Origin of the sequence: Nocardioides cynanchi (assembly GCF_008761635.1) — a bacterium.
Lineage (GTDB): Bacteria > Actinomycetota > Actinomycetes > Propionibacteriales > Nocardioidaceae > Nocardioides > Nocardioides cynanchi.
In genome coordinates, this window is sequence record NZ_CP044344.1 from 1,857,307 (window position 1) to 1,970,880 (window position 113,574).

Below are 113,574 nucleotides of genomic sequence, written 5' to 3' on the forward strand. Positions count from 1 at the left end.
AGCGCGGCCAGGAACCCGCACAGCAGGAACGCGCCCTCGGCGTCGCCCAAGGGACCGGGCGCCTGTCGGAAGCGGTAGACGTAGCCTTCCTGGTCCAGCTCGTCGAGCACGGCTGCCAGGGTGGCCCTGGTGCGAGGGTCGTCCGCCGCGAGGGCGCCGCGGATGCCGGGCAGCAGGAGCGCAGCGTCCACCCGAGGGTCCTCCGGGGTCCGCTGCCAGCGACCCGTCGGGTGGGTCGAGTGGGCGGCGGTCTCGGCCAGGATGGCCTCGGCCAGGGCCAGCCACTCGCCGGTACGACGGGACGGCGTACCCGGAGCGCGGCTGGCCGCGCGCAGCCCGGCGACGCAGATCAGGCGGCTCTGGCTCCAGTGCTGGTCGTCGAGCTCCCAGATCCCGGCCTCGGGCTTTCCCCATCGAGCGGCAATGACGTCGGCGGCCGTCTCTGCTGCCCTCCAGCCGTCCGCGTCCAGGTGGTCATGGCGTGCGGCCGCCGCGAACAGGAGCAACGACTCGCCGAACGTGTCCAGCTGCGACTGGGCGTTGACGTGGTTGCCGACGATGTCGTCCCCACCCGGGTAGCCGGGCAGGTGCAGTGGCCGCTGGTCCGGCACGCGGCCGCCCGTGGTGGTGTAGGCGGGACTGAGGTTCGGGCCGTCGTCCAGGAGCCGGCCGGATACGAAGCGGACGGCCTCGTCCATCAGCGGGTGGGGTCCCGCGGCAGCGATCGCCTCTCCGGCGAAGCACTGGTCACGGATCCACACGTAGCGGTAGTCGTAGTCGCGGCCCTGGCCCGCGCGCTCCGGCAGGCTCATGGTGGCCGCGGCGACCATCCCGCCGCCGGAGCTGGTCAGACCCCGCAGCACTGCGTACGCGTGCCGGGTGTCGTGAGGGGCGAGCGTGTCAGTGAACTCCGGCACGGCATCGCCCCAGGCCTGCTCGGTGGCGCGCCATGCGTCATCGGCGCGGACCGGCTCGGCCGGGAGCGCCTGCTCCGACAGCTCCAGCACGAGGTCGTGGTGATGCCCGGCCGGAACCGTCAGGTCCATCGTCAGCGCCTCGCCGCCCTCCGTGCCACCCCCAGGCCTGGCCTGGCCCGCCCCGGACCAGCGCACGTGGAGCCGGCCCGTCTTACCGGTCCAGATCCCCTCACCCCGGTCGAGGTGCCCGAAGGAGCTGCTGCCGAAGCCGGCCCGGGCGTCGAGGCGCACCCGGACCGAAGCGTCGCCCTGGACGGCGACGATGCGGCGTAGCAGCACCGCCCGACCCGCCTCGCCCGGGAAGGCCAGCGCCTCACGGCACTCGATGATCCCGGCCTCGGTGACCCACCGGGAGCGCCAGATCAAGGACCCGTCCTCGTAGTAGCCGCCCCACACGAAGCGAGCATCGGTCGGGGTGACGGCGTACATGCCGGCGCCGCCTATCAGCGAGGAGAAGACGGCGTCGCTGTCCCAGCGTGGCGCACTCATCCACACGATGTCCCCACGCGGCCCCACCAGCGCGCCGCGTTCGCCGTCGGCCAGCAGGGCGTACTCGCGCAGCACCTGCAGCGGGAACTCCGCGGCGTCCCTGTCGGTGATCCGGGTTCCTGTCATCGTGCACCCATTCCTAGATTCCTGCGGCGTCGGCGTAGAACTGCTGGTCCTCGCGCCAGCCGCCCATGCCCATGCCGATGTCGTTGATGTCCTCGACGAACTCGATCCCGCAGATCCACTTGACCATCTTGAAACCGAGCTGGGTCTCGATCCGCACGCGCAGCGGGGCTCCGTGCTCCACGGGCAGCGGGGACCCGTTCATCTCCAGGGCCAGGATCGTCTGGGGGTTCGATGCGAGGTGGAGCGGGATGGTCTCGTAGAAGAAGCCGTAACGCCCCTCCCCCTCGGTCAGGCCCTTGTCGTCCATGGCGTAGAAGACGACGTACCGTGCGACGGGGGCGGGCCCGACCTCCTCCATCAGCCGCACCAACGGAACGCCGGCCCATTCGGCCACGGCCGTCCAGCCCTGGATGCAGTTGTGCTTGGTGACCTGTCGCTGCTCGCCGAGGCCACGCAGCTCTCTCAGAGTCAGGTTCATCGGGCGGGCCACCAGTCCCCCGACGCTGAGCCGGAACGCCCGGAAGTCGTCGGCTGCCAGTGCTTGGTACTCCTCACCGGTGGGCGGATAGCCGTTGACCCGGTGGTACGGCGAGATGTCCTCGGCCCCGAACCGCTGACGGGAGGTGAGACGTCGGGAGAGCAGCCGCTCGAAGGGGTCGACGACGAGACCAAGCAGCCGCTGGGTGCGCCGGCGGTGGCGCAGTGAGAACCAGCAGATCACCACGTGGAAGACCACGATCGCGAGCAGCCCGGTCACGCCGATGCCCAGGGCCAGTCTCCGGTCCGCATCGGGGTTGCCGAGCACGATGGTGGCCAGCTCGGTGGGCAGGCCGTGCACGATCACCATGCCCACGTGCAGGACGATGAAGACGCCGAAGGCGCACATTCCCAGGAAGTGCAGGCTGCGCGCCCCCTGTTTGCCCCCGAAGAGCCTGCCATACCAGGGAAAGCGCGCCAGCAGACTCGGCGACATGGCGGCGCCGGTCGCGATCTGGAGCGGGGCCAGGAGGAAGATCACCACGAAGTACGCCAGCTTCTGGGCCGGCTCGAACGGCTGCCCGGGGATCGTCGCCGGGATCCGGAACCGGAGATAAGTGCCGATGGAGTTGATCGAGTCCGGCACCAGCGACCAGTGCGTGGGGATCAAGTAGTGCCAGTAGCCCGTCGCGAAGACGAGAGCGACGTAGACAGCACCTGTGAGGATCCAGAACTGGACGGTCATGAAGTGCCAGTGCCGGCCCAGCCCCAGGTTCTTCCGCCCGGGTAGCGCCAGCAGTGGCGACCAGGACTCCTCCTCGTCGAGCGAGGTCCACGGCGTGCGTGAGTCGGCGCCGAACACCTTCTTCGAGAACCGCAGCCACTCGCGACCCGGGGGGCAGCCGTCGTCCCAATACAGCTTGGGAAACGCCGAGAGGACCTCGATGCCGGAGCGGAACAGCAAGACCATGAAGAAGATGTTCAGGAAGTGGGTGACGACGACCCAGTACGGGAAGAACTCAGGCACGCACCTGCTCCTCTTCTCGAACGAAACTGACCGTTCGTGGCTGCGAGCGTCTCAACGGTGCCGCCCGACGTCATTGAGCGTATGCGCAATGTTTGCGCTATGGCAAATACCCGTGCCACACTGGACAGATGTCAGCGACGGAGCCCGGTCCTCAGGTCCGGCTCGCCGACCTGCGTTCGACGCTCTTGGGCGGCCGTGGCCCCGGTGCCTCCGCTACGGAAATCGAGGCTCACACCAGGCGTGCGCGGACGCCGAGGGCATCGCAGGCATCCGAGAACCCGAGCCGGAGGCGTGCCGCGCTGACCGGCGCCGTCGTCGCCCTCTCCACCCGGGCGGTCGTGACCCGGCTGCTGGAGGCCCGGAGAGCCGCCCGTAGGCCGAGGCCGAGCACGGCCTCGCCACGCGCCCACGAACCGAAGGACACCACATGACCCGATCACCCTCAGGTGTGCAGTTCGAGCTCAGCCTCGGGGAGCAATGCGCGACCGTCGTCGAGGTCGGTGGTGGCATCCGCGAGTACCGCGTGGGTGACCGCGACGTCCTCGAGCCCTACTCCCCCGACCAGATGTGTGACGGCGCCCATGGTGCCCCGTTGATCCCCTGGCCGAACCGCCTGGCCGATGGGCGCTACGCCTTCGACGGCACCGACTACCAGACCGCGCTCACGGAGCCGGACAAGCGCAACGCCATCCACGGCTTCCTGCGTTGGCGATCGTGGCTCGCCGTCGAGCGCGCGAAGGACCAGGTCGTGATGGCCACCACCCTCCATCCCCTCCCGGGATACCCCTTCAGCCTCGACGTGCAGATCGGCTACCGCCTCGGTGCCGGCGGGCTCACCGTCACCACCACCGCCACGAACGTCGGCGATCAGCCGTGCCCGTACGGCAGTGGGCAGCACCCTTATCTCTCCCCCGGCCAGGGACGGATCGACGAGTGCGCCCTCCAGCTGCCGGCGGACACCCGGATCCTGACCGACTCCGACCGTCAGCTACCCGTCGGACGTGAGGGCGTGGTCGACACGGCCTTCGACTTCCGTCAGGAGAGGCGGCTCGGCGATCTCGAGGTCGACGACGCCTTCACCGACCTCCATCGTGCCGCCGACGGCCTCGCCCGGGTTCGGCTGACCGGAAGCGACGACCGCACCGCCCAGCTGTGGGTGGATGACTCCTACCACGTCATCGAGATCTTCACCGGAGACACCCTCGCCGACGATCGACGTCGCAGGGGGCTGGGCGTCGAGCCCATGACCTGTCCCCCGAACGCGTTCCATAGCGGAGACCACGTGATCCGTTTGCAGCCCGGGATGTCCGCCACCTCGAGCTGGGGGGCCACGCTGACCCCGTCATGACCTCCGTCGTCATTGTTCGCCAGTTGAAGGAGCGCCACCCGGAAAGCCGACGAACCCCACCAGCGGGAGGTAGTCCCTAGGTGACGTCGACGCCCAAGCGGTCCACGTTCTCACCGAACAGCCCTGCACGTGCACATTCGGCGCCCTTGCATCCTGGACACGCTCTACGGACAGATTGCTTCGATCGCCGTTGGCTCCGTGTCCCGCCGCCTCGTCATGTAACCGTGAACCCTCGCCTCGGCGGATCTATGTGCGGGCTGCAGCGGAGGCATCCTCACTAGTGGTGGGGGTGTCTCCGCCGCGTCGGCTGCGCCGTGGTGGTCAGGATTGCAGGGTGACGGTGAGCAGCTGGCGCTGGTCCGGGAAGTCGAAGGTGATCTGGCCCGCAGCACCCTGGTAGCGGCCGGTGCCGCCGGTGATGGCGAGGACGAACTCGGGCGTCTGGCTGACGATCCCGGCGAACTCCAGCGACCCGTGGCGAAGTCGGAGAGTGCCGCTGGCCTGGAAGAGGTGCGCGGCGGCGTCGACCTCGACGCCTACGTTGTGGAAATGCCCCACTCTGGTCCCGTCGCGGGTGAGCCGTCCGGTCAGGATGACGGTGTCGCCGAGTCCGGGTCCAGTGGTGCCGAGATCCTCGAACGCCTCCTGGCTCTGGTGGGCGACCAGGTGCATGGTCGTGGTCCCGGTGGACGCGGATGCCGAGCCGTTGGTGGCCACGGCGACCCCGGCTCCCAGGGCCCCGATGCTGAGGGCGGCGACGGCAGCGCTGCAGGTCGAACGGGTCATGCTGATCATGAGGTGCCTCCTGGCGGGGTCGTTTGTTGGTCGCTCTCCACGCTAGGAAGCCGGGCCCAGTCTCGCGTCGTACCGGGGGTGGGACTGGCGACGTCGACGATCCATCGAAAGGTGGACGCTGCGAGTGAGGTCAGCGACTAGCGTCCTCGACGTGAGGATGCTGGGACGTCGTCGTGCGCTCGACGCTGGTCTAGTCGCGCTCACAGCGGGCGTGTCGGCCTCGGTGCTGTGGGGCGGCCAGGGTCCCCGGGTCACCGTTGCCGTGTGCTCGGGGCTCTCGGTCCTGGTCTTTTGCGCCCGTGGGCGACAGCCGTTGGCGGTGACGATCGCGTCGTTCGGCCTTCAGGCGGTGAGTCTGGCGCTCGTCCCGTCATCAGGGCTGTTGCAGTTCGTCGCGTCACTGTTCACCTTCGCGTTGGCGGGCGCGGTGAATCGGGATCGAGACCTCGTGGTGGTGTCAGTCGTCGGCGTGGCCTTCCTGGCGTACGCGACCTTCGGGTTGCCCACCAGCGGTGGGGTCTCCGACTTCGCGCTCTCCACGTTGATCGCGATGGGTTTCCTCGGCGCGGGCTGGCAGGTCAGCCGTCGAGGACGGCTCTTGGTCGAGGCGCGTGACACCGCCGACGCCGTCGAGGCCGCACATCGCGAGCGCACGAGGCGAGCGGTGACCGAGGAGCGGGCCAGGATCGCAAGGGAGCTCCACGACGTGGTGAGCCACGGTCTGTCGGTCGTGGTCGTTCAGACGCAGGCCGCCCGTAGCGCCGTCGAGGACCAGGGCCCCGACGAAGAGCAGGTCGTAGGCCGCCTCACCGCCGTGGAGGAGACGGCTCGCGAAGCCCTCGGAGACATGCGACGGATGCTCGGCCTGCTCCAAGCCGATGCGATGTCCCGCCAGGATGTCGAGCCCGAGGTCTTGGTGCTTGGCGACCTGGCCACGCTGGTCGAACGCGCCCGTGCAGCCGGATGTCAGGTCACCGCGGATCTCCCCGAGCCTGCCCCACCCGTGCCTGCCGGCATCGGGCTCGCGACCTATCGGATCGTGCAGGAGTCCGTGACGAATGTCGTCAAGTACGCGCCCGGCGCCGAGGTCGACGTCCACGTCGATGTCGGGCGTGACCTCATCCGCATCCGGGTGCGCAACACGATCACCCAGCCGTCCCTCGAGCCGTCGACCGAAGGGCACGGGTTGGTCGGCATGCGTGAACGTGCGTTGATGTACGGGGGCCAGTTCTCCGCCGGCGTCGTCGACGGCAGGTTCTTCGAGGTCGTGTCCGAGCTACCCCTCACGTCGAGCACGACGGCGGCTTCGTGAAGGTGATCCGCGTCCTCGTCGCAGACGACCAGTCCCTTGTCCGAGACGGATTCCGCGCCCTGATCGAGCGTGAACCAGACCTCACCGTAGTGGCCGAGGCCAGTGACGGCCTGGAAGCGATCGACCGCACGCGACGGCATCACCCCGACGTCATCCTGATGGACATCAGGATGCCTCACGTCGACGGCCTCAGCGCCACACGACAGATCCTGGCGCCGTCGTCGAGCGCGAGCCTGGCCGCGCGGCCTCGGATCATCGTGCTGACCACCTTCGACCGCAACGAGTGGATCTTCGAGGCTCTCCGCGCGGGCGCGAGCGGGTTCCTGCTCAAGGATGTCCGGGCCGCCGCGCTCGTCGAGGCGATTCGCGTCGTCCACGCGGGAGAAGCGCTCCTCGCGCCGTCAGTCACACGACGACTCGTGGAGGAGTTCGCCAGGAGCCCCACGGCAAGGTCAGCGCGCTCGCCCGAGCTGGACAACCTCACCCGGCGTGAGCTGGACGTACTCCTCCTCATCGCCGCCGGCCGATCCAACACCGAGATCGCCCGGGCACTCGTGGTCGAACAGTCCACCGTGAAGACTCACATCAACCGCATCCTGACCAAGCTGAACCTTCGAGACCGAACCCAGGCCGTCGTGTTCGCCTACGAGAACGGGCTCGTCGTCCCCGGCGACCCAAGCGCCCCGACCGCGCACTCACAGCTTGGATCCGAATGGGGGCCGGACCCACGATGGCCGCGTCAGTGAGTCCAGCGAGATCCGCGAGCCGGCGCCATATGTCGATGCGTCTAGCGCTCGGACCGCCCATCCACTCTTCGCGAATGTCGGCTCCCGACGGTTACGGCATGCCCGGCGCGACCAGGCCTGCCTCATAGGCCGCCACCACGAGCTGTACCCGATCCCGGCAGCTCAGCTTGTTCAGCAGGCTGCTGACGTGAGACTTGACGGTGGCCTCGCCGATGAACAGCTCCGCGGCGAGCTCGCTGTTGCTCAAGCCACGCGCGACACCGACCAGCACCTCACGCTCACGCTCGGAGATCGGTGGCAGCTGTCGCGGCACGCTCCCTGCGGCGCGGCCGGCGAACTCCGAGATCAACCGGCGGGTGATGGAGGGTGCGATCAGCGCGTCGCCGCGTGCGACGACATGGATCGCCGAGGTCAACTCGTCGGGCGGACAGTCCTTGAGCAGGAAACCACTCGCTCCGGCGTCCAACGCCGCGAACACGTACTCATCGAGGTCGTAGGTCGTGAGGACCAGCACCGCGGTCCCCGGGAACCGGTCGCTGATCCGCCGGGTCGCCTCGATCCCGTCCAGGACCGGCATCCGAATGTCCATCAGCACGACGTCCGGTGCCAGCCGCTCGACCAACTCAAGCGCCTCCTGTCCGTCGGCGGCGTCGCCCACCACCTCCAGGCCGTCCTCACCGTCGAGCAGCTTGCGGAAACCGGCACGCAGCAGGAGCTGGTCGTCTGCGATCACAAGGGTGACCCGCTCACGCGGAGCTGCCTTCATCCGACACCCACCGCCGTCACCGGTAGCCGCGCACGGACGGTCCACCCGCCGCCGGCGGCCGAGCCGGCGCTGATGGTCCCGCCGAAGACGTTGACCCGCTCACGCATGCCGATCAGCCCGTGCCCGGGCCCGGCGGCAGCGATCGCGTTACCGGGGCCAGGGCTCCCGTCGTCGGTGACCTCGAGATCGAGGTGGGTGCGCTGGAAGGCGACGCCGACCCGCACGCAGCGGGCGTTGGCATGCTTGAGCACATTGGTCAGCGCCTCCTGGACGATCCGGTACGCAGTGAGGTCGAGCCCCGGCGGCAGGCGTGACCGGTCACCGCAGACCTCGACGTCGACCTGCAGCCCGGCCGCCCGGACCGCCGACAGCAGGTCGTCCAGCTGGCCCAGGCCCGGCTGCGGCGAGAGGGCCACGGGGTCGTCGGTACGCCGGAGCAGTCCGAGCAGCCGCCGGAGGTCGACCAACGCCTCGCGGCCGACCCTCTCGATGGAACCCAGCGCGGCGTCGATCGACTCCTCGTCGACCCCCGGGCCGCGCAAGGAACGACGCTCCGCGCCTGCCTGCACCACGATCACCGACAGGCTGTGGGCAACGACGTCGTGGAGCTCGCGCGCGATGCGGGCACGTTCGTCCTCGACCGCACGCGCGGTCTGCCGCTCCTGTTCCGCAGCCAGGATCCGCGTCGCCTCCCACGCCTGCCTGGCCTGCTCGGTGCGCCGGCTGATCAGGAAGCCGACGCCGAAGCCGACCGCCAACCAGACCGCGATCGGTGCCACGTCGCCCGAGCGAGCGCCGACGAGGTCCACGAACAGGCCGAGCACGAACCACGCGGCGAGAACGCCCGCGCCGGTCGCGAGCCGGCGTCGATCGTGGAGCGACCCGAGGCAGTACGCCGCGCCGACCATGAGCAGGAAACCCTCGAACGGCCCCTGGGCCCCGGACGGCCACGTCGTCGTCCACCACGTCACCGCACCGATCGTCGCCGACGGCGCCAGGAGGGGCGCCCGCCGTCGTACGCCGAGGCCGGCCACGGCCACGACAAGGAACGCGACGTGACGCACCGGCGACCCGGGGTAAGCGACCGAGTGCGGCTGCTGCGAGATGTTGACGACACCGATCACCAGGACGACCGTCGGGGCCACCCAGTCGAGCGCGACGCGGCGCATCTGGAGGGCGTGGTCGCGTCGAGTCATGTCCGGCACAGTAACCCCGGGTCCAGCCACTGCGCGTCCCTCTGACGACGGTTCGTCGTTCCCCCTCGGGTGGGATCCGTAGCGCTGTCCTTTCCGCCGTGAACCGGCCACAAACCGTCCGTGGGCCGAGGCGTACCGGCGGCTCGTGCTCATACGGTCCTCGGCAGCCGCGACGGTCGCGGCACCAACCAAGGGGTATCCACCATGAACACCTTCCGATCTCTCATCACCGGGGTCACCGTCGTCGCGGCGGGCGCGGCGGCAGCGGCCACCCTGGCCACGACCGGCACCGCGTCGGCCGGGCCGGCTGACTCGCCCAGAGCCAGGACGTTCACCCTCCGTGCACACCACGGCAGCGACGCGAACATCGACCTCGGCACCACCGGCTTCAGCGCCGGCGACCAGGACCTGTTCACCGGCTCACTCAGCCGCAACGGGGCCCACGCCGGACGGTTCGCCGGCACCTGCACCACCGTCCGCGCCGGCAAGACGACCGCCGACCAGCTCTGCGAGTTCGTCCTCCACCTCGCCCACGGGCAGATCACCGCCGCCGGCACCGTCCGCTCCGGCCGGTCCGGCCCAGGCACCTTCGCCCTCCCGATCCTGGGCGGCACGGGCCGCTACGGCACAGCCGCCGGCCAGATCACGGTCACCGCGACCAACGGCAATGCATTCCCGATCGCCATCACGCTCCACTAAGGCGCCGAGGATCCATTCGCTGAAGGGCCCCGAGATCGACCCACTCCTGAGTGCCGCCCGGTCTGGCTTATGCAGGCTGGGCAGCACCTCGGGAACAATCCTGTCGCCAACACTTGAACCGAAACGAATCTGCTTCTGTGCCTAGCCGCTCGGGTTTTGAACCCGAGGCATTCGTCCCCGAACGGTTCAAGTCCCGGCACTCCAGCAAGTCGCCGCGCGCTTGAGCGGCGACCGATTCGCGCTAGTTCCGGTCCGACCCTGGGGCGTATGTGGACTGTCTGGACACCGGTTCAATCCAACAGGCCCTGACCTCTGCGTTTCCGCAGGTCAGGGCCTGTCTTTGGTAGGGGGCAGGATTTGAACCCTGCGACCTCTGGTGGTAATCGGGCTCCTACCGATGACTGCCGATCGGGCCAGAACCAAGCCGATTCACGCTCGACTGTGCGGGATCAGCCGCTCTGACACTGCCGACTATAACCCGCCGGAACTCCCTCAGTTGGTCCCAATCTGGACAGTAAGTGGCCATCGGATCAAGTCCCTGGGCCAGGTCACACCTTCGTGGCTCAGAACCGTCGTAGGCGCGCCGACAGCCGGCGGAATGACGCACCTCGGCGGGGAATGAGCAGCGGTCGGCGAAGGCCTGCTGGAGTTGAAGCATGCAGGGCTGCATGTCCGACGGGCTCTCCGGCGCCTACCACCAAACGTGTGACCAGTCGCCGCAAACGTCATCACAACACGACGCTGGCATCGTGCCCCGGGCCCCTGCTGGATCTGGGCCCGACTTCTATGCGGCGTGCCTGGGCGGAGCGGACCCTTTCTGCCTTGCGCCGATCACTGCATCGACCAGACCCCAGATCCAACATCCCGCCCAGGGGAACACCGCGAACGCGCCAACCTGGGCCGGGGTCAGCTCGATGATCAGCAAGCTAGCGAGCCAGCCGACGAAGATCAGGGCGCCCACTGGCCGTCGGTTCAGCGTCGAACCGAGCCCGGCGACGAAGAAGGACGCGAGAAACGCCAGCCCTGGACCGACTCGTCGCTGGCTGCCGCTGTGCGGCCCAATGGTGGTCGCGAAACGCCGTCTGCCACCCACCGGGGTCGATGCCGGGGTTGGAGACGCCGGGGTGGGTTGCGGGACTGGTGGCCGGAGGTAGGCAGGTTCTGGATCACCTGGATCCAGTACGGGCTTGGCCCATGGCGCCTCAAGAGGTGGCTGGGTGCCGCGACCCGACTCGAGTCCAATGGGGTGCGAGGTCTCCGGGGACCGGGTTCGGACCACTACCTCACGGGTTCGGCCCGTGCGATGCAAGCCGACTTTCTGGGCGGTGAGCCAGGCCTCCATGCGGGCTCCGTCTGCGTCTGCAAGGGTGGTGTCTGGGTTGATGCGGGTGCAGTCGACGTCGAAGATGACGTCGCTGGAGGCGCCGGGGCCGCCGCGCCCGACCACCCGGATCGACTGGAGCGATGTGGCTACTGCCCAGGCCTCCCGCAGGGTGGCGAGCAGGTGGATGGCCAGCAGTTGGGCGTAGACCTGGTTCAGCTCGGTCTTGGTCCAGGCCTTCGTGGACAACTGGCCGCTGGGAGTGATGTTGGCTTTGCGCTCCGGCAGCACCGACATTGAAGGCAGATGCAGATCCAGACGGGCCGTGCTGCCCTTCGCCTCGACGACGTCGACCGCCGCCGGGTTGTCGGAGAAGGCTGTGACCAGGACGCTGGTCAGGACCGCGGACTGGCCGGCCTGTAGTTGTCGCCACCACATGTCTGCAACAGTTTGCTGCCTCGTGGCAGCCCGCTGAGCCCACTGGTCGTGAGCTTCCGCATAGGCGGTAACCGACTCGTGTATCAGGTGTCGAAGCGCCGCTCGACGCGAGCGGTCCCAGATGCTCACCTCCCTGCGGCGGGCCCGCCACTCCAGCCGCGCCATAGCGTTGGTGTCGACCCGGCCTGGGGCGGGAACCCTGGGAGGCGGGAGGGGGTGGAACTTCTCACGCCCGACCAGCATCAGCTGCTCGAGTGCGTTGTGGGCGGCGGCCCCTTCGGCGTAGCGGCGTTCAGTGGCGGTGCGGCCGGTGCTGACGCGGTGAGCCGTCGTTGAGCTCCTGCTGCGGCTGCCGCGATTGGGGTACAGGGCTGCACCGATGAGCGCGTTCTCAGCGGCGCCAATGGGATTGGTTACCGTGTACAGGGCGCGACTGGCCTGTTTGATCGGACGAGGTGTAACCGCGTTCTTGGCTGTCCGCACGGGATGCATCGCCTTGCGCACCGTGCGCGGTGTCGCCTTACGCACCGACTTGCGCACCATCCGACGTGCGAAGCCCATCGCAACCCCCGAAACGTGTAAGACAGTGAACAGACCCCCTGCGGGACGATTACATCCCGATTCGAGCTAAGAGGCGCCGCAATCAGAACATTCGCAACGGAGTTCCCTCCAGAGTCGACCCGTGCTCGCCATCCTGTGCGGGTGATCCTCGACGGAGGCGCGGCCGCCGTGGAACCTTCCGCGGTCCCGGGGTGAAGTCGGACGAACGTCCCTTCCCTATTTGGACGAAGTTGCCCGTGGCCCGCGATCAGGAGGGATCGACGAAGCCTCCAGACGGGTTCTTGCCTGAGTTCGCTCCAGTGTCCACAGGCTCCATGTCATGGATGGGAGACGGTCATCCGGGTCAACGCATGAGCTTGCGGATGACGACGTAGGAGATGGCAGCCGAGACCACCATGAGCACGACCATGATCACGAAACCGGCCCAGGTACCGCCCTCGGGCAGGGCAGTGTTGGCCCCGAACAGCCCGGCGACGAAGGTGGGCACGAGGACCAGACCCGTGACCTTCCCGAGGTAGCCCTGCAGCCTCTCCGAGGACTCCTGCTGCCGGGCCTGGCTCTGGAGCATCAGTAGATCCATATCAGCTCGGATCTCTTCAGAGAGTTGCGCGAGCTTCGCGGTCGCCGCATCAACGGAGGAAGTCAAGGCAGCTGACTCATCGGTATGCACGGTCTTGGTGGGATCGCCCTTGCGTGCGCCCTCGTGCTCAGCGAACCAGGTGTCGTTGGGCATCTCCTCGCCGGCGAGTTTGAAGGCGTTGACGCTGCGCGAGAACTCCCCGACGAGGGACAAGAAGTTGCTGATTTCGACGGCAGCAGCCTTTAGCGTCTTGCGCTCTCCAGGGCGGCTCTGGCTTGCGTGGCCGCCTTGATCTCCGAGGGTTTTGTAGAACTCCACCTCCCACGACGAGACCCACCTCTGGAACATTCGCAGCGAGGCCCCGTAGGTGGCGACCAGTGACCTCGCCAGGTAGGCCCCCAGGTCTCCGGCACCGTTGGGCTCCCCCGATCCGCTGCGCACCTTAGTGTCCTGGGTCCATCGGTACGACACGTAGCTCATGAACGGCTCCTGCAGCAGAGGTAGTCCGTCATGGACCTCACCGCGCCCGACGAGGGTCCTGCTGCGGTGCCAGCAGGTGATCAGCCATCCCGGACCGATGACCATCTCCACCATCTGCACGATGAGCTGCTCGTCGATCTCGTCGAAATCGTCGTCGTCGTCGGGGACCTCGCGTGCGATCAGGGCCGGGATCGAGATTGTGCGTACCCCCGTGCGCTCGTCCCCGTAGGTCTCGGTCTTCGGCTGAACGTCGGGGGTGAGGAGATCTCTGACCATGATCTTGTTCAGCCCAGGGCACCAAGTCTTCAACCGCGCGGTGAGCTCGTGCACGTCGTCGTCCGATGGCTCGGTTCCGCGTGGATCTACGTCGAACCACCGCACAACGCCCGAGGGGACGGTGGATGGCTTGTCGGGTTCACGAAGGGGTTCGAACTTCGCAGCAACACCAGGACTCCACAGGCTCACGCGGACGCCGAGATCGCCAACCCGATGGTCGGCTTGCTCTCCGTCTGGGTCGAGGCGGAGGTCGAGTACGTCGCGACGGGAAATCTCCGGACGGGGCAAACCCAGTACGACGCCTCGAGCAGACAGCGCCCGCTTCATGTCTCCGATGTCGCAGTGGACGCCTTGAGTACGGAACGCATGCAGGAGGGACGAGACCTTGGCGTGGCGGCTCGTGCCCGGGTATACACGCAACTCGTCGGCTATGCGGTGCGCGACCTGATCACGCCACTCATCAGCGTGGGTTCCGGTTGAGCTCGACTCGTCGACCGTCGTACCGCCACCTTGCGCCATTGACTCCTCCAGCCATCCCCGCGTTGGTCTGCGGACCAAACAAATCAGCGCTCATCGCCGTCGTGTCCTGCTGGCCGACATCGAGACCGATCGCCTGGATCCCCACGCTGATCACGATGAAGGTGCTCCGCACCATCGCAATGATGTAGAGCGGGATGACCATGAACAGCAGCGAGAACACAGCGCCCACCGCGATCCCCCCAACGCTCCGACCAGCGGCTTATCTGTGTCACCTCGGATGAGTCCGCCGCAAACGCACCGTAAGCCCAAACCGCCGCTCTTGAAAGAGACTGTCGGAACTGCTTTACGTCTCGGGTCAAGGGCTTGTCGCGGCGGCCCGGGTGCTGGGCTCGGGTCAGGCTGAGTTGGCCTGCGCACACCAGGTCGTGCAGACCAACTGCCCCCGACCCGCTGGCGGCGCTGGCCGCACCAACTGAACCGATCCGGCTCCTCGATGCGAACTGGAGACTTCGACTACCCCGGACTCGGCCCCGATGCAGATCCAGGCAAGAGCAATCTGGGCTACGGATTGACTCGCCATTTCCACGGTGGCCGAGCGGTGGATCGCGGGTTTTGCCGATATGGCGCCGCTCGCCACAGGACACGAGTGGCGTGTTGGGGAGGGCACCGGGCTACGACTCTGACCAGAGCGAGACCTCGCGCCACCGGCACAGGCCCTGCGGGCAAGCCGCTGCTGGCCCTGTCAGCAACCATCCTGAACGACGCTTTCGCCGATCTCCTGACACGGAGGCGACCCTGCAGCGGACGTCTGGCTCCTCGCGCGTGCGCGCGAGGGGGTGGGACCACCCGGGGGTAAAAGCCCGTACCCGGGGAGCCCCAGAAAGCCGCCTCGTCGATCTTCTCCCCCACGATCGTGGTGGCGCCGATGACGGTGACCCCGGATGCCGCCGGCTCGGGCGAGTACAGCTGGTATACCGAGGCGAGGAGCGTCGCGGCGTCACCCGCTGTCCGCACGACCGCTGGCCTCGACGGGCGCGAGCGCACATCGCGCGCGACGTCAAGGTTTCCTTTACAGACTTTCTCTGTCAAGGTAACCTTGACAGAGTGGAGATCCGGGACTCGGCCCATCGCCACGATGTCACCAACCAGGACATCCTCCACGCGTGGGAGAACGCCTTGCGGTACATCGAGTACGAGTATGAGGGAGAGGATCGGCTGTTGGTCATAGGACCCGACACGCACGGAAACATCCTTGAACTCGTGGCCGTCCCCGTTGCGGAGCCGGCACGGATCATCCACGCCGACCAACTTCGTCCGAAGTTCTACGACTACCTGCGATAACTACGAAGAGGTGATGACATGAAGCTGAGAAACCGCAAGGACACGACCGGACTCGATGTCCTCGATCCTCGCAAGACAGAGGCTCGCGATGCCCAGCACTTCCGGCGCATCATCGAGGCACGCAAGGGCGTAGACGCCGCGGAGGTCGAACTACGGGCAGCCGTCAAGGCCGCGCGCGACGCGGGAGACTCCTGGGCGGTCATCGGTGCCGCGCTGGACACGACTCGGCAGGCCGCCTTCCAGCGCTTTGGGGAGTAACGGGCGTTAGGCTTCCGCGATGCCTAGCTATCGCGCGAGGATTCAGCCAGGGCAGCCACGAGTCTTGGCGGCCCTGCGCGCATCGCTAGCTGAGGAGGGGTCCGCGGTCATACAAGCGCCGCGGCTCGAGGAGCAGCGCGACGCGGCATCTGTGGCGGCATTGGCGGCAAGCGCCATGACACTGGTGATCCAGGCATCTGACTCGGCATCAGTCAGGCGCGCCATCAGGAAAGTTAAGACGCGGCTGCCCGGCGGTGGAATTGACGCCTCAATCGACGATGTCGACGCGTGACGATGCCCGCCACCACGTGCCCGATCGGCTCAGGACGTAAACATACCCGAGGCGTGAGAGTGCCCTGCCGCATACACCCGGAGGGCGGCAGGGCACTGGGAGCTGCGGCGTCCAGTTCCAAAACTCAGTTCCCGGAGGAACCAACCACTACGGTCGTACCCGACAGCAGGTCTCACAAACGTGACGATGCCCGCCGGAGACTCGGGTAACCAGCGGGCATCGCTGCGCCATGTTCCCAGAGACGGCGCGCTCTCTTACCGTGGCGCCTACGGCAAGTCTAGGCAGTCGGATGCACCCGCACCAGAGCTCCGGGAGCCGTTTCGCTGGTGCATCATCTCGCGGCGCGACGAGTACTCATTGCCAAGTGCCGTAGCCGGCCGGGCGCGCCCCGCCGGCTACGGGGATAGGCCGGCGGGGCGCTGATCTTCCGGTGGCGACAGGAGAACGCCCGAAAGGTGCTCCCAACCTACGAGTGCAGCGGCCCCAGCCGTCCAGGACCCGTGCTGGCCAGGGGGAGCACTCGATACGTGTGCTCCGCGCGGGACTGGACGACTGCGCGCGGAGCACACAATGACCGGGTCCCCCTGTTTAGCGCGCTACCCCCGGTCACACGGGCCGCACACTAGGCCTCGCCGCCACCGGGCTCCAGACCCGCATGGGCCAGGGGTATGACGATGGCCGCCGGAGTCTCGGGTCTCCGGGCGCAGATGGCAACGACCCGACAGTTGCCGGTAGCCTCGGCGGTAAGGTTCTTGACTGCGCCTGCAGAGCGGTCAGGGCCGAGGCCCCCGGTTTCGGGAAGTGGGCCCGGGGGCCGCCCCTTGCCACAGGCGAATAGGTCGCAGCGTTTCGTGTCCCGCTAAGGATGGGTGAGGGCCGAGTCAGCGCGCCGCGCAGACCGAAGGTCCGAATCCGGGCCGCGGAGCGCACCACGCGCACCCGGAACCCGCTTCGTGCCACGATCTGGGGCGCGTCTCCGACGTGGCTCGAGGACGCGGGGGAGACCTCGGACGGTACGCCCGCCACTCAGTTTTGGGAAGGGCTTGCCGACGCAAGGAACGTCCCGCTGCGCCGAGTCGCACCCGGGTCGCGGGAAACGCCCACCGCCGGGGCATGGGGCACCCGGAGGTTCCTTCAAACTAGCGGTGCAGCCCGTCAGCGAGAATCACCTCTTTGGGCCATGTAGGAAACGGCCTCGCGACTCACCGCCCCGCCCGGTTGGGTTCCAAATCCTGGGTCTTGTACCCATGGCGGATGGTGATGACCGGGATCTTGAAGTGCGCCAGACGGTGTGCGAGATCCTGGTGCAGCCAGGAGGAGAGGTGGTGGGGAGGGACGTCGAGGATGATCTCGTCGACCGGCTCGCTGAACAGCGCCTCCTCGATGGCGTCCATCGGGTCGTGGCGCACCGATACCGACGCGATCACCGGCGCGCCAGCCGCGAGCTCGAGTTGGGGCAGCGCGGAGCGGAGGGTGACCTCTGCCTCAGCGGCCCTGTCGTGACGCTCCGGCTGGAGCGGGTGGAGTTCGGCTCGGGCCGGGTTGAGCACGATCAGCCGGAACTTGGCATCCCCGGTCTCGGCGCGGTGCCGGATGGCGTCGCGCAAAGACTTGGTGGGCTCAACGGCATCGGTAACGACCAGCACCCGGTGAGCGCTGGGCGTAGGCGACGTAGTAGACGATTCAGGCATCGGTGTCTCCTCAGACTTCTTCGGCGACGCGAGCGCGCTGTTGACGCTGGTCCCGGGCTTCGGTGCGGTCCTTGTCGGTCACGGTCAGGTAGATCACCACGGCTAGAATCGTGCCCAGGAAGAGGACGCTGGTGCCCAGCGTCCCCAGGGCGAGACCGCCGTCGGCCTTCGGCGAGGCCAGGTAGTCCCCGATGTTCGCGCCGAGCGGGCGGGTCAGGATGTAGGCCAGCCAGAAGCACAGAACCGGCCCTGCGCCGAGCTTCCACGCGACCAGGACCGCCAGGATCAGGCTCAGCGGGAGCAGCACGGACTTGCCCGGCGACCAGCCGGTCAGCTCCAGCGTCCAGTCGCCGGCCGCGGTGCCCAGGGCGAAGGTGACCAGGACCGTCAACCAGTACCACGCCTCACGCGGGGTGGTGACGATGGTGTGGATCGACAAGGTGTGCTCGCGGGCGTACCAGATCGAGAAGACCGCGGCGAGGAGCACGGCGAATACTGTGGTGCTGATCCACAGCGGCACGCCCTGGCCGTCGGTGAGGTTGTCGGTCAGCAGGGTCCCCACGACGCTGATCAGGACAACGCTGAGCCAGTACACGCTGGGCACGTAACGACGCAGCCCGAACTGCGCAACCAGCGCGGCGATCAAGGCCGCGGAGAACACCAACGTCGTGTTGGTCAGCCCAAAGCCAAGGGTCTCGTTGATCCAAGGGTCTCGTTGATGTAGTCGGCGAAGCTCTCACCCACCGTCGTGCACAAGATCTTGATGATCCAGAAGTAGACGGTGACCTCGGGCACCTTGTTCAGCATCCGCCGTCCGGTCGTCACTACGGGAACTGTGGTCATGACGTCCAGCCTGAGGGGTCGGATCTGCTGCGGACCTGACTACCGGACGGCACATGGCGAGACCGGACCACAATCGGGTGCCCGCGGAAGAGCGCCAGCCACCAGGTCCGGTTGACGGGACCTCGACGTCCGATCGGCCTTCTGGAGGGTTACTCCGATCACTCGGATGGCCAACCGGCTGCCTCGTTGCATTGAGGACACCTGCTGCCGTGTGGGAAACGTTCGAAGGGATAACGGCTTCGTCCAAACTCCTGAAGCTCGAGGACGCTGATCCCGCACAGCGTGAAGTTGGAGGCGTCGGCGGCGTGGATCTTCCCGCGGGGGGTTCTCACCTTGCGGGTCCCCCGCCTAGATCGAGAGCGTTTCGTCTTCTCGCCGTCGGCGAAGGTCCGAAACACAGGCACTCCCCAATCGTTGCTCGCGTGCCGCGGTCGTGAAAGCGCTTTGCCGGACACAGGGCCGTGTCTCGACGAGGCGCACACCGCGACGGCCCAGGCCGCGATGTGAGGCTTTCCGAGTGCCCGCACCAGAGGTACCCGATCGCGAGCAGAGGCAAACCTGAGAGCCCCTGGGGTGAGCAGCGCGCTAGTGGAGGTCGATGTCGAGAGGTTGGCCGCGATTGAGGGTGTCGAGGGCGTTCCGACACCAGTCGTGTGGGCAGTTGATGCCATGGTGCGCGAGCGCGGCACGGAGAACCTCGGCCGCCTCGTCGAGGGACCGGCCCTGAGTCTCGTCGTGGATGCGGCGGACCGTTTCCTCGACCTTCCCACCGATGTCGTTGAACATGTTGGCGAGGGCGCCGCTGTCGATGCTGGGCATGGCCGAGATCCGTTCCCTGGTTTGCGTCGAACCGAGTGCTCGACGGGTCCGGACGGTACCTCGCAGCGAGGAGGTTGGGGGTGGGATTGGCCAGGTCTGTAAGGCCGCCACCGGGTACCAAGGGTGCGACCTGGCGCGGTGGCTAAGTCTTCACCTCGGTTTGTTGCGAAAAGCAACGACTTTCGGTGGTTAACCGGTTACCGTCGTAGCCGAGGTCGCTTCTTACCCCCCTTGGAGCGGCCGGGAGCCGCGTCCCCCCCGGCGTGGCCCAGTGCCTCACCCGACCTCGGCCGGGTGGGGCGCCGAATTACGCCGGGACCGGCAGGTAGACGTGCCCGGACTCGACGGTAAGGAGGGTGCCGGCACTCCTGTCTCGCCAGACGAAGCCCCCGCCACCATGCCGGGGCAGCGGAGGCTTCGCTGGGTGGGCCCGAGGGTTCCCGCCCATCGCCGTGTTCCCAGAGAGGCGCGCTCTCTTGCCGCGGCAGGATCCACGTTAATCCTGAACTCCGAGTGAGGCTATGGGCCATAGGCCCCATTTCTCGAGTGCCACCGAGGCAGGGACCTTCGCCCCTTGTTCGGTGAGCGGGCTGGTTCGGAGCATGGCGGGATGGCGTGGTTCTTCCGTGCGATCGAAACCGTGCAGGGCACGTGGGGCTGCCATCACGGCGCCCAACTGTTCGACGAACACACGACCCTGGATGAGGCCCTGGCCCACCTCCGGGCCCTGGCGGCCGAACTGCAGCCAGTGGGCGAGATCTTCATCCACCCCGTGGGCGGTCAAGTGCGGGCCGACTGCGGACGTTAGTGGCTGGCGGCGCGGACGATCCTGTCGCACAACGGACACCGTTTCGAGGGTGGGCTGGCGCTGAACGGCAACTGCTTGAACGTTCGCATCCGCAACAGTCCGAAGCCGCAAACGGTCGCCTCCCCGCCCTCAAGGTAGGCGTGCTGCTTTCCGACGGGTACCTCGCTCACGTCCCGGTGCGACCGGGGGAAGGCCGCGACGCGGTAGTCGGTCATCCTCGATGGTCGCATGCATCGAGGCGTGATCTCGCTGCCGACGTGGAGCGCCCCGCCGACTGTCTCCGATCACCGGCGGGGCGACCCCCCACGATCGCTCGGAGAACGCCGCAGGGACGTCGTACAGGTTAGAACTTGATGCAGGTGCGGGGCCAGGACTGGCCATCACGAGCCCCCAGCCTCCCGTCTCGGAGGATTAGGGTGGCAGCGAGCGCTCGCCCAGGACCGCGGCGGCCGATGGTCTAGCGCAGCCGGAGGACCTAACCATGACGCTGCCGAGAGTGCATCCGGCCGTGAGAACCGTTGAAGCTCGGGCGACACGGGAATTCGACACGTGGCTGATTGAGACGGTCGAGATTCCGCGCGTTCGGGTGCACGTCGCGTCTTTGGCGAACGTGGAGGCTGCGGTCAACCGGGCTCTCGCAGCTCGGCGTCAGGGGCCGCATGCGCCGATCCGGATTCACATCTACTGGTATCGGTAGGCGGGCGAGTCCCGTCGGGAACGGGAGGTTTCCGACGGGACGCGGTCTCGGCGAGTCTGGAGATCGCGCGAGATCCACAGATTACGTCGCCATGTCGGCCCCGTGAAGCCCTGGAGAGACGAAGCCGCCCCACCCGGTCGCCAGAAAAACCCGGTGGGGCGGCTTCGTCCCGAGGGTACGTGAGAAGCCGCCCCGCCCGGGACGGGGACCTGGGCGGGGCGGCGAAGTCGCGTTCGGCGCGCGACCGGTCGAGGGTAACCCGAGATGCGAGATACAACGGCACCCGTGCGCTTAGAGTTCCCTGCACCAGTCCAGACCAGGGGGAACCATGCGAATTGTTCGAACTCTTGCGAGCGCGCTCACGCGTCAATGGATGGGCGCCCTCGCGCTCTTCCTCGTCCTCGGCACCGGCACCGCTTATGCGGCCTCGTCGATGTGGACGGGCGCCAACGTCGTGGATGGCAGCCTGACGGGCGCAGATGTCCAAGACGGCTCGCTCAGCGGGACAGATATCCAGAACGGATCGATCACCTCGAGCGACCTCGCGTCGGGAACGGTCTCTGGTGGTAGCGGCTCAGCCACGGTGCTGCAGTGGGATGATCAGGGACCGTTCGACTTCGCCGCTAGTCCGAATTCCCAAGAGACTCTCGCCACCAAGACCTTCACTACCGCGACCGACGGCTTTGTGGATTTTAGATTCGCTGGTCAGATCGCTGGAGACGCGAACGTTTGCAACAGTCAGAGCGGATACTTTGCGGTTGCCGACGCCATCATCGATGGCAGCCGAAAGGCTGGCCTCGAGGTTGATATTGAGGACGATGGCGCTGGCCCGGCCACTGGATACCAAGAGCGCGTTAGTTCGACGTACCTCACGGCGGGGACGCACACGATCAGCCTTACGAGCCACGTCTACGACTGCACCGCCCCCCAAGGCAACTTCCACCTGACCGGTTTGCATGTCTTGGCGACGAACCCCAGCTAGGCGTTCTAGCGGCACGGCCCATGAACGAAGAAACCCGCCGGAGCCTCGGGTCTCCAGCGGGCTTCAATGTCGACCCGTCAGGCTGAGCCATCACACCGACTACTTGGCGCGCGAAGAGATGCCGCGCCCCCACGGGCAGCCAACCTCTCGGCGCAAGAGCCGCCTGTGAACTTCGTCCCGGCAGGTTCTTCCACCCTTAGAACGAGGCCCGCCACAGATCGTGACGTGGCAAAACGAACACACGTACATGGCCCGTGGTGAAGTGACCCCCGTTCGGTGAACACCTCCAGACTTGGCATTGAGCCAGGGAGGGAGGGCCCGGATGGGTCGACGGAGCCAGTACCCCGAGGAGTTCCGGCAGCGTGCTGCGCTGCTGGTGTTGGACAGTCATCGCAGCATCCGTGATGTGGCTGCGGAGTTGGGGATCAACCACGAGACGTTGCGGAACTGGGTCAAGCCGCGAAGCGGGACCGCGCTGCTGGTCCGGCGGGGTTGCCGGGTGATGAGCGGATGGAGCTGGCGGCGTTGCGGCGTCGGGTCGCTGAGCTTGAGCTGGAGCGGGAGATCTTGAAAATAGCCGCGGTCTTCTTCGCCAAGGAGACGGGCCGGTGAGCCGCGGACGGGTCTGCGCGTTCATCGCTGCGGAGAAGACCACCTATGGAGTGCGCCGGCCGTGCCGGGTGTTCTCCACTGCCTGTGCCAGGCGGATGCAGCGCTCGATGAGAGACCCACCTCTCTGAGAGTGACTTGGATCATGGGAAGGATAATCAGACCCAACCGAGATGGCGACCACTCCTAGCCAAGTTCGCGGTCGCCCGAGTGCTGGACGCTCGAGGGTGTCCGGACCAGCGGGTCCTTGACGCTCGTTGCCGGCCGCCCGTACGTTTGGGGCCAAACGACCGAGGAGCCGGAGGGATTCATGCGAGCACTCATCGCGGGTGGTGGCATGGCTGGACTGATGTCCGCCCTGGCCCTGCGGGAGTCGGGTGCCTTCACCACGATCGACGTCTTTGAGCAGACGCGGGTACCGAGCACCGCGGGGGCAGGGCTGAACATCCCCCCGAACGCCGCACGGTTGAGCCGGTGGCTGGGCGTCGACCTCGACGGTGGCGATCCCAAGGGGCCATCGGGCGCGATCGACGGCGGCAGGGCGGCGATCCTCCACGAGACGCGGATGGTCTGGCCGGACGGCTCCATCACGCGCAAGCCGATGGACCACGACACTGCAGCCGGCGACAACGCCGGCTTCCACCACATGCACCGTCTCGACCTGCTGATGTGCCTGCACAAGCGGGTCCTCGATTTCGCGCCCGAGACCGGGTCCGACTGCCCGATCCAGGTCCACATGGCGAAGGGCGTGGAGGCCGTCACCCAGGACGCGGAGTCTGTGACCGCCATCTTCACCGACGGCACGAGCGAGACCGGCGACCTGCTGATCGGCGCCGACGGGATCAACTCCCAGGTACTCGACGCGGTCTGGCCGGGTGTGTCGACCAAGCGCTGGACCGAGGTCGTCGTCTACCGCGGCCTGGTCCCGCGCGACAAGGTCGCGGCGGCGCGCAAGCCCGACGGCAGCCCGCTCGACTTCAACCCCATCGAGACGATGTCGATGGACTCCCGCGAGACCCCGGTCGCGCAGCACCTCACCTACTGGGTCCGCGGCGGCGAGCTGCTCAACGTATGGCTCGCGTACTACGAGCCCAACGCCGAGGAGTTCGAGCGCGAGGAGGGCGACTGGTTCCCCGCCGACCGCGACGAGATGGTCGGCCAGATGAGCAAGGCGTTCGAGGGCGACCCGCGCCACGACGACGTCGTCACGCTGACCGGACTGATCGAGAACCCGACGAAGTGGGGGCTCTACGACCGGGACGCGCTCGAGAGCTGGGTCGAGGGTCGCGTCGGCCTGGTGGGCGACGCGGCGCACCCGATGCTGCCGACCTACGGGCAGGGCGCCGCCCAGGCCTTCGAGGACGCCGCGGCGCTGGGCAAGGCCTTCGAGCTTCACAGCGCGGACATCTACAGCGCGCTGCTGCACTACGAGCGCGTGCGCTACTACCGGGCGACGCGTTTCCAGTTCGCGTCGAAGTTCCTCTTCAAGCACCTCGAGCCGCCGGACTCACCCGAGCGCCGGGCGATCCTCGCGGCGGTCAACGAGCGCGACTATCCCATGTTCGACCACAACGAGCGTGCGGGCAGCGATGACTCGTGGATCTACGCTTTCGACGCGCGCGAGATCGGCGAGAAGCTGCCGCTGCGCAAGCTCGGGCCGTGGGACTTCCGCTCGCGGACCCAAGCGCTCGGCGACAGCCGGCGGGAGATCGCCCACAACCTCTGGAAGCCGGAGAAGCCCTGGACGGGGGACCGGCCCGTCACGCGAGAGGAGCTCGCTCAGCACGCGACGTTCGACGATTGCTGGGTCGTCATCCGGGGCAAGGTCTACGACTTCACCGAGTGGAAGGACCACCATCCGGGCGGCCCGTTCGTCGCGCGCATGTACGGAGGCAAGGACGCCACCGCGGAGTTCGGCGAGTTCCACAGCCGGCTCGCGGAGAAGCACATGGCGAACTTCTGCGTCGGTCCGCTCGTCGGAGCGGCTGCCGAGCGAGCCGGTGACGCTTTCGAGGCCCACGAGCGGGCGTAGCCAGGCACCTCTTTGCCGCCTGCTCCTCACGCGGCTACCCGGCGACGCTGATGGGGGCGCACTCCGCGACGCACTCCGTCACTGGAAACCCGAGCGAGCGCACGAGATTCCCTGAGAGCGGGCGGCCGCCGGTCAGACCAGTGCCGAGGCGGTCGCCGGTGGGAGGACCCTTGACCGGCCCTGCTCGCTCGTTCTACGGTTACGTTCGGATCCAAACGAATCTAGCGACCAGCAGGTCTCGAGGGAGTTCAGCGATGCAGCCACCGCCCGTCCCGCTCGACCAGGTGGACCTCGCGGACCTCGACGTCTTCGAACGCAACGAGGCGTGGGGCATGTTCGACACGCTGCGACGCGAGGCGCCGGTGCACTGGAACGAGGAGCACGACGGTGGGTCTGGCTTCTGGTCGATCACGCAGTACGACGACATCGAGCGGATCGACAAGGACCCCGAGACGTTCACGTCGACCCACTTCACCAACCTCGAGGAGCCACCGGCCGAGTTCCAGGACTTGCGCCGGTCGATCCTCGAGACCGACGGGCCGCGGCACCTGGCCCTGCGCAAGCTCCTGATGCGCGACTTTTCGCCAGCACAGCTGCGCCGCTATGAGGACTTCCTGCGCGGGCTCGCCCAGCTCACCGTTGCGGCGGCACTGCAGCAGGAGGAGATGGACTTCGTCGACGCCATCGCGGCCGACTACCCGATCGCCGTCCTTGCGCGGCTGCTCGACACGCCCGCGGACATGACCCCGCAGCTGATCTCCTGGGGGAACGAGATCGTCGGCTTCTCTGACCCGGACTACGCGCGCGTCCTGGTGAACTCCGAGGAGGCGAAGAAGTACCGGCATCTGCCGTTCAGCTCACCAGTCTCGCAGGAGATCTTCGAGTACGGCCGCACTCTTGCCGCCGAGCGCAAGGGCGGCGAGGGCGAGGACCTGGTGAGCAAGCTGGTCAACCGGATCCCCGAGGACGGTGTGCCGCTCTCGCCCGAGCACTATGACAACTACTTCCTGTTGCTCGTCGTGGCCGGCAACGAGACCACCCGGCAGGCGATCAGTCACTCGATGAAGGCGCTGATCGACAACCCGACCCAGATGCAGTGGCTCGTCGAGCACCCCGAGAAGACCCAGGTGGCGGTCGAGGAGTTCCTGCGGTACGCCTCGCCGGTCTACCACTTCCGGCGTACGGCGACCCGCGACGTCGAGCTGCACGGCCAGCGGATCAAGGCTGGCGACAAGGTCGTCATGTGGTGGGCGTCGGGAAACCGCGACGAGACCAAGTTCGAGGACCCGTACGCGCTGCGGCTCGACCGTATGCCCAACGACCACATGTCGTTCGGCAAGGGTCCGCACACCTGCATGGGCTCGAACCTGGCGCGCCTGGAGATGAGGATCCTCTTCGAGACGTTGCTGCCGCAGGTCGCCGAGATCACCCAGACCGGGGACCTCGTGCGGGTGCGGAGCAACTTCGTGAACGGCATCAAGAAGTTCCCCGTCCGCATCGTCACGAAGTAGTCGCCGATGACCGCGATCCCGACCACCGTCCGCGAGCACGAGAGCGACCTCGTCGTCGTCTCGGCCACGCACGTCGCCGACGGCGTGGTCGAGCTGCGGCTCGCCGACACGTCCGGGGCCGGCCTGCCGCCGTGGACCCCCGGAGCGCACGTCGACCTCGTGCTCGTCGACGACCTGGTCCGGCAGTACTCGCTGTGCGGAGACCCGGCGGACCCCGAGACGTACACGGTGGCGGTGCTGCTCGAGCCGGAGTCGCGTGGAGGGTCGTCGTACGTCCACGACAAGCTGACGACGGGGAGCGGAGTCAGGGTGCGGGGGCCGCGCAACCACTTCCCGTTGCTGGCCTCGCCGCGCTACGAGTTCATCGCCGGTGGGATCGGGATCACGCCGATGCTGCCGATGGTCGCCGAGGCGGACGCCTCCGGCGCCGACTGGCACCTGAGCTACGGCGGTCGCACACCGGCGTCGATGGCCTACGCCGACCGTCTCGTCGCGACGTACGGCGAGCGAGTCACGCTCGTACCGTTCGACCAGGACGGACCGCTGGACCTCCCCACGATCCTGGATGATCCCGCCGCCGACACGCTGGTGTACTGCTGCGGGCCCGAGGGCCTGCTCGAGGCGGTCGAGTCGGTCTGCACCGCCTCGTGGCCGGCAGGGGCGCTCCACCTCGAGCGGTTCGCGGCCAAGGCGAGCGAGGCACCCGCCGACGGAGAGCGGTCCTTCGAGCTGGAGCTCGCCGCATCCGGGGTCACCCTGCAGGTGCCGCCGGACAAGTCCGTCTTCGACGTCATCCAGGACGCCGGCATCAGCGTACTCGGCTCCTGCCACGAGGGCATCTGCGGCACCTGCGAACAAGCCGTGCTCGAGGGCGAGGTCGACCACCGCGACTCCGTGCTCAACGAGTCCGAGCGCGCCGCCAACGACGCGATGATGGTGTGCGTGTCCCGGTGCCTGTCGGACCGCCTGGTCCTGGACATGTGAGGGGTGAGGTTGTGAGCTCCCGTCCGACCACGACGACCATGCCGACCGATTGCTGGTACGCCGCCGCCGCCTCGCCCGACGTCGGCCGCCACCTGCTGGCGGTACGCCCGCTCGAGACGCCGGTCGTGCTGTGGCGCACCGAAGGAGGAGACGTCGTCGCACTGCAGGACCGCTGCGCCCACCGCGCCTACCCGCTGTCGGCGGGTGCGCTCGACGGCGACACCGTGCGCTGTGGCCTGTGCGGCTTCGAGTACGACACCGGCGGCCAGTGCGTCGCGGTGCCGACCCAGCCGCGGGTCCCGTTCGGCGCCCACGTCGCGTCGTACCCGGTGCAGGAACGCGACGGCGTCGTGTGGCTGTGGCTCGGTGAGTCGGGGCGCGCCCGGCTCCACCGCGTGCCGGAGCTGCCGTGGCTGACCGACGAGCGCTGGTCAACGGTCGGGGACACCGCCGAGGTCGCGGCCGGCGCTCTGCTGCTGCACGAGAACTTCGCCGATGTGACCCAGGTGCCGTTCGTCGCCCCGGAGATCGCACCTGCGGCCCTCGCCAGTGCTCCCCCGCTGGAGGTGGTGGTCACCGAGACCACGGTCCAGCTGCGCCGTGAGTTCCCTCCCTCCCCACTGCCCGCCTGGCAGGCCGAGATGCTCGGGACCGTGGACGTGGACGGCACCACGGTGCAAGGCGGGTTCTTCCTGTCGCCTGCGGCGTGGGTCGACCACTGGGACACCTCGTACGAAGGCGGGATCGCGCGGCTGCGCTTCACCCAGCTCGTCACCCCGGTCGACGACGCCTCGAGCCGGCTCCACTGGCGAGTGAGCCGGGACTTCGCGGTCGGGGATCCGGCCGCTGACGCGCGGATGCAGGAGATGTTCGCCGACTACTACGCACGGGTGCAGACCGCGATGGAGACCGCCCAGGCCACCCTCCACTGCTACGGTGCTGGGCCCGAGGTCAACGTCGCCGCCGACGTGGCCGCCCTCCGGGTGCGCGAGATCGTGCGCGGCATGGTCGCCGAGGAGCGCGCCTGGCTGACCCGCCACGCACACGTGTGATGACCATCCGGTACGACCCGAGCCCCGACTACCCGTGCCAGGAGAGACCGTGCCCGAGCTGAAGGGGTTCGCCCCGCCGTACACCGAGAGTGGCCACAGCGCGTTGATCCCGAACCCGCCGTGGTTCTACAGCGGTGACCTGCTCACCGTGGAGTACCGCACCGACGAGGACAAGGTGCGCGCCCTCCTGCCCGCTGAGGTCGACCTCGCCGACGACGATCCGGGCGCCGTCGCCTTCATCTGGGCCGACTGGCAGTCCTGTTCGACCGAGGGCGCCGAGTTGCTCGACCCTTCTCGGTCGCAGTACAAGGAGGCCTTCGCGGTGGTCCGCTGCCGCTTCGAGGGGGCCACCTACTCCCGTTGTGTCCTGATCTGGGTCACCACCGACTTCGCGATCGCCCGCGGGCTTCACCAGGGCTACCCGAAGAAGCTCGGCTCGATCCACCAGACCCGACCGATGCCGTTCGGGAGGGGCGCGCCACGAGTCGAGGCAGGCGGCCGGTTCGGCGCCTCCCTCGCGGCGTACGACCATCGACTGGCGCAGGCCACGATCACGCTGACCGAGCCGAGCGACACCAACGGGTTCGTCAACTCCCTGCCGATGCTGCACCACCGCCAGGTGCGTCCGATCGAGCGCGGCGCGACCGGCTGGTCGCTCGACGAGGTCGTGACCATGAGCGGTGTGGGCTTTGAGCACGGACAAGCCTGGCAGGCGGATGCCAGCCTCGAGCTCTTCGACAGCCCGTGGGACGACGTCGCCTCCACACTGCCGGTGCGCGAGGTGATCAGCGGCTACTACATGCAGGTCGGCACCAGCTGGGACGGCGGTACGACGCTCGCCCACCGCTGACTCGAGCGGCCGCAACTGACGTCGTCGCGAGGTTTGCTCGCGGCCGTACGCCACCGGATCGGCGGAGCAGGGGCTGAGCCGCAGCCAGGAGGCCCCGGTCAGAGGTGGTAGGCGTACTCGCGGAACTCCCAGTCGGTGACGAAGTGGGCGAAGCGCTCGGTTTCATTGTGCTTGTAGGTCAGGAACGAGTCGACGAAGAAGTCGCCGAGGACCTCGCGCAGCTCGGTGTCGGCCTCGAGCGCGTCGAGAGCCTCGGGCAACGACTGAGGCAGCTTCGGGGCCGACTCGGGATCGTAGCCGTAGCCCTCGAGCGGCCTCGGGGGCTCCTGCTTGTCGCGGACTCCGAGGTAGATCGCGGCTCCGATCGCCGCGATTGCCAGGTAGGGGTTGGCGGTCGCGTCGCCGAGGCGTACCTCCATCCGGGAGGCGGCCCCGCGCTCGGGCGGGATCCGGACCATCGCGCTGCGGTTGTCGAGACCCCAGTCGATCAGCCACGGAGCCAGCGTGTCGGGACCGAACCGCTTGTAGGAGTTGATCGTGGGGTTCAGGACCGCCGCCAGTGCCGGTGCGTGCGCGAGCACGCCGGCGATCGCGTACCGGCCGATCTCGGAGAGGCCGTGCTCCCCGCCCGGGTCGCCGAAGAGATTCTGCTCGTCCTGGTCCACGAGCGACACGTGCAGGTGGAAGCCGCTGCCGCCTTCGTCGTTGAAGGGCTTGGCCATGAACGTGGCGAGCATGCCCTCGTGGCGGGCGATCTCCTGCACCGCCGATTTCATCCGGAAGGCGCGGTCGGCGGCGTCGAGCAGGTCGGAGTGGTCCAGGTTGATCTCGAACTGACCACCGCAGAACTCGTGGTTGGCCGCGGTCACTCGCAGCGACGCGTCACGCAGGTAGCGCAGCATGGTCAGCAGCACGCCGCGTGGGTCGCCCTTGCGGCCGACCACGTAGACGTTGCCCGGGGCGTCGGCATACCGCTTCCAGCCGGTCGGTGAGGCGGTGTCCTCCTCCAGAAGATAGAACTCCAGCTCCGGACCGACCACGGCGGAAAGGCCGAGCTCGGCGAGCCGCTCACGGACGCGCCGCGCCACCTCGCGGGGGGACTCCTCCGCGGGGGCGCCACCGAGGACTGTGGTGTCCGCCAGGCACCAGAGGGCGCCCGGCTCCCACGGCAGGTCGGTCAGCGTCGAGAGGTCGGGGTGGGCGCTGATGTCGGGCAGTCCCGACTCGACGCCGCCCTGTACCGGGACTACGTCACCCATCGGCGAGGTGTGGTAGACGGCGCGGCAGAAGGCGATGCCGTGGCCCAGGGTCGTCTCGAGCTCTTCGAGCAGCACGTCACGTCCGCGATCGACGCCGATGAGGTCGGGATAGGAGACGCGGATGACGTCGATGCCCTTGGCCCTCAGCTCTTCGATCAGGGCGGACACATCGGTGCTGGTCATAGAAGCTCCCTGACTACCCGGCGACCACTTCGTTCGGGACCGAACGATAGTCGGCTTCGGACGGGTTGGGAAGAGTGTCCACGCAGATCGGTGTGGTTGCACCCGGCTTCGGCGGTATATGTTTGGGTCCGAACGAAAGGTTTCATATGCGCGCGCTGTTCATCCAGCACGACCACGCGTCACCGGTCAGTCACATCGGCGACCAGTTCGAGGCGCGAGGGTTCGAGGTCCAGGAGCTCCTGATCGTGCCCGAGGACCGGTTCCACGATCCGGGGGTGACGGCGACGTTCCCCGCCCCGACGGCGTACGACGTCCTGGTCCCGATGGGTGCGCCGTGGTCTGTCTACGACGAGGTGACGATCGGCGCGTGGGTGCTCGAGGAGCTGACCTTGCTGCGAGCAGCCCACGCTGCAGGGGTCCCGATCCTCGGCATCTGCTTCGGCGGCCAGGCGCTCGCGACCGCTCTGGGCGGTTCGGTCGTCCGTGCCGAGCGGTCCGAGATCGGCTGGTACCCGATCTCCTCGGACGAGCCCGGTCTGGTCGAACCGGGCCCCTGGTTCGAGTGGCACCACGACAAGTGGGTCGCGCCTCCGGGCGCTCGCGTGCTGGCGCACACGCCGGACGCCGAGCAGGCATTCGTCGTCGGCAGGAGCCTTGCCGTCCAGTTCCATCCTGAGCTCACCGCCTCGACGCTCCGGGGATGGCTCGAGAACGGCGGACGTGGCTACCTCGAGGCGAACGGCGCGGACGCGGACGAGTTGCTCGCCCAGACCGTGCACAGGGAAGCCGACGCCGCCGTGCGCGGGCGCCGACTCGTCGATCGTTTCCTGGACACGGTCGCCTTCGCGGACGAAGACACCCGGGCAGCCGATCTGTGCGGGTCCTAACGACCCGTAGACTGGGCGCGTGCCAGCTTCGAAGCCGCGTTCGAAGCGCGAGCAGGACGAGGCTCGTGCGCCGCAGCGCCCACCCGCGATGAACAGCGACAACTGTGACCCGTCGAGGTGCCCGTGCGACGACGCCGCGTGCTCGCTGAGCCGCTATGCCCGTGCCACCGCGGCGGCTGGGCAGGACCACGCGGCGGGGGACTTCACCCTGGAGGCCACCGAGCAGGCCGTCGCTGACCGCCTCGCGGGACTCTCGATCGACATGGCCGCGATGACCGCCGTGTCCAACATCTACCGGGCGGCGAACGCCGTGCGCAACTACGTCGAACGGCGCGTGCTCGCGCCCCACGAGCTGACCTGGACGGCCTGGGTGGTGCTCTGGGTGATCTGGATCTGGGGTGAAGTCGAGAGCCGGCACGTCGCGTCGGAGGCCGGCATCTCCAAGGGCACGCTGACGGGAGTTCAGAAGACGTTGATGTCGAAGGGCCTCGTGGACCGCACGGTGCACCCTGACGACGCGCGCCGGGTACTGCTCTCGTTGACCGACAAGGGTCAGGAGCTGATGACCGAGCTGTTCCCGGAGTTCAACGCCGAGGAGGCCTTCGTGACGGTCGACCTCGACGAGGCCGCCGTCCTCCAGCTCGCTCGCTCGCTCCGAGCGGTGGTCAAGCGCGCCGAGACCGCCTGAGCGCTCAGCGGGCGGCCGCGACGAGCGCGTCCAACAGCGCCAGCTGCGCAGGATCGCTCGTCACGGTGTCCTCCGGATGCCACTGGACGCCGAGGAACCAGCCACGCGAGCCGCGGAGCTCTGCGGCCTCGATCGTCCCGTCGGTGGCACGGGCAACGGGTTCCAGCCCGTCGCCGAGCCGGGAGACCCTCTGGTGGTGGAAGCACGAGACGGCGACGGACGGTCCGACGGCCTGGGCCAGGACGCTCCCCGGCTCCACGGCGACGTCGTGCACGACGTGACGGTGTGGTTGAGCCATGTGCTGCTCCAGGTCTCCGCCGAGCACGACGTTGGCGACGTGCCAGCCACGGCACACAGCCAAGAGCGGCACGCCCGCAGTCAGGGCCCACTGTGCCGTCGCGAAGTCGAAGGCGTCCTGCTCCTCGTCGACGTCGTAGACCTCGTCGCTCGTCGTGCTCTGGCCGTACGACGCGGGGGACACGTCGCCACCGCCCGGCAGGAGAACGGCGTCCGCAAAGGCCAGTCTGCGACCCGCCTCCTCGGGCGTCACCTGGCCCCCCGGAGCCCACGGATGCACGCTCAGCGGTTCACCTCCGGCGCGCAGCACCCCCTCGGACAGGGCGCGGGCGGTGGTGATCGCCCGGAAGCGGTGAGCCGAGGCGGATTCGGAGAGCCGGGCCGGGATCGCGATCAACGGACTACGTGACATCACTTGACGCCTCTCGGGCTCAGGAATACCGTTTGCATCCGAACGATACCCACAAGGGGTGCCGCGGGACCAGACCAGCCACGGTCATACCCGGCCAGACCGACAACTACCGGAGGCCCCGAATGACCAGTGCGAGAGTTGCCGGCGTGGACGTCGACACCCGACACTGGATCGGCGGCCGACGCGTGGCGAACGCCGACACGTTCGAGGACGTGTCCCCCCTCGACGGCGAGGTGATCGCCGTGGTGAGCCGTGGCGGCACGGCCGAGGTCGACGCCGCGGTGGCCGCGGCGAAGGACGCGTTCGTGGGCTGGTCACGCACCTCACCGGCCGAGCGCGCCGAGCTCCTTCGCCGGGTCGCCGCCGGCATCGAGGCGCGGATCGAGGACCTGGCGCAGGTCGAGACCCGCGACAACGGCTCGCTGCTCCGGTCGCACCGACGGGGCGTGATGCCGCGGGTCGCGATGAACATCCGGTTCTTCGCCGACCATCTCAGCTCGCTGGTGCATTCCGACTTCGACACGCGCGGGCACCGCAACCACGTGACCTGGGACCCGGCGGGTGTCACGGCCATCGTCACGCCGTGGAACGCACCGCTCATGCTGGCAACCTGGCGAATCGGTCCGGCGCTCGCCGCGGGCAACACCGTCGTCGCGAAGCCACCGGAGTGGGCGCCGTTGACCGCGTCCCTCTTCGCCGACATTGCCCATGAGGCTGGATTGCCGGCCGGCGTCTTCAACGTCGTGCAGGGCCTTGGGAACGAGGCCGGCGCACCGCTGGTCGCGCACCCGGACGTCCGGCGGATCTGCTTCACCGGTTCAGTGCCGACCTCGATCAAGGTCGGCGAGTCGGCCGCGCGCAACGTCACTCCGGTGAGCTTCGAGCTGGGAGGGAAGTCCCCACTCCTGGTGTTCGATGACGCCGACCTCGACCTGGCCGTCGACCTCGCCGTCGAGCAGTTCGACAACTCGGGCCAGGTCTGCCTCGCTGCGGTCCGCATGCTCGTGCAGGACGGAATCTACGACGAGTTCCGCGCGCGCTTCCTCGAGCGTGCCGCGACGCTCGTCCAGGGCGACTCCAGGGACGAGGGCGTCGATCTCGGGCCCTTGGTCAGCAAGTCGCACTTCGAGCGGGTCGACGGGTTCGTGAAGCGCGCCGTCGCCGGTGGCGCGGAGGTCATCCTCGGTGGTGGCCCGAACGACGAGCTCAACGTCGCCACTGGCGGCTTCTACTACCGGCCCACGGTCTTCGAGGGGGTCGACCGGACCATGGAGATCACCTGCCAGGAGGTCTTCGGCCCGGTCCTGACGCTCCAGGGCTTCTCCACCGAGGACGACGGCATTGCGATGGCTAACGACACGGACTACGGCCTCGCGGCGACGATCGTCACCGGGAGCCAGGAACGGGCGGAACGGGTCGCCTCGGCTGTCCGCGCCGGCACCGTCTGGGTCAACTGCTTCTTCGTCCGTGACCTGAGCGCGCCCTTCGGTGGGAGCGGGCGTTCCGGCATCGGCCGCGAGGGTGGCACGTGGTCATTCGACTTCTACTGTGACGTGAAGAATTCGGTGTTCGCTCCGAAAGGATGGAACTGACATGGGCGAAGTTGTCGGCGCGGGGATCCTCGCGCACGTACCCACCATCATGCTCCCCAGGGAGACGCGGCTGGCGATCAACGAGGGCAAGGAGATCTCCCTCGTTCCCGGCCTGCACCAACTGCGGGAGGAGGTCTTCGAGACCCTCGACTACGACACCGTCGTGGTCCTCGACTCGCACTGGTTCACCACGGTCGAGTTTGTCTTGACCGCGCAGGACCGCCGGGCCGGCCTGTTCACCGCCGAGGAGCTTCCTCGCGGCATGTGCCGCATCCCCTACGACTGGCGCGGCGATCCGGAGCTCGCGTTCGCGGTGGAGGCCGCCGCGCCCGCGCACAGCACCTGGATCACCGCCATCGACGACCCCTACTTGCCGATGTACTACGCGACGCTCAACCTATGGAAGTTCCTCGGGGAGGGTCTGGACAAGCGCTGGATCTCCGTCAGCGTCGCGCAGACCGGCGTCACCGAGGACTTCCTGCGGGCCGGCCGCGCCCTCGGCGACGCCATCGCGAGCACCGACCGCAAGGTCCTGCTCGTCGCTTCCGGGGCTCTGTCGCACACCTTCTGGAAGCTGCGCGAGCTGCGAGACCACGAGGCCGGCGACCCGTCGCACATCCGCACGCCGGAGGCCTACGCGGCCGATCTCGAGCGCATCGACTGGTTCAAGAACGGCGAGCACGCCAAGGTGCTCGACACGATGGACGACTTCCTCAGGTTTCGCCCGGAGGCCATGTTCGCCCACTACCTGATGATGGCTGGCGCGCTCGGCGAGGGCGATCTCCGCGCCGCTGCAAGGCAGTACGGCGAGTACGAGAACTCGATCGGGACGGGCCAGGTCCACCTGTGGTTCGACCGCCCCGCCGACGGCTTTCCCGGAACGCATCCGACCCCGCCCGATCCGGAGTACACACGCCAGACGAGCGGCCCCGACCTGCCCGCCGCAGGCTGACTTCCGAGACGAGACGACACATGACGGAGTACCGCCGAATCCTGCTCGACGGCGCCCCCGTCCAGGTCGTGCGCCACGGGGACACCCTCCGGGCCGCCGACGGACGCGAGGTGGCTGTCGACGACGCCATCCACCTGCCGCCGACCGAACCGTCCAAGATCATCGCGGTCCACCTCAACTTCAACAGCCGGACCCGTGAGTTCATGACGAAGCTGCCGCCGGCTCCCACGTACTTCCACAAGCCGGTGACAGCGCTGAACTCCCACCAGGGCGCAGTCGTGCGTCCAGAGGGCTGCCGATGGCTCAACTACGAGGGCGAGATCGTGATCGTGATCGGCCGCACCTGCCGCAACGTCTCGCCCGAGGAAGCCGGTGACTACATCGCCGGATACACGATCGGCAACGACTACGGCCTCCACGACTTCCGCGACACCGACGCGGGCTCGATGCTGCGGGTCAAGGGCTCCGACACACTCGCGCCGGTGGGCCCCGGGCTGGTCACCGACTGGGACTTCCGCGGCAAGACACTGCGCACGATCGTCAACGGCGAGACCCGGCAGGAGGCATCCACCGACGAGATGGAGTGGGACATGCACTACCTGGTCGCCGACATCGCCCGCACGATCACGCTCACGCCCGGCGACCTGCTGTTCTCGGGTACGCCGGCAAACTCACGCCCGGTGCAGCCCGGAGACGTCGTCGAGGTCGAGGTCGACGGACTCGGGCGACTGACCAACCACATCGTCACCGGCCCCGAGCCCATCCGCTCGGACGTCGGCGCACAGCCCACGGAGAGCGAAGAGGTCGTGTCCACCGCTCTCGGTGGCGACTGGGAGTTCCGGGGCATCCGCACCCCGAGCAAGGATCTCTACCCCTCCACCGTCGAGACCGACCGGTGAGCGCCCAGGCGACCGTCCTCCGCGGTTCTCGCGGCGAGAAGTGCACCGAGCTGGACACCACCTTGATCAGTCTGCGCTGACGACCGGCGTGAGGGAAGGGTGCAGATGGACCTCCGCTGGCTCATGGTGCTCACCGAGAACGACGCGCTGGTCGATCCTCGCGATCTGCGGGGGCTCGTCGACCTGGCGGTCACGGCCGAGGCCAACGGGGTCGACGGCGTCATGCTCAGCGAGCACGTCCTGCTCGGCCGCGACGCCGGGGCAGCCGGACGGATGGCCAATCCTCGCGACTACGCGGCGCCGGGCAACCAGCCGCCGTCGTACGCCTGGCCGAGCAGCCTCGTCCTGCTCTCGGCGATCGCGCAGGCGACCGAGCGGCTGCGGTTGGTCGCGGGCGCGATCATCGCACCGCTTCGCCATCCGTTGCTGCTCGCCAAGGAGCTCGGCACGCTGGACCTCTTGTCGGGCGGCCGGCTGGTCGTGCTGCCGACGGTCAGCTGGAGCCGGGACGAGTACGCCGCACTGGGCGTGCCGTTCGAGGAGCGCGGCCGGATCCTCGACGAGCAGCTCGAGGTCCTGGCCAAGGCGTGGGGCCCCTACCCGATCAGCCACGCCGGACCCCGCTTCCCGTTCACCGACATCTGGCTCGAACCAGGTGCGTCCACCTCGGAGGGGCCGCCGTTCTGGTTCGGCGGGCAGGGCATGCACCCACCGTTGATCCGTCGCCTGGTCCGCTACGGCAAGGGCCTCAACCCGTTCGGACCGTTGTCGGACGACGACCTGCGCTCGCTGGAAGCGGCGATGTCCGAGGCCGGGCGTGACCTCGCCGAACTGGAGAAAGTGGGCGGGATCCGGGCCACGTTCCGCGGGTCCGATGACGTGGCGGACCTCGACGTTGCGCTGGCCGACCTGCCCCGACAGGTGGAGCAGGGGTTCACCACGGTCTGCTTCAAGCCGGCGATGTTCTGCCGGACGGTCAAGGACCTACCCGACCTGTGTCGTCGTCTCGCGGATGCGGGCCGCAGCCTCGGCTGAGCGCGGATGGCTGCAACGAGGCCCCGGGTGCGATCACCCGGGGCCTCGTCACGCAGGCAAGATGTCAGGTCACGTGACGAGGTCGGCGATCGCGTCCTCGTTCTCCTCGGTCAATCGGATCTTGCCGACAATGGTGCCCACCACGAACATCACGAACGGCGAGACCACGAGGATCCACCCGGTGGTGTTCAGGCCCCACGGCTGCGTGCTCGGGTCCACGCCCGCCTTCACCGTCCCCGCCAGCAGCCCGAACCGGGAGGCCAGCAGCCACAGGCCGACCAGGAGCCCCCCGATGGACAGCAGCGGAGCCATCACCGAGGCCCAGACCGAGACCTCGCCCTGGCGCCGCGAGAAGAAGGCGATCACGGCGATCGAGACGAGGATCTCGACGAAGACGATGGCGAGCACCGCCAGCCCGGAGAACCAGTAGAACAGCGTGAGAACAGGGTCACGACCCTGCACGGCGAAGTCCACGATGACGAGCAGAGTGATGACCGAGGTCGTCAGGGTCGCCGTCAGCGGAGCACCCCGGCCGTTCACCCGGTCCAGCGCCTTCGGCAGCACCCCGGCACGGCCCATGGCGAAGAAGTACCGGGCCGCGGAGTTCTGGAACGCGAGCAGTCCGGCGAAGAGCGAGGAGATCACCAGCCAGGACATGACGTCGCGCATCCAACTCCCGACATAGGTCTCGGCCACCGTGAACAGCACGTTCGCCGGGTCGGTCAACGGCACCTTGTTGACCGTGGACAGCTTGACGACCTGGTCGATCACCTGCGACGAACCGAGACCTGTGACGATCGCGAACGACGCGAACCCGAAGATCACCATGATCGTGACGATCGCCAGGTACGTCGCCCGGGGCACGGTCTTGTGCGGCTCGCGCGCCTCTTCGCCGTAGATCGCGGTGGCCTCGAATCCGATGAAGGACGCGAACGCGAAGAGCAAAGCAACACCGGCTGTGCTCGCGAGCCCGCCGACGAAGATGTTCGGCAGCGAGAACGACGCCCCGAAGTTGATGCCCTCCGGCTTGTTCCCCGAGAAGAGGACGGCGAACGAGGTGACCATCAGCGACAGGAGCTCGAAACTCATCAGGACGCCGAGGACCTTCGCCCCGATGTCGACCGAGAGCGCCGAGAGCCCGGTGACGACAGCCCACGCGATGAGCACCCAAACCCACCACGACCACGAGATCCCGAAGCTCGAGTCCATCTGGCCGGCGATCACCGCGCCGAAGAACCCGTAGACCGCGAGTTGGACGGCGATGTAGGCGACCAGCGACACGAAGGCCGATCCGACCCCGGGGATGATGCCCAGGCCGCGTCCGACGAACGCGAAGAAGGCCCCGGCGTTGGTGACCTTCGTCGCCATCGCGGCGTACCCGACGGAGAAGCACAGCAAGACCACGCCGACGACCATGTAGGCGCCGGGCGCTGCCGCCCCGTTGCCGAGCACGATGGCCACCGGGACGCCGCCGGTCATGCCCACGAGCGGGGCCGCGGCGGCGACGACGAAGAAGACGATCCCGAGGATGCCGAGTCGCCCGTGATGCAGCGACGTCTGGCTCGTCTCATCAGAGGCTGGTTGGAGTTGGGTCATCCTGCTCTCCTCGAGGCAAGGGTCAATGAAGGCGATCGTCATTCAAATCCGTTTGGATACGAATGACTTGCCAAGAGAGTGCCGCTCCTCACACCCACTGTCAAGGTCCCCAGCCGTGCCGAAAGGGCGTGAGCAGGGCATCAAGCCCACTCACGGCTCACAGAGGTGCCGCAGCCTTGACTTCCTCGATGACCGCGGCGACGTCGGCGTCTGTGGTGCGGTGGTTGGTAATGCAGGCGCGGAGCGCGAACTCGCCACGGACCGTCGCGTTCGAAAGGTAGACACGTCCATTTCGGTTCACTTTGTCCAGGATCTCGACGTTCTGTTCGTCTCGCAATGCCGGGTCGCCTGCTATCCACCGGAAGCAGACGGCGCTCAGCGGGACGTCTGCCACCCTCTCCAGGGCCGGCTCCTCGTCGATGAGCTTCGCGAGCACCTGGGCCAGCCGCATGTTGTCTGCGATGGCCTCGCGGAAGGCGGCCAACCCGTGATAGCGCAGTGACATCCATAGTTTTAGGGCCCGGACCCGACGGGACAACTCGATCGTCTCCTCGAAGAAGACGTCGCCCTCGATCGGGTCGGCGCTCAGCGAACCGGCATAGTCGTCGGTCATCGAGAACGTACGTCGTGCGGCCGAGCGGTCCCGATAGAGGAGCACGCTGCAGTCGAGCGGTTGGTAGAGCCACTTGTGCGCATCCATTGATATGGAGTCGACGCCGTTTAGTCCGGTGAACATCTCGGGATCCACCATCGCGGCCGGAACGCCGTACGCACCGTCGACATGCACCCACAGGTGCTCATCCTTGGCCACTGCGACAAGTTCGAGAATCGGATCCACCGCACCGGTCACGATCGTGCCGCCACAGGCAACAACCGCCATAGGGCTCAGCCCAGCGGCCCGGTCGGCGCTCACGGCGCTTCGTAGAACCTCGGGAGACAACCGAAAGTCATCCTCACAAGGAAGCAGACGAAGATTGTCCCGGCCGAGCCCCAGCAGACTGACTGCCTTACCGATCGACATGTGAGCCTCGGACGAGGTGTAGACGACACCCCCGGAGACCCCGGAGTCGTTAGCAGGCACCTGCGCCTCCCGAGCCATGGCGAGGCCCATCAGGTTGGCCAGTGACCCGCCACTGGTCAGGATGCCGCTGAACTCCGGGCATCCGATCGCCTCAGCGAGCCAGGCGACTACGGTCCGTTCGATGATCGCCGTCGCCGGGCCCGATCGCCAAGCGGTGCCGTTCTGGTTGATCACGGACGCGAACAGGTCGCCCAGAGCCGCCACGGGCTCACCGGATCCCATCACGTATCCGAAGAACCGCCCGTTACCCGCGCGACTGTGGTCCGCCACGGCCCGCAGGTCATCGAGCGCAGCAGCACCCAGCCCGGTCTCCGGTACGGGACCACCGAAGAGATCGAGCGTCTCCTCACCGGTCGAGGCGGGTCTGATCGGCGACGTTTCGAGGCGCTCCATGAAGGACTCGGCCTCCGTTACCACCCGTTGGGCAAGCCTGCCCCAGTCGTCTGAGGACACATGCAGTGGTGGAGGAGGCTTCATGTTGCGAGTCTGCCGATCCGGTGATCCCCACGCCAGAGCGTGGCACCTTGGTGTGCTTTGGATGCAGCCCTCTGCGTGCTCGCCAGGACTCGGAGCACGGCGTGCCATCTCCGAAGCCGACTGAAGGTCAGACGCCGGCTGCACGTGCGCTCACTGTGAAGCAAGGTGACGTATCAGCTGAGCGGCGGTTGCGGACCCTCCGGGCGCAGACAGGCGGCGGTGAGACGCACGTTGGCCTCGACCGGGTCGAGGTTGGTGGTTCCGAGTCCGCCACCCATGTCTTTGACGGTGGACTTCGCCACCCCTACTGCACGTGTCGTGGCGGAGCCACTGACGAGGTGCTTTCGGCGTCTGGGCGAAGCGGCTGACGTGTGCTGGTGGAGTGACAGGAAGCGTTCCGGGTGAGGTAGCTGGTCGTGGCCGTCGTCGAGCCAACTCCCGGCGGCACGACGGGCGCGGTCGACGAGTTCGCGGCCATGGGTGAAGTCCGCAGATGAGACGGCCAGCGGGCACAGTGGTGGCAGAAGGTGCAGGTCGGCCTGCCCCGAGTGGACGGTGACGTCGTGGATCAGGCGTTGTTGGGTCAGGAAGCTCAGTGCGTGCAGTGCGGTGGCGTAGGGACTGGACGGTGGTGTTTCCAAAGCGCAGGCGACGCCTGCGGGGAGCACGAAGATCCGGTCAGCACCCAGGGCCACCGCTTGGGAGATGGCCGTGTTGTTGGCGAGCCCGCCGTCGACCAGCGTCAACCCCTCCCGCGGTACGGCGGGCAGGAGCCCCGGGACGGCCGTGCTGGCAAGCACGGCGCTCACCACGTTTCCCGTCGACAGCAGGACCTCCTGTCCGGAGAGCAGGTTGGTCGCCACCACGTGCACCGGGATCGTTGCGTCCTGCAGCAGCTCGTAGGGGAGGTGCGTTGTGAGCAGTCGGCGTAGGCCGGTCGCGCAGAACATCGACTCGCGTCGACCCAGCAGCGCAAGCAGGTGCCTACCCGGGCTGAGCGGGAAGACGTCGCGACGTCGCAATCCACCCCACAGGTTGGCGAGGGTGTCCAGCGAGGCTCGGCGGGTGCCATGTCCGGCCACGTACGTGACGTTGATGGCACCAGCCGAGGTGCCGATGAGCAGGTCTGGGCTTTCGCCGCGTTCGGTCAAGGCCTGCAGCATCCCGACCTGGACGGCACCCAGGCTGCCGCCACCTGACAGGACGTATGCGGTGGTCATCGCAGTGTCCCGATCCTCGGCTGGAGTCCTACTGGCTGGTGACGCGGTGGCCGGTCGGGAACGCGGTGGCGAGCCGGGCCAGAGTGAGTGCGGCCAGGAGCAGGCCGAAGTCACGCAGCGCCACGTCGGCGTAACCGCCGATGCTGAGCAGGTTCACGATGATTCCCAGGAGCCAGGCCGCGACGAGGTAGCCACCGAAGCGGGGCTTGGTCAGCACAGCCAAGCCCGCGACGATTTCGATGATCCCCACGACGTACATCGCCTGATGGGCAGTACCCGGCACCAGGTCGTTCACCCAGGGTGCCAGGTACTTGTCCCAGTTGGTCATCACGTGCGCGAACTTGTCGATCCCGAACAGGATCGGCGCGACGGTGAACCCGATCCGAAGCAGCCAGAACGCCTGGAACGTCGGGTCGGACCTGAGCTGCTCGGCGGTGGAGAGCTGGCCAGCACTGCTGCCCGCGGGTGGGTTGGTGACGGTCATGGTCTTCTTGCCTTTCCTTCTAACGGATATTACATTGGACGTTAGACCTTCTTCTCTCTATCGTCAAGATATGTATCTGTTAGAAGATCCAGGCATCCAGGAGCACGCCGTGACCCCTCAGGACTTCCCCAGTCGTGTGGCGAGCGTTGCTGCGCTCGCCGAACCGGTTCGCCGAGCGCTCTACTTCTTCGTGGTGGCACAACCCGAGCCGGTTAGTCGCGAGCAGGCTGCTGAAGCGGTCGGGGTCGCGCACCACGTAGCGAAGTTCAACCTCAACAAGCTCGAGGAGGAAGGCCTACTGGAGGCCGAGTACACCCGGCCACCGGGGCGAGGCGGTCCCGGTGCAGGTCGACCGGCCAAGCGCTACCGGCGGGCCTCACGCGAGATCGAGGTCAGCCTGCCCGGGCGACGCTACGACCTCGCCGGGCACGTCATGGCCCAGGCGATCGCGACCGCCGAGGAGACGACGGTGCCCATCGGTCAAGCGCTCAGCGCCGCCGCCAAGCAGGCCGGACAAGCCCTGGGACAGCAAGCGCGCGACAAGGCCGGCGGCCGCCCCACCACGAGCATGATCGTCGACGCAGTCAACGAGGTCCTCACCGAGCAGGGCTACGAACCGCGCACCGATGGTAGGGCGATCAGGCTGGCCAACTGCCCCTTCCACAGCCTCGCGCAACACCACACCGATCTCGTCTGCGGGATGAACCTCGACCTCATCGAAGGCTTGCTCGAACGCGTCGGACCGGTGCCCCTGCAGGCCGGCCTGACCCCGACGCCCGGCATGTGCTGCGTGACCATCACCGAGTCCAGATAACCGCAGCCAAACAGCGCCGGATCCCGTTTGTGCAGCAGCGCTCGCGTGTCTGGGCCGAGCGCACCGAAGGCAGCCGACCCTAGGGGGGCCTCGCGAGCGTTTCGAACATGTCTACCGCGCTGGGCACCTGCTCGCTGTGGTCGGCCATGCCAGCTGCCCGGATCAGTCCTGAGACGAGTTGTTGCGCCTCGTGGACGGCCGAGGTGAGAGCTTCTAAGCCGGTGTCGGAATGCCCAGCTTCAAACGACCACTTGGCCGCAGCCAGCTGTTGCACCAGCGAGTCATTGATCTCGATCGCCTGCCGGTGGAGCAAGGCGGTGCGCTCGAGCCGTCTGCGTTCCGCGTCAGCTCGAAGTGCGCGGTCAGTCGACCTGCCCAGGAGCACGCCAAGCAGGGCAAGGGGTCCGACGCGTGAGGCCCAGCTGAGGGGACTGAGGGTCACGTCCCGCGCCAGCGTCCACACCACGATCAGGGCGACCGCGACCATGGCGGCCGCTATGCCACCACGCTGTCCGAACGCGGTCGCGGCCAGCGCCACGGGCAAGACGTAGAGCATCGAGTAAGCGTCCACTGGGGTGCCGGCGGACAGGCGCAGCGCAAAGACCGAGGCGAACAATCCGGCGATGACGATCAGTGCGAGCCCTGGGCGGTGTCGAAACCAGGGGTCACCAGGTCGCCTTAGCGCAGCCAGGACCAAGTGCAGTGACCGCATGCCTTCGAGGATCCGCGCACGCCCAGTGGCTCTCACAGAGTCCGAAGTCCCGTCCCGGGTCGGACATCGGACCTCTCACCCCAAAGTCGCGAGGCAGGGCTTGACCGTTTCGGCACGTTCCGCCGGGATGTCGAGGGGTAAGCCAACTCGGGCAGTCATGACGGCCTGACGACCAGACACACCGGGCGCCAACTGGCGGCGGAGTGGCTGTGAGGATCGCCTGCGCAGCCTGATGGTGGTGGGCTGTGGGTTGGTGACCGCGGGTGTGACCCCCGGAGTGACTGGCTTTGTGCCTTGCTGCGACCTGTCCGCTCGTGGTTGCCGGCCCCGGCCCGGTTGGAGGAGCTGGCCTGATCAGGAGCTTGACCACCTGGCGTTAGCAGCGCCTGGCGTGTCTCATCACAGTCCTGCCGAGCCTCCGTCCCGGACCGGAACCACGTCCCGTCCGGCGGAGGAGAGAACGCATGAACAGTCTGACCGATCTACGCGAAGTGGTCGATGTTGTTATCGGCGTCGACACCCACGTCCACACCCACTCCGCGGCGGTCCTCGACACCGCGACGGGTGGGGTGCTCGACGAGATCTCGGTCGAGGCGACAGTCGAGGGCTATGCCGAGCTCGTGGAGTTCGCGAACGGGCACACGCCACGTTGCGGGCCTGGGCGATCGAGGGGACCGGCGGTCACGGTGCTGGCTTGAGCCGGCATCTGCTGGAGATGTCGGAGATCGTCATCGGGTTGGACCGCCCGAAGCGGGCCGCGCGCCGCAACGGCGCGAAGTCCGACCCGCTGGATGCGGTCCGTGCCGCCCGTGAGGCGATGGCGCGAGCGCGGTTGGGGACTCCCCGTACTGGTGGCGAACGCCAAGCACTGTCGGTGCTCCTGGCTGCGCGCCGCTCGGCGATCAATGCCTCCACCGAGGCCCAGCTACAGGTCTTCAGCCTGGTGATCGCGGCACCCGAACCCATCCGAGCTCGGTTCCGCGGCCAGAAGCTCGCCGCGATGCTCACCACCGCCGCACAGCTGCGGGTTCACTCCTCGTGGGACGTCGAGACCACCAGCACCGTCGTCGCGCTGCGGACCTTGGCTCATCGCGCGCACGCGATGTTGAAGGAGGCACGTGAGCTGCAGAAGGCGATCTTGGCCATCATCCGCGGCTGGCGCCTTGATCTGCTCGAGGAGTTCGGCGTCGGACCGATCGTCGCGGCGACAGTGTTGTGCGCCTGGTCCCACCCCGGGCGGATCCACTCCGAGGCCGCGTTTGCGATGCTCGCCGGAGTCGCACCCATTCCGGCCAACAGTGGTCAGATCACCACCCGCTACCGACTCAACCGTTACGGCGACCGCAACCTCAACAACGTCCTGCACACCGTGGTCCAGAGCCGGATCCAGCACCAGCCAGCCACCCGCGACTACATCGCCCGCCGCACCGCCGAAGGCAAGACCAGCCGCGAGATCAAACGCTGCCTTGCCCACTACGTCGCCCGCGACCTCTACCGCCTACTCGAAAACGGCGCCCCTGCGGCTTGACGAACCATAGGAGCGTCGCACCCCTTGGCATGGCGGGATTCACCTGGACACAGGGCTCGGTGGGACCCGCCTCTAAACGATCCCTAGGCACTCATGCAGGCCGGTCCGGAGCTGTCGCCACCCACACCCGGGGAGTACCGCAGGCGAGTCACCTCGTTGGACGAGTAGGGGCGCGGCCCTCGGGCAGAGGCAGAGGGGCGCAACCTTGACGCCATCAGCGGGCGGCACCGGGTGACCGCATGACGGGCGACGGAAGACGCTCTGCGTTGAGAGAGCCGACTCATACCGCGGTCTTTCGCCACGCAGCCGAGGTCGACGGCTACCCAGCGACCAGAGACTGCTCTGGACCCCCGGGGGGAGGTGACCCACGGCCTTGTCACACGGGGCTCCGGGACTATGCATGGCCTATCTATGACGTTCTTCCCCACCAGGGGCGTCGTGGGAGAAGGACGATGCACCGCTGACGAACGTGCAGTGGCACACCGCGCCCAGTCAGGTCCGACTCGACACCGTGCCCGCTGACCGGGTCAGGGCCATGTGACGGGAGCCTGGAGGTCCCCTTCGGGGCTCAAGGGAGGATCGGCGACCGGACGGACCCTAATCCGGGGATGACGATGCCCGTCGGAGTCTCGGGTCTCCAGCGGGGACCTTCGGCACTAGTTGGTTTCGTCCAGGGTGCCCACCCTTGCTTGATGGCGTGGTTCTTCCGTGCGATCGAGACGGCTCAGGGTCGGTGGGAGTGCGACCACGGGGCGTGTGTGTTCGACGAGCACCCGACGCTGGCCGAGGCTATGGAACACCTTCGGGCGATCGCTGCGGACCAGCAGGGAGCCGCGCAGTTGTTTGTCCACACAGTCGATGATCAGGTCCGTTGGGAAACCCCACGTAGCCACTGGCGGTCGCGGCCAGCAGCGCCTCACACCGTTTGGTACTCGAGGCGGGGCGCTGAGCCGCGCCGGAGGATTGTGCCGGGGGGATGGCGCGACGATCAAGAACCTAGGTGCCATCGCGGGCGCCGGACTAGGGCCTTTCGGCCCCCAGCCCCTGGGGACCGGTGATCGCGGAAAGGCCCCCGCCTACCGAGACTTTCGTGCGCAGTGGCTGTGCCAAAGGGAGGCCGGAAGATGCGCCCCAGACTGCCGGGGGTCAGCGCGGGACGCACGGTTGGCGGGCTTCTCGGGGGATCGCAATCGCTGGCGCGCCCCGCCAGCCCGAAGTCCCCCGAATCCGGGCCGCGGGGCGCATTACGCACTCCGGAACCGGTTCGTACCATGGTTTGGGGCACGTCTCCGACGTGGCTCGAGAACGCGGAGGAGACCTCGGACGCTACGCCCGCCACCCCGCTTTTGGGAAGGGCGAACGCTCGGGCTTGACGATGCCCGCCAGAGTCTCCGGGCTCTCGCGGGCATCGGGGCCGTCCCCGTGGTCACCGGGTGTGCGGCGCGGGCACGCGTGGCGCTGGGATCTTGGGGAAAGCCGTCGCGCCTGCTGGCAACGCTAGACGTCGAAGTAGTCCGGGGCCTCCCCTATTCCTGCCACCAGGGCGTGGCCGCGCACTGCAGGGGCGGACGGGTGTCGCGCCCCGCCCGCTTCTTCGAAGCGGACGGGGCGCTGGGCTTCAGGAGTTCCCCGCTCTCCTGAACTCTTGTTTCGGAGACTAGGCTCCGCGCTCCCCACGGCGGTGCACCCTTGGGGGTGTGCCTTGGCAGGGCATGAGAGCGTCCCGGTGGTCACGGCGATCGAACCAGCGGGGACGGCGGTCTCGCCTCGGGCGTGAGGATGCCCGCCGAGGTTTGGGATCCTCAGCGGGCATCGGGTCGAGCGTAGAACTCAGGACGTGGCAGCCGGCTCAGGCTCGCGCCACTACTGGTGGAATGTCAGCGGATGGCAGTAGGCGCCTCGGGCAGTGTTGCGTCGAGCAATGAGAGCTGCTCGGTGAGGTGGTCACGCATCTGGCGACGGTGGTCGCTCTGCATCTGACGCAGCGTCGCGTTCCGCGCCTCAAGGGCGGCCTTCTCGGCGGCAAGCCCGGCCAGGGCCGTGGTGCGCTCACGGTCGAGCTCGGCGGTCTGCTGCTCCTTGCTGCGAGCCAGCTCGGCAGCTACCCGGTGCGCCTCCGCGCGACTTGACTCCAGGATCGCATCAGCGCTGGCGCGTGCGGCGGTGACCAGCGATTCGGCTTCTGTCTTCGCGTTCACGACGAGCCGGTCGGCGGTGACGGCAGCCAGCTCGAGCAGCCGAGCGGCGGCGCTCGTCGAACTCTCTGGGGCCGTGATCGGATCTGTCTGTTCGGTATCCACGTCGTCAACCCGGGGGCACACATCTTCGGCTTGTGACGGCGTGACGGTCTCGTCCGTTTCTTCGAAGCTCAGCATGTTTCCCCCGGATGTAGTGGCGTTCACTTCTCGCCAGTGTGCGCGTTGAATACCCGGATTGTTGCCAGACTTCTCATTTCTCGAGATGCCGTTGCGTGCACGCGAGTTCCGACCATGTTCGCGGTCGGAACGACGCCGGGGATTAGCAGCCTGCGTGGGAGTCGATGGAATAGCCGACGGTCCGGTTCGAGAACTGTCCTCGGTGGCGCACAGGCAGAGAGTCCGTTCGAGGATGCGATGACCGGTGACGTCGCTCAGCCAGAGCTGGTTTGGGTCCACCAGCGGTGACGATGCCCTTGACCAGGTCCTCGTGGAGCGGTGTGACGCGGAAGCGCCCCACCGAGAAGGAGTCTGGTGGGGCGCAACTGCTTCGCGCTGGGCTTGGGGGGTGACGCGATGAACCGAACCGTATCCGGGCGGCCTACCGGGCCGGACCGGGCATTCGCGTCGTGACGTATGGCACGTCGGGACTAGCGGTCTGGTTCACACGCGCGGCGCATCACCCGAGACAGCCAGATCCACCACCCGGCCGGGCCACGGGTCGGCCGGGCACACCGAGAGCGCGGTTCCGCTCGACCGGGCGATCTCTGACACCGTCGGCCCTGGTTGTCGGCGTTGGTGCCGTCGACTCGGCCAATGGTCGTGTGGCGCTAGGGATCTCGTGGTCAGCTTCATACCGGCCGCCGGCCCGCCCGGCTGCGCGCTGCGGGCATGCGCGAGCTGTCCGGTGGAGGGGAGGCCACATCTTCGTTGAGATCCGGGCATCGGATGCTGCGGGCGGGGGCGCCGCGTCCAGCTGCCGCCCGACCGCGAGTGTCAGTACCGCATGACGGCTATGCGTTTCATGCTGTCGGGCTGTGACGCCTCCTTTTTCGGTAGGGAACATGGTCGACGGGTTGAGCCGCGCTGGTCAGCGGTAGTGGTGCTATACGCCATGGCCCGAACGGGTCATCTTCGGAGATTCAGCTGTCTTATCGCTACCGGCGGCCGCATAGTTCAGTTCACGTCGTTGGATTCGGCCGGGGGGTCGGGGCGGGGGTCGGGGGCCGGGATGACCCCGGCTGCAGGGCTCAACCGCTCGATCCTCCACGCCGCGCTGATTCACCGCCCGACCCGAGGAGCGCTTCCGTCCGGCCGGCACATCTAGGGTCCGTGCCACGCGCTCGCCCCGTGGTGTGTGCTCGGCCACTTCTGTCCGCCTACGAGCTTGCCGAGTTCCTCGGTATGCCGGTCGAGACTTGGACCGTGCCGGCGTGTGTCGGATACGAGAACGGCAGCCACGCACGACGGCGCAAAGAGCGGGACCCGCGTCTTCTGGTAGAGGAACGCGCGAGTTGTCGCGTGCGGCCCGGTCTCCTACCCTCCTGAGTCGTCCTGTCCGGAATCGTGCACTTGAGGAGCCAGCGCCTCCAGGATCTCGGCCGTCACCGGGTTCACGTGCTCGTTCGGTTCGATGTAGTGGGCCCTGGTGATGTCCGCCGACGTGTGGCCCAACAGGTCCGCGGCGAGTTCGGAGCCAGCGGCACGGTCGACGAACGTGGCGACGGTCCGGCGGAACGAGTGCGGGGTGACGCCAGCAATCTGAGTGCCATCGAGAGCGGCCCTCAGCCGACGTCGGATGTTGTTAGTTGTCAGCGGCGTGTGGTTTCGAGTGAAGAACAGCAGGTGCTCAGGGTCCTCGTCGGACACCACAACCAAGCGCGCGCGGAGTACCTCGGAGGTGAAGCTGGGCACCGAGACAGTCCGGCTCGACTTCGACGTTTTGGGGTGATCCTGACGGCGGGTCGGTTTCCTTGCCGGCGACACGATGGTTCCGCAGATCCGCACGGTCGCCGGTGTGCGCGTCACGTCGACGTCGCACTTGCGGAGCGCCAGGACCTCTCCGATGCGGCCCGAGGTCCCGAGCATCACTTCGATGATCTGCTCTAGCTGTCCGTCCGGTTTCGGTCCGCACAACCCCGATTCCCGTCGCCACCCCCGTACGGCCTCTCGGATGACCTCGATCTGCTCCGAGGTCAGGGCAAGTGCCTGCGATGGGGGTCTGCGGAGCCGGGCGGTCTCACGCACGGGGTTCTCCCTGAGCGCGTCGTACCTGACAGCCAGCCCGAACACCAGGCTTAGGACCGTCTTCGCCTGCTTGGCGGTGCTGTAGCTCTTGTTCTTTGCCAGGGCTTTCAGGAATCGATCCACCCGGGAGACCGAGATCTCTCGCAGCGTGTAGTGCTCGAAGGTCGGTAGCACCAGCTGCCGCATGTTCCGCTCGTACAGCGCGCGGGTGCTCTGGGCGACCTTGTCCTCGAGGTCGAGGTCCTCAAGCCACAGCTCCACCAGGTGCGTGAACGAGCTGTCAGGGGTGAGCTCTGCGTAGGACGAACGGGTTGTGCGGTGGGTCAGAGCTACTTTCAGCTTTCGCTCGGCGGCGGCCCGGCCGGGACCGGTCGCGGCGACGCGGCGGATCCTGCCGTCGTCGTCGCGGAACCGCGTCCGAGCCTGGACCTGGCCGTTCCGCATCGTGGTGAAGCTGATCTCACCGAACGACCGATCGGGGTGCGCGGCCTAGCCATCGCAGGTCACCTCACCTCGGAGCGCGCCTCCACAGGGTCGGTGCGCTGCCCATCCAGCCACGAGCGGACGTCGCAGACCAGGTACCGCAGGCGGCGCCCCACGCGCACCGCGGGCGGCCCCTTGCCGCCCTGGTGCCACTCGTAGAGGGTCTTGATGGGCACGTCGAGGTACTCCGAGAGCTCTTCGACGCCGATCAGCGGCTCCAGACCGCCCCGTGTTGTGTTGGTCTTCACACCCTTGAGGTGCGTCCCCGCGCCCGGATGAGCCGGCACCACTGGGCACCAGCCGGGACGAGTTGCGTCGTTTGGGCCCCTCAGGGGCGCTCCGCGCGAGTAAGTGGACAGTAAATGGACGCAGGATCAAATTCTCAAATACTTTCAGGCCCGGAATCACGCTTGATTCCGGGCCTGATTGGTAGCGGGGGCAGGATTTGAACCTGCGACCTCTGGGTTATGAGCCCAGCGAGCTACCGAACTGCTCCACCCCGCGTCGCAGAGACGAGTCTACGGGTCGGGGGTGCGGGGCTCAAATCGAGGTGGGGCTAGCCCAGGAGGTTGAGGGCCCGGGCGACCTCGGCGCGCGCCTGGTGGTTGAGCTTCACGTACTGGCCGAAGTGGCCGTGGTTGAAGGCCCGGTCCGCGGCGGCGAAGTCCTGCTGGGCACGCAGGAGCAGGGCGTGGGCCTTCGCGGTGGCGCCCTTGCCCTGGTGGTGCTTGGTCGGCGGCGGGTTGGACGGCGGCGGCTTGCTCCCACCACCGCCGGTCATGTCGGTGATCGCGTTGACGAGAGTGTCGCCGATCCCGACCTTGCCGTTGTAGGAGACCAGGACGTAGCGCAGGGTGAGCAGCGAGGCCGAGTCGCCCTGGGTGCGCGCGGCGTAGACCGGCTCGACGTACATCAGGCCCGACGAGAGCGGCACGGTGAGCAGGTTGCCGTACTCCGGCGAGGCGTCACCGAGGCGGAACGACTGCGTCTTGCGGGTGATCTGCGGGCTGGTCAGCAGGGTGCTCTGCACCTGCCCGGGGCCCGGGACGTTCTGGTCGGGTGGCTCCTCGACGCGGATCTGGCCGTAGTCGGACGACGTGGCGTCACTGTCGACGGCGACGAAGCCGACCAGGTTGGTGTTGTCGCGCGGCACGTAGTTGGAGGTCAGCGACCACATCGGCAGCCCGGTCACCGGGTTGCGGGTGTACATCCGCACGGGGGTCTGGCTCTTGCCTTGGACGTTGGGGTCCTCGGGCACCGCCCACCGGTTGTTGGCGGTGTAGAAGCTGCTCGGGTCGGTCACGTGGTACCGCGCGAACTGGTAGCGCTGGACCTTGAAGAAGTCCTCGGGATAGCGCAAGTGCTGGAGCAGGTCGGGCGGGATCGCGGACCGCGCCTGGATCGTCCCCGGGAACGCGCTGCTCCAGGCCTGGAGCATCGGGTCGGTCTCGTCCCAGGCGTAGAGCGTGACCTGGCCGGTGTAGGCGTCGACGGTCGCCTTGACCGCGTTGCGCATGTAGTTGATCTGGTCGGTCGGCAGGGTCTGGACCCCGGGCTGCCGGCTCAGGGAGTCGGTGATCATGTCGGAGAACGACGTGCGCTGCGACTGCGGGTACTGGTCGGTCGTGGTGTAGCCGTCGACGATCCAGAGCACCTTGCCGTCGACGACCGCGGGATAGATGTCGGTGTCGAGGGTCAGCCACGGCGCGACCTTCTCCACGCGCTGGGCCGGGTTGCGGTAGTAGAGCACCTTGCTGTCGGGCCCGACGCGGCCGGACAGCAGGAAGTTGGAGTCGCCGAACTTGATCGCGTACATGAGCTTGTTGAAGAAGCCACCCACGTCGACCCCGCCGCTGCCGTCGTACGTCGTGTGGGTCGGCGTTCCACTCGGGCTCAAGTCCAGCTCGGTGTTGCTGGCCGTCGTCCGGCCGACGATGGAGTAGCTCGGGCTGCCCTCGCCGAAGTAGATCCGCTGCTCGAACGGGCCGGTGGCCTGCTCGAGGGAGTCCTGTCCCGGGTTCTGCCCCTGCGCCCACTGCACCTTCGCGGTCTGGCGGGTGTCGCTGGGCGGCCGCTGGTTGCCGAACGCCGCGATCACGCCGTTCCCGTGGGTGTAGACGGTGTGCAGGTTGCCCCAGTTCTGGTCCTTGGGGTCGATCCCCTTCTGGTCCAGGTCGCGGACGCCGAGCACGATCGAGCGGTCGTGGCCGTCGATCTGGTAGTGGTCGACGTCGAGTGGCTCGGAGACCTTGTAGTACGACTGCGCCTGCTGGGTCAGCTCGAAGGCCTTCTGCACCAGCTGCGGGTCGACCACCGGCACCGAGGCCGTCTCGTCCATGATCTGCTGCACGGTCGCGGCGGTCGCCGTGCTGTTGGCGTACTGCTTGACCTCGATCCCGTTGAGGTCGTACGCCGCGCGGCTGGCGTCGATGTTGGTCTGGATGTACGGCGCCTCCTTGGGGCCCTCGGTCGGGCTGACCTGGAAGTGCTGGACGAACGCCGGCCAGATCAGGCCGAGCAGGATCGAGGTGACGAGCAGCAAGGAGATGCCCACACCGGCCAGCAGCCACGTACGGCGCCAGGTGGTCAGGAAGAACAGCACCGCGCAGATCAGGGCGACCCCGATCAGGATGTTGCGCGCCGGGAGGACGGCGTGCTGGTCGGTGTAGCCCATCCCCGTCAGCAGGCCACCACTGGTCACCAGGTCGAACCGGTCGAGCCAGTAGCCGAACGCCTTGACCACCAGCAGCAGCCCGACCAGCACCGACAGCTGGACGGTCGCGGTGCCGGACAGCCGGTCCTGGGCCACCTGGAGGCGGATCCCGCCGTACAGGTAGTGCACGACCGCCGCGGCCAGGGCGCTCAGCACCAGCACGGCGATCGCGTAGCCGACCACGAAGTGCAGCCACGGCAGGGTGAAGACGTAGAAGCCGACGTCCTTGTGGAAGTAGGGATCGCTGGTGTGGAACGGCACCCGGTTGGCCCACAGCAGGAACGAGCGCCACTGACCGTTGGCGGCGACACCACCGAACAGGCCGATCACGCCCGACAGGGAGACCAGGAGCAGCGTGCGCAGCGGCGTGACCGCCTCGCGGTAGCGGTCGAGCCCGGTCTGCTCCGGTGAGTCGGGGCGGTAGAACGGCCGCGCCCGGTAGGCGATCACCATGTTGCCGGCCACGGCGAGCGACATCAGGAGCCCGAAGCCCACGAACAGCCCGACCCGGGTCCAGAGCATCTTGTCGAAGACGCTGGAGTAGCCGACCGAGGAGTACCACAGGCGGTCGGTGTAGAGGGAGGCGAAGAGCGTGATCAGGAAGAAGGTCACGACCAGGCCGAGGATCGAGAACAGCAGGATCCGGCCGCGGCGCGACCGGCGGGGCCGGAAGTCCTCGAACTCCTCCTCGGCGTGCTCGCTCACAGGTCCTCCCCTTCGAGCGTCCCACGGACGAGCTCCAGCAGGGCCGGGACGAGGTCCTCGCCGCCGAGCACCGACTCGTCGTCGTCGTGGGCTCGCAGCCGCAGCGCGCAGAACGACGCACCCGAGCGCAGGGCACCGGCGACGATCCGGACCTCCTGGCGGTCGGGGTGGCCCGCGACGTACGACGCGGCGGCCGCCGGCTCGTCGGGCAGCTCCGCCTCGACGTCGGGCGGCAGCACGAAGCGCTCCACCATCGCGGCGCAGCCGTCGACGGTCTCGGGCCAGCTGATGGTGACCAGCTGGTCCTCGAGCGGCCGGCCGGCGACGAGGCCGTCCTGCTCGACCGGAGTCAGCTCGGCCTCACCCACACTGCCGGCCAGCTGCGGCTCGCGGTCCACGAGCCGGGAGGTGTCGACCAGGGCGAAGAGACGAGCGGGCTGGTCCCAGCCGGACCGGGCGGCATGGCGCTCGATCTCGAGCACCGCCGCGGCCAGGGCCGGGTCGGGACTCATGAGGAGGCTCCGCACGAGGGCAGCGGCGCGTCGTGGTTGGCGGACCAGGCCTGCACCTCGGAGATCGCCTTGCTGAGGGTCGGCGCCTTGACCAGCCGCATCGAGCCGTTGTCGCCGCCGAGGGCGTCGGCGCAGTTGGCGGGCGGCACGAGGAACAGATGTGCGCCGTCCTGGCGGGCTCCGGCGATCTTCTGCTGGATGCCGCCGATCTCGCCGACCGTGCCGTCCGCGGTGATCGTGCCGGTGCCGGCCACGACCTGACCGCCGGTCAGCGAGCCCGGCGTGAGGGTGTCGTAGATCGACAGGGCGAACATCAGTCCCGCGCTCGGGCCCCCGATGTTGTCCGGGATCGCCACCGAGACCTTGAAGGGGAAGGTGTAGCCGACCTGGAGGGTGATCCCGACCACCTGGTGGCCGGCCTTGGTGGTCGGGGTGATCGAGACCCGCACGCGGTGCCCGTTGCGGTCGACCACGATCGGCACGGGGGTGCCGGCCGGCACCGCCTGGAGCAGCGCGCCGACGTCGGTCTTCGGGCCGACCGGGTGCCCGGCCACCGAGCGCAGGATGTCGCGCACCTGGAGCTGCCCGTCGGCCGGCATCCCCGGGGTCACCCCGACGATCTCGATGCCGGCGTGGATGTTGATCCCGAGCTGGGTCAGTGCCGCCGCGACCGCGGAGTCCTGGGAGGTGACCATCTCCACCTGACCCTGCTGGGCGTCCTGCTGCTGGCTGCCGGAGTCGCCGTACTGGATGGCGTAGGGGTAGATCGCGTCGTCCCGCGAGGCCCAGGTGCGCAGCAGGGTGAACAGGTCGAGCTTGGCGTTGCGCTCGGTCACCGACACGGTGGTCATCCGGAGCTCACCGGAGTCGCGGTAGGTCCGGTGGCCCTGCACCGTGATGATCGGCTTGTTGCCGTTGTCCCCCAGCACGTTCACGGTCAGTCCGGGGGCGTAGGTGACGTAGGGCAGGGGCGAGATCGCGATGTAGAGGCCGAGCGCGACGAACAGCGGCACGGCCAGCAGAGCGGCCAACGTGCGCTGCGTCATGCGGGAAGCCTCTCACCCTGCCGAAGTCAGGACGCGCGTCGGGTGCGGTCGACCGGCCGGCTGGACGGTCGCACGGCGACACCCGTGCTGCGCTCGCCCTGTGCGGCAGGTCGCGCCGGGGCGGTGCGCGCCGGCCGCGTCGGGCGCGACGGGCGGGACATCGCCTCGCTCAGCCGGCGTACGGCGACCTCGCGGTCGACCTGGCCGCGGCCGTCACGACCCAGCCAGGCGACCCAGACCATCGCCAGCACGGTCGCCACCACGGGAGGGGCGAGCCACCACAGGATCTGCACACGAGAAGGGTAGGCAACCGGTGGTCACCGCGACGTCAGGCGCGCCCCATCACCCTCAGGGCGTGCCGACCCACTCCTCGCTGCCGTCGGCGAAGTGCTGGTGCTTCCAGATCGGGACCTCGGCCTTGAGCGTGTCGATCAGGGCGCGCGACGCCTGGAACGCGTCCCCCCGGTGGGCGGCCGTGGTCGCCACCACCACCGCCAGGTCGCCGATCTCGAGCCGGCCGACGCGGTGCACCGCGGAGACGCCGTGCACGTCGTGCTCCCGGCCGACCTGCTCGCAGACCCGACGCAGGGCGTCGAGCGCGGTGGGATGCGCGGAGTACTCCAGCCCGGTCACGCCGAGCCCGTGGTCATGGTCTCGCACCCTCCCGACGAAGAGCGTCAGACCCCCCGAGGAGTCGTCGTCGAGCGACGCGACGACCTCCGCCACGTCGAGCGGCGTCTCGCGGAGTTCGACGAGTCGCAGCGGTGAGGCTGCGGCGTCCTGGGCGTGGTCCGGCACAGGGCGACCCTAACCGCCGACGGCGTACCGTGGAGACATGACCAACCAACCGCCGGACGACGGCCAGGAGGGGCAGAACCCCTTCCGCGGCACCCCGTTCGAGCAGTTCTTCGGGGGCGGGGCGCCCGACCTCGGCCAGCTCTTCAACCAGCTCCAGTCGATGATGCAGCCGTACGACGGCCCGCTCAACTGGGACTTCGCCGTCGACATGGCCCGCAAGACCGTCGCCCAGCAGCCCGACCCGACGACCACCCAGAAGCAGCGCGACGAGGTCGCCGACGCGGTGCGACTCGCCGACCTGTGGCTCGACGAGACCACCGGCTTCGGCTCCGGAGTGACCTCGACCGCGGCCTGGAGCCGGGCCGAGTGGATCGTCGGCACCACCGACGTCTGGAAGGTGCTGGTCGAGCCGATCGCCGCGTCGTCGGTCGGCGCGCTGGGCAACGCGCTGCCCGCCGAGGCGGCCGCGATGAGCGGCCCGATCCTGGGCATGCTCGGCAAGGCGATCGGCTCGATGCTCGCCTCGCAGGTCGGCTCGGGGCTGGGCGCCATGGCCGGCGAGGTGCTGGCCGCCTCCGACATCGGGCTCCCCCTGGGTGCCCCGGGCAAGGCCGCGCTGGTGCCCACCAACGTCGCCCACTTCGCCGAGGGCCTCGACGTCCCCGAGAGCGACGTCCTGCTCTACCTCGCCCTGCGCGAGGCCGCCCACCAGCGGCTCTTCGCCGGGGTGCCGTGGCTCCGCGACCACCTGATCGGCGCGGTCACCGACTACGCCCGGGGCATCGAGATCAACACCGGGCGGATCCAGCAGACCATGGAGGAGCGGCTGCGCGGCATCGACCCGTCCAACCTCGAGGCCGTGCAGGAGCTGATGGAGGGCGGGCTCTTCGACATCCCCCGCTCACCCGAGCAGGAGGCCGCCTTGAAGCGCCTCGAGATCGCCCTCGCGCTGGTCGAGGGCTGGGTCGACGAGGTCGTCAGCCAGGCCACCGCCGAGCGGATGCCGTCGGCCTCGAAGCTCCAGGAGGCGGTCCGACGTCGCCGTGCCGCGGGCGGGCCCGCCGAGCAGACCTTCGCCTCGCTGGTCGGGCTCGAGCTGCGGCCCCGCCGCCTGCGTGACGCCTCGACCCTGTGGGGGTCGCTGCGCACCCGACAGGGCGTGGAGGCGCGCGACGGTGTCTGGATGAGCCCTCACCTGCTGCCCACCGACGCCGATCTCGACGACCCGCTGGGCTTCCGTGAGGGCTCGGACGCGCCCGAGACCCTCACCGAGGACGACTTCGACGCCGAGCTGCGCAGCCTGCTCGAGGGCGGTCTCGGCGGGGCCGCCGACGGGCCGGCCGAGAGCCCGCCCGAGGAGGAGTGAGCGCCCACGCCGCGGCGCTGGTCGCGCTGCGCTCGTGGCTCCCTCCGTCGACCGAGCAGTCGGCGCTGCGCGACCGCTACGTCGACCACCTCGAGGCCCGACCGGACGGGCTGGCCCGCAGCTGCGTGCCGGACCACCTGACCGCCAGCACGCTCGTGCTCGACGCCGGGGCCGACGCCGTCCTGCTCACCCTGCACGCGAAGGCCCGTCGGTGGTTCCAGTTCGGCGGGCATGTCGAGCCCGGCGACCCGAGCCTGGCCGACGCCGCGCTCCGTGAGGCGACCGAGGAGTCGGGCGTCGCCGGCCTGCGCTTCGACCCGGTGCCGGTCCAGCTCAGCGAGCACGCGGTGCCCTTCTGCGGCGGCAGCGGCGACGTGCACCACCTCGACGTGCGCTTCGTGGCGGTGGCGCCGAACGGGGCCGCCCACAGCGTCAGCGACGAGTCGCTGGACGTGCGCTGGTGGCGACTCGACGCGCTGCCCGACCTCGAGCCGGAGCTGCACGACCTGATCGCGCTGGCCCTCGAGCGGGTTCAGTCGTCGGCGCCTTCGAGCCGGGCGCCCGCGGAGTAGCCGTCGAGCCAGGCCCGGGCCCGGTCGGCCTGCGGGTAGCGACCGACCCAGCCCCAGAACCGGTCGTTGTGCCCGGCCTCGATCAGGTGCGCCAGCTCGTGCACGAGGACGTAGTCGACCACCCAGTCGGGCATCCCCTGGAGCCGGCGCGAGAGCCGGATCGACCGGTCAGCCGGGGTACACGAGCCCCAGCGGGTGCGCTGGTTGTCGACCCAGCGGACCGAGAGCGGCTCGGCACGGCCCTCGAGCCAGGCTCGGCTCAGGTGGGCCGCCCGGGTGACCAGGTCGTCGTCGCTGGGCCGGCGCCGGGCCTCGGCCCGCTCCACCTTGGCGACCATGGTCTCGACCCACTCGGCCTCCTGCGCCCGACTCATCCGGGCCGGGATCAGCACGACGATGCGGTCGCCCTCGCGGTAGGCCGAGACGGTACGACGACGGCGGGCCGAGCGGCGAACCTCCACGGCTGTCTGCGACGGCATGCGCCCACGCTAGCCCCGACCGCCGACAGCCGGGCACGGCGCTCCGCGGGAGTCAGGACGTCTTGTCGGCCCAGGCCAGCAGCCGGTCGCGGGGCCAGGTGTTGACGACCCGGTCCGGGTCGATGCCCGCGGCCTCGGCCCGCTCGCAGCCGTAGTCGAGGAAGTCCAGCTGGCCGGGCGCGTGGCTGTCGGAGTCGATCGAGAACAGGCAGCCGAGGTCGCGAGCGAGCTCGATCAGCTTGGTCGGCGGGTCGCGACGCTCGGGTCGGGAGTTGATCTCGACCGCGACGTCGTGCTCGACGCACGCCTCGAACACGGCCCGAGCGTCGAAGTCGCTGCTCGGGCGGGTGCCACGGTTGCCCATCACCATCCGCCCGGTGCAGTGCCCCAGCACGTTGGTGCGCGGGTTGCGGACGGCACCGAGCATCCGCTGCGTCATCCCGGCGGCGTCCTGGCGGAGCTTGGAGTGAACGCTGGCGACGCGCAGGTCGAGCCGGCCCAGCATCTCGTCGGTCTGGTCGAGCCCCCCGTCGTCGAGGATGTCGACCTCGATGCCCTTGAGCAGCGTGAAGCCCGAGCCGGCGAGGTGCTCGTTGACCGCGTCCACCACGTCGAGCTGGCGGGTCAGCCGGGCCACGCTCAGCCCGTTGGCGACGGTCAGCCGGGGCGAGTGGTCGGTGAGCACGAGGTAGTCGTGGCCGAGCTCCATCGCCGTGAAGGCCATCTCCTCGATCGGTGAGCCGCCGTCGGACCAGTCCGAGTGGGAGTGCAGGTCGCCCTTCAGCGCGGCCCGGAGCTCCCGGCCGCCGGGCACGAGCGGGCCGGCGTGCTCGCGCTCCAGCTTCGCCAGGCGCTCGGGTACGACGCCTCGCACCGCCGCCTCGGCCACCGCGGCGGTGCTCGGCCCGATGCCGGGCAGCTCGGTCAGGGTGCCGGCCTCGACCCGGGCCTCGACCTCGCCGGCCGGCAGCGGCAGCAGCACCGCGGCCGCGGTCCGGAAGGCCTGCACCCGGCGGGTCTCCTCACGGCCGCGCTCCATCAGGAAGGCGATCCGTCGCAGCGCCGCCACCGGCCCTGCGAGATACGCACCGTCACCGGTCCCGCCGTACGCCTGCTCCGGGGTCACACCCGGCCTCCTCTCGCGCGTGGGGCCGACCTTTTTTCCGTGCACACCCCGTGCACGACATCATGGCTGGTCAGCGCGGTCGCGGACACCCCACCCCGCGTCGCCTCCACAGCACGTCCCCAGCTGTCTCCACGGCGAACCGGCCTCTGTCCACAGGGTTCCCCGTGGTTGTCCACAGGCCTGTCCACAGGCTCGGCGGCCAATCGGCGCCGCTGCGTTGACCCTCCCCACGTGGCCTCCTAGCGTGGGGTCCAGACGGGGCCCCAGGTCGCCGGACGACGTTCGCAAGGGGAAGGCAGACGTCGCCAGGTGCCTGGGTCCCCGTCTTGCCACATCCGGGCCCCACCCCGGAACGGTCGCTCTGGCGGCTGGCGCCCGTCCGGGTTCCCCCGCCCGGACGCGGTGGGCCCGGGCCGGCGGAGTCGACCGCGGTAGCTCAGCGGCCGGTGAACCGCGGCTCGCGACGTTCTCGGGCGGCACGGATGCCTTCCTGGAGGTCCGCGGTCGCCAGCGTGACCGGCTGGGCCAGGGCCTCCCACTGGAGGGCGGCCTCGAGGTCGGCCGGACCACCGCCCCGGAGCGCGCGCGTGGTGAGCCGGCTCGCGACCGGAGCAGTGCGGGCGATCGAGGCCGCCGTCGCCAGCACCTCGTCGAGGAACCCGTCCTGGTCGATCACCCGCGAGACCAGGCCGAGCCGGAACGCCTCGTCGGCGTCGACGGTGCGCCCGGTCAGCAGCAGGTCGCGGGCCGCCGAGGGCCCGACCACGTCGGGCAGCAGCCAGGTCGCGCCCATCCCGGGGTGCATGCCCAGCCGGACGAACGGCGCACCGAGCCGCGCCCCGGTGGCGGCGTACCGGAGGTCGCAGGCCAGGGCCAGGCACAGCCCGGCCCCGATCGCGGGGCCGTTGACGGCCGCGATGGTCGGCACGTCGAGCCGCAGGATCGACAGCCACGCCCGGTAGAACGGCAGCATCCGCTCCCGCAGGTCGTCGACTGTGGCGTCGGGCTCGCTGGCGATCCACGACGTGTCACCGCCCGAGCAGAACGCGCTGCCGGCGCCGGTGACCACCACCGCCCGCACCCCGCGGTCGGCCGCCAGCTCGCTCATCGCCTGCTCCCAGGCGGCCGTCATCGAGGCCGACATGGCGTTGCGCTGGTCGGGCTGGTCGAGGGTCAGGAGCACGACCCCGTCGCCCGGACGTTCGACTCGGAGGTGGGTCTCGGACATGGCCGGGAGCCTACGACGGGCCCGACCGGACGCCGCAGGCGGCCGCACGGGCGATCTTCCCCGTTTCGCGCTCAGCGGTGTGCCGTGTGCGCCAGGCGCTCCACGTGCCGTAGGGTCGTCGCGACCGGGTGGCACGAGCCATTCGGTGCCGGCGGGCTTCCCCTGTCATCCCCGTCGCGGCGACCGTGAACTGACAAGCAAGGAGGCCGTCATGGCGGAGACCTGGAGCGGCGAGTTCTACTGCGTGAAGTGCAAGGAGAAGCGCGAGGCCGAGGGCGAGGTCCGTGTCAACGACAAGGGCACCCGCATGGCCAAGGCCGTGTGCCCCGTGTGTGGCACCAACCTCAACCGGATCCTCGGCAAGGCCTGAGCTTCCACGCAGCACCGCGACACCAGCAGCATCTGACAACGGCGGCGACGCCGGCCCCAGCGGGGTCGGCCCGCCGCCGTTGTCATGCCCGGGCCTGTGGAGGGGCGCGGTCGACCACCGCGCCGATGTGTCAGCGTGCGGGGATGGGCAGCGCGCCGGCGACCGCGATGGCCCGGCCGGTGCTGCGGCCGGGACTCCACGTCGTACGCCGTGACGACGAGCACCTGCAGATCGGGCTCGACGAGCCCGACCGGCTGGTCCTGCGGGACCGCCCCGGTCTGCTCGACGCGCTGCGCGCCCTCCCGCGGCTGCCGGCCGACCCGTCCCTGCTGGCGACCGTGGAGTCCCTCGCGCGGGAGGGCTGGCTGGTGGATGACGGTCGGACCTCCGCCGACACGGCCCCGCCGCTGGCGCTGACGGTCGACGCTCCCCTGCTCGACGCCGTGGCGCGCGCCGGCCGGGTCGCGGGGGTCGGCTTCGCGGACTCGGCCGGACTCCGGCTGGTGGCCACGGTCGGCGAGCCGCGCCGGGAGGTCTCCGACGCGCTGATGCGCGGCGACGTGCCTCATCTGTGGCTCGCGGCCTTCCCCGAGCGGGTCCGGGTGGGTCCGCTGGTCGAGCCCGGCCGCAGCGCCTGCCTGCGCTGCCTCGACGCGCACCTGGGCGAGCGCGACCCCCGCCGGGCCACCGTGCTGCACCAGCTGGGCGAGCGACCGCCCGGCTCCGAGACGGCCTACGACGCGGCGCTCGCGCTGGCCGGTGCCGGCCTGGCCCTGCGCGCCCTGGCCGGGCACCTGGCCGGTCGGCCGTCGGGGCTGCGGTCCACGACCCTGACCGTCGGCAGCGACCTCGCGGTCAGCAGCCGGGTCTGGCTGCGGCACCCCCACTGCGGCTGCGCCTGGGGCTGAGGCTCACCACCAGGCGCTGTCGAGCTTGCCCTCGATGGCGCGGAGGTGCTCACGGGAGCAGGTGTCGCAGTACAGCTGCTGGCGGCCCCGCTCCTGCGAGGTGGCCCAGGTCAGGGTCTCGGCATCCTCGGCCTGCCGCCCGCAGAAGTCGCACGTCTTCATGCCACGAGGTTACGACTCGCCGGCCCGGTCCGGGCCGACTTCGGGGCGGGTGGCCGGCCCCGGAACGCGGCGGAGCCCGGTACGACGAGTCGTACCGGGCTCCGCGAACACCTGCGATCAGGTCGAGGCGGTGTTCCTCTCACATGGCGCGGGCGAGGGCCAGACGCGCCTGTCGCGCGGCCTGCTCGGCCTTGCGACTCATCCGGCGCAGCGCCACCTGCTGGCGGCCGCGACGGAGCTGCTGCGCCTCTCCCAGGCGCGCGGACATCTGTGCCCGCGCGAGGTCTTCGTGCATGAGGTTCATCATGGTCTTTCTCCGGTTCTGTTCAGTGTCTTGGTTGGTCATGTGTTCTCTCGTTGGTCGGACGCCGGCTGGCTGCTACGCGGCTTGCTCGTTCTTGCGGGGCCGGCCGCGTGGCCGCTTGCGGGGGATCACCACTCCTTGCAGGAACAGCTCTCCGCCCCAAACGCCCCAGGGCTCCCGTCGGTCGAGAGCACCGGTGAGGCAGAGGTCGCGCACCGGGCAGTCCCGGCACAGGGCCTTGGCGAACTCGACGTCGGCCGGAGACTCGGCGAACCACAGGTCCGAGTCGTTGACTCGGCACGGAAGCAGCTCTTCGGGCTCCTGGTCAGCCGCGTCGTGGAGTCCGCCGAGGCTTGCAGGGAGCTCGGTGGTCACGTCTCGGCGGTCGAGGACAGTGATGGTCATGTCTGTCACCTCCTTGTTGACCTGATCGCTGGTGGGTAAGTCGTGGAAATCTAAAAAGGCCGCGGATCCCGGTGTCGGGTTCCGCGGCCTGGAGGCTGCCAGTGGCTGTTGTCGTCAACAGCCTGGTGGTCTCCAGGCACGGGTCCCCGGGAAGTCGCCCTTGGTCTCGAGCGCCATACCGCCGATGAGGCGGATGCGGGCGCACGTCGACACCGGGGCAACGGCGGAAGCCGGCACAGCCGTGAACGCGCCGACGGCGTGGCCATACGCGGGCATGCCGAAGGACGGGCTCTGAGCCGTCCGGATGTTGATGTTGCTGATCACGCGGGCCACCTCCTTCGGTGCGTCGGGCGCGGACCCAGCCACGGGTCCTGGTGCGCAGGTCTTCTGCTTCGTGACAGTCACGGTAGCGGCGGTCCGTCGTAAGCGGCAAACCATTTAGTGGGTATTTCTGGAGAAAGTTTCCGATCCGTTACCCGACCACGGTCAGCAGCGACTCGGCGTACCGCTCGAGCTTGGCCGGACCGACTCCGTTGATGCGCAGCAGCGCGGCCGGCGACGTCGGCCGGTGCTCGGCGATCAGCTGCAGGGTCGCGTCGGTGAAGATCACGAAGGCCGGCACGCTCTCCTCGTCGGCGCGGGCCTTGCGCCAGGCGCGGAGTCGCTCGAACAGCTCCTCGTCGTACGACGCGGGGCAGCCCGAGCAGCGGCCGATCTTCTTCTCCGCGGCGCTCGACAGCGGGCGGCCGCACTCGCGGCAGTGGGCCGCGCGCCGCGACTTCGGACGGGCGGAGGCAGCACGGGCCTCCTGCGGCAGCAGGTCGGTCAGGAACCGCGAGGGCTGCCGGTTGCCCCGGCCGCCCGGGGTCCGGGCCGCGGCCCACGACACCTGGAGGTGCACGCGGGCCCGGGTCATGCCGACGTAGAGCAGGCGGCGCTCCTCCTCGATCTCGTCGGTGGTGGTCGCGTGGGTGATCGGCATGGTGCCGTCGTGCATGCCGACCAGGAAGACGGCGTCCCACTCCAGGCCCTTGGCGGCGTGCAGCGTGGCCAGGGTGACCCCACCGGCCGCGGGAGCGTGCTGCTCGGTCGCGCGGCGGTCCAGATCGGCCACGAAACCGACCAGGTCGTCACCGGTGGACTCCTCGGCAAGGGCGACCAGGGCCTGGAGCGACTCCCAGCGGTCGCGCGTCTGGCCGCGGCTGGCCGGCGCCTCGGGCCCCCAGCCCATGCCCGCCAGCGTGGCCCGGACGGTGTCGACCAGCGTGTCTGCGTCACCCGGGTCGTGGTGGGCCGCACCGCGCAGCAGCGTCACCGCCTGCCGCACCTCGGGCCGCTCGAAGAACCGGGCGGCACCGCGCACGACGTAGGGGATGCCGCGGCTGGCCAGGGCCTCCTCGAAGGCCTCCGACTGGGCGTTGATCCGGAACAGCACCGCGACCTCCGCGGCCGGGGTGCCACCCGCGGTGAGGGCGTCGATCGCGGCGGCCACCGCCGTCGCCTCCGCGACCTCGTCGGCGGCGGGAGCGAACCGGACGGCCGGCCCGGGGCCTCGCTGGGCGCGGAGCTGCACGGCCCCGGAGTCGGAGCCGGCCAGCACGGCGTTGGCGGCCTGGACCACCTCGGGGCTCGACCGGTAGTTGCGGACCAGCTCGATCGAGGTGGCGCCGGGGAACTTGCGCGGGAAGTCGCGCAGGTAGGCCGCGTCCGCCCCGGCGAAGGAGTAGATCGTCTGGGCCGGGTCGCCGACCACGCAGAGCTCGTCGCGGCCGCCGAGCCACAGGTCGAGCAGGGCCGACTGGAGCGGTGAGACGTCCTGGAACTCGTCGACCACGAACCATTTGTACTGAGCGCGCACCTGGGCGGCCACCCGCTCCTCCTCGGCCAGCATGCCGGCGGTGAGCAGGAGGATGTCTTCCATGTCCATGCGGGCCTGGGATCGCTTGACCTCCTCGTAGCCACCGAAGAGCCGGCCGACGGTCTCGAGGTCGTGGCCGGCGATCTCGCGCCCGCGCGCCCCGGCCACCTCGGCGTAGTCGTCGGGGCCGACGTTGCTGACCTTGGCCCACTCGACCTCGGAGGCCAGGTCGCGCAGCAGGGTGCGGTCGGCCTGGATCCGGAGCCGGCGGGCGGCGGCGGCGAGCAGCGGCAGCTTGGACTCGGTCAGCGTCGGCAGCTCCCCGCCGTACGTCGTCGGCCAGAACCACCGCAGCTGGCGCAGCGCGGCGCTGTGGAACGTGCGCGCCTGGACCCCCGGGGCGCCGAGCGTGCGCAGCCGGCCACGCATCTCGCCGGCGGCGCGCGTGGTGAAGGTGACCGCGAGCACCTCGGTGGGCGCGTAGAGCCCCTCGGCGACGCCGTGCGCGATGCGGTGGGTGATCGCGCGGGTCTTGCCCGTGCCCGCGCCCGCCAGCACCCGGACGGGACCGCGCAGGGCCTCGGCCACCTGGCGCTGCTCGGGGTCGAGCGCAGCCAGCAGGTCGGGGGACGGAGGCACGGCCGGGAACAACTCCTGAGCGGGTGGCGTTGGGATCTTCTGCACACATTAGACGTCGAAGGGGACAGCCTCAGATGAGCGGCTCGGTCACGATGTACAGCACTCCGTGGTGCGGCTACTGCATGCGCCTGAAGGGCCAGATGGATCGCGAGGGCATCGCCTACGAGGTCGTCGACATCGAGCAGCACCCCGAGGCCGCCGAGATCGTCGAGCGCGTCAACGGCGGCAACCAGACGGTCCCGACCGTCGTTTTCGCCGACGGGTCAGCGCAGACCAACCCGTCGATCGCCCAGATCAAGGACAAGCTGGAGAGCCTCGTCGCCTGACGCTCGCGCCGGGCTCGCTCGCGCTCACCACGAGCCGGGCAGCGGCCCGCCGTACCAGTGCTCGACCAGCGAGCGCGAGATCGAGATACCGCCTGGCAGCACCAGGGCCCCGGCCTCGGCCTCGGCCGACATCTGGGCCCGGCTGAACCACCGCGCGTCCTGGATCTCCCGGCCGTCGACCGCGATCTCGGGTGAGGTCGCCCGACCCAGGAACCCCACCATCAGGCTGGCCGGCAACGGCCACGGCTGGTTGCCGAAGTAGGTCACCTCGCCGACGCGGACGCCGGTCTCCTCCGCCACCTCACGGCGTACGGCGTCCTCCAGGGTCTCGCCCGGCTCGAGGAACCCGGCCAGGGTCGAGTAACGGCCCTCCGGCCAGCTGTCCTGGCGGCCGAGCAGCAGCTGCTCGTCGGGGGTGCCGGGCTCGCCCTGGGAGATCGCCATGATCACGGCCGGGTCGGTGCGGGGGAACTGTCGCCGGTGGCACGACGTGCACTCCAGCTCGTGGCCGGCCATCCGCACCTCGAGGGTGCCGCCGCAGCGGGGGCAGTGACGCGTCGAGTGCAGCCACTCGGCCAGACCGAACGCGTGGAAGACCAGCGGGGCCTGCTCCACGGCGTCGGCGGCGAGGTGCGGCAGGAGCGCGCGGAGCCCGACCCAGCTCTCGGGCTCCCCCTCGGCGGTGGTCGGGTCCACGACCAGCGCGAACCAGACCCGGCCGTCCCGCTCCCCCAGCAGCACCCGCTCACCGCCCTGCGGCGCGGCGGCCGACGGCACCCAGCGCAGGGTGTCGTCCACGGGCCGCACCCGGGTGCCGGCGAACACCAGGACGCGGGTCTCCGGGTCGGCCCAGGCCGCGGCCAGCCACGCGTCGTCCGCGCGGCGTTCACCCACCCGTTCGTGGGGATGGGCGGCCAGCTCGATGTGCGGAAAGCTCACGTCGGCAGGCTATCCGCCGTACCGAGGCACGCGCCTCCGGTGGCGGCCGACCCATGGGCGCCACACAGCACCGGCACACGCACCTGACGGCGTCAGACCAGTATTCTCGGCCCTCCCGAGACACCGCTGGAGACCGATGACGAGCACGCGACGCCTGGTCGCCTACGTGCTGCCCGTGTTCAACGAGGCCGCAGGGATCGGCGCGTTCCACGACGCGCTGGTGGCAGCGACCGACCAGCGACCGGACCTCGACTTCGAGTTCGTTTACATCGACGACGGCAGCCGCGACGCCTCGCTGGACCGGCTCATCGAGCTGCGCGCCACCGACAGCCGGGTCACCGTGCTGGCGCTGGCCCGCAACTTCGGGCACCAGATCGCGGTCACCGCCGGGCTGGACGCCGCCGCCGGTCGCGATGCCGTGGTGATCATGGACACCGACCTCCAGGACCCGCCCGAGGTGAGCCTGCGGCTGATCGAGACCTGGGAGGCCGGCGCCGACGTCGCCTACGCGCAGCGTCGTACCCGCCAGGACTCGGCGTTCAAGAAGGGCACCGCGTTCGTCTTCTACTGGCTGCTGCGGCGGCTGGCCTCGGTCGACATCCCCCGCAACGTCGGCGACTTCCGGCTGATGGACCGGCGAGTCGTGGCCGAGGTGATCCGCTACCGCGAGCACGACCGCTTCCTGCGCGGCATCGTCTCCCACGTCGGCTTCCGGCAGGAGGCCGTGCCGTTCGACCGGGACCCCCGCCACGCCGGCAGCTCGTCGTACCCCTTGCGCACCATGCTGAAGCTGGCCGCCGACGGCATCCTCGGCTTCTCCACCTTCCCGCTCCGCCTGATCTCTCGGCTGGGCCTGCTGATCTCGTTCCTCAGCGTGCTGGGCGCGTTGTTCGTGATCTACGTCCGGATCTTCGAGCCGTCCAAGGCGGTGCCCGGGTGGGCGTTCATCGCGGTGGGGATGTTCACCCTGAGCGGGCTCCAGCTGCTGATGATGGGCGTGATCGGGAGCTACCTGGGCCGCGTCTACGTCGAGACCCAGGACCGGCCGTTGTACGCCCTCGCCATGGTCGCCCGCGGCCGGGACGGAGACCGCCCATGAGCACCCACGTCGCAGCCGGCCCGGGCGAGATCGCCCCGACCGTGCTGATGCCCGGCGACCCGCTGCGCGCGCAATGGATCGCCGAGACCTTCTTCGACGACGCCCGCTGCTACACCGAGGTGCGCGGGATGCTGGGCTTCACCGGCACCTGGCACGGGCATCCCGTGTCGGTCCAGGGCAGCGGCATGGGACAACCGTCGCTCGCGATCTACGCCAACGAGCTCTTCCGGGAGTACGACGTGCAGTCGGTGGTGCGGGTCGGCTCGTGCGGCGCGCTGACCGAGCGGCTCGCCCTGCGCGACGTCGTGATCGCCTCCGGCGCCTGCACCGACTCCTCGATGAACACCATCGCCTTCGAGGGCCTCGACTACGCGCCGGTCGCCGACTTCGGCCTGCTCCGGGCGGCCGTCGACGCGGCCGCGAGCCGAGGCACCGCCACCCACGTGGGCCTGGTCTTCTCCAGTGACTCCTTCTACGCCGCGCGCCCCGAGCTGGTCTCGCGGATGGTGGGCTACGGCGTCCTGGCGGTCGAGATGGAGGCCAGCGCGCTCTACACGCTGGCGGCGAAGTTCGGCCGACGGGCGCTGGCGATCTGCACCGTCTCCGACCACATCGTCACCGGCGAGGAGACCACGGCCGCCGAGCGGCAGGAGACCTTCGGCGAGATGGTCGAGATCGCGCTGGCCGCCGCCCTCGGCTGAGTCTCACCGAGGCGTGACCGCGCTCTCCAGCTCCGCGCGTCCGGGGAGGTCGGGCGGCTCGACCGTGTGGCCGCTACGGACGTAGTGGAACGCCGCCCGCACCCGCTCGACCGGGACGCCGACGAGGTCGGCCCAGGCCACGCGGTAGATCGCGAGCTGGAGCGGGTCGGCTGCCTCGAGCCGCGAGGTCTTCCAGTCCACGACCAGCCAGTCGTCGCCGTCGCGGTAGACCGCGTCGATCCGCCCGCGCACGACCTGGCCGGCCAGCACCAGCGCGAACGGCGCCTCGGTGCGGAACGGCCGGCGCTCGGCGAACGGGCCCTGCTCGAAGGCCTCGATCAACGCCCGGAGGTCGGCGTAGTCGTCGATCTCCGCGTCGGCGCGGCCGGGCAGCTCGTCGGGGTCGATCAGGTCGGGCTGGCCCAGCCGCGACTCCACCCACTCGTGGAAGCGGGTGCCCAGCCGGGCCGAGGGTGCCGGGCGCCGCGGCATCGGCCGGGCCAGATCGGCGGCGAACCGGGCCGGATCGTCCCGGACCACGGCCAGGGCGGTGGCCGACAGCGACGCCGGCAGAGGCACCTCGACCACCGGCGACTGCTCCCGCCGGGCCTCGGCGAGCAGCCGCTCGAGCACGTCGTCCCACTCCTGGACGGTCGCCGCGTGCACGAGGTCGGGCTCGGGCGCGTCGTCGGCCGGGCTCTCGAGGTGGGCTCGCACCCGCTCGGCCGCGTCGATCCGACGCAGCGCCTCCGCGGTCTGCTCGGTGACCGGCCAGGGCGTGTCGCGCACGGCCGCGGCCAGGGGGTTCGGCGTACCACGCGGCGGTTTGTCGTGCCAGGACAGCGGCTCCTCTCCCCAGCTCGCGAGCAGCTCACGCATCACCTGCTGATAGGGCGACGGCCCCATCGGCGTCTTGCGGTCGTCCTTCCAGAGGTACGACGACACGACGACCGAGTGCCGGGCCCGGGTCAGCGCGACGTAGCCCAGCCGGAGCTCCTCGGTGGCCTCGTGCGCCTTGGTGCGGTCACGGAACGCCTTCATCGCTGCGGCGTCGTGGCCGAGCAGCTCCGGCAGGTCACGACGGTCACCGCGCAGCGGCGTGGGCAGCATCTCCTGGCGCGTGGGCCAGACACCACGGCTGGTGGTGTGGGGGAAGCGGGTCTCGCACGCCCCGACCAGGAACACGGAGTCCCACTCGAGCCCCTTGGCGCGGTGGACGGTGAGCAGCTTGACGGAGTCGGCCGGGGTCGGGGTCGCGACGTCGAGGCCCTCGCCGTCCAGCTCGGCGTCGAGCCAGGCCAGCAGGGCCGGGAGTGTGACGGCGCCGTCGACCGCCTGGAACTCGGCGACGGCCTTGACGAACAGGTCGAGGTTCTCCCTGCGGGCCCGGGCGGCGTCGCTCACCGAGGAGGCGAGCTCGACGTCGATGCCGCACGCGTCGATGATCCGGCGGACCACCTCGAGCAGGGACTCCGACGTGTGGGCCCGCAGCGACCGCAGCTCGCGGGCCAGCAGCGCGAACCGGCGGCGTCCGGCCTCGGAGTACGGCAGCTCGCCGGGGTCGTCGAGGGCGTCGGTCAGCGCCACCACCTCGGTCGGGTCGGCGCCGGCGACGGCGCGGGCCAGCTCCTCGTCGACCGTGCCGCCGGCCACCCGGCCGGTGCGTGCGTCCGCCAGGTCGCGGGCCCGGCGGCCGAGCAGGGCCAGGTCGCGCGGCCCCACGGCCCACCGCGGGCCGGTCAGGAGGGCCAGGAGCTCGGCGTTGGCGCTCAGGTCGTGGAGCAGCGTCAGGGTGGCCAGCACCTCGGCGACCTCGGGCAGCCGCAGCAGGCCCTTGAGGCCGACGATCTCCACGGGGATCTCCCGCGAGGTCAGGGCGTCGAAGACGTCGGCCGCGTGGGCGTTGTCGCGGACCAGCACGCCGATCTCGCGCCAGCCGCGCTCGGGAGCGAGCTCGTGGGTCGTCCGGACCTGCTCGGCCAGCCAGCCGAGCTCGCCGGCGTACGTCTCGTGCACCACCACCTGCACGGAGCCCGGCTCGCCGCGGCCGGCCTCGAGCGGGCGCACCTGGGGGAACTCGGCGAGCAGCGGAACGGCCAGCCGGTTCGCGAGGTCGAGGATCCGGCGGTCGGAGCGGCGGTTGACGGTGAGGGGGTAGGTCGCGACGTCGGTGTCGCCGTCGGCGCGCGGGAAGTCCTCGCCGAAGCGCAGGATGTTGGAGACCGAGGCGCCACGCCAGCCGTAGATCGCCTGGTTGGGGTCGCCGACCGCGGTGACCGCGTGCCCGCGCCCGGCCCCGGCCGGGCCCGAGAACAGCCGGGACAGCATCAGGGCCTGCGCGACGGAGGTGTCCTGGTACTCGTCGAGCAGGACGATGCGGTACTTCTCCCGCTCCAGCGCACCGACCATCCGCTGCTCGGCGGCGAGCCGGGCCGCCAGCGCCACCTGGTCGGAGAAGTCCATCAGGCCGAGGTCGTCCTTCTGCCGGCGGTAGCGCTCGACCAGGTCGAGCAGCTCCTCGCGCCGGGCGAAGGCCTCGGCCACCTTGGGTGCCTCGGCACCGCTGAGCTGGTCGGCGAAGCGACGGGCCTCGGCGGCGTCGAACTCCCGCACCTGGTCGACGTCGACGAGGTGCTCGGCCATCGACCCGTCGAGCGCCAGCAGCCACTGGATGACGTGGGGCGGGCTGTCGGAGAGCAGCCGGACCGGCGCGGTGTGCCGGTCGATCACCCGTCCGGCCAGCTGGTAGCGGGCGGCGTCGGCGATCACGCGGGTGTCCGGCTCGTGGCCGATCCGCAGGCCGTGCTCGGTGAGCAGCGAGGCGGCGTACGCGTTGTACGTCGCGACCACCGGCTCGAGGACCTCGTCCTCGCCGTCGTCGCCGATCACCCCGCGGGCGAAGCCGGCGCTGTCGAGCGCCTCGCGGATCCGGCTGCGCAGCTCACCGGCCGCCTTGGTGGTGAACGTCAGCCCGAGCACCTGGTCGGGGGTGACCTGGCCGGTGACGACGAGCTGGACGACCCGTGCCGCCATCAGGGAGGTCTTGCCCGAGCCCGCACCGGCCACGACCACGGCCGGCTCCAGCGGGGCGCTGATCGCCGCCCACTGCTGGGGGCTCACCTCGTAGTCGGTGTGCATCACCCGGCGCAGGTCGGCAGGGCTCCGGATCTCGTGGCGAGCGCTCACGACAGCACCGTGCCGGCCGTACGGGTCGGGCAGAACCTCTCGAAAGCGCAGTAGTCGCAGTGGCCGCCCGGCCGGGTCGGGAACTCCTCGGTGCGCAGCCGGGTCGCGGCCTCCATGAGCTGGCGCTCGATCACCCGGGTGCCGTCGTCGCCCGGGACCTGCACGTCCTGGGTCTGCACCCGCATCGAGCCGCCGACCTCCTGCCGCAGCTGCCACAGCTCCGCGCCGCCCGGAGCCCGGTGGCCCTCGACCGCGCCGTGCTCGACGGCCAGCTGGTAGAGCCCGAGCTGGGGGTGCTCCTCGATCTCCTCCTGCGTGGGCTTGCCCTTCCCGGTCTTGAGGTCGACCACCACGACCCGGCCCTGGGCGTCGAGCTCCAGCCGGTCGGCGTAGCCGTGGAGCAGGACGTGCTGCCCGTCGGGGAGGGCGACCTCGGCCCGGATCGGCACCTCGGTCGCGATCAGCTCGCGCGCCGCCGCCTCGTGCCTGACCAGGAAGCGGGTCAGGGCGTCGCGGACCTCCTCGCGCTCGCGGCCGCTCGACCAGGGGGTGCGGAACGGGATCTGCCCCCACACCTCGTCGACGTGGACCATCAGCGCGTCCACGACCTCGCTGCGGGTGCGGCCCTCGATCGGCTCGTCGCCGCGACCGATCCGGTCGGCGAGGGCGTGGACGACGTTGCCGAACCCCTGGGCCTGGGTGGTGGCCCGCTCCGCGCCGGCCTCGCGGTTGAGGAACCACTGCGCCGGGCAGGTGGTCAGGCTGGTCAGCGCGCTGGCGGAGACGACGACGGGCTCCCCGGGCGGCCGCAGTGGCTCGGCGCCGCGGGTCCAGGCGTGGGTGCCCCACCAGGTCGCCGGATCGGCCCCCGGCACCCGGACGTGACCGGCCCGGTGCTCGGTGGCGAGCCGCGCCAGCCGGGCCGCGGCGGCGTCGCGCAGCGGCTCGGGCACGCGGTCGTCAGCGGTGGTACGGCGCAGCTCGGCGACCAGCCCGACCAGTGACAGCGGCCGTCGGGGCCGGCCCTCGACATGGGTGATCCGGTGGCCGTCGTCGGTCGGATAGAGCTCGGAGAGGAAGCGCGAGGGCTGCTCGCCGTCGTCGTCGCTGGAGGCCACGGCGGTGACCACGAGCCGTCGCTGGGCCCGCGTGCACGCGACGTAGAAGAGGCGGCGCTCGTCGGCCAGCAGCTCGCGCACCGAGGTGGGTGGCACCAGCAGCCCACCGACGCCGATCCGGTCGGCGCGGAGCAGGGTGGCCCGGCGCCGCAGGTCGGGCCAGGCGTCCTCCTGGGCGTGGGCGACCACGACCAGCGGCCACTCGAGGCCCTTGGCCCGGTGGGCGGTCAGCAGGCGCACGGCGTCGTCGCGGACTCCCTGCTCGGCGAGCGTGTCGCCCGGGATCTGCTGGGCCCGCAGCGTGTGCAGGAACGACTCGGCGGAGGTGTGCTCCTGCTGGTCCTCCGCGCGCGAGGCCGCGTCGAACAGCGCACAGACGCTGTCGAGGTCGCGGTGGGCCATCCGGGCCGCCACGCCTCCGCGCCGGGTGGCCGCGAGCAGCCGCTCGGGCCAGGTCGTGCCGTCCCACAGCACCCAGAGGGCCTGCTCGACGGTGGCACCGTCGGCGAGCTCGTCGCGCACCGTACGCAGCAGGGTGGCCAGGGCCAGGGCGCGGTGCTCTGCGTCACCCCGGTCGGCCACGCCGGCGAGCACCGAGGGGTCGAGCAGGGCCTCGCGGACCAGCTCGGGCGACGGCCGCGGGGTGCGGCCCTCGGTGTCGGCCACCCGGCGCTCGCGGGTGCGCAGCCGGCGGGCGAGGGCCCGGACGTCGGTGGCGTCCATGTCGGCCAGCGGCGACGCGAGGAGGTCGGCGGCGCGGCCGGGATCGACGTACGACGGGTCGGTGGCGTCGACGACGTGGGCGTCCACGGCTGCGGCCAGAGCGTCGAGCAGCGGCATCACCGCGGGCTCGCGGACCAGCGGGGTGTCGTCGGAGGCCACCTCGACCGGCACTCCCGCCGCCAGCAGGGCCCGCCGCAGCCCCGGGATCGTGCTCCGCCCGGAGCGCACCAGGACCGCCATCTCCGACCAGCCGACGCCGTCCTCGAGATGGGCACGCCGGAGCAGGTCGGCGAGGTGCTCCGCCTCCGCCCGGTCGGTGTCGAACGTGAGGATCTCGACCCGGCCGTCGTCGGCGGCCGCCGAGCCGGGGTCGAGGAACCGCTCGAGCGCGGCTCGCGGCACGCCGACGGGCAGCGGCAGCCGGGCGGCGACGCGCTGGGCCGGGCGCAGGATGTGGGACCCGAACCGCCGTGTGGTGCCGAGCACCACGGTCTCGGCCGGCTCGCCACCCGGCTGCGGGAACGCCGTGGGGAAGTCGAGGATGCCGCGCACGTCGGCACCCCGGAAGCCGTAGATGGCCTGGTGCGGGTCGCCGACCACCACCAGCTCGCGGCCGTCGGAGCCCGGCCCAGCACCGCCCGCGATGGCCCGGAGCAGGGCGACCTGCGCCGGGTCGGTGTCCTGGTACTCGTCGACGAACACATGGGTGTAGCGGCGGCGCAGCTCGTCGCGGACCGGCTGGTCGGGGTCCTGCAGCATCCGGACGGCGGTGGCGATCAGGCTGGCGTAGTCGAGGAAGTTCTGGTTGCCGGACACCACGTCGTACTGCTCCATGAAGGCGGCGGCGGCCACGAACTCCGGCAGGCCCTCGCGCTCGCCGAGCGCCCGCAGCGCGTCGTAGCCGAGCCCCTTCTCCTGGGCGCGCGCCAGCACCTGGGCGACCTCGGTGGCGAAGCCGCGGGTGCCCAGCGCCCCGGAGACCGCCTCGGGCCAGACGATCGACTCGGCCTCGGTGGTGAGGATCTGCTGGAGCACGACGTCCTGCTCGGGGGCGCTCAGCAGTCGCAGCGGCTCGTCGTACAGCTCGCGCGGGGTCCACTGCCGGATCAGCGCGTAGGCGAAGGAGTGGAAGGTCAGGCAGGTCGAGCCCGACATGGTGCGGCCGACCCGGGCCGCCACGCGGTCGCGGAGGTGCTCGGCGGCCTTGCGCGAGAAGGTCAGGCCGAGGACGTTGTCGGGGTGGACCCCACGGTGCTCGATCCGGTCGGCGATCGCCTCGACCAGGGTGGTGGTCTTGCCGGTGCCGGGCCCGGCCAGCACCAGCAGCGGGCCGCCCGCGTGGTCGACGACACGCTGCTGGTCCGCGTCGAGGGAGACGGGGACGGCGACGGCATGGGCGGGCGGCACGAGACGGTACGTCGTGGCCTCCGGCATGGCTCTACCCAACCATCCGGTGCCGACAGGCCGGCCGCCGCCGACGCCGGGACGCCCTACTAGGTTGGCGGGATGAGCGAGGGACCGCTGGCGGACGTCGTCGTGCTCGACCTGACCCGCGCCCTGGCCGGGCCCCAGGCCGCGATGATGCTCGGCGACCTGGGCGCCCGGGTGATCAAGGTGGAGAGCGCGACCGGCGACGACACCAGGGCCTGGGGTCCGCCGTGGGCCGGCGTCGCGGCGGACGACGGACCGCACGACTCGTCGTACTTCATGTCGGCGAACCGCAACAAGGAGTCGATCGTCCTGGACCTGAAGGACCCGGCCGACGCCGACGTGCTGGCCCGGCTGGTCGGCCGCTGCGACGTGCTGCTGGAGAACTTCCGGGTCGGCGTGCTCGACCGGCTCGGCTTCGGGGTCGGCCGGCTGCACGAGCTCAACCCCCGGCTGGTGATCGGCTCGATCACCGGCTTCGGCCACGACGGGCCGGAGGCGCACCGCGCCGGCTACGACCAGATCGCGCAGGGCGAGGGCGGGCTGATGTCGGTGACCGGCACCGAGCAGCCGACCAAGGTCGGGGTGCCGATCGCCGATCTCCTGGCCGGGATGAACCTCGCGTTCGGCGTCGTGGCCGCGCTCCACGAGCGGCACACCACCGGGGTCGGCCGGGTCGTCCGCACCTCGCTCCTCGCCGGGGTGGTCGGCGTGCACGCGTTCCAGGGCACCCGGTGGACGATCGGCGGCGAGGTGCCGGGCATCGCCGGTGCCCATCACCCTGCGATCGCGCCGTACGGGATGTTCGAGACGGCGACCGCGCCGGTGCAGGTGGCCGTGGGCTCCGAGGGCCTGTGGCAGCGGTTCGCAACCGCGGTCGGCATCGATCCCGGCCAGGAGCGCTTCCGCAGCAACCGGGAGCGGGTCGCCCACCGCGACGAGCTGGTCGGGGTGATCGAGGAGATCTTCGCGGCCGGGCCGGTCGAGCACTGGCTCGAGCTGCTCCTTGCCGCGGGCATCCCGGCCGGCAAGGTCCGGACGATGGACGACGTGTACGACTGGGAGCAGGTGCGGTCCCAGGGGCTGGTGCTCGAGGTCGACCACCCGGCTTACGGCCCCCTGGTGCTGCCTGGCTCGCCGCTGCGCTTCGACGAGCAGACGTTCTCCGGCGGCCGTGAGCGGCACCTCGCTCCCCCGCTGCTGGGCGAGCACAGCGACGCGATCCGGGACTGGGTGGCGGACGAGGGACCTGGGCCGGCCTCGGCTCGCTGAGCGCTCAGGCGCGCTCGGCCACGAGGTCGACCAGGTCGGCGATCGAGTCGACGACGCGGGTCGGGCGGTAGGGGAAGCGCTCGACCTGCTCGGGGCGGGTCGAGCCGGTGGTGACCAGGATCGTGCGCAGGCCGGCCTCGAGGCCGCTGACGATGTCGGTGTCCATCCGGTCGCCGACCATCACCGTGGTCTCGGAGTGCGCCTCGATCCGGTTCAGCGCGCTGCGCATCATCAGCGGGTTGGGCTTGCCGACGAAGTAGGGCTTGTGGCCGGTCGCCGTACTGATCAGGGCGGCGACGCTGCCCGTGGCCGGGAGGGTGCCCTGGTGGCTCGGGCCGCTGACGTCGGGGTTGGTGGCGATGAACCGGGCACCGCTCTCGATCAGCCGGATCGCCTTGGTGATCGCCTCGAAGGAGTAGGTGCGGGTCTCGCCGAGCACGACGTAGTCCGGGTTGCGGTCGGTCATCACGTAGCCGACCTCGTGCATCGCGGTGATCAGCCCGCTCTCCCCCACGACGTACGCCGAACCGCCGGGGCGCTGGTCGTCGAGGAAGTCCGCGGTGGCCAGGGCGGAGGTGAAGATCCGCTCCTCGGGGACGTCGATGCCGCTGCCCAGCAGCCGCGCCCGCAGGTCGCGCCGGGTGTAGATCGAGTTGTTGGTCAGCAGGAGGTACTTCAGGCCGCTGGCCTTGAGGGCGTCGATGAACTCCGCCGCCCCCGGGATCGGGTCCTCCTCGTGGACCAGCACGCCGTCCATGTCGGTGAGCCACGTGTGGATCGGCTTGGACTCCGTCATGCGCTCATCATCCCCGACCCGGCTCCCGGGCACCGACCCACGTCGTCGACCGGGCGCGGGTGCGTGGTCTCTTCGCGCCGACTCAGCGCGGGTGCGTGTCTCTGTGCGCCGACTCAGCGCGTGTGCGCGGTCTCTGTGCGCCGAGTCAGCGCTGTTCGAGTGCCTGTTTGCGCCGACTCAGCGGGGGGCGAGGTCGACGATGGCGGCGACGGGGCCGCCGCCGTCGGGCCCCTGGTGGGCGGCGGAGACGGAGACGAAGACGGCGGGGTCGCCGGTGACCACGGCGGTGACACCGCCGACCGCGGCCTTGATCTGCCGGTGCCAGTGCACGTCGGAGTCGTCGAGCATCGCGTTGCGGCGGCCGCGGACCCGGCCGTCCTGCGAGACCTCGCACTTGAGGAAGACGTTGACCAGCCGGCCGTCGAGGTCGGAGGAGTGGGGGCGCTCGGGGAGGTCGAGGCCCGCGGAGCGGATCGCCTCCCAGATGCCGTCGGCGTCGAGGGCGTCGTTCATCACCGAGTGCCCGATCCGGTAGCGCCCGCCGATGCCGGTCGCGTTGCCCACGACCACGACCTGGGCCCGGTCCAGCTCGACACCCGAGGAGCACGAGGCCACCGAGGAGTAGAGCGACCGGTCGCGCAGGATGTCGGCGTCGTCGGGCATCGAGATCTCGCCGAGCGCGACCGCGATGCCCAGCGCCGTACCGCCGTTGGAGACGTCCATCGACGTCAGCGTGTCCTCGGTGAACACGTCGTGCCCACGGCTGCGGGCGTCCTGGATCGTGTCGATGGTCAGCAGCGGCGTCTTGGTCTGCACGTAGTGGACGTCGGCGGGGTCGGTGATCCCGGCCCGCGCCATCGCCACCTCGACCGCCGCCGCGACCTTCTCGACCATCGCCCGGCGCCCGATGTCCTCCGGCAGCAGCACCTCGCTGATCGCGAAGCCGACGGTCAGCCGCGGCTCGTCGGAGGGTACGACGTCCGCCTCCGGCACCGTGGCGAAGATCGTCGCGTGCGGGCTGATCACGCCGTCGGTGCCGCCCGACCAGACGATCGGGATCTGCGAGACGGCCTCGGCGTCGGCGCCCCGGGCGACGAGCGCCTCGCGGAAGGCCCGGTCGGCGATGATCCGGGTGTAGTCGTTGACGCCGCCGTTGCCCTCGGTCTTGCCGATGATCGCGATCACCCGGTCGGCGTGGATCACGCCGTCGTCGATCAGCGTCGTCAGCTCCGAGGCGTCGGCGACGGAGTGGATCGGGACCTTGCGGACCTCGATGGCGGGTGGTCGTGAGGGCATGCTCGATCCTCGCAGGTCCCGACTCCGCTCGACCAGCGGACTAGTCGGCGAGCACGACCGTCCCGGCGCTGCCGATCTCGGTCACGGCCGCGACGATGCCGTCAAGGCTGGTGATCACCCCGGGCTGGTCGGTGGCCTGGACGAACCGGCACACGGCGTCGACCTTGGGCCCCATGGAGCCGCTGGCGAAGTGGCCCTGCTCGGCGTACTCCTGCATCCGCGCCAGCCCGACCCGCCCGATCGGCTCGGCCTCGGGAGTGCCGAAGCCCAGCACCGCCTGGGGCACGTCGGTGGCCACGACCAGCACGTCGGCGCCGACCATCACCCCGAGCAGGGCTGCCCCGAGGTCCTTGTCGATCACCGCCTCGACGCCGGTCAGCGACCCGTCCGCACGGCGTACGACGGGGATCCCGCCGCCGCCGTTGGCCACGACCACGAAGCCTGCATCGATCAGCGCCAGCACCGCCGGCGCGTCGAGGATGTCCTGGGGCTCCGGCGAGGCCACCACCCGCCGCCAGCCCTTCTCGCCGCGGTCCTCCCAGACCTCGCCGTGCTCGACCAGCAGCCGGGCCTCGTCGGCGGGCAGGAAGCGCCCGATCGGCTTGGTCGGCTTGGCGAAGCCCGGGTCGTGCGGGTCGACCAGGGCGCGGGTCACCACGGCCGCCGTCCGTCGCTCCACCCCGCGTGAGGCCAGCGCCGCCTCCAGCGCGTCCATCAGCACGAAACCGAGCGTCGCCTGGGTCTGCGCTCCGCACCAGTCGAGCGGCACCGGGGGCACGACGGCCGCCGCGAGCTCGTTCTTGACCAGCAGGTTGCCCACCTGGGGCCCGTTGCCGTGGGTGATCACCACCTCGACGTCGTGCGCCAGCAGCTCGGCGACCGCGGCCATGGCGACCTCGGCGGCCGCGATCTGGTCCTCGGGCCGGGCCCGTCCCTCGGCGTTGGTCATCGCGTTGCCGCCCAGTGCCAGCATCACCCTCACGGGCCGAACCTAGTGTCCGACCGGGCCGTCGGCACGCAGGCTCACCACGTCCAGCGGATGCCGAGCATGCCGGGCCCGAACCCACGGGCGAGGGCGTGCACCGAGCGGCCGCCGCCGAGAGTGACCTCGGTGACCTCCTCGCCGTCGTCCGTGCGGACGTAGCGCTCCAGCCGGCTCGGCAGCCGGCTCGGGTCGAAGCGCACCCAGATCAGGAGCTCGCCCAGCCGGCGGGCGGCGTAGTGGTCGAACCACGCGTCGTCGGAGGGCTCGCCCAGCTCGACGCTGAGCTCGTAGAGACACGTCTCGTCGCGGGCCAGCGACCGGTCCATCAGGAGCTCGGCCGCGAACACCCCGGTCGCCGGGTCGAGGAAGGTGCGACCGATCGAGCAGCCGGCGACCGGACGGAACTCCGGGGCCCGGTCGAGGCCGTCCAGGGTCACGATCAAGGGCGTACGACGCGCATCGTTGCCGCGGGCCTGCATGATCGCGCGCACCTCCATCCCCGTGGCCCGGCCGTGCTCGTCGATGTCGACGGTGATGTGCCGCAGCTGCTCGACCAGCTCGTCGTAGAGGCCCTCGAACTCGAGGGCGTGCAGCGCGGGCAGCACCCCCGGACTGTCGGCGAAGATCTCCTGCATGCTCCGCTCGCCCGGTCGCGGTCCGGGCCGCTTCGACGGGCCCAGCCGGGCACTCAGACCGCCGGGTGAGAGGCGGAGCAGTCGCTCGATCTCGGCGAGCGCCTCCAGCGAGGTGCCACGCTCGGGCTGGCTGCGCCCCGACCGCCAGTAGCTCAGCGCCGTGGGGCTGACCGGGCAGCCACGCTCGACCAGCCGCTCGTGCAGCCAGGAGAGGGTCACTCCTCGTCGCGCCAACGCCTCGGCGAACGCGTCGTGAAATCCGGCCTCCACGAACCTGGCTCCTCCTCCCGATCCGGAGCGGCGGAGCCGCTTCCAGGTGGACTGCGCCCTCCACTACAACGCGGAAACGGGCATCACACAACTGCGCCGTCGATAAGTGACGAGCCGTCCTCTACGCTCCGACGCGTGCGGCACAGCCGCTGGAGAGATGCCGGGTACCGGGGGGTCCCGGCATCTCGTCCGTCCGGACCGCTCTCGCCACCCGTCGCGTCAGCGCGCGCCGGCCGACCGCCAGAAGTCGTTCAGCGCGCAGTTCGTCTTGACGAACCACACGATCCCGCCCACCAGCGGCAGCAGGATCCACAGCCCGGTCAGGGCACTGACGGGCGCCGGCTGTCCACGGCGCTCGTAGAGCTTGCCGACCTCCATGGGGGTGAGGAACGCCATCACGATGCCCACGAAGAAGCCGAGCACCAGCGCGAGCCCGCCGCCGATGCCCTCGCCGGAGTAGCGCTTCATCTCGTCGTGGGACTTGAAGTACCAGTAGAGGCCGTAGATGCCCAGGGTGACGATGAACAGCAGGATGCCGACACCGGTCGAGCGCACCGAGCCGACCGGACCCGTCGTCGCCAGCGGCTGGCCACCGTAGGCGTTCGGCGGCGGAGCCGAGCCCGCGGTGGAGGGTGCGTCGTGGGCGGGTGGTGGCGCGTTCTCGTCGGACATGGTTCCCCCGTGATGCGTGCGTACGCGCCGGACGGCGCAGTGCATGGTGGCACCCGCACGTCCGATGGGGAAGCACCACGACGTCGCCGCGCCGTCGCGTCGCTGCCTCAGACGACGTCGACGTCGGCGTGCTCGGCGCCGCCGGACAGCCGGGCGTAGCCCGGACCGCGGTCGAAGAACGCGTCGCCACGACCCGGGCGCGACGCCCGCTCGGCCGCGGTCGCCGCGGCGTCGAAGGAGAGGTCGTCGGTGTCGAGGTCCCCGGTCAGCACCACGCCGTACGCCGCCAGCGCGGCCGCCGGAGAGACCTTGCGCCAGACCACGTCGCGAACCACCGACACGGGGTCGCGGGCCAGCGGGTCGCCCCACCCACCGCCGCCGGTGGTGCGGATCCGGATCACCTCACCGGCGCGCACCGGCTCGGCGTCCGCCAGCGCGTCGACCTCGCGCTCGTGCGGGCCACCGGGGTCGATCGTCACCCGGAACGGCGTTCCGGCCAGGCCGCCCCTGACTCCCCAGCAGGCCAGGATGGAGCGGTCGGCGATGGACATGAAGTGGGCGTCGCGGAGCATCCGGATCTGCTTCTCGTAGCCCAGCCCGCCCCGGAACTCCCCCGCACCTCCGCTGTCGATCGCGAGACCCAGCGACTCGACCCGGAACGGGAACCGTGCCTCGGTGAACTCCGTGGGCAGGTTGCGCGAGTCGGGCACGACGTGGATCGTGTCCTCGCCGTCGGCGTAGTAGCGACCGCCCGAGCCGCCGCCGAGCACCTCGCGCATCAGGTAGGGCCGGCCGGCCGCGTCGTCGCCGTACACGCCGGTGTAGCGGATCGTCTCCTGGTCGGCCGGCATCCGGCCGTCGACCGCCTTGGCCAGCACGCCGGCGAGCACCCCGAGCAGGCGCAGGATCACGAAGGTCCGGGCGTTGGTCGGGGCCGGGAAGACCGGCGTCAGCAGGGTGCCCGGCTCGGGGAACCTCAGCTCGATCAGGGGCACGACGCCCTCGTTCACGTCGAGCTCGGCCATCCGCTCCGGGCTGTCGGCCAGGTTGCGCAGGATCGGCGCCAGCCACTTCTTCAGGAAGACGCCGTCGCTGTAGTCGCCGCAGTGGTTGATCGGCCCCCTGGCCTGCGGTCCGGTGCCGTCGAAGTCGAGGACCAGCCGCTCGCCGTCGGGATCGTCGGCCGCCGTCCGGGTCAGGGTGATCCGCTGCGTGTGCAGCCGCGGCTCGTCGACACCGTCGTGCTCGGCGTAGTCCTCCCACACCCAGGACCCGACCGGGATCTTGGCCAGGATCTCGCGACGGTACGTCGTGGTGGTGCGGTCGATGATCGCGTCGAAGCAGCCCTCGACCGCGTCGACGCCGTACCGCTCGAACAGCTCGCCGAGCCGCCGCGACCCCATCAGGCAGGCCGAGCACTCGGCGTCGAGGTCCGCGGCCAGCGACTCGGGCATCCGGGAGTTGCGGGTCATGATCGCGAGGGCCGCGCGGTTGGGCACGCCGGCGTCCCAGAGCCGGATCGGCGGCACCATCAGGCCCTCCTCGAACACCGTGGTCGCGCTGCTCGGCATCGACCCGGGCACGGCCCCCCCGATGTCGTCATGGTGACCGAAGGCCTGGACGAAGGCGACGACGCGGTCGTCCGCGAACACCGGGACGGTCACGCAGAGGTCGGGCAGGTGGCCGATGCCGCCCTCCGAGCGGTAGACGTCGTTGTGGAAGAAGACGTCACCGGGCCGCATCGACTCGATCGGGAAGTCGCGAGCCACCGGGTGTACCAGCGCGGAGTAGGAGCGGCCGGTCAGCTTGCGCAGCAGCCGGTCGTGGATGCCGGCCCGGAAGTCGTGGGCGTCGCGGATCATCGGGCTGCGACTGGTCCGGGCGATCGCGGTCTCGACCTCGGCCTCCACGCTGGCCAGCGAGCCCTGCACGATCTCGACCAGCACCGGGTCCGCGGCCGCCCCGTTGTCGGACGTGAGCGGCCCGAAGGGGAACTGTGTCGGCACCCGGCGGCTCATCGTGCGGCCTCGGTACGCCGCACCAGCAGGTTGCCGAAGTCGTCGACGGTCGCGGCGAAGCCGGGGTGCAGCGGCACCGTCGAGCCGTACTCCTCCACGATCGCGGGACCGGTGACGGTGGCTCCGGGAGGCAGGTCGTCGCGCTGGTGGATCGGGGTGTCGACGTAGCCGACCGACGCGTCGAAGCAGACCGGGCGAGTGACGGGACCCGCTGGTCGCGCGGGGTCGAGCCCATCGGTGTGGTCTCGACTCCGCTCGACCACCGGAACGGGCTCGATCCCCGGGGCGAGGCGTCGTCGCTCGGGCCTGGTGATCGGGCCGATGCCCGAGACCCGGAGGTTGACCCACTCCACCTGCTGGGTGTCGTCGCCGGCGAAGTCGTAGCCGTACAGCCCGCGGTGGGCCGTATGGAACGCCGCGACCACGCCGTCCAGCGCCGCCCGGTCGAGGAGCCCGTCCGGCACCGGGACCCGCACCTCGAACGCCTGCCCGAAGTACCTCAGGTCGGCGGTCCGGACGAACACGTGGGCGGTCTCGGCGAAGCCCTCGCGCAGCAGCGCGTCGCTGGCCTGGCCGGTCAGCTCGTCGTACGACGTGGCGAGGGTGGTCGGGTCGACGTCGGCGTCGAGACAGACCCGGGTCTGCACGTAGTCGTTCTTCACGTCGACGGTGAGCAGCCCGAACGCCGAGACGTTGCCGGGGTCGGGTGGCACCAGCACGGTCGGGACGCCGAGCACGTCCATCAGGCGGCACAGCAGCAGCGAGCCCGAGCCGCCGAAGGTGGTCAGCGCGAAGTCGCGCACGTCGAGTCCGCGCTTGACGGTGACCTGGCGCAGGGCGTTGGCCTGGTTCCACGCGGAGATCTCCAGCACGCCCACCGCGGCCGCCTCGGGGGTCAGGTCGAGCTCGGAGGCGAGCCGCTCGATCCCCGCACGCGCGGCTCCGACATCGAGCGGGATCTCGCCGCCGAGCAGGTGCGGGGGGATCCGGCCGAGCACCACGTGCGCGTCGGTGATCGTGACGTCCGCACCGCCGCGGCCGTAGCAGAGCGGCCCCGGGTCGGCACCGGCCGACTGCGGCCCCACCTTGAGGGCTCCCTCCGGCGAGAGCCACGCGATCGAGCCGCCGCCGGCGCCGACGGTGACCACGTCGATCATCGGGATCTTGCTCGGGTAGGCCCCGACCGTGCCCTCGGTGGTCAGCGTCGGCTCGCCCCCGACCACCACCGACACGTCGGTCGACGTACCGCCGCCGTCGCAGGTGAGGACCCGGTCGAAGCCGGCCGCACTCGCGATCAGCGCGGCCCCGAGGGCGCCCGCCGCGGGTCCGCTGAGCACCGTGGTGATCGGCTGGTGCACGACCTCGTCGGCGCTGAGCACCCCGCCGTTGGACTTCATCACGTAGAACGGAACGCCGGGATGGTCTCGACTCCGCTCGACCACCGAGGAGCCGCCAGGATGGTCTCGACTCCGCTCGACCACCGAGGAGCCGCCGGGATGGTCTCGACTCCGCTCGACCACCGAGGAGCCGCCGGGATGGTCTCGACTCCGCTCGACCACCGAGGGGCCGCCGACGTACGACGAGAGCCGCGCGCTGATGTTGGAGACGTAGGCCGAGAGCCGCGGCTTGACCGCCGCGTCCACCAGGGTGGTCATCGCGCGTTCGTACTCGCGGTACTCGCGCAGCACCTCGCTGCTGATGCTGACCACCGCGTCGGGGTGCTCCTCGGCGAGCACCTCACGCATCCGCTGCTCGTGGCCGGGGTCGGCGTACGAGTGCAGGAAGCAGACCCCGAGCGTGTCGACGCCGCGGTCGCGGAACCAGCGCGCCACCTCCCGCGCACCAGCCTCGTCGAACGGCCGGATCTCCGCGCCGGTGAAGTCGAGCCGGCCGCCGACCGAGCGGACCAGGTCGCGCGGCACGATCCGGGGCGGCTTGACCCAGAAGTAGGAGTTGCCGTAGCCGTCGGGGACCGACTGCCGCGCGATCTCCAGCAGGGCGTCGTACCCCTCGGTGGTGACGAAGCCCACCCGGTCGACCTTGCCCTCCAGCAGCTGGTTGGTGGCGACGGTAGTGCCGTGGCTCACCGCGGAGATCGCGCTGCCGTCGAGGGGGCTGCCGCCGTCACCGAGCAGGGCCAGCACCTTGTCGATCCCGGCCAGGAAGCCGTCCGCGGGGTTGGCCGGCGTGGACGGCGTCTTGGTGGTGACGATCCGGCCGGTCTCCTCGTCCAGGGCCACGACGTCGGTGAACGTGCCGCCCGTGTCGATCCCGACCCGGATCCGGCGACGCTGCTGCATGGGGTCGATTCAAGCAGCACCCACGACCGTGCGCGCCTGGCCAGGCCACCCGCCGCGGGTCAGTCCTCCTGGACCGGGCGGATCTCCACCACCGGATGCACCCGGGTCAGCACGTGCGCCGCCTCGACCACCGCGTCGTAGTCGTCGCAGGTCACGATGTAGAAGCCGGACAGCTGCTCGACGGCCTCCGCGAAGGGCCCGTCGGTGACCAGCACGTCGGAGCTCGGGCCGCGCCGGACCGTCCGGGCCCGGCTGCTGTGGGTGAGACCGGCCCCGCCGGTCACCGCACCGCCGCGGGCCTCCAGCAGCCGGCCGAACTCGAGGTCGGTGTCGTAGGTGGTCTGGTGGTCGGCCTCGCTCCCGGCCTCCCACTCGGCCTCGTTGTCGGCCGGGAACATCACGACGTACTCCGACATGGCGGTTTCCTCTCGTTGGCTGGTCTGACACCGGGGTGACGCAGGCGGCGGCCCGGTTTCGACGTTCGTGCCGGAGCAGCCTCGGGCGGGCCTTGACAGGATGCCCGGGTGACCACGCTGCCACCCACCCGGATCCCCGACCCGTACGACGCTCCGGCGATCCGCTGGGGCGTGCTGGCCCCGGGCGGGATCGCCCGCGCCTGGGCCACCGCCCTGCACGCGACGACCCGGTCCCGGGTCGTGGCGGTCGGCTCCCGGTCGGCGGAGCGGGCCGAGGCGTTCCTGGCCGAGCTCGGTGCCGAGCGGGCGCACGGCAGCTACGAGGCCCTGGTCGACGACCCCGACGTCGACGCGGTCTACGTCGCCAGCCCGCATTCCCAGCACCACGACCACGCCCTGCTGGCGCTGGGCGCGGGCAAGCCGGTGCTGGTGGAGAAGGCCTTCACCCGCAACGCCACCGAGGCGGCCGCCGTGATCGACGCCGCCCGCGCTCGGGGGCTCCTCGTGGTCGAGGCGATGTGGGCCCGGTTCCTGCCGCACGTCGACGTCGTACGACGCTGCCTCGAGGACGGGCTGCTCGGCGAGGTCGTGACGGTCTCCGCGGACCACGGCCAGCGGTTGTACCCGGACGGTCCCCAGCGACTGGCCGACCCGGCCCTGGCCGGTGGCGCCCTGCTGGACCTGGGTGTCTACCCGGTCTCGCTCGCGCACCTCGTCCTCGGCGGGTTCACCGACGTCCGGGCCACCGGCACCCTCGCCGCGACCGGCGTGGACGCCAGCGAGACGATCGCGGTGACCGGTCCGGGCGGCGGCTTCGGCACGCTCTCCTCGACCATGCTCGCGAAGACGCCCTGCACGGCCTCGGTCTCCGGCACCCGGCTGCGCCTGGAGGTCGACGGAGTGTTCTACCAGCCGAACGTGGTCCGGCTGCTCGACCCCGACGACCACGAGCTCGACCGCTACGAGCCACCGAGCCGGGAGCACGGGCTGGCCTACGAGGCGGCGGAGTTCGCCCGCCTGCTCGTGGCCGGTCGGACCGAGTCCGACCTCCTGCCGCTCGACGAGACGCTGGCGATCATGCGGGTCCTCGACGACGTACGCCGCCAGCTGGGCGTCGGCTTCCCCGGCGAGGGCTGAGCCCGGACAGCACCGCTCAGGTGTCGGACGGACGCTCGTTGTAGACGCCCGCGGCCTCCTGGCCGCTGAGACGCTGGATCTCGGCCATCACCTGGTCGGTGATCTCGCGCCGCGCCTTCCCGGGGGGTACGCCGTCGTACCGGCCGCGGACGTCGATCGGCGGCCCGAACGCCACGGTCACCTTGACCCGCTTGGGCAGGCGGCTGCCGACGGGCTGGACCCGGTCGGTGCCGATCAGCCCGAGCGGCACGATCGGTGCCCCCGAGGTCAGCGCCAGCTGGGCGACGCCGGTCCGGCCGCGGTACAGGCGTCCGTCGCGGGAACGCGTGCCCTCGGGGTAGATCCCGAAGGCACCGCCACCGGCGAGCACGCCGAGGGCGGTGTCGAGACTGGCGATGGCCGCCTTGGAGTCGTCGCGGTCGACAGGCAGGGCACCGAGCGCCTCGTACCACGCCTTGGCGAGCCGCCCCTTCACGCCCGGCTGCTCGAAGTAGTCCGACTTCGCCAGGAACGCCACCGGCCGCGGCACGACGATCGGGATCACCACGCTGTCGATGAAGCTGAGGTGGTTGCTGGCCAGGATCACCGGCCCCGTCGCCGGCACCTGCTCGAGACCGGTCACGGTCGGTCGCCAGACCGCCTTCGCCAGCGGCGGGACGACCGAGTGGAGCACGCCGTACAGCACCCGCCCATCTTGCCGCACGGCCCTGCTCCGGACGGTACGGGTCTCAGCGGTGCCAGACGTACGGCGTGCTGGTCGTGACCGCGAGCAGCCCCGACCGTTCCAGGATCGGCCGCGACATCGCGCTGCAGTCACTGTGGAGGTAGCGCACGCCCCCGGCGACCGCTGCCCGTGCCCGGGCGGCGGTCAGCGCCCGGTAGATGCCGCGACCGCGCCACTCCGGGAGCGTCGCTCCGCCCCAGAGCCCGGCGAACTCGGTGTCCTCGACGCGGGCCAGGCGGCCCGCGCTGACCACCCGGCCGTCGGCCTCGGCGACCCAGAACGTCTCCAGGCCGGCCGACCGGTCGAGCCGGTCCAGCACCTCGGCGGCGGTCGGTCCCCGGCCGAAGACCTCGCGCTGCATCCGGGCGGCCTCGGTGACGACGGCCTCGCGCTCGGGCAGGTCGTCCACGCGTCGTACGACGACCCCGGGCGGCAGGTCGACGTTCACGGCCAGCGCCCGGGCGTCACCGACCATCACGGTCTCGACCTCCTCGGGCACCAGTCCGTGCGCCTCGAGCCGGGCACCGAGGTCGGCGGGCCGGTCGTGCCCGCGCGTCTTCCACTCGAACTCCTCGACCTGCGGCAGCGCCGCGAAGTAGGCCACCGTCTGCGCGATCAGGGCATCGACGTCGGCGACCCCGTCGAGGCTCTCGTAGCTGACGAAGCCGCTGGTGGCGAAGATCCCGCGCCACAGCGGCCCGGACCGGTCCGAGCTCAGCGAGCCGGCGACCTCGGCGGCACCGCGCAGCTGGGCGTCGTAGGCGGTGAGCAGTGCGGCGTCCTCGTTCATCGTTCTCCTTCTCGTCACGTCCGGGACGCCCAGCATCGTCCGGCACGTCGACCGGGGCCACGTGAATACGACGGAGCCGGAAATGGTTGAAGGGCCCTCGTAGGTATGAGCTACAAGGGCCCTTCAGATGGTGACCCGCCGGGCCCCGGCGCAAGTCCGTGGTCCAGCGGTCCACCGGCGGTTGGTACTGGTGACGCTCCCAACCCATCGTCCGGCTCCTCCGACCCCGGCGGCCCCGTCACCTGGCCTCCGCGGCGCCCTCCCAGCAAGCTGGGCGGCCACCGTGCGGATCTTCGTCTCCGACCGATCCCGCGCTCCCCGGAGGGAGTGCGTGAGGGAAGTTCTATGCCCCGGGAGCCCAGTCCCACAAGGGCTTTCGGGCACTTTTTTCGACATACTTCGGTTTCCACCACGCCCTCCACAGGATGGCGCCTCGTCCTCCACAGATCGGGGCGAGTTGTGCACAGGGCGGCCACCTTCGGGGCGCAGCGGCCGGAAATGGCGGAAGGGCCCTCGTAGGTATGAGCTACAAGGGCCCTTCACTGGTGAGCGGCTCGAGCCGAAGCCCGTGCCCCTCCCCCTCGACCGTTCCGGTGACGCTCCCGGTCGATCCAGTCATCGCCTCCGACCCCGGCAGCCCTCGTCACCCGGCTCCCGCGACGCTGGTCCAGCACGCTGGTCCTGCGTCGTACGGATCTTCGTCTCCGACCGATCCCGCGCTCCCCGGAGGGAGTGCGTGAGGAGAGTTCTATTCCCCCGGAGCCCAGCCCCACAAGGGCTTTCCGCCACCAATTCCCACATACTTCGGTTTCCGGCGCGTCGTCCACAGTGAGCGGGTGGTTCGTCCACAGGACGGCGCCTCGTCTCCACAACATCCAGGTCGGCCTGTGGAGAGCGGGCTCGCCGGACTAGACCAGTCCGGCGGCGGCCTCGAAGGCGGCCGCGACCTCGAGCAGACGCCGGTCGGCACCGAACGGCGCCACGATCTGGATGCCGACCGGAAGGCCGCCCCGGGTCTGCCCCGCCGGCACCGAGATCGCCGGGCAGCCGGTCACCGTGATCACGTAGCACGACCGCATCCAGTCCAGGTACGTCGTCATCGGGCGGCCGTTGATCCGGGTCGGGTACTCCTGCTCGACGGGGAACGGCGGCACCTGTGCGGTGGGCAGCACCAGCACGTCGTAGGTCTCGAAGAAGCGGCGCATCCGCTCCGCGAGGGCCGTCCGCTGGGCGTAGGCGCGAGCGACGTCGGCGCCGGTCAGGTGCTCGCCGGCCCGGATGTTGTCGGCCAGCGACCGCTTGATCCCCGTGGGGTGCGCGGCGAGGAGGGGACCGAGGCCCGCCTGGAAGCTCCACGCGCGCAGGGTGCGGAAGGTGTCGTCGGCCTCGGTGAGGTCGGGCTGGGCCTGCTCGACCCGCGCCCCTCCCGCGGCGAGACTCTCCCCCGCCGCCGCGACGACCCCGGACACCTCGGCGTCGACCTCGAGCAGCCCGGCCAGGTCGACGCTCAGCGCGACCCGGAGCCCCCTCAGGTCGCCCGCCACCGGCGGGGCGAACGACCGGCCCGGCTCCGCCAGCGCGGTCGGCACGCGCGGGTCGGGTCCGGCGATCACCGACAGCAGCAGGGCGACGTCGCCGACGTCCCGCGCCAGCGGGCCGCTGGTCGCCGTGGTCTCCCAGAGGTTGTCGGTGGGCCACGACGGCACCCGTCCCAGCGACGGCCGCAGCCCGACCACCCCGCAGAACGACGCCGGGTTGCGCAGCGAGCCGCCCATGTCGGAGCCGTCGGCGAGCGGCACCATCCCCGCGCGCAGGGCACAGGCCGCTCCCCCGCTGGAGCCGCCGGCCGAGCGGGTCGGGTCGACCGGGTTGAGGGTGGCGCCGAAGACCGGGTTGAAGGTGTGCGAGCCGGCCGCGAACTCCGGCACGTTGGTCTTCCCGATCGGCACCACACCCGCCGCCCGGATCCGTTCGACGACCAGCTCGTCGGCGTCGGGCACGTGGTCGGCGAAGAGCGGCGAGCCGTACGTCGTCCGCCAGCCCGCGACGTCGTGGGTGTCCTTGAACGCGAACGGCAGGCCGTGCAAGGGGCCGAGGTCGGCACCGCTCGCCGTCCGCTCGTCGGCGGCGTCGGCCGCGGCCCGGGCGCGCTCCTCGTCGAGTGACACGATCGCGTTGAGCTGCGGGTTGCGCTCGGCGATCCGGGCCAGGTGCAGGTCCAGGAGCTCGCGGGCCGAGATCTCGCGACGTCGTACGCCGTCGGCCATGGCCCGCGCGGTCGACTCGACGGTCAGCCCCGTCACCGGCGCCGCCGGCCGACGAGCGAGCCGGCGAGCACGCCGAGCAGGACCAGTCCGGCGCCGACCGCGATCCCCTTGCGGAACTCCTGTTGGGCGTCGACGGAGCGGGCGGGGGCGGTGAAGACCCGGCCGACCTCGGGCGCGGCCGAGGTGGCACCAGGCGTGATCGCCCGGTCGGGTGCGCCTCCGCCACCCGGGCGCGGGCCGGCGGAGGCGATCGCCTCGCCGACGTTGGCGAAGAACTCCCCCGCGGTGCGCCTGGAGACCGAGGCGAGCAGCCGCTGACCGACCCCGCCGACCATGCCGCCCACGGTGGCGTCCGCGTCGTACTCGACCACGGTCTGGCCGCCGGACTCACGGAAGGAGACCTCGACCGTGGCGTCGATCGTCCCGGGGGCGCCGGCCCCCTGGAGGCGCATCACCAGCGACTCGTGCGGGACCAGGTCGGAGAGCCTGCAGGTGCCGTCGTAGGACCCCCGGATCGAGGCGACGCCGGCGGTGACGGTCAGGTCGTAGGCGTGCTCACCGGCCGCGACCAGCCGCTCGCAGCCGGGGATGGTGCGGACCAGGACGGCCGGGTCGAGCAGCGCCTCCCAGACGGTCTCGACCGGGTAGGGAATGGCCTCGCGGCCGGTGATCCTCATGGGCGCTCCTCGTGGTCTCGACTCCGCTGCGCCACCGGCGTGGCGGGGTGTCGGCGGCGCAGGTCGAACAGCTCGGACGGCGAGATCGGCATCGCGGTGATCGCGAGCCCGGGATGGTAGGGCTGCTCGGCGTCGGAGACCGCGGAGGCGAAGACCGCCGCCGACGGGATCACCCCGGCCTCGCCGGCGCCCTTGATGCCCAGCGGGTTCAGCGGCGACGGCGTCTCGAGATGGTCGATGTCGATCCGGGCGGGGATCTCGGTGACGTAGGGCATCAGGAAGTCCATGAACGACGCGTTGAGCAGCTGGCCGGAGTCGTCGTAGGCCATCCGCTCGTAGAGCGCCCCCGCGATGCCCTGGGCCACGCCGCCGTGGATCTGGCCCTCGACGATCATCGGGTTGATCAGCCGGCCGCAGTCGTGGACGACGGCGTACTTCAGGATCGAGATCTCGGCGGTCTCCGGGTCGGTCTCGACGATCACCGCGTGCATGCCGGAGGCGAAGGTCGACCGCTCGGGTGAGTAGAAGTCACGACCTTCGAGCCCGGGCTCGTCGTCCTCGGCGACCGGCGGCTTCCCGGGGTCGCCGACCGAGAACTGGGTGGCCGCCTTGGACGCCTCGTCGAAGGCGTAGCGGAGCGGGTTGGACAGGACGGCGACGGTGCCGAGGTCGATGGACGCCTCCGTGCCGCGCACCGAGACGACCCCGTCGACGATCTCGAGGTCGTCGACGGAGGCCTCGAGCGCCTCCGCCGCGATCCGCAACGCCTTCTCGCGAGCCCGGGTCGCAGCCAGGTGGATCGCCGAGCCGCTCATCACCGCGGCCCGCGAGGCGAAGGTGCCGACGGCGTACGGCATCCGGCGGGTGTCGCCGGTGACCACCTCGACGTCCTCGAACCGGCAGCCGAGCACGTCCGCGACGAGCTGGGCGAAGACCGTGGCGTGGCCCTGTCCCTGGGTGGTCAGCCCGGTCGCGACCTTGACCTTGCCGGAGGTCTCGACGTGCACGTGGGCTCCCTCGTAGGGGCCGACGCCCGTGCCCTCGACGTAGCAGGCGAGCCCGATGCCGACTCGGCGGCCCTGGCGCGCCATCTCCTCACGGAACGCCGGGAAGTCGTCCCAGCCGACCAGCTCCTTGAGCTTGGCGAGCGAGGCGGGGTAGTCGCCCGAGTCGTACTCCAGCTCACGGCCGTCCTGGAAGACCAGCCCCTGGTCGAAGGGGAACTCGTCGGGCTGGATGAAGTTGGCCGCGCGCACCTCGGCGCGGTCCTTGCCGAGGGCCGCGGCGATCGCGTCCATGGTCCGCTCCATCACGTAGCAGCCCTGCGGGCGCCCGGCCCCGCGGTACGGCGTGACCATCACCGTGTTGGTGTAGAGGCTCTCGAAGACGACCCGGTAGGCGCCCGGCTTGTAGGGCCCGAGCAGCTGGGTCGAGGTGATGATCGGCACGATCAGCCCGTACGGCGTGTAGGCGCCGTGGTCGTGCCAGAACTCCACGTCGAGCCCGAGCACGCGACCGTCGTCGTCGTACCCGACCTCGACGTGGTGCACCTGCCCGCGCTCGTGCGCGGAGGAGATGAAGTGCTCGCGGCGGTCCTCGGTGAACTTCACCGTGCGACCGAGCTGCCGGGCCGCGAGCGGGACCAGGAGCTCCTCGGGCCACGGGTGGTTGATCTTGACCCCGAAGCCGCCGCCGACGTCGGGCGTGACCACGTCGACCTGGCCCAGGTCGAGCTCGAGCCGCGCCGCCACCGCAGCCCGGACGCCGGTCGAGGTCTGGGTGGAGGTCCACACCGTCATCCGCCCGACGTCGGGATCCCAGCGGGCCACCGTGCCGCGGCCCTCCAGCGGCATCGAGGCGCTCCGCTCGACGGTCAGGTCGAGGCTCAGCGTGTGCGGTGACGCCGCGATCGCGGCCCGGGCGTCGCCGTTCTCCTGCTCGAGCCGGGCGCCGACGTTGCCCGGCACGTCGTCGTGGACCAGGCGGTCGGCGGCCCGCGCCGCGTCGATCCCGACCACCGCCGGGAGCAGGTCGTAGGTCACCCGGATCCGGCCGACGGCGTCCTCGGCCAGGTAGCGGTCGTCGGCGACCACGAACGCGATGGCCTCACCGACGTGGTTGACCTCGTCCTTCGCCAGGGCGAACTGGGTCCGGCCGTGGGTGAGGGCCGGGTGCGGGATCAGCAGCGGCAGCGGGTCGGCCATCGGTCCGGTGAGGTCGTCGTGGGTCCAGACCAGGTGCACGCCGTCGAGGTCGAGCACGGCGCCGACGTCGATGTCGGTGATCCGGGCATGGGCGTGCGGCGAGCGCAGCACCGCCGCGTGGAGGGTGCCGACGCCGACGGCGATGTCGTCGACGTAGCGCCCCTGGCCGCGCAGGAAGCGCTGGTCCTCGGTGCGCTGCACCTTCTGCCCGAACAGCTTGGTGGTCATGCCTCACCACCCGCCAGCTCGGCGGCCCGGAGCACCGACCTCACGATGTTGGTGTAGCCGGTGCAGCGGCACAGGTTGCCCGCGACCATGTCGCGCGCGTCGTCCTCGGTCGGTGTCGGGTGCTGCCGCAGGCCTGCGGTGACGGTGGTCAGGAAGCCGGGCGTGCAGAAGCCGCACTGGAGCCCGTGGCACTCCAGGAACGCCTGCTGCACCGCGCCGAGGGTGCCGTCCGCCTCGGTCAGCCCCTCGACCGTGGTGATGTCGACGTCGACCGCCGAGACCGCGAACATCAGGCAGGAGCGGGTGGGTAGACCGTCGAGCAGCACCGTGCAGGCGCCGCAGACGCCGTGCTCGCACCCGACGTGGGTGCCGGTCAGGCCGAGGTCGTGGCGCAGCGCGTCCGACAGCAGGCGGCGGGCCGGCACCCGGAGGGCGTGGGCGACGCCGTTCACGGTGAGGCGGAGGTCGTGGAGCTGCTCGCTCATGGTCTCGACTCCGCTCGACCACCGAGGGGGTCCGCTCGACCACCGAGGGGGTCCGCTCGACCACCGAGGGGGTCCGCTCGACCACCGAGGGGGTCCGCTCGACCACCGACGGCGCGGGCGCGGGCGTCGTCGTACGCCTCTCTCAGGACCCGGACGGTGAGCACCCGGGCGAGGTGGGCGCGGTAGTCGGCACTGGCGTGGACGTCACCGACCGGGTCGAGCCGGCCCAGCGCCCGCTCGGCGGCCGCTGCGAGAGCCTCCGCGCCGACGTCGTCGAGCTCGACGTCCACCACCGTCGGGACGTCGCACACCGAGAGATAGGCGACCCAGGCCCGCGTGACCCGGTCACCCTCGACCCGGACCAGCGCGCCGGCCCCGCACATCGCGTAGTCGCCGTGCCGCCGCGCGAGCTCGGCGAAGGCGACGCCCTCGTCGGCGCCCAGCGCGGGGAAGAACGCCGACACCGCGATCTCGTCGTGGCGCACCGTCGACTCCAGCGGGCCGGCGAACAGCTCGTCGGCCGGGATCTCGCGGGTGCCGGCCGTCGACGCGACCCGCAGGTGCCCGCCGAGCAGCGCCAGGACCATCGGCAGCTCGGCCGCTGCGTCGGCGTGGACCAGTGAGCCGACCACCGTTCCGCGGTTGCGGATCGTCGCGTGGGCCACGTGGGCCAGGGCCAGGCCGAGCAACGGCTGCACCCGGCGTACGGCGGTCGAGGCGAGCACGTCGGCCTGCCGCGCCAGCGCCGGGACCTCGACCCCCTCGTCGGAGACCAGCACCTCGTCGAGTGCGGGCAGGCCGTTGATGTCGACCAGCGTGGTCGGCGCGGCCAGCCGCATGTTGAGCAGCGGCACCAGGCTCTGGCCTCCCGCCAGCACCTTCGCTCCCTCGTCGGCCGCCAGGGCCTCCAGGGCGTGCTGGAGGCCCTGCGGTCGGACGAAGGCGAACGGTGCGGGCTTCACAAGGCTCCTCGCGGTCAGGACCCGGGAGTCGCACGCTACCCGTGCGGAGGGCCCTCGACGTGCGCGCCGGGCGTGCCGACCGCCAGCATCGTGCCTTCGTCCTCGTCGGAGGCGATCAGGCGCGCGAGGTGGTAGCCGAGCAGGATCACGACCGTCCCGGCAGCGATGCCGCCGAGCTGGAAGTCCTTGGTGATCTCGAAGAACCCCGAGGTGCCCAGGCCGATGCCCAGGATCAGGCCGGCCGAGATCGGCACCAGGTTGATCGGTCGGCCGAAGTCGACGTCGTTCTCCTTCCAGATCTTGGCGCCGAGCAGCCCGATCATCCCGTAGAGCACCAGCGTCACGCCGCCCAGCACCCCGGCCGGGGTCGCGGCGACCAGGGCGCCGAACTTGGGCACCAGACCGAGCAGGATCGCCACGATGGCAGCGACGAAGTAGGCCGCCGTGGAGTAGACCCGGGTGGCCGCCATCACCCCGATGTTCTCGGCGTACGTCGTGGTCGGCGAGCCGCCCACGGCCGAGGCGATGACGGTGCCGAGCCCGTCCGCCGCGATCGCCCGCCCCATCATCGGGTCGAGGTCGCGCTCGGTCATCTGGGCCACGGCCTTGACGTGGCCCATGTTCTCGGCGACCAGCGCGATCACGGCCGGCAGGGCGAGCAGCGCGAACGTGATCGAGAAGCTGGGTGCGTGCCAGCCGACGGCCCCGAGGTTCTTCGCGACGTACTGGTTGCCGGTCAGCCCGCTCGCCGTGTGCTTCGGGAAGCCGAACCAGTCGGCCGCCCTGACGTTGGTCCAGTCCACCCGGGCATGGGCGGTGGCACCGCTGCCGAGCGTGCCGAACACGAGGTCGGCCAGCCAGGACAGGACGTAGCCGAAGACCAGGCCGAGGAAGATCGCGATCCGGCCGAAGAAGCCGCGCAGGCCGACCGCCATCACCACGACGGCCAGCATGGTGATGATCGCCATCCACCGGTCCGCCGGCATGTAGACCGAGGTGGCGACGCCGGCCAGGTTGAACCCGATCAGCATCACCACGGCGCCGGTGACGACCGGAGGCAGGATCTTGTTCACCAGGCCCGCGCCGCCGAGGTGGATCGCCACGCCGACCAGGGCCAGCACGACGCCGGAGACCAGGATCGCGCCGGTCACGTCCGCCGGGCCGCCCGGACCTCCGGAGCCGGTGTAGGTGTAGATCGCGGTGGCGCCGCCCACGAACGACGCGGAGGTGCCCAGATAGCTCGGCACCTTGCCCTGGACGATCAGCAGGAAGCAGATCGTCGCGATCCCGCTCATCAGGATCGCGAGGTTGGCGTTGAGACCCATCAGGGTCGGGAAGACGAACGTCGCACCGAACATCGCCATCACGTGCTGCGCGCCGAGCCCCACCGTCTTCCCCCAGGCCAGCCGCTCGTCGGGCGCGACCGCCTGACCCGGAGCCGGGTCGACCTCTCGCCAGGTGAACATCGACATCTGGACCCTCCTTCTCGTGCGGGGGCCGACCACCCCCACCTGTGACGCCCATCACACACCCCGACGGCGCGGATCCGGCGGAGGAACGCCGTCCCACGCGGTCGCCGCGAGCCGGCGTACGACGAGGAGCAGCCGGGTCGCGAGCGGCTAGCGTGGGTGCCGTGCCGCCCGTGCCCCGATCCGCGACGTCCGTCCCGGTGGCCGCTCCGCCTCGGGTCGCTGCCTGGGTGCGGGCCGCCCCCGACGGCCCGGTGCCCGTGCTGCACCGGTGTGCCGAGGCCGTCCACGTCGATCTCGCGGGGCGATGCGTCGGGATCATCGCCCGCCAGGCGCCGGGCCTGCCCCAGTCCATGAGGACCAACCTGCTGCGGGTGTCGTCAACGGGCACCGAGAGCGCTTATGTTGAAGACGGAATCCTTCACGTGGGCGCTCTCGCTCTCGTGACGGGTCGTCTCGTGGAAGTTCGCGCGCCACAGATCGGCTCGACACGGGTTCCAGGCACAGAGGCGAGCCCGGCCGGTGCTGTGGGCTTCCCCCGGTCCCGGCCGGTCGGGCTCGCCGCGCTTCCGCCCGTGGTGGACGCCGGGACCGTGGCCGCGTTCATCGGCCACGGGGAGGGTCTGACCCCGCTCGGTGACGACGTGGTGTGCGGGTGGCTCGCCCTGCACCGCGCGGTCGGGGTGGCGACGCCGGCCGTCGACGACGCCGTACGCCGTCTGCTCGGCCGGACCACCGCCCTGTCCGCGACCCTGCTCGACTGCGCTCTGGCCGGCGAGGTGGCCGACCCCGTCGCCGACCATCTCCGCGCCCTGGGCAGTGACCGGGAGCCGGTCACCCGCGAGCGCCTGTCGCGCCTCGGCCACACCTCGGGCTCCGGGCTCGGGCACGGGATCGACCTGGCCCGCGCGGCGCTGTCCATCAGCCGGGACGCAGCATGACCGACCACGTCGAGCTGCGGGCCGGCGCCTACGCCGACTCGGTCACCCTGCTCCAGATCAGCCGGCGGGTGCAGGACCTGCCCGGGGTCCTCACCGCTCAGGTCGCGATGGCCACCCCGCTCAACCTCGAGGTGCTGGAGCGGATGGGCTTCGAGATCCCCGCCGACGCCGGTGTCAACCACCTGGTCGTCGCGGTCCGGCTCGAGACCGACGACCTGCTCGACGAGGTGCGCGCCGAGGTGGACCGCGCGCTGACCGAGCGGCGAACCACGACCGACGAGCGGGCCGACGCTCCGCCGCGGACCACCGGCTCGGCGCTGCTCCGCGAGCCGGGGGCGCTGGTCGTGGTCTCGGTGCCGGGGGCCAGCGCCGCCGTCGAGGCGATGGACGCGCTCGAGGCCGGCAGCGACGTGATGGTCTTCAGCGACCACGTGCCCGTCGACCAGGAGGTCGCGCTCAAGCGGTACGCAGCCGACCGTGGCCTGCTGGTGATGGGGCCCGACTCCGGCACGGCGGTGGTCGGTGGGGTGGGGCTCGGCTTCGCGAACGTGGTCGCGCCCGGCCCGGTCGGCATCGTCGCGGCGTCCGGCACCGGGTGCCAGCAGGTGCTGGCGCTGCTGGACCACGCCGGGGTCGGCGTCTCCACGGCGTACGGCGTGGGCGGACGCGACCTGTCCGCCGAGGTCGGCGGGCTGGCCACCCTGACGGCCCTCGGCCGGCTCGACGCCGACCCGGCCACCCGGCTGGTGGTACTGGTCTCGAAGCCGCCGGACGAGGCTGTCGGCGCCGACCTCGCGACGTACACGGCGGGGCTCGGCACGCCGGTGCTGACCGCGCTGCTGGGGGCCGGGCGGCCCGACCTCACCGCAGCCACCGAGCAGGTCCTGGACCGACTCGGCCACCGGGTGCCGCGCTGGCCGGTCCACGGGAGGGCGAACCCCGGCAGCGGGACGCGCCTGCACGGGCTCTTCGTAGGCGGCACGCTGAAGGCGGAGGCCGACGTGCTGGTCACCGCGGCCGGGGTCGACGCCGAGCTCGTCGACTTCGGCGACGACGCCTACACCGAGGGCCGGGCCCACCCGATGATCGACCCGAGCCTGCGCCTCGCGCGCCTCGCGGAGGTCGCGGCTGACCCCGCCACCGGGGTCGTCCTGCTGGACGTGGTGCTCGGCCACGGCGCCGAGCCCGACCCCGCGGCCGCCCTCGCGCCGGCCCTCCGGGGCCTGCGTCCGCCGGTGGTCGTCACCGTCGTCGGCACCGCCCACGACCCGCAGGGTCTTGACCGTCAGGTCGACGCGCTGGTCGCCGCCGGCGCCGAGGTCCACCTGTCCAACGCGGGCGCGACCCGCCGGGCGATCGCCCTGCTCGGTGGTGCCCGGTGAGCGGGCCCGTCGTCGGTGTCGGCGCCGACCTGCTGGCCCAGGCCGTGGCCGACCAGGCGGTCGACGTCATCCGCGTCGACTGGCGCCCGCCGATGCCCGGCACCGAGGCCGACCTCGCGACGGTCGCCCTCGACCCCGACCGTCCGGCCGCGAACGCGACCGCGCTGGAGCGCGTGCTCGCCGTCCGGGCGCGCCTGGTCGACGTCGTACCCGCGCACGAGGCGCTCGGTCTCCAGCCCGGAGAGTTCCTGCACGCCGGCCCGCCGATCGCGTGGGAGCGCGCTTCCGGCCCGCTGCGTGGGGCCCTGATCGGGGGCGCCGCGCTGGAGGGACTGGTCGCCGAGCCGGAGGACGCGGTGGCCCTGTTCGAGAGCGGCACCTCGGTCAGCCTCGAGCCGTGTCACCACCGACGCACCGTCGGCCCGATGGCCGGCGTGGTGACGCCGAGCATGTGGATGTGGGTGCTCGAGGACCCCGCGACCGGGGCGCGCACCCACTGCACGCTGAACGAGGGCCTGGGCAAGGTGCTGCGGTACGGCGCGTACTCCCCCGACGTGCTCGCTCGGCTGCGCTGGATGAACGACGTCCTCGGCCCGCTCCTCCAGCACGCTGTCCGGGCCGCCGACCCGGTCGACGTCACCGCGATCCTGACCCAGATGCTGCAGATGGGCGACGAGGCCCACAACCGCAACCGGGCCGGCACCCTGATGCTGCTGCGCGACCTGGTCCCCGCGATGGTCACCAGCGGTGCCGCGCCCGCCGACGTGGCCGAGGCGGTCGACTTCGTCGGCAGCAACGACCACTTCTTCCTCAACCTCGCGATGCCGGCCTGCAAGCTGGCCCTCGACGCCGGCCGCGACGTGCCGGGCTCGACCCTGGTGGTGGCGATGTCGCGCAACGGCACCGACTTCGGCATCCAGGTCTCCGGCACCGGCGACGAATGGTTCACCGGCCCTGCGCAGGTGGCCGACGGTCTCTACCTCGGAGACTTCGGCCCCGACGACGCCAACCCCGACATCGGCGACTCCGCGATCACCGAGACCGCCGGGCTCGGCGGCTTCGCGATGGCCACGGCACCGGCGATCGTCCGCTTCGTCGGGGGCACGGTGCCCGACGCGCTGGCCACGACCCGCCGGATGCGCGAGATCACGCTCGGGGACAACCCGCGCTGGAGCATCCCGGTCCTCGAGTTCGCCGGCGTGCCGACGGGCATCGACGTGAGCGCGGTCTGCCGGACCGGCATCCTGCCCCAGATCAACACCGGGATGGCCGGTCGCGAGGCCGGGGTGGGCCAGGTCGGGGCCGGACTGGTCACTCCCCCGGCCGGGATCTTCCCGCAGGCGCTCCGCCGGCTCGCGGCGCTCGCTCGAGAGCGGGCGGCCGCCAGAACGCCTTCCTGAGGTCGACGCTCCCCGACGGTCGCAGCGGTGTCCCCTCCTCGAGGTAGGTCTGGCGGGCCTCGCCCTGATGGCTCGGCGGCAGGGAGCCGTCGGCGCGCACCACCCGCCACCACGGCACCGGGCCGCCGTATCCCGCCATCACCGAGCCGACCAGCCGCGGCCCGCCGCCGCCGACGACCGGCCCGACCACCTCCGCGATCGCGCCGTACGTCGTGACCCGGCCGCGCGGCACCTGCTCGACGCAGTGCAGCACCAGCTCGACGTAGAGGTCGTGGTCCAGGCTCATCGGGGGCTCATCCGGGGGCTCATCGGGCGGATCAGGTGCCCGCGTCCAGGCTGGTCGGGTAGAGGGTCGCCGCGGTGACCGCGACGACCAGCGCGACCGCCAGCCCCGCCACCCAGTACGACGCGGGCGTGGTGTGTCCGCTCTGGACGTCGATGGTGAGCCACAGCAGCGGCGCGACCAGCCAGACCAGGACGCCACGACGCAGCCAGCGCAGCACGAGAGCGCGGTCCGGCTGCAGCTCGCGGGGGCCGTACGCCGCCAGGGTCGCCGCGAGGTGCGAGGCCAGCAGCGCGCCGGAGGCGACCACGACCGCGAGCGGCATGGCGCCGCGGACGTCGACGCTCCACCACCCGACGACCAGCACCATCGCCGCACTGCCGACGTACTGCTCGGGCAGGTAGGCGAAGACCACGGAGGCGAGCACGACCAGCACGGCCAGCCACACCGGCGGCGCGAAGCCCTCGGGCGTGGCCGAGACCAGCGCCAAGAACGGCCCCAGCACGATCACGGCTCGCAGCGCCCACCCGCCGGGAGTCATCCGCGACCTCATCGGGCACCCACCCCCGCCCTCGGGAGCTGCGCCCGGCGCGCGAGCCGCCGCACGATCACGTCGAGGGTGCGCGGACCGTTCCACGGGACCACCGGGCAGCCGGCCGCGGCGAGGCGGTCGAGCACCTGCCGACGCTCCACGAGCCGCATCCGCCAGGCCAGCCTGGCGATCACGGGGTCGGTCTCGCTCGACACCGTCGGCGCCGCGTCGGCCGGCAGGGTGTCCACCACGATCACCGGCAGTCCCCGGCGCAGCAGCCGGACCGCCGCCGTGGCCATGCCCTCCGACAGCATCGGGCTGAGCACCACGACCATGGACCCGGCCGCGGTCCGGAAGTCGATCCGCTCCACGCTCACGTCGTGCGGCACCCCGGGGCGCACCCGGGAGAGCTGCCCCAGGATCCGCCGCAGGTGCCGGCTGCCGGCGCCGTACCCGACGTACTCGCCGTGCGGGCTGACCACCCGCAGCGAGACCCGGTCGCCCTGGCGGATGTACTGCTCGGCGATGGCGCCGGCCGAGCGCATCGCGACGTCGAGGCTCGACTGGGTGTCGTCGATGCCGCCGGACACCCCGTAGTCGGCCAGCGCGTCGACCACCAGCAGGAGCGCGGTGTCCTCCTCGGAGCGGGTCGAGACCACGTGCAGCGCGCTCGAGCGGAGCGAGACCCGCCAGTTGATCCGGCGCATCCGGTCGCCGGAGTGGAACTCGCGGATGGAGGAGAACTCCGTGCCGTCACCGTCGCGCCGCGAGCGGTGGGCCCCGATCAGGCCGATCGGGTTGGGGGCGGCGGCGGCCGAGCGGAACGTCGCCGACGCCGGGAGCACCGAGACCTCGCGGCCCACCAGCGCCACCGGCCCCCAGCGGTAGCCCGCCCAGGGGCTGAACAGGCCGACCTTCTCCTCCCCGATCCGGCGCTGCCCCCAGCGCCGGGTCGAGACCAGCAGCGGCACCGGGGCCTCGACCAGGTGCCCGAGGCAGCCGTTCGTGGGTTTGAGGGCGACGTACGCGGCCGACGCGCAGACCCGGGTCACGAACTCGACGTCCTCCGCAGGCTCGACCTGCAGCCGCGAGGTCGTGCCCTGCCCCTCGTGCAGCACGGCGTACGACGTCTGGGCGGCGACGTGCGGCTCGGTGCGCGGCTTGGCCAGGATCGCCGCGGCCCCGACGACCACCAGCGGCGCGACCAGCACGACCACGGCCGGCCGGCCGAGCACCAGCGCGATGCCGATCCCGACCCCGGAGACCGAGAGCGCGCGGGCGAGCGAGGCGGTGGCACGCCAGCGGGTCATCGCTGGTAGCTCTCCAGGGTGCTGGGGGTCGGCACCGAGCCGAGCACCGCGTCCACGACCCGGGGACCGCTGGCCTGGGTCATCCAGAGCTCGGGCTTGACCGTGATCCGGTGGGAGAGCACGGCTCGCGCGACCGCCTTCACGTCCTCGGGGATGACGTAGTCGCGCCCCCGGACCAGCGCGAAGCCACGGGCCGCGAGCACCAGCCCGAGGGAGCCGCGTGGCGACGAGCCGGTGAGCACGTCGTTGTGCTCGCGGGTGGCGGTGGCCAGCCGCACGCAGTAGCGGCTCACCGTCTCGTCGACGGTCACCGTCTCGGTCGCGGCCTGCATCGCGCGCAGGCCCGCGGCGTCGGTGATCTCGGACAGGTCGATCTCCTCGCGCTGCCGGTCGAGCCGGCGCTGCACCACGTCGTACTCCTCCTCCGAGGTCGGGTAGCCGAAGCTGACCCGCATCAGGAACCGGTCGAGCTGAGCCTCGGGCAGCGGGTAGGTGCCTTCGTACTCGATCGGGTTGGCGGTCGCGAGCACGTGGAACGGGTCGGGCAGCGGGAAGGTCTCGCCCTCCACGGTGACCTGGTGCTCCTGCATGGCCTCGAGCAGGGCCGACTGGGTCTTCGGCGGCGTCCGGTTGATCTCGTCGGCCAGCAGGAGGCCGGTGAAGAGCGGGCCGCGGCGGAACTCGAAGGTCCCCTCGCGCTGGTTGTAGAGGAACGACCCGGTCACGTCGGCGGGCAGCAGGTCGGGGGTGAACTGCACGCGCGAGAACTCCAGGCCCAGCACCCGGGCCAGCGACCGGGCCGCCAGCGTCTTGCCGAGGCCCGGGAAGTCCTCCAGCAGCACGTGCCCCTTGGCCAGGACGGCGGCCAGGACCAGCGTGAGCGGGATCCGCTTGCCGACCACGGCACGCTCGACCTCGTTCAGCACACGGCCGGCGAGCTCGGACGCCTCCGGGACACTGATCGGACCCGGGACGGGTGACTCGGTCATGACGACAGCTCCTCGATACGTCGGATGCACTCCTCGAGCGTGGTCCGGCTCAGCTGCCGCGGCGGCGAGTCGATCACGTCGCACAGGGTAGGGCCGAGCCGCTCGTCGACCCCCGGATCGCCGCGCCGCAGCCCCGACTCGGCCAGCTGGAGGTCGACCAGGATCCCGAGCCGGCGCTGGAGTCCGGGATCCACGGTGCGCGACGTCAGGTGGTTCTCCAGCAGCCGGACGTTGCGGCTCAGGCTGGCGTCCTGCCCCGGCGGCACCACCGGCCGGGCCGTGACCACCTCCCAGTCCGGCTCGGGGACCGAGGAGAAGTCCAGCACCAGGCCGATCACGGCAATCCCCATGAAGACCAGCAGGACCACCCGCGGCAGGTCCGGGGTGGTGTGCTCGTAGAGGGACCCGCCGATCACGGCGAGCACGATCAGCACCGCGAGCACGGCCCGACCGACCCACCGACGCGGCGTCACCGGCCGACCCCGGCCGGGATCCCGATCGAGGCGTGGATGTCGCGCAGGGCCTCGGCCGCGGCCTCGCGGTTGCCCTCGGTGATCTCGTGCTCGGAGAAGCGGGCCTCCCGGTAGAGCGCCGCCAGGCGGGTCACGGCCACCGGCGCCGCGGAGACGGCGTCGAGCAGTCGCAGGGTGAACTCCGAGGAGGTCTCCCACAGCTTGCGGGCGGCTCCCACCCGCTCGGCCTGCTCCTCGAAGCGGTCCCAGGCGGCCACGATCGCGTTGCGCGGCGTACCCCCGAGCAGCAGCGCGAACTGGTCGGCGGCGTCGCGACGCATCTCGTCGACCAGCGGAGCCGGGTCCTCGAGCACGTCGAAGTCGATCACGGCGGCGCGTGGCTCGGTGCTGCGGCGCGCCGCGAGGTCGTCGACCAGCCAGCGCAGCCCGCGGTAGGCCAGCAGGAGCAGCCAGGCGAACAGGGCGTAGCGCACCACCGTGCCGAGCACCGACGCGAACGGCACCGACGAGGTGCCCTGCGGGAGCACCGTGGTGCTGTCCGGGCCGCTCCGGTGCCCGGGCTGCGACGTGATGGTCGGCCGCGGCGGGTGGAAGATGTCGTCGCGAGGGGTCCCGTGGATCACTCCCGACGGCCCCGACCTCGCCGCCATCACCACCAGCAGCAGCATCAGGACGACGCCGGCGAGGCTGAAGCCGAGCGCGAGTGCGCCCGCCCTGCGCGCGGACATGTCCGAAACCTAACCGCTGATCGCCGCACGCGCGCTCCGCATGTGCGACACGATTCGGTAACGCAGGCTCGCGTCGTACGTCGCCCCGGGCGCTAGAGGATCGGGTTGAAGGGCTCCGTGCCGTTGACCAGCTGGAGCCCGGAGATCCCGGAGTGCGCCTGGGCGAAGGCCAGCTCCTTGGCCAGGTCGCCGATGTTGTTCGACGCCGGAAGGGGCGCCAGTCCGAGCGTGGACAGGACGCCGACGGCCCTGCCCCCGGCGGTCATGAAGCCCGACCCGGAGTCGCCCGGGATGCCGGGACTCACCGTGTACAGCGGGTGGCTCCACCCCCCGTCGGCCGCGGCGTCGCCGAGGCTGAGCCCGGTGTGCGGCGAGAGCGGTGAGAGCCCGGCCCGCAGGCTGGAGTTGCCGTAGGTCCACACCTGGTCTCCGGAGGCGGTGCCGTCGGTGTCGATGCCGGTCGGCCCGCCCCAGAACGGCACGCTCGGGTTGACCTTCGAGACGTCAGCCGCAGCCACCTTGACCAGCGCCAGGTCGTTGTAGGCGCAGGTGTTGGGGTCGGTGGTGCCGAGCTGGTGCTCGGTGATCCAGGAGCTGTAGGCCAGCGTGCCGTGGCCGACGATGGTGCCTTCGCCGGCGAGGTTGCCGTCGTTGGTGAGGTCCACCGGCGTCCCGAGCGGCACCGAGGCCGTCGAGCACCCGTTGGTGTCGGTCGACGAGCCGGTGCCGGCGCAGTGCGCGGCATAGCCGAGGTACGTCGTACCGGCGGCGTCGGTGAAGACGAAGTTGGCCGTGCACTGGGCGCCGGCGGTGTACATCATCGTCCCGGGGTGGATGGTGGCGGTCGCGGCCGGAGCCCAGGCCGAGGCGGGGCTGAGCGAGCCGGAGCTCGAGCCGAGCAGCGGGAGGCCGAGCCCGGAGGCGGCAGCCGGCTGCGAGCCGACCAGGGCGATGGCGACGGCGGTGGCGGCCAGCGCGGCCACGGTCGCGGTGAGCCGCCGAGCGGTGCGGGCGAGGGATGGGGTCATCTGAGGTGAGCCTCCCGATCGCGGACGCCGGCCTGACCCGGCGCGCCTGGTCTTCGGGAGGTTCAACGCGGCCGACCGACCCGGGTTACGGCCCGGAACGCTGCTCAGGGCTTGGCGGGAGCGGCCGTGAGCAGCGACGCGTGCACCCGCCGGACCGCCTCGATGGCGCGCTCGCGGTGCTCCTCGGTGATCTCGTGCCGGGAGAAGCGGGCCTCGACGTAGAGCCGCTCGAGCCTGTCCACGGCGTCCTGGTCGCGGGCCAGGGCCCCGAGCACGCGCACCGTGAACTCCGACGGCGTCTCCCACTCACGGGGCGCCAGCCCGACCTGGGCGGCCTGCTCCTCGAACCGGCTCCAGCAGGCGACGATCGCGTTGCGGGGCGGACCGGTCCGGAGCAGCTGCTCCCGCAGGTCCGAGCCCCGGCGGATCTCCTCGGCGGCCGCCACCGGGTCCTCCAGCCAGTCGACCTCCACCTCGAGGGCCTGCTCGGTCGCTCGCCGCCGGCCCGGCAGCGAGATCAGCTTGAGCAGCCCGAAGGCGGAGACCGCCCCCAGCAGCACGAACCCGCAGGCGATCGCGGCCAGGCCGATCAGGAGGGCTCGCGCCCACCACGGCGAGTGGGCCGGCGGCCCCGCGTGCACGTGGCCGCCGTGGTGGAGCGGCGGCGCCGTCGCCGGCGGCGAGGGCGCATGGAAGACCCCGTCGTGACCCGTGCCGTGGATGATCCCCGACGGCCCGGCCCGCGCCGCGAGCGCGACGAACAGCAGCACGACCACGACCCCGGCGAGGGTCGCTGCCACCGCGACGGCACCGCGCCGAGCAGAGGTCATGCACGCACCGTAACCCGGAGCGGTGCGGTCAGTACGTCGGCTGGCTCGGGTCGATCTGGTCGACCCAGGCCACCACGCCACCGCCGACGTGCACCGCGTCGGCGTACCCCGCGCCCTTGACGATGGCCAGCGTCTCGGCCGAACGCACTCCGGTCTTGCAGTGCATCACGATCTGCTTGTCGCCACCGGTCAGCTCGGTCAGCCGCTCCAGGGCCGACCCGTTGAGGAAGTCGCCCTTCGGGATCAGCACCGCGCCCGGGATGTGGTTGATCTCGGCCTCGTTCGGCTCGCGGACGTCGACCAGCACGAAGTCGCGCTCGCCGTTCTCCCGCTCCTTGAGCATGTGCGAGAGCTGGACCACCGAGATCGTCGACCCGACCGCCGCCTCGGAGGCCTCCTCGGAGACCGCGCCGCAGAACGTGTCGTAGTCGATCAGCCCGGTGACCGTGGGGTGCTCGCCGCACAGCGCGCAGTTCGGGTCCTTGCGGACCTTCAGCTTGCGGTACTCCATCTCCAGGGCGTCGTAGATCATCAGCTGACCGACCAGCGGGTCGCCGATCCCGGTCAGCAGCTTGATCGCCTCGTTGACCTGGATCGCACCGATGCTGGCGCACAGCACGCCGAGGACGCCGCCCTCGGCGCAGCTCGGGACCATGCCCGGCGGCGGGGGCTCGGGGTACAGGCAGCGGTAGCAGGGCGCGTCGTCCACCTGCTTCGGTGCGAACACCGAGGCCTGGCCGTCGAAGCGGTAGATCGAGCCCCAGACGTAGGGGATCCCGAGGAAGTACGCCGCGTCGTTGACCATGTAGCGGGTCGCGAAGTTGTCCGTGCCGTCGACGATCAGGTCGTAACCCTCGAAGACCTGCATCACGTTGTCGTTGTCGAGCCGCTCCTCGTGGAGCACGACGTTCACGTAGGGGTTGGTCTCGGCGATCGACTCCTTGGCCGACTCCGCCTTGGACTTCCCGATGTCGGACTGCCCGTGGATGATCTGGCGCTGGAGGTTGGACTCGTCGACCTCGTCGAACTCGGCGATGCCCAGGGTGCCCACGCCCGCGGCGGCGAGGTAGAGCAGCGCCGGGCTGCCGAGCCCACCGGCGCCGATGACGAGCACCTTGGCGTTCTTCAGCCGCTTCTGACCCGACATCCCCACGTCGGGGATGATCAGGTGCCGGCTGTACCGGCGTACCTCGTCCAGGGTCAGCTCGTCTGCGGGCTCGACCAGCGGGGGGAGGGACACGTGTGCTCCTAACGACGGTGCTTCGGTGCGAGGTGGTGAACACCCGTCCCAACCGATCCCCGGCCGCCGGTGTTCCCGTCCCATCGTCCCGACCGCACCCCGGCCGGCCGAGCGCGTCCGTCATCCGGACGTGACGCACCGGACAGTAGGGTGCCAGTCGTGGGTACGACGGACAGGTCCGGACAGGACCAGAAGCCGCGCGGGGGCAGGCTCCCCCGCAACGAACGGCGCGTCCAGCTCCTCGAGTCCGCACTCGGGGCGTTCGTCGCCCAGGGCTACCACGCCGCCGCGATGGACGACATCGCCGAGCGGGCGGGGGTCTCCAAGCCGGTGCTCTACCAGCACTTCCCGGGCAAGCTCGACCTCTACCTCGCCCTGCTCGACGTCTCCTGCGACCAGATCATCGACAACTGCCGTGCCGCGCTGGCCTCGACCCACGACAACAAGACGAGGGTCGCCGCCGCGATGGCCGCGTTCTACTCCTACGTCGCGGCCGAGAACGGCGCCTTCCGCCTGGTCTTCGAGTCCGACCTGACCAGCGAGCCGGCCGTCCGTGAGCACGTCGACCGCGTCACCAGCGAGTGCGCCGCGATGATCGCCGACGTCATCCACGACGACACCGGGCTCCCGGGCGAGGCCTCGCGACTGCTCGCGGTGTCGCTGGTGGGAATGGCCCAGGTCAGCGCCCGGTTCTGGATCTCGGAGGCGGCCGGGATCAGCCAGCCGCAGGCGGTCGAGCTCGTGAGCGGCCTGGCCTGGCGGGGCATCCGCGGCTACCCCCTGACCGACGAGCACTGACCATCGAAGGAGACCCATGGAAGTCAAGATCGGCGTCCAGCACGCACCCCGGGAGCTCGTGATCGAGACCGCGGACACCGCCGAGGAGATCGAGTCCGCACTGGCCGACGCGGTCGGCAGCGACGGTCTCTTCGCTGTCACCGACAGTCGCGGACGACGGGTCCTCGTCCCGGCGCGCAACATCGCCTACCTCGAGGTCGGCGGCGGCGTCAGCGGGCAGGTGGGTTTCCGCAGCTGAGGTAGCTGGCGGGGCCCCAGCGTTTCGCCATCGTGCGCCTGACCCGGCATGATCGAGGCACATGGACCGAGCTCTTGATCGGGAGCCGGGTCGACACAGGAGGCACTCATGGGTTGGTTCTTCGTCATCGTGATGGGCATCATCATCGGTCTCTTGGGCAAGTTCGTGGCACCGGGGGATCGAGACAACATTCCGCTCTGGCTGACCGTCGTCTGCGGCATCGTCGGTGTGCTCATCGGCTACGGCTGGCTGGGCGGGACCCACGGGATCGACTGGCTTGCGTTCTTCGTCTCCATCATCTTCGCCGCGATCCTCGTGATGATCGCCGCAACCGTGACCGGGCGCGCCAAGAAAGCCTGACCAGGCCCACGCAACGCACGCAGACCCCGCCCCGGCTCGCCGGGGCGGGGTCTGCGCATGCAAGGGCCGAGACTCAGGCCGACAGCCCGAGCTCGGCCATCCGGTCGGCGTGCCGCTCGGTGATCCGGGTGAACATCCGGCCGATCGCGGCCAGGTCGAGCCCCGGCCGGTCGATGCCACCGGCGAGCAGCGCGGTCAGGGCGTCCCGCTCGGCGGCGACCCGCTGGGCCTGGGTCAGCGCCTCCCCCATCAGCCGGCGTCCCCACAGGGCCAGCCGCCCGCCCAGGGTGGGGTCGTCGGCGATCGCCTGCCGGATGTGACGAACCGCGAAGGTCGCCTGGCCGGAGTCGTCGAGCGAGGCGACGATCAGGTCGCGGGTGTCGGCGTCGAGGTAGGCCGCGATCTCGCGGTAGAAGTCGGCCGCCATGCCGTCCCCGACGTAGGCCTTGATCAGCCCTTCGTACCAGTCGGCCGGGGCGGTGTGCGCGTGGAACTGGTCGATCGCGGCCTCGAAGGGGGCCATCGCGTCGAACGGGTCGGCCCCGAGGGCGACCAGCCGCTCGTGGAGGCGGGTGACGTGCCCGAACTCCAGGCTCGCCATCGCGCACATCTCCACCTGGTCGCGCAGTGAGGGCGCCAGCTTGGCGTCGTCGACGAGCCGCTCGAAGGCCGAGAGCTCGCCGTACGCGATCGCGCCCAGCAGGTCCACGACCGCGTGCAGGTAGTCGGCGTCCTCGAAGACGACCTGGCCGGGTCGCGGGGCCGGGCCGGGATCCGCCGCGCCGGCCTCCGGGGATTCCGTCATGCCTCCACGCTACCGATAGACTGGGGCCGTCCCCGCGAGAGCGGTGAGGGCGGGCGCCCGTTTCCTTCGAGCGCCACCTGTATGTGCGCGGCAGACGCAACGGTTTGAGCCTGGGTCAGCCGCAACGACGACACTGGCTCGAACTGAAAGCGAACCCACTTCCGTGACCTCGACCTTCCGGGACCTCGGCGTCCTGCCCCAGATCTGCGACGCGCTCGAGCGCGGCGGCATCACCACGCCCTTCGCCATCCAGGAGATGACCCTCTCGGTCGCCCTGCTCGGCACCGACCTGATCGGCCAGGCCCGCACCGGCACCGGCAAGACCCTCGCCTTCGGCATCCCGGTGATGCAGCGCAGCGTTGTCTCCACCGACCCGGCGTACGCCGACCTGCCGCAGGGCAAGCCCCAGGCCCTGATCGTCGCCCCGACCCGCGAGCTCGCGCTCCAGGTCAGCGGCGACCTCGCCCTGGCCAGCAAGGACCTCGGCCTCCGCGTCCTGACGGTGTACGGCGGGGTGCCCTACGAGCCGCAGCTCGACGCCCTCACCAGCGGAGTCGACATCGTGGTCGGCACGCCCGGCCGGCTGATCGACCTGTGCAACCGCAAGGCGCTCGACATCTCCCACGTGCACGCGCTGGTGCTCGACGAGGCCGACGAGATGCTCGACCTCGGGTTCCTGCCCGACGTGGAGCGGATCCTCAAGATGACCCCCGAGACCCGCCAGACCATGCTGTTCTCCGCCACCATGCCGGGCGCGATCGTCGCCCTGGCCCGCACCCACATGCGGCACCCGATGAACATCCGTGCCGAGTCGTCGTACGACACCCAGCTGGTGCCGGCGACCGCCCAGTTCATCTACCAGGCCCACGACCTCGACAAGCCCGAGATCATCGGCCGGATCCTCCAGGCCGAGGACGCCGACAAGATCATCGTGTTCACCCGCACCAAGCGTCAGTCGCAGCGGATCGCCGACGACCTCGCCGAGCGCGGCTTCAGTGCCTCGCCCCTGCACGGCGACATGGCCCAGGTGGCCCGCGAGAAGGCCCTGACCAAGTTCCGCGAGGACAAGATCCGGGTGCTGGTCGCCACCGACGTCGCCGCCCGCGGCATCGACGTGCAGGGCGTCTCCCACGTCATCAACTACACCTGCCCCGAGGACGAGAAGACCTACATCCACCGGATCGGTCGCACCGGCCGGGCCGGCGCGACCGGGATCGCCGTGACCTTCGTCGACTGGGCGGACGTGCACCGCTGGAAGATGATCAACAAGGCGCTCGACCTGCCGTTCGACGAGCCCCAGGAGACCTACTCGACCTCGCCCAACCTCTTCCACGACCTCGGCATCCCCGAGGGCACCAAGGGCCGGATCGTCGACCCCGCCCCGGTCGAGCGGGCGCCCCGCAGCGACCGCGACGGCGAGCGCCGGAGCGGTCGGTCCTCCGATCGGTCCGGCCGCTCCGGTGGCCGCGAGGGCAGCCGCCAGGGTCGCGAGCGCAGCCGTACCCGCAGCGGCGAGCAGGTGACCGGGTCGCCGGCACCCGTGGCCTCGGCCACCGAGGTCCCCGGCTCGGAGCCGAGCGGCGCCGAGCGTCCGGCGCGCACGCGGCTGCGGCGTCGACGCCGCAGCCCGGGCACCTCGACCGCGTCCTGAGCCTGCTCAGGCGACGACGACGACCCTGGTCCCGACCGGGGCGAAGTGCCACAGCGCGACGGCGTCCGGCTTCCACTGGCGGATGCAACCGTGCGACTGGGGCGTGCCCAGCTGGCTGACGGTCTGCACCAGGTGGCCGTCCTTGACCGGGATCGAGTGGAAGCCGATCGCGGCACCGGTCGGACCGGCGGTGAAGACCACGAAGTACTGCATGGTGCCGGAGTCGTCGATGCCGATGGCGTGCCGCTCCCGCTGGGTGACGGCGTAGTGGCCCGGCTGAAGGTTGTCGGTCAGGCTGCCCGAGGCGAGGTAGGTCCGGCGGGTCGTGTCATGGGCGCCCACCAGCCAGACCCGTTGCAGGTGCTGGCTGAACACGATCCGGCGGCCGCTGCCGCTGGCCGCCGGTAGCGGGGCCTGCGTCGTGGCGTCGGACCGGCCGCCGCTGGTGGTCGGCCCCAGTGGCGTGGTGTCGGTGCCGGTCGGCCCGGTGCTCGTCGACGGGGCCGGCGCCGTGGCGGACGGCGTGGGCACCGTCGGCCGGCTCTGCTGGTACGACGCCTGGCGGGCGACCGGGTCGGCCAGGGCCGTGGTCCCCCCGCCGCCGAGGATGCCCATCCCGGCCAGACCGGTCAGCGCCGTGACCACGACCGCCGAGCCGAGGGCGGCGATCCGCCCGTAGCGGGGTCGGGTGGATCCTCGGTGACCGGTCATCGGCGCCCCTTCCCGGTGGTACGACGCCGGCCGGCCCGCTTCATCAGCGTCTCGGCGACGTCGCGGTAGGCCTTGGCGCCCTTGCTGCTGCGGCTGGTGGACAGGATCGACCGGCCGGCGGCAGGCGCCTCGGCGAACTTGATCGTCTTGGGGATCGGCGGCTCGATCACCTCGAGGTCGTAGGTCTCCGAGATCGTCTCCAGCACGGTCCGCGCGTGGTTGGTGCGCCCGTCGTACAACGTCGGCAGGACGCCCCACACCTCCAGCCCGCGGTTGGTGAAGCGGCGCACGTCGTGCACGGTGTCGAGCAGCTGGCCCACGCCCCGGTGCGACAGGGTCTCGCACTGGAGCGGGACGAGCACCCCGTCGGCCGCGGTCAGCGCAGCGACGGTGAGGACGCCGAGTGAGGGCGGACAGTCGAGCAGCACCCAGTCGTAGGTGGTGGTCTCGGCGAGGTCCTCGAGGGCGCCCTTGAGCACGTGCTCGCGGCCGGTGCGCGTCAGCAGGTCGGCCTCCGCGCGGGCCAGCTCGATGGTGGCCGGCAGCAGGTCGACGCCGTCGTCGGTGGCCAGCACCACCTCGGCCGGGTCGAGCCCCTTGGTCAGCACGTGGTGGATCGAGAGCTCGAGGTCCTCGGGGTCGATGCCCAGCGAGAACGTCAGGCAGGCCTGCGGGTCGAGGTCGACGAGCAGGACCTTCTGTCCGAGCTCGGCGAGCGCGGCGCCGATCGAGGCGACCGAGGTCGTCTTGGCGACGCCGCCCTTCTGGTTGGCGACCGCGAGTGTGGTGGTCATCGCCTCCCATCATGCCGGACGAAGTTGCCCAGACCCGGCAGGCCGGGTTGGCTGTGGCCCATGTCTCCCGCCTCCTCCCCGTCACCGCGCGAACCCGCCACCCGCCCGCTGGCCGTCGTCACCGGCCCGACGGCGGGGATCGGGCGGGCCTTCACCCTCCGGCTGGCCGACCGGGGGTACGACGTCCTGCTGGTCGCCCGCGACGAGGAGCGGCTGCACGCGCTGGCCGACGAGCTGGCGGCGACCTACTCGGTGACCGCCGAGGTGCTGGTCGCGGACCTGTCCGACCGCGCCGGGATGGCCCTGGTGGAGGCCCGCCTCGCCGACGAGTCGCGGCCGGTCGACCTGCTGGTCAACAACGCCGGCTTCGGGCTCAAGCGACGCTTCCTCGACAACTCCGTGGAGCAGGAGCAGGCCGCGCTCGACGTGCTCGTCACCGCCGTCATGCGGCTGACCCACGCGGCACTGGGCCCGATGGTGAAGCGCGGCTCGGGCGGCATCATCAACGTCGCCAGCGTGGCGGCTTTCCTGCCCCGCGGCAGCTACAGCGCGGCGAAGGCCTGGGTCACGACGTTCGGGGCGTGGGCGTCGCGGGAGTACGGCCGGCAGGGCGTCCACATCATGACCCTGTGCCCGGGCTTCACCCGCACCGAGTTCCACGAGCGGATGGACGTCAAGCGCGAGGCGGTGCCGCGGCTGCTCTGGCTCGACGTCGACCGCGTCGTCGACGGTGCCCTGGCCGACTGGGACGCCGGCAGGGCGCGCTCGATCCCCGGGAAGCGCTACAAGGTGATCGCCGCGGTCAGCCGGCACGCCTCGCTGCCGGCGTTCCAGCGGCTGCAGTTCCTCGGACGACGTTGAAG

At 70.6% G+C, this 113,574-nt stretch carries 106 protein-coding genes and 1 tRNA gene (1 of these 107 only partly in view); 40 read left to right on the forward strand and 67 right to left on the reverse strand.

The genetic code is table 11. The features are described from left to right. On the reverse strand, positions 1-1,592 hold the 5' portion of the coding sequence (locus E3N83_RS09110; RefSeq protein ID WP_151082967.1) for a glycoside hydrolase family 15 protein. It extends 205 nt beyond the left edge of the window; 1,592 of the gene's 1,797 nt are visible here — the first part of the coding sequence; it begins with the start codon at positions 1,590-1,592; the stop codon falls past the left edge of the window. A gap of 13 nt (positions 1,593-1,605) precedes the next feature. Beyond that, positions 1,606-3,096, reverse strand: a complete 1,491-nt coding sequence (locus tag E3N83_RS09115; RefSeq protein WP_202879366.1) for a molybdopterin-dependent oxidoreductase — start codon at positions 3,094-3,096, stop codon at positions 1,606-1,608. Between the two features lie 427 nt (positions 3,097-3,523). On the opposite strand from E3N83_RS09115, the gene E3N83_RS09120 reads away from it, so the two are divergent. Further along, on the forward strand, positions 3,524-4,444 hold the full coding sequence (locus E3N83_RS09120) for an aldose 1-epimerase family protein (protein WP_151082968.1): 921 nt from the start codon (positions 3,524-3,526) through the stop codon (positions 4,442-4,444). A 321-nt stretch (positions 4,445-4,765) separates the two neighbouring features. On the opposite strand, the gene E3N83_RS09125 is transcribed toward E3N83_RS09120, so the two are convergent. Then, a complete protein-coding gene (locus tag E3N83_RS09125) occupies positions 4,766-5,239 on the reverse strand; it encodes an allene oxide cyclase barrel-like domain-containing protein (protein WP_151082969.1) in 474 nt (157 codons plus the stop codon). Positions 5,240-5,396: 157 nt separating this feature from the next. Between E3N83_RS09125 and E3N83_RS09130 the strand changes: the two genes are divergently transcribed. Then, positions 5,397-6,551, forward strand: a complete 1,155-nt coding sequence (locus E3N83_RS09130) for a sensor histidine kinase (protein ID WP_238343172.1) — start codon at positions 5,397-5,399, stop codon at positions 6,549-6,551. Next, entirely contained in the window at positions 6,548-7,297 is a 750-nt protein-coding gene (locus E3N83_RS09135; protein ID WP_202879367.1) for a response regulator, read from the forward strand. The genes E3N83_RS09130 and E3N83_RS09135 overlap by 4 nt, the downstream gene beginning before the upstream one ends. 91 nt (positions 7,298-7,388) lie before the next feature. On the opposite strand, the gene E3N83_RS09140 is transcribed toward E3N83_RS09135, so the two are convergent. After that, positions 7,389-8,063: a response regulator transcription factor gene (locus tag E3N83_RS09140; protein ID WP_151082971.1), complete on the reverse strand. Its 675-nt coding sequence runs from the start codon at positions 8,061-8,063 to the stop codon at positions 7,389-7,391. Next, positions 8,060-9,259: a sensor histidine kinase gene (locus E3N83_RS09145; RefSeq protein ID WP_191908030.1), complete on the reverse strand. Its 1,200-nt coding sequence runs from the start codon at positions 9,257-9,259 to the stop codon at positions 8,060-8,062. The genes E3N83_RS09140 and E3N83_RS09145 overlap by 4 nt, the downstream gene beginning before the upstream one ends. 204 nt (positions 9,260-9,463) lie before the next feature. On the opposite strand from E3N83_RS09145, the gene E3N83_RS09150 reads away from it, so the two are divergent. Then, complete coding sequence (locus tag E3N83_RS09150; protein WP_151082973.1) at positions 9,464-9,958, forward strand: hypothetical protein; 495 nt, start codon at positions 9,464-9,466, stop codon at positions 9,956-9,958. A 784-nt stretch (positions 9,959-10,742) separates the two neighbouring features. Here E3N83_RS09150 and E3N83_RS09155 read toward each other — a convergent pair. The 3 genes from E3N83_RS09155 to E3N83_RS09165 all read right to left on the reverse strand — a co-directional run bounded on the left by E3N83_RS09155 (position 10,743) and on the right by E3N83_RS09165 (position 14,314). Next, positions 10,743-12,278 (reverse strand): hypothetical protein, encoded by a 1,536-nt coding sequence (locus E3N83_RS09155; protein ID WP_151082974.1) that lies wholly within the window; start codon positions 12,276-12,278, stop codon positions 10,743-10,745. A gap of 343 nt (positions 12,279-12,621) precedes the next feature. Beyond that, a complete protein-coding gene (locus E3N83_RS09160; RefSeq protein ID WP_191908031.1) occupies positions 12,622-13,941 on the reverse strand; it encodes a CorA family divalent cation transporter in 1,320 nt (439 codons plus the stop codon). 133 nt (positions 13,942-14,074) lie between these two features. Continuing rightward, the gene (locus E3N83_RS09165) at positions 14,075-14,314 is read right to left on the reverse strand and encodes a hypothetical protein (RefSeq protein ID WP_191908032.1); all 240 of its coding nucleotides are present in this window, start codon (positions 14,312-14,314) and stop codon (positions 14,075-14,077) included. 884 nt (positions 14,315-15,198) lie between these two features. On the opposite strand from E3N83_RS09165, the gene E3N83_RS09170 reads away from it, so the two are divergent. Continuing rightward, entirely contained in the window at positions 15,199-15,435 is a 237-nt protein-coding gene (locus E3N83_RS09170) for a hypothetical protein (RefSeq protein ID WP_151082977.1), read from the forward strand. A gap of 18 nt (positions 15,436-15,453) precedes the next feature. After that, on the forward strand, positions 15,454-15,693 hold the full coding sequence (locus tag E3N83_RS09175; protein ID WP_151082978.1) for a hypothetical protein: 240 nt from the start codon (positions 15,454-15,456) through the stop codon (positions 15,691-15,693). A gap of 1,494 nt (positions 15,694-17,187) precedes the next feature. On the opposite strand, the gene E3N83_RS09180 is transcribed toward E3N83_RS09175, so the two are convergent. The 4 genes from E3N83_RS09180 to E3N83_RS09190 form a co-directional block, all read right to left on the reverse strand. Further along, entirely contained in the window at positions 17,188-17,676 is a 489-nt protein-coding gene (locus E3N83_RS09180) for a hypothetical protein (protein WP_151082979.1), read from the reverse strand. A 10-nt stretch (positions 17,677-17,686) separates the two neighbouring features. After that, complete coding sequence (locus tag E3N83_RS09185) at positions 17,687-18,337, reverse strand: COG4705 family protein (protein ID WP_238343136.1); 651 nt, start codon at positions 18,335-18,337, stop codon at positions 17,687-17,689. A 14-nt stretch (positions 18,338-18,351) separates the two neighbouring features. Next, positions 18,352-18,519, reverse strand: coding sequence for a hypothetical protein (locus E3N83_RS19975; protein WP_238343137.1), 168 nt, complete (start codon positions 18,517-18,519; stop codon positions 18,352-18,354). 585 nt (positions 18,520-19,104) lie between these two features. Further along, entirely contained in the window at positions 19,105-19,338 is a 234-nt protein-coding gene (locus tag E3N83_RS09190; RefSeq protein WP_151082980.1) for a hypothetical protein, read from the reverse strand. A gap of 610 nt (positions 19,339-19,948) precedes the next feature. Between E3N83_RS09190 and E3N83_RS09195 the strand changes: the two genes are divergently transcribed. From E3N83_RS09195 to E3N83_RS09230, 8 genes are all read left to right on the forward strand, one after another. Beyond that, on the forward strand, positions 19,949-20,146 hold the full coding sequence (locus tag E3N83_RS09195; protein ID WP_151082981.1) for a hypothetical protein: 198 nt from the start codon (positions 19,949-19,951) through the stop codon (positions 20,144-20,146). 1,070 nt (positions 20,147-21,216) lie between these two features. Beyond that, the gene (locus E3N83_RS09200; protein WP_151082982.1) at positions 21,217-21,825 is read left to right on the forward strand and encodes a hypothetical protein; all 609 of its coding nucleotides are present in this window, start codon (positions 21,217-21,219) and stop codon (positions 21,823-21,825) included. 322 nt (positions 21,826-22,147) lie between these two features. After that, a complete protein-coding gene (locus E3N83_RS20335; RefSeq protein WP_151082983.1) occupies positions 22,148-22,396 on the forward strand; it encodes a transposase in 249 nt (82 codons plus the stop codon). Between the two features lie 285 nt (positions 22,397-22,681). Next, positions 22,682-24,466: a cytochrome b5 domain-containing protein gene (locus tag E3N83_RS09210; RefSeq protein WP_238343138.1), complete on the forward strand. Its 1,785-nt coding sequence runs from the start codon at positions 22,682-22,684 to the stop codon at positions 24,464-24,466. A 254-nt stretch (positions 24,467-24,720) separates the two neighbouring features. Beyond that, positions 24,721-25,977 carry a cytochrome P450 gene (locus E3N83_RS09215; protein WP_151082984.1) on the forward strand — a complete coding sequence of 419 codons (1,257 nt, stop codon included), beginning with the start codon at positions 24,721-24,723 and terminating at the stop codon, positions 25,975-25,977. Positions 25,978-25,983: 6 nt separating this feature from the next. Further along, the gene (locus tag E3N83_RS09220; RefSeq protein ID WP_151082985.1) at positions 25,984-26,961 is read left to right on the forward strand and encodes a PDR/VanB family oxidoreductase; all 978 of its coding nucleotides are present in this window, start codon (positions 25,984-25,986) and stop codon (positions 26,959-26,961) included. An 11-nt stretch (positions 26,962-26,972) separates the two neighbouring features. Beyond that, positions 26,973-28,013 (forward strand): aromatic ring-hydroxylating oxygenase subunit alpha, encoded by a 1,041-nt coding sequence (locus tag E3N83_RS09225; RefSeq protein WP_151082986.1) that lies wholly within the window; start codon positions 26,973-26,975, stop codon positions 28,011-28,013. Positions 28,014-28,062: 49 nt separating this feature from the next. Then, positions 28,063-28,863, forward strand: a complete 801-nt coding sequence (locus tag E3N83_RS09230; protein ID WP_151082987.1) for an acetoacetate decarboxylase family protein — start codon at positions 28,063-28,065, stop codon at positions 28,861-28,863. A gap of 98 nt (positions 28,864-28,961) precedes the next feature. Here the strand turns inward: E3N83_RS09230 and E3N83_RS09235 are convergent, their stop codons facing one another. Next, on the reverse strand, positions 28,962-30,305 hold the full coding sequence (locus E3N83_RS09235) for a glutamine synthetase family protein (protein ID WP_151082988.1): 1,344 nt from the start codon (positions 30,303-30,305) through the stop codon (positions 28,962-28,964). 74 nt (positions 30,306-30,379) lie between these two features. Here E3N83_RS09235 and E3N83_RS09240 point away from each other — a divergent pair, with 74 nt between their 5' ends. Beyond that, the gene (locus E3N83_RS09240; protein ID WP_202879368.1) at positions 30,380-31,192 is read left to right on the forward strand and encodes a type 1 glutamine amidotransferase; all 813 of its coding nucleotides are present in this window, start codon (positions 30,380-30,382) and stop codon (positions 31,190-31,192) included. 19 nt (positions 31,193-31,211) lie between these two features. Beyond that, positions 31,212-31,880 (forward strand): MarR family winged helix-turn-helix transcriptional regulator, encoded by a 669-nt coding sequence (locus E3N83_RS19785; protein ID WP_202879369.1) that lies wholly within the window; start codon positions 31,212-31,214, stop codon positions 31,878-31,880. Between the two features lie 4 nt (positions 31,881-31,884). On the opposite strand, the gene E3N83_RS09250 is transcribed toward E3N83_RS19785, so the two are convergent. Continuing rightward, complete coding sequence (locus E3N83_RS09250; protein WP_151082989.1) at positions 31,885-32,589, reverse strand: gamma-glutamyl-gamma-aminobutyrate hydrolase family protein; 705 nt, start codon at positions 32,587-32,589, stop codon at positions 31,885-31,887. A 146-nt stretch (positions 32,590-32,735) separates the two neighbouring features. Between E3N83_RS09250 and E3N83_RS09255 the strand changes: the two genes are divergently transcribed. The 4 genes from E3N83_RS09255 to E3N83_RS09270 all read left to right on the forward strand — a co-directional run bounded on the left by E3N83_RS09255 (position 32,736) and on the right by E3N83_RS09270 (position 37,067). Beyond that, the gene (locus E3N83_RS09255) at positions 32,736-34,181 is read left to right on the forward strand and encodes an aldehyde dehydrogenase family protein (RefSeq protein ID WP_238343139.1); all 1,446 of its coding nucleotides are present in this window, start codon (positions 32,736-32,738) and stop codon (positions 34,179-34,181) included. Between the two features lies 1 nt (position 34,182). Next, positions 34,183-35,133 carry a DODA-type extradiol aromatic ring-opening family dioxygenase gene (locus E3N83_RS09260; protein ID WP_151082991.1) on the forward strand — a complete coding sequence of 317 codons (951 nt, stop codon included), beginning with the start codon at positions 34,183-34,185 and terminating at the stop codon, positions 35,131-35,133. Positions 35,134-35,153: 20 nt separating this feature from the next. Continuing rightward, the gene (locus tag E3N83_RS09265) at positions 35,154-36,032 is read left to right on the forward strand and encodes a fumarylacetoacetate hydrolase family protein (RefSeq protein ID WP_151082992.1); all 879 of its coding nucleotides are present in this window, start codon (positions 35,154-35,156) and stop codon (positions 36,030-36,032) included. Between the two features lie 105 nt (positions 36,033-36,137). Further along, positions 36,138-37,067 (forward strand): TIGR03619 family F420-dependent LLM class oxidoreductase, encoded by a 930-nt coding sequence (locus tag E3N83_RS09270; RefSeq protein ID WP_151082993.1) that lies wholly within the window; start codon positions 36,138-36,140, stop codon positions 37,065-37,067. A 69-nt stretch (positions 37,068-37,136) separates the two neighbouring features. On the opposite strand, the gene E3N83_RS09275 is transcribed toward E3N83_RS09270, so the two are convergent. The 4 genes from E3N83_RS09275 to E3N83_RS09290 form a co-directional block, all read right to left on the reverse strand. After that, positions 37,137-38,663 carry an APC family permease gene (locus E3N83_RS09275; RefSeq protein ID WP_151082994.1) on the reverse strand — a complete coding sequence of 509 codons (1,527 nt, stop codon included), beginning with the start codon at positions 38,661-38,663 and terminating at the stop codon, positions 37,137-37,139. Positions 38,664-38,820: 157 nt separating this feature from the next. Beyond that, on the reverse strand, positions 38,821-40,137 hold the full coding sequence (locus E3N83_RS09280; RefSeq protein WP_202879370.1) for a pyridoxal phosphate-dependent decarboxylase family protein: 1,317 nt from the start codon (positions 40,135-40,137) through the stop codon (positions 38,821-38,823). 257 nt (positions 40,138-40,394) lie between these two features. Then, positions 40,395-41,441 (reverse strand): patatin-like phospholipase family protein, encoded by a 1,047-nt coding sequence (locus E3N83_RS09285; RefSeq protein WP_151082996.1) that lies wholly within the window; start codon positions 41,439-41,441, stop codon positions 40,395-40,397. 28 nt (positions 41,442-41,469) lie between these two features. Next, on the reverse strand, positions 41,470-41,925 hold the full coding sequence (locus E3N83_RS09290) for a hypothetical protein (protein ID WP_151082997.1): 456 nt from the start codon (positions 41,923-41,925) through the stop codon (positions 41,470-41,472). A 109-nt stretch (positions 41,926-42,034) separates the two neighbouring features. Here E3N83_RS09290 and E3N83_RS09295 point away from each other — a divergent pair, with 109 nt between their 5' ends. Further along, positions 42,035-42,739: a helix-turn-helix transcriptional regulator gene (locus E3N83_RS09295; protein ID WP_191908034.1), complete on the forward strand. Its 705-nt coding sequence runs from the start codon at positions 42,035-42,037 to the stop codon at positions 42,737-42,739. Between the two features lie 79 nt (positions 42,740-42,818). On the opposite strand, the gene E3N83_RS09300 is transcribed toward E3N83_RS09295, so the two are convergent. Beyond that, entirely contained in the window at positions 42,819-43,451 is a 633-nt protein-coding gene (locus tag E3N83_RS09300; protein ID WP_151082999.1) for a hypothetical protein, read from the reverse strand. A gap of 464 nt (positions 43,452-43,915) precedes the next feature. On the opposite strand from E3N83_RS09300, the gene E3N83_RS19790 reads away from it, so the two are divergent. Both E3N83_RS19790 and E3N83_RS09305 read left to right on the forward strand, forming a co-directional pair. Continuing rightward, a complete protein-coding gene (locus E3N83_RS19790; protein WP_202879371.1) occupies positions 43,916-44,149 on the forward strand; it encodes a hypothetical protein in 234 nt (77 codons plus the stop codon). Beyond that, the gene (locus E3N83_RS09305; protein ID WP_202879372.1) at positions 44,146-44,979 is read left to right on the forward strand and encodes a transposase; all 834 of its coding nucleotides are present in this window, start codon (positions 44,146-44,148) and stop codon (positions 44,977-44,979) included. The genes E3N83_RS19790 and E3N83_RS09305 overlap by 4 nt, the downstream gene beginning before the upstream one ends. 1,877 nt (positions 44,980-46,856) lie before the next feature. Here E3N83_RS09305 and E3N83_RS09310 read toward each other — a convergent pair. The 9 genes from E3N83_RS09310 to E3N83_RS09350 form a co-directional block, all read right to left on the reverse strand. After that, positions 46,857-47,354 carry a hypothetical protein gene (locus tag E3N83_RS09310; RefSeq protein ID WP_151083000.1) on the reverse strand — a complete coding sequence of 166 codons (498 nt, stop codon included), beginning with the start codon at positions 47,352-47,354 and terminating at the stop codon, positions 46,857-46,859. Between the two features lie 1,356 nt (positions 47,355-48,710). Next, the gene (locus tag E3N83_RS09315) at positions 48,711-49,865 is read right to left on the reverse strand and encodes a tyrosine-type recombinase/integrase (RefSeq protein WP_151083001.1); all 1,155 of its coding nucleotides are present in this window, start codon (positions 49,863-49,865) and stop codon (positions 48,711-48,713) included. Between the two features lie 59 nt (positions 49,866-49,924). Continuing rightward, positions 49,925-50,152 (reverse strand): helix-turn-helix transcriptional regulator, encoded by a 228-nt coding sequence (locus E3N83_RS09320; protein WP_151083002.1) that lies wholly within the window; start codon positions 50,150-50,152, stop codon positions 49,925-49,927. A 179-nt stretch (positions 50,153-50,331) separates the two neighbouring features. Further along, a tRNA-Met gene (locus E3N83_RS09325) sits at positions 50,332-50,408 on the reverse strand. Positions 50,409-50,460: 52 nt separating this feature from the next. After that, the gene (locus E3N83_RS09330; RefSeq protein ID WP_151083003.1) at positions 50,461-53,322 is read right to left on the reverse strand and encodes a UPF0182 family membrane protein; all 2,862 of its coding nucleotides are present in this window, start codon (positions 53,320-53,322) and stop codon (positions 50,461-50,463) included. Beyond that, positions 53,319-53,834, reverse strand: coding sequence for a PPA1309 family protein (locus tag E3N83_RS09335; RefSeq protein WP_151083004.1), 516 nt, complete (start codon positions 53,832-53,834; stop codon positions 53,319-53,321). The genes E3N83_RS09330 and E3N83_RS09335 overlap by 4 nt, the downstream gene beginning before the upstream one ends. Beyond that, positions 53,831-54,880, reverse strand: a complete 1,050-nt coding sequence (locus tag E3N83_RS09340) for a YlbL family protein (protein ID WP_151083005.1) — start codon at positions 54,878-54,880, stop codon at positions 53,831-53,833. Before E3N83_RS09340 ends, E3N83_RS09335 begins: the two co-directional genes overlap by 4 nt. A 26-nt stretch (positions 54,881-54,906) precedes the next feature. Next, a complete protein-coding gene (locus E3N83_RS09345) occupies positions 54,907-55,173 on the reverse strand; it encodes a hypothetical protein (RefSeq protein ID WP_151083006.1) in 267 nt (88 codons plus the stop codon). Positions 55,174-55,228: 55 nt separating this feature from the next. Beyond that, positions 55,229-55,678, reverse strand: coding sequence for a molybdenum cofactor biosynthesis protein MoaE (locus E3N83_RS09350; RefSeq protein ID WP_151083007.1), 450 nt, complete (start codon positions 55,676-55,678; stop codon positions 55,229-55,231). A 37-nt stretch (positions 55,679-55,715) separates the two neighbouring features. On the opposite strand from E3N83_RS09350, the gene E3N83_RS09355 reads away from it, so the two are divergent. Beyond that, positions 55,716-57,044, forward strand: a complete 1,329-nt coding sequence (locus E3N83_RS09355; RefSeq protein WP_151083008.1) for a zinc-dependent metalloprotease — start codon at positions 55,716-55,718, stop codon at positions 57,042-57,044. Beyond that, positions 57,041-57,616: an NUDIX hydrolase gene (locus tag E3N83_RS09360; protein ID WP_151083009.1), complete on the forward strand. Its 576-nt coding sequence runs from the start codon at positions 57,041-57,043 to the stop codon at positions 57,614-57,616. The genes E3N83_RS09355 and E3N83_RS09360 overlap by 4 nt, the downstream gene beginning before the upstream one ends. On the opposite strand, the gene E3N83_RS09365 is transcribed toward E3N83_RS09360, so the two are convergent. From E3N83_RS09365 to E3N83_RS09375, 3 genes are all read right to left on the reverse strand, one after another. After that, positions 57,577-58,095, reverse strand: a complete 519-nt coding sequence (locus E3N83_RS09365; RefSeq protein WP_151083010.1) for a M48 metallopeptidase family protein — start codon at positions 58,093-58,095, stop codon at positions 57,577-57,579. The genes E3N83_RS09360 and E3N83_RS09365 overlap by 40 nt on opposite strands. 52 nt (positions 58,096-58,147) lie before the next feature. Beyond that, entirely contained in the window at positions 58,148-59,221 is a 1,074-nt protein-coding gene (locus E3N83_RS09370; protein WP_272950297.1) for a PHP domain-containing protein, read from the reverse strand. A gap of 436 nt (positions 59,222-59,657) precedes the next feature. Beyond that, entirely contained in the window at positions 59,658-60,449 is a 792-nt protein-coding gene (locus E3N83_RS09375; protein WP_151083011.1) for an enoyl-CoA hydratase/isomerase family protein, read from the reverse strand. 211 nt (positions 60,450-60,660) lie between these two features. Between E3N83_RS09375 and E3N83_RS19530 the strand changes: the two genes are divergently transcribed. Together E3N83_RS19530 and E3N83_RS09380 are read left to right on the forward strand one after the other, a co-directional pair. Next, positions 60,661-60,819, forward strand: a complete 159-nt coding sequence (locus tag E3N83_RS19530; protein WP_089503918.1) for a DUF5679 domain-containing protein — start codon at positions 60,661-60,663, stop codon at positions 60,817-60,819. Positions 60,820-60,962: 143 nt separating this feature from the next. After that, a complete protein-coding gene (locus E3N83_RS09380) occupies positions 60,963-61,727 on the forward strand; it encodes a TOMM precursor leader peptide-binding protein (RefSeq protein ID WP_191908035.1) in 765 nt (254 codons plus the stop codon). A 3-nt stretch (positions 61,728-61,730) separates the two neighbouring features. Here the strand turns inward: E3N83_RS09380 and E3N83_RS19535 are convergent, their stop codons facing one another. The 5 genes from E3N83_RS19535 to E3N83_RS09400 form a co-directional block, all read right to left on the reverse strand. Continuing rightward, positions 61,731-61,889 (reverse strand): hypothetical protein, encoded by a 159-nt coding sequence (locus E3N83_RS19535; protein ID WP_191908036.1) that lies wholly within the window; start codon positions 61,887-61,889, stop codon positions 61,731-61,733. Between the two features lie 139 nt (positions 61,890-62,028). After that, complete coding sequence (locus E3N83_RS09385; protein ID WP_151083013.1) at positions 62,029-62,235, reverse strand: hypothetical protein; 207 nt, start codon at positions 62,233-62,235, stop codon at positions 62,029-62,031. A 33-nt stretch (positions 62,236-62,268) separates the two neighbouring features. Beyond that, positions 62,269-62,598, reverse strand: a complete 330-nt coding sequence (locus E3N83_RS09390) for a WhiB family transcriptional regulator (protein ID WP_151083014.1) — start codon at positions 62,596-62,598, stop codon at positions 62,269-62,271. A gap of 114 nt (positions 62,599-62,712) precedes the next feature. Beyond that, complete coding sequence (locus E3N83_RS09395) at positions 62,713-62,922, reverse strand: hypothetical protein (protein WP_151083015.1); 210 nt, start codon at positions 62,920-62,922, stop codon at positions 62,713-62,715. A 148-nt stretch (positions 62,923-63,070) separates the two neighbouring features. Beyond that, on the reverse strand, positions 63,071-65,095 hold the full coding sequence (locus E3N83_RS09400; RefSeq protein ID WP_151083016.1) for an ATP-dependent DNA helicase UvrD2: 2,025 nt from the start codon (positions 65,093-65,095) through the stop codon (positions 63,071-63,073). Between the two features lie 74 nt (positions 65,096-65,169). Here E3N83_RS09400 and E3N83_RS09405 point away from each other — a divergent pair, with 74 nt between their 5' ends. Continuing rightward, entirely contained in the window at positions 65,170-65,421 is a 252-nt protein-coding gene (locus tag E3N83_RS09405) for a mycoredoxin (RefSeq protein WP_151083017.1), read from the forward strand. Positions 65,422-65,445: 24 nt separating this feature from the next. Here the strand turns inward: E3N83_RS09405 and nudC are convergent, their stop codons facing one another. Further along, positions 65,446-66,360: an NAD(+) diphosphatase gene (gene nudC / locus E3N83_RS09410; protein ID WP_151083018.1), complete on the reverse strand. Its 915-nt coding sequence runs from the start codon at positions 66,358-66,360 to the stop codon at positions 65,446-65,448. Between the two features lie 136 nt (positions 66,361-66,496). On the opposite strand from nudC, the gene E3N83_RS09415 reads away from it, so the two are divergent. Continuing rightward, the gene (locus E3N83_RS09415) at positions 66,497-67,459 is read left to right on the forward strand and encodes a glycosyltransferase family 2 protein (RefSeq protein WP_151083019.1); all 963 of its coding nucleotides are present in this window, start codon (positions 66,497-66,499) and stop codon (positions 67,457-67,459) included. Further along, a complete protein-coding gene (gene deoD / locus E3N83_RS09420) occupies positions 67,456-68,160 on the forward strand; it encodes a purine-nucleoside phosphorylase (protein WP_151083020.1) in 705 nt (234 codons plus the stop codon). Before E3N83_RS09415 ends, deoD begins: the two co-directional genes overlap by 4 nt. A 3-nt stretch (positions 68,161-68,163) precedes the next feature. Here deoD and E3N83_RS09425 read toward each other — a convergent pair whose 3' ends face one another. Both E3N83_RS09425 and E3N83_RS09430 read right to left on the reverse strand, forming a co-directional pair. Further along, entirely contained in the window at positions 68,164-71,346 is a 3,183-nt protein-coding gene (locus E3N83_RS09425) for an ATP-dependent DNA helicase (RefSeq protein ID WP_238343140.1), read from the reverse strand. After that, entirely contained in the window at positions 71,343-74,621 is a 3,279-nt protein-coding gene (locus E3N83_RS09430; protein WP_151083021.1) for an ATP-dependent helicase, read from the reverse strand. Before E3N83_RS09430 ends, E3N83_RS09425 begins: the two co-directional genes overlap by 4 nt. Positions 74,622-74,693: 72 nt before the next feature. Here E3N83_RS09430 and E3N83_RS09435 point away from each other — a divergent pair, with 72 nt between their 5' ends. Next, positions 74,694-75,887 (forward strand): CaiB/BaiF CoA transferase family protein, encoded by a 1,194-nt coding sequence (locus E3N83_RS09435; protein WP_151083022.1) that lies wholly within the window; start codon positions 74,694-74,696, stop codon positions 75,885-75,887. A gap of 4 nt (positions 75,888-75,891) precedes the next feature. Here the strand turns inward: E3N83_RS09435 and E3N83_RS09440 are convergent, their stop codons facing one another. The 8 genes from E3N83_RS09440 to E3N83_RS09475 all read right to left on the reverse strand — a co-directional run bounded on the left by E3N83_RS09440 (position 75,892) and on the right by E3N83_RS09475 (position 85,275). Further along, positions 75,892-76,683, reverse strand: coding sequence for an HAD-IIA family hydrolase (locus E3N83_RS09440; protein ID WP_151083023.1), 792 nt, complete (start codon positions 76,681-76,683; stop codon positions 75,892-75,894). A 177-nt stretch (positions 76,684-76,860) separates the two neighbouring features. Continuing rightward, on the reverse strand, positions 76,861-77,979 hold the full coding sequence (gene bar, locus E3N83_RS09445; RefSeq protein ID WP_151083024.1) for a barbiturase: 1,119 nt from the start codon (positions 77,977-77,979) through the stop codon (positions 76,861-76,863). A 40-nt stretch (positions 77,980-78,019) separates the two neighbouring features. Then, positions 78,020-78,952, reverse strand: a complete 933-nt coding sequence (locus E3N83_RS09450) for a carbamate kinase (protein WP_238343173.1) — start codon at positions 78,950-78,952, stop codon at positions 78,020-78,022. 50 nt (positions 78,953-79,002) lie between these two features. Further along, positions 79,003-79,869 (reverse strand): hypothetical protein, encoded by an 867-nt coding sequence (locus tag E3N83_RS09455; RefSeq protein ID WP_151083026.1) that lies wholly within the window; start codon positions 79,867-79,869, stop codon positions 79,003-79,005. Positions 79,870-80,088: 219 nt separating this feature from the next. After that, on the reverse strand, positions 80,089-80,541 hold the full coding sequence (locus E3N83_RS09460; protein ID WP_202879373.1) for a DUF4234 domain-containing protein: 453 nt from the start codon (positions 80,539-80,541) through the stop codon (positions 80,089-80,091). Positions 80,542-80,648: 107 nt separating this feature from the next. Further along, complete coding sequence (locus E3N83_RS09465) at positions 80,649-82,547, reverse strand: hydantoinase B/oxoprolinase family protein (protein WP_238343141.1); 1,899 nt, start codon at positions 82,545-82,547, stop codon at positions 80,649-80,651. Between the two features lie 8 nt (positions 82,548-82,555). Next, positions 82,556-84,859, reverse strand: coding sequence for a hydantoinase/oxoprolinase family protein (locus E3N83_RS09470; protein ID WP_151083028.1), 2,304 nt, complete (start codon positions 84,857-84,859; stop codon positions 82,556-82,558). Between the two features lie 59 nt (positions 84,860-84,918). Then, a complete protein-coding gene (locus E3N83_RS09475; protein ID WP_151083029.1) occupies positions 84,919-85,275 on the reverse strand; it encodes a YciI family protein in 357 nt (118 codons plus the stop codon). Positions 85,276-85,383: 108 nt separating this feature from the next. Between E3N83_RS09475 and E3N83_RS09480 the strand changes: the two genes are divergently transcribed. Next, entirely contained in the window at positions 85,384-86,412 is a 1,029-nt protein-coding gene (locus E3N83_RS09480; RefSeq protein WP_151083030.1) for a Gfo/Idh/MocA family protein, read from the forward strand. Positions 86,413-86,428: 16 nt separating this feature from the next. Here E3N83_RS09480 and E3N83_RS09485 read toward each other — a convergent pair whose 3' ends face one another. The 8 genes from E3N83_RS09485 to E3N83_RS09520 form a co-directional block, all read right to left on the reverse strand. Beyond that, positions 86,429-87,115 (reverse strand): lysophospholipid acyltransferase family protein, encoded by a 687-nt coding sequence (locus tag E3N83_RS09485; protein WP_238343142.1) that lies wholly within the window; start codon positions 87,113-87,115, stop codon positions 86,429-86,431. Between the two features lie 25 nt (positions 87,116-87,140). Further along, positions 87,141-87,926 carry a GNAT family N-acetyltransferase gene (locus E3N83_RS09490; RefSeq protein WP_151083031.1) on the reverse strand — a complete coding sequence of 262 codons (786 nt, stop codon included), beginning with the start codon at positions 87,924-87,926 and terminating at the stop codon, positions 87,141-87,143. Between the two features lie 908 nt (positions 87,927-88,834). Continuing rightward, entirely contained in the window at positions 88,835-90,229 is a 1,395-nt protein-coding gene (locus E3N83_RS09495) for an amidase (protein WP_151083032.1), read from the reverse strand. Then, on the reverse strand, positions 90,226-90,870 hold the full coding sequence (locus tag E3N83_RS09500) for an SRPBCC family protein (protein ID WP_151083033.1): 645 nt from the start codon (positions 90,868-90,870) through the stop codon (positions 90,226-90,228). Before E3N83_RS09500 ends, E3N83_RS09495 begins: the two co-directional genes overlap by 4 nt. After that, a complete protein-coding gene (gene cutA, locus E3N83_RS09505) occupies positions 90,867-93,302 on the reverse strand; it encodes an aerobic carbon-monoxide dehydrogenase large subunit (RefSeq protein ID WP_151083034.1) in 2,436 nt (811 codons plus the stop codon). Before cutA ends, E3N83_RS09500 begins: the two co-directional genes overlap by 4 nt. After that, a complete protein-coding gene (locus E3N83_RS09510; RefSeq protein ID WP_151083035.1) occupies positions 93,299-93,787 on the reverse strand; it encodes a (2Fe-2S)-binding protein in 489 nt (162 codons plus the stop codon). The genes cutA and E3N83_RS09510 overlap by 4 nt, the downstream gene beginning before the upstream one ends. Continuing rightward, positions 93,784-94,749 carry an FAD binding domain-containing protein gene (locus E3N83_RS09515; RefSeq protein WP_151083036.1) on the reverse strand — a complete coding sequence of 322 codons (966 nt, stop codon included), beginning with the start codon at positions 94,747-94,749 and terminating at the stop codon, positions 93,784-93,786. The genes E3N83_RS09510 and E3N83_RS09515 overlap by 4 nt, the downstream gene beginning before the upstream one ends. A 35-nt stretch (positions 94,750-94,784) precedes the next feature. Further along, a complete protein-coding gene (locus tag E3N83_RS09520) occupies positions 94,785-96,221 on the reverse strand; it encodes a uracil-xanthine permease family protein (RefSeq protein ID WP_151083037.1) in 1,437 nt (478 codons plus the stop codon). Between the two features lie 572 nt (positions 96,222-96,793). Between E3N83_RS09520 and E3N83_RS19540 the strand changes: the two genes are divergently transcribed. From E3N83_RS19540 to E3N83_RS09535, 3 genes are read left to right on the forward strand one after another with little or no spacing between them, the layout of a single operon-like run. Further along, positions 96,794-97,159 (forward strand): oxamate carbamoyltransferase subunit AllH family protein, encoded by a 366-nt coding sequence (locus E3N83_RS19540; protein ID WP_191908037.1) that lies wholly within the window; start codon positions 96,794-96,796, stop codon positions 97,157-97,159. Further along, a complete protein-coding gene (locus E3N83_RS09530) occupies positions 97,156-98,541 on the forward strand; it encodes an FdrA family protein (protein WP_151083039.1) in 1,386 nt (461 codons plus the stop codon). Before E3N83_RS19540 ends, E3N83_RS09530 begins: the two co-directional genes overlap by 4 nt. After that, complete coding sequence (locus tag E3N83_RS09535) at positions 98,538-99,941, forward strand: YlbE family protein (RefSeq protein WP_151083040.1); 1,404 nt, start codon at positions 98,538-98,540, stop codon at positions 99,939-99,941. Before E3N83_RS09530 ends, E3N83_RS09535 begins: the two co-directional genes overlap by 4 nt. Here E3N83_RS09535 and E3N83_RS09540 read toward each other — a convergent pair. The 9 genes from E3N83_RS09540 to moeZ all read right to left on the reverse strand — a co-directional run bounded on the left by E3N83_RS09540 (position 99,853) and on the right by moeZ (position 107,354). After that, positions 99,853-100,227, reverse strand: a complete 375-nt coding sequence (locus E3N83_RS09540; RefSeq protein ID WP_151083041.1) for an MGMT family protein — start codon at positions 100,225-100,227, stop codon at positions 99,853-99,855. The genes E3N83_RS09535 and E3N83_RS09540 overlap by 89 nt on opposite strands. Positions 100,228-100,258: 31 nt before the next feature. After that, complete coding sequence (locus E3N83_RS09545; protein ID WP_151083042.1) at positions 100,259-100,765, reverse strand: hypothetical protein; 507 nt, start codon at positions 100,763-100,765, stop codon at positions 100,259-100,261. Between the two features lie 8 nt (positions 100,766-100,773). After that, positions 100,774-102,066, reverse strand: coding sequence for a DUF58 domain-containing protein (locus E3N83_RS09550; protein WP_151083043.1), 1,293 nt, complete (start codon positions 102,064-102,066; stop codon positions 100,774-100,776). Further along, positions 102,063-103,055: an AAA family ATPase gene (locus E3N83_RS09555; protein WP_151083044.1), complete on the reverse strand. Its 993-nt coding sequence runs from the start codon at positions 103,053-103,055 to the stop codon at positions 102,063-102,065. Before E3N83_RS09555 ends, E3N83_RS09550 begins: the two co-directional genes overlap by 4 nt. After that, complete coding sequence (locus E3N83_RS09560; protein WP_151083045.1) at positions 103,052-103,528, reverse strand: hypothetical protein; 477 nt, start codon at positions 103,526-103,528, stop codon at positions 103,052-103,054. Before E3N83_RS09560 ends, E3N83_RS09555 begins: the two co-directional genes overlap by 4 nt. Next, positions 103,525-104,256 (reverse strand): DUF4129 domain-containing protein, encoded by a 732-nt coding sequence (locus tag E3N83_RS09565; protein ID WP_151083046.1) that lies wholly within the window; start codon positions 104,254-104,256, stop codon positions 103,525-103,527. Before E3N83_RS09565 ends, E3N83_RS09560 begins: the two co-directional genes overlap by 4 nt. Positions 104,257-104,348: 92 nt before the next feature. Next, a complete protein-coding gene (locus tag E3N83_RS09570; RefSeq protein ID WP_151083047.1) occupies positions 104,349-105,284 on the reverse strand; it encodes a hypothetical protein in 936 nt (311 codons plus the stop codon). Between the two features lie 104 nt (positions 105,285-105,388). After that, on the reverse strand, positions 105,389-106,114 hold the full coding sequence (locus E3N83_RS09575) for a DUF4129 domain-containing protein (protein WP_151083048.1): 726 nt from the start codon (positions 106,112-106,114) through the stop codon (positions 105,389-105,391). 28 nt (positions 106,115-106,142) lie between these two features. Continuing rightward, the gene (moeZ, locus tag E3N83_RS09580) at positions 106,143-107,354 is read right to left on the reverse strand and encodes an adenylyltransferase/sulfurtransferase MoeZ (protein ID WP_151083049.1); all 1,212 of its coding nucleotides are present in this window, start codon (positions 107,352-107,354) and stop codon (positions 106,143-106,145) included. A gap of 159 nt (positions 107,355-107,513) precedes the next feature. Here moeZ and E3N83_RS09585 point away from each other — a divergent pair, with 159 nt between their 5' ends. The 3 genes from E3N83_RS09585 (at position 107,514) to E3N83_RS09595 (ending at position 108,750) form a co-directional block, all read left to right on the forward strand. Next, entirely contained in the window at positions 107,514-108,152 is a 639-nt protein-coding gene (locus E3N83_RS09585; RefSeq protein WP_151083050.1) for a TetR/AcrR family transcriptional regulator, read from the forward strand. Positions 108,153-108,168: 16 nt separating this feature from the next. Then, positions 108,169-108,390, forward strand: a complete 222-nt coding sequence (locus tag E3N83_RS09590; protein WP_151083051.1) for a DUF3107 domain-containing protein — start codon at positions 108,169-108,171, stop codon at positions 108,388-108,390. Between the two features lie 108 nt (positions 108,391-108,498). Then, on the forward strand, positions 108,499-108,750 hold the full coding sequence (locus E3N83_RS09595) for a GlsB/YeaQ/YmgE family stress response membrane protein (protein ID WP_151083052.1): 252 nt from the start codon (positions 108,499-108,501) through the stop codon (positions 108,748-108,750). A gap of 73 nt (positions 108,751-108,823) precedes the next feature. Here E3N83_RS09595 and E3N83_RS09600 read toward each other — a convergent pair whose 3' ends face one another. Next, positions 108,824-109,555, reverse strand: coding sequence for a ferritin-like fold-containing protein (locus E3N83_RS09600; RefSeq protein ID WP_151083053.1), 732 nt, complete (start codon positions 109,553-109,555; stop codon positions 108,824-108,826). Positions 109,556-109,598: 43 nt separating this feature from the next. Between E3N83_RS09600 and E3N83_RS09605 the strand changes: the two genes are divergently transcribed. After that, complete coding sequence (locus E3N83_RS09605; RefSeq protein ID WP_151083054.1) at positions 109,599-111,206, forward strand: DEAD/DEAH box helicase; 1,608 nt, start codon at positions 109,599-109,601, stop codon at positions 111,204-111,206. A gap of 6 nt (positions 111,207-111,212) precedes the next feature. On the opposite strand, the gene E3N83_RS09610 is transcribed toward E3N83_RS09605, so the two are convergent. Further along, the gene (locus E3N83_RS09610) at positions 111,213-111,917 is read right to left on the reverse strand and encodes a L,D-transpeptidase (RefSeq protein ID WP_151083055.1); all 705 of its coding nucleotides are present in this window, start codon (positions 111,915-111,917) and stop codon (positions 111,213-111,215) included. After that, a complete protein-coding gene (locus E3N83_RS09615) occupies positions 111,914-112,711 on the reverse strand; it encodes a ParA family protein (RefSeq protein WP_151083056.1) in 798 nt (265 codons plus the stop codon). The genes E3N83_RS09610 and E3N83_RS09615 overlap by 4 nt, the downstream gene beginning before the upstream one ends. A 60-nt stretch (positions 112,712-112,771) precedes the next feature. Between E3N83_RS09615 and E3N83_RS09620 the strand changes: the two genes are divergently transcribed. Further along, a complete protein-coding gene (locus E3N83_RS09620) occupies positions 112,772-113,572 on the forward strand; it encodes an SDR family NAD(P)-dependent oxidoreductase (RefSeq protein ID WP_151083057.1) in 801 nt (266 codons plus the stop codon). The last annotated feature ends 2 nt before the right edge of the window (positions 113,573-113,574 follow it).

Coding starts and splice junctions, on each gene's coding strand:
- E3N83_RS09120 (WP_151082968.1), top strand. CDS start 3,524: ATGACCCGATCACCCTCAGGTGTGCAGTTCGAGCTCAGCCTCGGGGAG.
- E3N83_RS09125 (WP_151082969.1), bottom strand. CDS start 5,239: ATGATCAGCATGACCCGTTCGACCTGCAGCGCTGCCGTCGCCGCCCTC.
- E3N83_RS09130 (WP_238343172.1), top strand. CDS start 5,397: ATGCTGGGACGTCGTCGTGCGCTCGACGCTGGTCTAGTCGCGCTCACA.
- E3N83_RS09140 (WP_151082971.1), bottom strand. CDS start 8,063: ATGAAGGCAGCTCCGCGTGAGCGGGTCACCCTTGTGATCGCAGACGAC.
- E3N83_RS09145 (WP_191908030.1), bottom strand. CDS start 9,259: ATGACTCGACGCGACCACGCCCTCCAGATGCGCCGCGTCGCGCTCGAC.
- E3N83_RS09150 (WP_151082973.1), top strand. CDS start 9,464: ATGAACACCTTCCGATCTCTCATCACCGGGGTCACCGTCGTCGCGGCG.
- E3N83_RS09155 (WP_151082974.1), bottom strand. CDS start 12,278: ATGGGCTTCGCACGTCGGATGGTGCGCAAGTCGGTGCGTAAGGCGACA.
- E3N83_RS09160 (WP_191908031.1), bottom strand. CDS start 13,941: ATGAAGCGGGCGCTGTCTGCTCGAGGCGTCGTACTGGGTTTGCCCCGT.
- E3N83_RS09175 (WP_151082978.1), top strand. CDS start 15,454: ATGAAGCTGAGAAACCGCAAGGACACGACCGGACTCGATGTCCTCGAT.
- E3N83_RS09180 (WP_151082979.1), bottom strand. CDS start 17,676: ATGCCTGAATCGTCTACTACGTCGCCTACGCCCAGCGCTCACCGGGTG.
- E3N83_RS19975 (WP_238343137.1), bottom strand. CDS start 18,519: ATGACCACAGTTCCCGTAGTGACGACCGGACGGCGGATGCTGAACAAG.
- E3N83_RS09190 (WP_151082980.1), bottom strand. CDS start 19,338: ATGCCCAGCATCGACAGCGGCGCCCTCGCCAACATGTTCAACGACATC.
- E3N83_RS09195 (WP_151082981.1), top strand. CDS start 19,949: ATGGCGTGGTTCTTCCGTGCGATCGAAACCGTGCAGGGCACGTGGGGC.
- E3N83_RS09200 (WP_151082982.1), top strand. CDS start 21,217: ATGGGCGCCCTCGCGCTCTTCCTCGTCCTCGGCACCGGCACCGCTTAT.
- E3N83_RS20335 (WP_151082983.1), top strand. CDS start 22,148: ATGGGTCGACGGAGCCAGTACCCCGAGGAGTTCCGGCAGCGTGCTGCG.
- E3N83_RS09215 (WP_151082984.1), top strand. CDS start 24,721: ATGCAGCCACCGCCCGTCCCGCTCGACCAGGTGGACCTCGCGGACCTC.
- E3N83_RS09220 (WP_151082985.1), top strand. CDS start 25,984: ATGACCGCGATCCCGACCACCGTCCGCGAGCACGAGAGCGACCTCGTC.
- E3N83_RS09235 (WP_151082988.1), bottom strand. CDS start 30,305: ATGACCAGCACCGATGTGTCCGCCCTGATCGAAGAGCTGAGGGCCAAG.
- E3N83_RS09250 (WP_151082989.1), bottom strand. CDS start 32,589: ATGTCACGTAGTCCGTTGATCGCGATCCCGGCCCGGCTCTCCGAATCC.
- E3N83_RS09260 (WP_151082991.1), top strand. CDS start 34,183: ATGGGCGAAGTTGTCGGCGCGGGGATCCTCGCGCACGTACCCACCATC.
- E3N83_RS09265 (WP_151082992.1), top strand. CDS start 35,154: ATGACGGAGTACCGCCGAATCCTGCTCGACGGCGCCCCCGTCCAGGTC.
- E3N83_RS09270 (WP_151082993.1), top strand. CDS start 36,138: ATGGACCTCCGCTGGCTCATGGTGCTCACCGAGAACGACGCGCTGGTC.
- E3N83_RS09275 (WP_151082994.1), bottom strand. CDS start 38,663: ATGACCCAACTCCAACCAGCCTCTGATGAGACGAGCCAGACGTCGCTG.
- E3N83_RS09280 (WP_202879370.1), bottom strand. CDS start 40,137: ATGGAGCGCCTCGAAACGTCGCCGATCAGACCCGCCTCGACCGGTGAG.
- E3N83_RS09285 (WP_151082996.1), bottom strand. CDS start 41,441: ATGACCACCGCATACGTCCTGTCAGGTGGCGGCAGCCTGGGTGCCGTC.
- E3N83_RS09290 (WP_151082997.1), bottom strand. CDS start 41,925: ATGACCGTCACCAACCCACCCGCGGGCAGCAGTGCTGGCCAGCTCTCC.
- E3N83_RS09300 (WP_151082999.1), bottom strand. CDS start 43,451: ATGCGGTCACTGCACTTGGTCCTGGCTGCGCTAAGGCGACCTGGTGAC.
- E3N83_RS19790 (WP_202879371.1), top strand. CDS start 43,916: ATGAACAGTCTGACCGATCTACGCGAAGTGGTCGATGTTGTTATCGGC.
- E3N83_RS09310 (WP_151083000.1), bottom strand. CDS start 47,354: ATGCTGAGCTTCGAAGAAACGGACGAGACCGTCACGCCGTCACAAGCC.
- E3N83_RS09315 (WP_151083001.1), bottom strand. CDS start 49,865: ATGCGGAACGGCCAGGTCCAGGCTCGGACGCGGTTCCGCGACGACGAC.
- E3N83_RS09335 (WP_151083004.1), bottom strand. CDS start 53,834: ATGAGTCCCGACCCGGCCCTGGCCGCGGCGGTGCTCGAGATCGAGCGC.
- E3N83_RS09340 (WP_151083005.1), bottom strand. CDS start 54,880: ATGACGCAGCGCACGTTGGCCGCTCTGCTGGCCGTGCCGCTGTTCGTC.
- E3N83_RS09355 (WP_151083008.1), top strand. CDS start 55,716: ATGACCAACCAACCGCCGGACGACGGCCAGGAGGGGCAGAACCCCTTC.
- E3N83_RS09365 (WP_151083010.1), bottom strand. CDS start 58,095: ATGCCGTCGCAGACAGCCGTGGAGGTTCGCCGCTCGGCCCGCCGTCGT.
- E3N83_RS09375 (WP_151083011.1), bottom strand. CDS start 60,449: ATGTCCGAGACCCACCTCCGAGTCGAACGTCCGGGCGACGGGGTCGTG.
- E3N83_RS19530 (WP_089503918.1), top strand. CDS start 60,661: ATGGCGGAGACCTGGAGCGGCGAGTTCTACTGCGTGAAGTGCAAGGAG.
- E3N83_RS09380 (WP_191908035.1), top strand. CDS start 60,963: ATGGGCAGCGCGCCGGCGACCGCGATGGCCCGGCCGGTGCTGCGGCCG.
- E3N83_RS19535 (WP_191908036.1), bottom strand. CDS start 61,889: ATGAAGACGTGCGACTTCTGCGGGCGGCAGGCCGAGGATGCCGAGACC.
- E3N83_RS09385 (WP_151083013.1), bottom strand. CDS start 62,235: ATGACCAACCAAGACACTGAACAGAACCGGAGAAAGACCATGATGAAC.
- E3N83_RS09390 (WP_151083014.1), bottom strand. CDS start 62,598: ATGACCATCACTGTCCTCGACCGCCGAGACGTGACCACCGAGCTCCCT.
- E3N83_RS09405 (WP_151083017.1), top strand. CDS start 65,170: ATGAGCGGCTCGGTCACGATGTACAGCACTCCGTGGTGCGGCTACTGC.
- E3N83_RS09415 (WP_151083019.1), top strand. CDS start 66,497: ATGACGAGCACGCGACGCCTGGTCGCCTACGTGCTGCCCGTGTTCAAC.
- deoD (WP_151083020.1), top strand. CDS start 67,456: ATGAGCACCCACGTCGCAGCCGGCCCGGGCGAGATCGCCCCGACCGTG.
- E3N83_RS09430 (WP_151083021.1), bottom strand. CDS start 74,621: ATGCCGGAGGCCACGACGTACCGTCTCGTGCCGCCCGCCCATGCCGTC.
- E3N83_RS09435 (WP_151083022.1), top strand. CDS start 74,694: ATGAGCGAGGGACCGCTGGCGGACGTCGTCGTGCTCGACCTGACCCGC.
- E3N83_RS09440 (WP_151083023.1), bottom strand. CDS start 76,683: ATGACGGAGTCCAAGCCGATCCACACGTGGCTCACCGACATGGACGGC.
- bar (WP_151083024.1), bottom strand. CDS start 77,979: ATGCCCTCACGACCACCCGCCATCGAGGTCCGCAAGGTCCCGATCCAC.
- E3N83_RS09450 (WP_238343173.1), bottom strand. CDS start 78,952: ATGCTGGCACTGGGCGGCAACGCGATGACCAACGCCGAGGGACGGGCC.
- E3N83_RS09460 (WP_202879373.1), bottom strand. CDS start 80,541: ATGTCCGACGAGAACGCGCCACCACCCGCCCACGACGCACCCTCCACC.
- E3N83_RS09470 (WP_151083028.1), bottom strand. CDS start 84,859: ATGCAGCAGCGTCGCCGGATCCGGGTCGGGATCGACACGGGCGGCACG.
- E3N83_RS09475 (WP_151083029.1), bottom strand. CDS start 85,275: ATGTCGGAGTACGTCGTGATGTTCCCGGCCGACAACGAGGCCGAGTGG.
- E3N83_RS09490 (WP_151083031.1), bottom strand. CDS start 87,926: ATGAACGAGGACGCCGCACTGCTCACCGCCTACGACGCCCAGCTGCGC.
- E3N83_RS09500 (WP_151083033.1), bottom strand. CDS start 90,870: ATGAGGATCACCGGCCGCGAGGCCATTCCCTACCCGGTCGAGACCGTC.
- cutA (WP_151083034.1), bottom strand. CDS start 93,302: ATGACCACCAAGCTGTTCGGGCAGAAGGTGCAGCGCACCGAGGACCAG.
- E3N83_RS09510 (WP_151083035.1), bottom strand. CDS start 93,787: ATGAGCGAGCAGCTCCACGACCTCCGCCTCACCGTGAACGGCGTCGCC.
- E3N83_RS09520 (WP_151083037.1), bottom strand. CDS start 96,221: ATGTCGATGTTCACCTGGCGAGAGGTCGACCCGGCTCCGGGTCAGGCG.
- E3N83_RS09530 (WP_151083039.1), top strand. CDS start 97,156: ATGACCGACCACGTCGAGCTGCGGGCCGGCGCCTACGCCGACTCGGTC.
- E3N83_RS09540 (WP_151083041.1), bottom strand. CDS start 100,227: ATGAGCCTGGACCACGACCTCTACGTCGAGCTGGTGCTGCACTGCGTC.
- E3N83_RS09545 (WP_151083042.1), bottom strand. CDS start 100,765: ATGACTCCCGGCGGGTGGGCGCTGCGAGCCGTGATCGTGCTGGGGCCG.
- E3N83_RS09550 (WP_151083043.1), bottom strand. CDS start 102,066: ATGACCCGCTGGCGTGCCACCGCCTCGCTCGCCCGCGCGCTCTCGGTC.
- E3N83_RS09555 (WP_151083044.1), bottom strand. CDS start 103,055: ATGACCGAGTCACCCGTCCCGGGTCCGATCAGTGTCCCGGAGGCGTCC.
- E3N83_RS09565 (WP_151083046.1), bottom strand. CDS start 104,256: ATGTCCGCGCGCAGGGCGGGCGCACTCGCGCTCGGCTTCAGCCTCGCC.
- E3N83_RS09570 (WP_151083047.1), bottom strand. CDS start 105,284: ATGACCCCATCCCTCGCCCGCACCGCTCGGCGGCTCACCGCGACCGTG.
- E3N83_RS09575 (WP_151083048.1), bottom strand. CDS start 106,114: ATGACCTCTGCTCGGCGCGGTGCCGTCGCGGTGGCAGCGACCCTCGCC.
- E3N83_RS09590 (WP_151083051.1), top strand. CDS start 108,169: ATGGAAGTCAAGATCGGCGTCCAGCACGCACCCCGGGAGCTCGTGATC.
- E3N83_RS09595 (WP_151083052.1), top strand. CDS start 108,499: ATGGGTTGGTTCTTCGTCATCGTGATGGGCATCATCATCGGTCTCTTG.
- E3N83_RS09600 (WP_151083053.1), bottom strand. CDS start 109,555: ATGACGGAATCCCCGGAGGCCGGCGCGGCGGATCCCGGCCCGGCCCCG.
- E3N83_RS09610 (WP_151083055.1), bottom strand. CDS start 111,917: ATGACCGGTCACCGAGGATCCACCCGACCCCGCTACGGGCGGATCGCC.
- E3N83_RS09615 (WP_151083056.1), bottom strand. CDS start 112,711: ATGACCACCACACTCGCGGTCGCCAACCAGAAGGGCGGCGTCGCCAAG.
- E3N83_RS09620 (WP_151083057.1), top strand. CDS start 112,772: ATGTCTCCCGCCTCCTCCCCGTCACCGCGCGAACCCGCCACCCGCCCG.